The 115343-nt window shown below is 42.2% G+C and carries 101 protein-coding genes, 1 tRNA gene and 1 riboswitch (1 of these 103 cut by a window edge); of the genes, 40 read left to right on the forward strand and 62 right to left on the reverse strand.

Features of this window, described 5'->3' with window-relative positions; all coding sequences use genetic code 11:
- Positions 1–179: 179 nt before the first annotated feature.
- The 11 genes from rpoC to deoC form a co-directional block, all read right to left on the reverse strand.
- On the reverse strand, positions 180–4352 hold the full coding sequence (rpoC, locus tag OIZ54_RS16095; protein WP_004588210.1) for a DNA-directed RNA polymerase subunit beta': 4173 nt from the start codon (positions 4350–4352) through the stop codon (positions 180–182).
- A gap of 104 nt (positions 4353–4456) precedes the next feature.
- Positions 4457–8482, reverse strand: coding sequence for a DNA-directed RNA polymerase subunit beta (gene rpoB, locus OIZ54_RS16100; protein WP_004588209.1), 4026 nt, complete (start codon positions 8480–8482; stop codon positions 4457–4459).
- Between the two features lie 272 nt (positions 8483–8754).
- Entirely contained in the window at positions 8755–9117 is a 363-nt protein-coding gene (gene rplL, locus OIZ54_RS16105) for a 50S ribosomal protein L7/L12 (RefSeq protein WP_004588208.1), read from the reverse strand.
- A gap of 75 nt (positions 9118–9192) precedes the next feature.
- A complete protein-coding gene (gene rplJ, locus OIZ54_RS16110; RefSeq protein WP_024032046.1) occupies positions 9193–9687 on the reverse strand; it encodes a 50S ribosomal protein L10 in 495 nt (164 codons plus the stop codon).
- A 323-nt stretch (positions 9688–10010) separates the two neighbouring features.
- The gene (gene rplA / locus OIZ54_RS16115) at positions 10011–10715 is read right to left on the reverse strand and encodes a 50S ribosomal protein L1 (protein ID WP_004588206.1); all 705 of its coding nucleotides are present in this window, start codon (positions 10713–10715) and stop codon (positions 10011–10013) included.
- A gap of 3 nt (positions 10716–10718) precedes the next feature.
- Positions 10719–11147, reverse strand: coding sequence for a 50S ribosomal protein L11 (gene rplK, locus OIZ54_RS16120; RefSeq protein WP_004588205.1), 429 nt, complete (start codon positions 11145–11147; stop codon positions 10719–10721).
- A gap of 213 nt (positions 11148–11360) precedes the next feature.
- The gene (gene nusG / locus OIZ54_RS16125) at positions 11361–11918 is read right to left on the reverse strand and encodes a transcription termination/antitermination protein NusG (protein WP_024032045.1); all 558 of its coding nucleotides are present in this window, start codon (positions 11916–11918) and stop codon (positions 11361–11363) included.
- A gap of 4 nt (positions 11919–11922) precedes the next feature.
- Positions 11923–12300 (reverse strand): preprotein translocase subunit SecE, encoded by a 378-nt coding sequence (secE, locus tag OIZ54_RS16130; RefSeq protein WP_004588203.1) that lies wholly within the window; start codon positions 12298–12300, stop codon positions 11923–11925.
- A 132-nt stretch (positions 12301–12432) separates the two neighbouring features.
- Positions 12433–12509 (reverse strand) — tRNA-Trp (locus OIZ54_RS16135).
- A gap of 106 nt (positions 12510–12615) precedes the next feature.
- On the reverse strand, positions 12616–13464 hold the full coding sequence (locus tag OIZ54_RS16140; protein ID WP_029774147.1) for an SPFH domain-containing protein: 849 nt from the start codon (positions 13462–13464) through the stop codon (positions 12616–12618).
- A 13-nt stretch (positions 13465–13477) separates the two neighbouring features.
- Complete coding sequence (gene deoC / locus OIZ54_RS16145; protein WP_248462948.1) at positions 13478–14221, reverse strand: deoxyribose-phosphate aldolase; 744 nt, start codon at positions 14219–14221, stop codon at positions 13478–13480.
- A gap of 281 nt (positions 14222–14502) precedes the next feature.
- Between deoC and cysG the strand changes: the two genes are divergently transcribed.
- From cysG to OIZ54_RS16180, 7 genes are all read left to right on the forward strand, one after another.
- Complete coding sequence (gene cysG / locus OIZ54_RS16150; protein ID WP_024032043.1) at positions 14503–15930, forward strand: siroheme synthase CysG; 1428 nt, start codon at positions 14503–14505, stop codon at positions 15928–15930.
- Positions 15931–15978: 48 nt separating this feature from the next.
- Positions 15979–16878 (forward strand): sulfate adenylyltransferase subunit CysD, encoded by a 900-nt coding sequence (gene cysD / locus OIZ54_RS16155; protein ID WP_004588199.1) that lies wholly within the window; start codon positions 15979–15981, stop codon positions 16876–16878.
- Positions 16878–18302 carry a sulfate adenylyltransferase subunit CysN gene (gene cysN, locus OIZ54_RS16160; protein WP_024032042.1) on the forward strand — a complete coding sequence of 475 codons (1425 nt, stop codon included), beginning with the start codon at positions 16878–16880 and terminating at the stop codon, positions 18300–18302. The genes cysD and cysN overlap by 1 nt, the downstream gene beginning before the upstream one ends.
- Positions 18303–18333: 31 nt before the next feature.
- Positions 18334–20058, forward strand: coding sequence for an SLC13 family permease (locus tag OIZ54_RS16165; RefSeq protein WP_264390827.1), 1725 nt, complete (start codon positions 18334–18336; stop codon positions 20056–20058).
- Between the two features lie 33 nt (positions 20059–20091).
- Positions 20092–20688, forward strand: coding sequence for an adenylyl-sulfate kinase (gene cysC, locus OIZ54_RS16170; RefSeq protein WP_055255187.1), 597 nt, complete (start codon positions 20092–20094; stop codon positions 20686–20688).
- Between the two features lie 5 nt (positions 20689–20693).
- A complete protein-coding gene (gene cysQ / locus OIZ54_RS16175; RefSeq protein ID WP_029774142.1) occupies positions 20694–21464 on the forward strand; it encodes a 3'(2'),5'-bisphosphate nucleotidase CysQ in 771 nt (256 codons plus the stop codon).
- 156 nt (positions 21465–21620) lie between these two features.
- Entirely contained in the window at positions 21621–21902 is a 282-nt protein-coding gene (locus tag OIZ54_RS16180; protein WP_029774141.1) for a hypothetical protein, read from the forward strand.
- A 199-nt stretch (positions 21903–22101) separates the two neighbouring features.
- Here OIZ54_RS16180 and OIZ54_RS16185 read toward each other — a convergent pair whose 3' ends face one another.
- Complete coding sequence (locus OIZ54_RS16185) at positions 22102–22587, reverse strand: hypothetical protein (RefSeq protein ID WP_264390828.1); 486 nt, start codon at positions 22585–22587, stop codon at positions 22102–22104.
- A 476-nt stretch (positions 22588–23063) separates the two neighbouring features.
- Between OIZ54_RS16185 and OIZ54_RS16190 the strand changes: the two genes are divergently transcribed.
- Positions 23064–24335, forward strand: coding sequence for an aromatic amino acid transport family protein (locus OIZ54_RS16190; protein ID WP_054983398.1), 1272 nt, complete (start codon positions 23064–23066; stop codon positions 24333–24335).
- Positions 24336–24417: 82 nt separating this feature from the next.
- Here OIZ54_RS16190 and speD read toward each other — a convergent pair whose 3' ends face one another.
- From speD to OIZ54_RS16240, 10 genes are all read right to left on the reverse strand, one after another.
- Entirely contained in the window at positions 24418–25230 is an 813-nt protein-coding gene (gene speD, locus OIZ54_RS16195) for an adenosylmethionine decarboxylase (protein WP_004588193.1), read from the reverse strand.
- Between the two features lie 88 nt (positions 25231–25318).
- Positions 25319–25732: an OsmC family protein gene (locus OIZ54_RS16200; RefSeq protein ID WP_004588192.1), complete on the reverse strand. Its 414-nt coding sequence runs from the start codon at positions 25730–25732 to the stop codon at positions 25319–25321.
- A 149-nt stretch (positions 25733–25881) separates the two neighbouring features.
- Positions 25882–26229, reverse strand: coding sequence for a DUF3802 family protein (locus OIZ54_RS16205; RefSeq protein ID WP_004588191.1), 348 nt, complete (start codon positions 26227–26229; stop codon positions 25882–25884).
- Positions 26230–26369: 140 nt separating this feature from the next.
- Positions 26370–27839: a succinylglutamate-semialdehyde dehydrogenase gene (gene astD, locus OIZ54_RS16210; protein ID WP_029774138.1), complete on the reverse strand. Its 1470-nt coding sequence runs from the start codon at positions 27837–27839 to the stop codon at positions 26370–26372.
- 16 nt (positions 27840–27855) lie between these two features.
- Positions 27856–28872 (reverse strand): arginine N-succinyltransferase, encoded by a 1017-nt coding sequence (astA, locus tag OIZ54_RS16215; RefSeq protein WP_004588189.1) that lies wholly within the window; start codon positions 28870–28872, stop codon positions 27856–27858.
- Between the two features lie 84 nt (positions 28873–28956).
- Complete coding sequence (locus OIZ54_RS16220; protein ID WP_264390829.1) at positions 28957–30162, reverse strand: aspartate aminotransferase family protein; 1206 nt, start codon at positions 30160–30162, stop codon at positions 28957–28959.
- Between the two features lie 444 nt (positions 30163–30606).
- The gene (locus tag OIZ54_RS16225; RefSeq protein ID WP_138685754.1) at positions 30607–31767 is read right to left on the reverse strand and encodes an HDOD domain-containing protein; all 1161 of its coding nucleotides are present in this window, start codon (positions 31765–31767) and stop codon (positions 30607–30609) included.
- Positions 31768–31813: 46 nt separating this feature from the next.
- Positions 31814–32395 carry an anthranilate synthase component II gene (locus tag OIZ54_RS16230; protein WP_004588186.1) on the reverse strand — a complete coding sequence of 194 codons (582 nt, stop codon included), beginning with the start codon at positions 32393–32395 and terminating at the stop codon, positions 31814–31816.
- 128 nt (positions 32396–32523) lie between these two features.
- Positions 32524–34797 (reverse strand): putative bifunctional diguanylate cyclase/phosphodiesterase, encoded by a 2274-nt coding sequence (locus OIZ54_RS16235; RefSeq protein WP_264390830.1) that lies wholly within the window; start codon positions 34795–34797, stop codon positions 32524–32526.
- A 332-nt stretch (positions 34798–35129) separates the two neighbouring features.
- Positions 35130–36119 carry a zinc-dependent alcohol dehydrogenase family protein gene (locus OIZ54_RS16240; RefSeq protein ID WP_264390861.1) on the reverse strand — a complete coding sequence of 330 codons (990 nt, stop codon included), beginning with the start codon at positions 36117–36119 and terminating at the stop codon, positions 35130–35132.
- Positions 36120–36419: 300 nt separating this feature from the next.
- Between OIZ54_RS16240 and OIZ54_RS16245 the strand changes: the two genes are divergently transcribed.
- Entirely contained in the window at positions 36420–36659 is a 240-nt protein-coding gene (locus OIZ54_RS16245; RefSeq protein WP_004588182.1) for a YdcH family protein, read from the forward strand.
- A 145-nt stretch (positions 36660–36804) separates the two neighbouring features.
- Here the strand turns inward: OIZ54_RS16245 and OIZ54_RS16250 are convergent, their stop codons facing one another.
- Complete coding sequence (locus OIZ54_RS16250) at positions 36805–37632, reverse strand: SDR family NAD(P)-dependent oxidoreductase (protein WP_264390831.1); 828 nt, start codon at positions 37630–37632, stop codon at positions 36805–36807.
- Positions 37633–37938: 306 nt separating this feature from the next.
- On the opposite strand from OIZ54_RS16250, the gene galE reads away from it, so the two are divergent.
- The 7 genes from galE (at position 37939) to glpD (ending at position 46952) form a co-directional block, all read left to right on the forward strand.
- Complete coding sequence (gene galE / locus OIZ54_RS16255) at positions 37939–38952, forward strand: UDP-glucose 4-epimerase GalE (protein ID WP_054983392.1); 1014 nt, start codon at positions 37939–37941, stop codon at positions 38950–38952.
- Position 38953: 1 nt separating this feature from the next.
- Positions 38954–40018 carry a UDP-glucose--hexose-1-phosphate uridylyltransferase gene (locus OIZ54_RS16260; protein WP_264390832.1) on the forward strand — a complete coding sequence of 355 codons (1065 nt, stop codon included), beginning with the start codon at positions 38954–38956 and terminating at the stop codon, positions 40016–40018.
- Positions 40008–41156: a galactokinase gene (gene galK, locus OIZ54_RS16265; protein WP_024032028.1), complete on the forward strand. Its 1149-nt coding sequence runs from the start codon at positions 40008–40010 to the stop codon at positions 41154–41156. Before OIZ54_RS16260 ends, galK begins: the two co-directional genes overlap by 11 nt.
- A 19-nt stretch (positions 41157–41175) precedes the next feature.
- Complete coding sequence (locus tag OIZ54_RS16270; protein WP_248531432.1) at positions 41176–42177, forward strand: Gfo/Idh/MocA family protein; 1002 nt, start codon at positions 41176–41178, stop codon at positions 42175–42177.
- A 31-nt stretch (positions 42178–42208) separates the two neighbouring features.
- The gene (locus OIZ54_RS16275; protein ID WP_248531434.1) at positions 42209–43537 is read left to right on the forward strand and encodes an alpha/beta hydrolase family protein; all 1329 of its coding nucleotides are present in this window, start codon (positions 42209–42211) and stop codon (positions 43535–43537) included.
- A 205-nt stretch (positions 43538–43742) separates the two neighbouring features.
- Complete coding sequence (gene glpK, locus OIZ54_RS16280; RefSeq protein ID WP_039972273.1) at positions 43743–45245, forward strand: glycerol kinase GlpK; 1503 nt, start codon at positions 43743–43745, stop codon at positions 45243–45245.
- A gap of 201 nt (positions 45246–45446) precedes the next feature.
- Positions 45447–46952: a glycerol-3-phosphate dehydrogenase gene (gene glpD, locus OIZ54_RS16285; protein ID WP_004588174.1), complete on the forward strand. Its 1506-nt coding sequence runs from the start codon at positions 45447–45449 to the stop codon at positions 46950–46952.
- A 71-nt stretch (positions 46953–47023) separates the two neighbouring features.
- Here glpD and OIZ54_RS16290 read toward each other — a convergent pair whose 3' ends face one another.
- Positions 47024–47980, reverse strand: a complete 957-nt coding sequence (locus OIZ54_RS16290) for a 2-dehydro-3-deoxygalactonokinase (protein WP_121636845.1) — start codon at positions 47978–47980, stop codon at positions 47024–47026.
- A gap of 1 nt (position 47981) precedes the next feature.
- Positions 47982–48740, reverse strand: coding sequence for an SDR family NAD(P)-dependent oxidoreductase (locus OIZ54_RS16295; RefSeq protein WP_264390833.1), 759 nt, complete (start codon positions 48738–48740; stop codon positions 47982–47984).
- 178 nt (positions 48741–48918) lie between these two features.
- Between OIZ54_RS16295 and OIZ54_RS16300 the strand changes: the two genes are divergently transcribed.
- Positions 48919–49620 (forward strand): FadR/GntR family transcriptional regulator, encoded by a 702-nt coding sequence (locus OIZ54_RS16300; protein ID WP_004588172.1) that lies wholly within the window; start codon positions 48919–48921, stop codon positions 49618–49620.
- A gap of 63 nt (positions 49621–49683) precedes the next feature.
- On the opposite strand, the gene OIZ54_RS16305 is transcribed toward OIZ54_RS16300, so the two are convergent.
- The 7 genes from OIZ54_RS16305 to OIZ54_RS16335 all read right to left on the reverse strand — a co-directional run bounded on the left by OIZ54_RS16305 (position 49684) and on the right by OIZ54_RS16335 (position 60781).
- The gene (locus OIZ54_RS16305; protein WP_264390834.1) at positions 49684–51816 is read right to left on the reverse strand and encodes an alpha-galactosidase; all 2133 of its coding nucleotides are present in this window, start codon (positions 51814–51816) and stop codon (positions 49684–49686) included.
- A 445-nt stretch (positions 51817–52261) separates the two neighbouring features.
- A complete protein-coding gene (locus OIZ54_RS16310) occupies positions 52262–53740 on the reverse strand; it encodes an SLC5 family protein (protein WP_264390835.1) in 1479 nt (492 codons plus the stop codon).
- Positions 53741–53821: 81 nt separating this feature from the next.
- A complete protein-coding gene (locus tag OIZ54_RS16315) occupies positions 53822–54583 on the reverse strand; it encodes a SapC family protein (protein WP_096041016.1) in 762 nt (253 codons plus the stop codon).
- A gap of 12 nt (positions 54584–54595) precedes the next feature.
- Positions 54596–56122, reverse strand: coding sequence for a tryptophan halogenase family protein (locus OIZ54_RS16320; RefSeq protein WP_264390836.1), 1527 nt, complete (start codon positions 56120–56122; stop codon positions 54596–54598).
- A 173-nt stretch (positions 56123–56295) separates the two neighbouring features.
- Positions 56296–59043 (reverse strand): TonB-dependent receptor, encoded by a 2748-nt coding sequence (locus OIZ54_RS16325; protein WP_024032017.1) that lies wholly within the window; start codon positions 59041–59043, stop codon positions 56296–56298.
- Positions 59044–59229: 186 nt separating this feature from the next.
- Positions 59230–60204 (reverse strand): aldose epimerase family protein, encoded by a 975-nt coding sequence (locus OIZ54_RS16330; RefSeq protein ID WP_264390837.1) that lies wholly within the window; start codon positions 60202–60204, stop codon positions 59230–59232.
- Between the two features lie 187 nt (positions 60205–60391).
- A complete protein-coding gene (locus OIZ54_RS16335; RefSeq protein ID WP_264390838.1) occupies positions 60392–60781 on the reverse strand; it encodes an acyl-CoA thioesterase in 390 nt (129 codons plus the stop codon).
- Between the two features lie 36 nt (positions 60782–60817).
- On the opposite strand from OIZ54_RS16335, the gene OIZ54_RS16340 reads away from it, so the two are divergent.
- Positions 60818–61522 carry a 2OG-Fe(II) oxygenase gene (locus tag OIZ54_RS16340; RefSeq protein WP_004588165.1) on the forward strand — a complete coding sequence of 235 codons (705 nt, stop codon included), beginning with the start codon at positions 60818–60820 and terminating at the stop codon, positions 61520–61522.
- Between the two features lie 143 nt (positions 61523–61665).
- Here OIZ54_RS16340 and OIZ54_RS16345 read toward each other — a convergent pair whose 3' ends face one another.
- The 6 genes from OIZ54_RS16345 to OIZ54_RS16370 form a co-directional block, all read right to left on the reverse strand.
- Positions 61666–62898, reverse strand: coding sequence for a cysteine desulfurase-like protein (locus OIZ54_RS16345; RefSeq protein ID WP_264390839.1), 1233 nt, complete (start codon positions 62896–62898; stop codon positions 61666–61668).
- A gap of 9 nt (positions 62899–62907) precedes the next feature.
- The gene (locus OIZ54_RS16350; RefSeq protein ID WP_004588163.1) at positions 62908–63540 is read right to left on the reverse strand and encodes a 2OG-Fe dioxygenase family protein; all 633 of its coding nucleotides are present in this window, start codon (positions 63538–63540) and stop codon (positions 62908–62910) included.
- Positions 63541–63738: 198 nt separating this feature from the next.
- Positions 63739–66336 (reverse strand): bifunctional aconitate hydratase 2/2-methylisocitrate dehydratase, encoded by a 2598-nt coding sequence (gene acnB / locus OIZ54_RS16355; RefSeq protein ID WP_264390840.1) that lies wholly within the window; start codon positions 66334–66336, stop codon positions 63739–63741.
- Between the two features lie 308 nt (positions 66337–66644).
- The gene (locus OIZ54_RS16360) at positions 66645–67703 is read right to left on the reverse strand and encodes an OmpA family protein (RefSeq protein ID WP_138578050.1); all 1059 of its coding nucleotides are present in this window, start codon (positions 67701–67703) and stop codon (positions 66645–66647) included.
- Positions 67704–68038: 335 nt separating this feature from the next.
- A complete protein-coding gene (locus OIZ54_RS16365) occupies positions 68039–69445 on the reverse strand; it encodes a protein adenylyltransferase SelO (RefSeq protein ID WP_264390841.1) in 1407 nt (468 codons plus the stop codon).
- Between the two features lie 2 nt (positions 69446–69447).
- Positions 69448–70152: a DNA-3-methyladenine glycosylase I gene (locus OIZ54_RS16370; protein ID WP_264390842.1), complete on the reverse strand. Its 705-nt coding sequence runs from the start codon at positions 70150–70152 to the stop codon at positions 69448–69450.
- 194 nt (positions 70153–70346) lie between these two features.
- Positions 70347–70543, forward strand: a riboswitch (Lysine riboswitch).
- 128 nt (positions 70544–70671) lie between these two features.
- Here OIZ54_RS16370 and dapA point away from each other — a divergent pair.
- The 5 genes from dapA to OIZ54_RS16395 all read left to right on the forward strand — a co-directional run bounded on the left by dapA (position 70672) and on the right by OIZ54_RS16395 (position 75888).
- On the forward strand, positions 70672–71556 hold the full coding sequence (gene dapA, locus OIZ54_RS16375; RefSeq protein WP_029773500.1) for a 4-hydroxy-tetrahydrodipicolinate synthase: 885 nt from the start codon (positions 70672–70674) through the stop codon (positions 71554–71556).
- 15 nt (positions 71557–71571) lie between these two features.
- On the forward strand, positions 71572–72312 hold the full coding sequence (locus OIZ54_RS16380) for a 2,3,4,5-tetrahydropyridine-2,6-dicarboxylate N-succinyltransferase (protein WP_264390843.1): 741 nt from the start codon (positions 71572–71574) through the stop codon (positions 72310–72312).
- Positions 72312–73517 carry a PLP-dependent decarboxylase gene (locus OIZ54_RS16385; protein ID WP_264390844.1) on the forward strand — a complete coding sequence of 402 codons (1206 nt, stop codon included), beginning with the start codon at positions 72312–72314 and terminating at the stop codon, positions 73515–73517. The genes OIZ54_RS16380 and OIZ54_RS16385 overlap by 1 nt, the downstream gene beginning before the upstream one ends.
- A gap of 5 nt (positions 73518–73522) precedes the next feature.
- Complete coding sequence (locus OIZ54_RS16390; protein ID WP_264390845.1) at positions 73523–74644, forward strand: succinylglutamate desuccinylase/aspartoacylase family protein; 1122 nt, start codon at positions 73523–73525, stop codon at positions 74642–74644.
- A gap of 209 nt (positions 74645–74853) precedes the next feature.
- Positions 74854–75888, forward strand: coding sequence for a phospholipase A (locus OIZ54_RS16395; RefSeq protein ID WP_004588421.1), 1035 nt, complete (start codon positions 74854–74856; stop codon positions 75886–75888).
- A 72-nt stretch (positions 75889–75960) separates the two neighbouring features.
- Here the strand turns inward: OIZ54_RS16395 and OIZ54_RS16400 are convergent, their stop codons facing one another.
- Entirely contained in the window at positions 75961–76854 is an 894-nt protein-coding gene (locus OIZ54_RS16400; RefSeq protein WP_024032005.1) for a bifunctional GNAT family N-acetyltransferase/hotdog fold thioesterase, read from the reverse strand.
- Between the two features lie 432 nt (positions 76855–77286).
- Here OIZ54_RS16400 and OIZ54_RS16405 point away from each other — a divergent pair, with 432 nt between their 5' ends.
- The gene (locus OIZ54_RS16405) at positions 77287–77988 is read left to right on the forward strand and encodes a spermidine synthase (RefSeq protein WP_248443301.1); all 702 of its coding nucleotides are present in this window, start codon (positions 77287–77289) and stop codon (positions 77986–77988) included.
- On the opposite strand, the gene dtd is transcribed toward OIZ54_RS16405, so the two are convergent.
- Positions 77985–78422 carry a D-aminoacyl-tRNA deacylase gene (gene dtd, locus OIZ54_RS16410; RefSeq protein WP_054983371.1) on the reverse strand — a complete coding sequence of 146 codons (438 nt, stop codon included), beginning with the start codon at positions 78420–78422 and terminating at the stop codon, positions 77985–77987. The genes OIZ54_RS16405 and dtd overlap by 4 nt on opposite strands.
- Positions 78423–79325 carry a virulence factor BrkB family protein gene (locus OIZ54_RS16415; RefSeq protein ID WP_264390846.1) on the reverse strand — a complete coding sequence of 301 codons (903 nt, stop codon included), beginning with the start codon at positions 79323–79325 and terminating at the stop codon, positions 78423–78425.
- 85 nt (positions 79326–79410) lie between these two features.
- On the opposite strand from OIZ54_RS16415, the gene OIZ54_RS16420 reads away from it, so the two are divergent.
- The 3 genes from OIZ54_RS16420 to OIZ54_RS16430 all read left to right on the forward strand — a co-directional run bounded on the left by OIZ54_RS16420 (position 79411) and on the right by OIZ54_RS16430 (position 82087).
- Positions 79411–80067, forward strand: coding sequence for a DUF2959 domain-containing protein (locus OIZ54_RS16420; RefSeq protein ID WP_004588426.1), 657 nt, complete (start codon positions 79411–79413; stop codon positions 80065–80067).
- Between the two features lie 130 nt (positions 80068–80197).
- The gene (locus OIZ54_RS16425) at positions 80198–81289 is read left to right on the forward strand and encodes an MBL fold metallo-hydrolase (protein ID WP_264390847.1); all 1092 of its coding nucleotides are present in this window, start codon (positions 80198–80200) and stop codon (positions 81287–81289) included.
- Positions 81290–81352: 63 nt separating this feature from the next.
- Positions 81353–82087, forward strand: a complete 735-nt coding sequence (locus tag OIZ54_RS16430; protein WP_264390848.1) for a CBM9 family sugar-binding protein — start codon at positions 81353–81355, stop codon at positions 82085–82087.
- A gap of 801 nt (positions 82088–82888) precedes the next feature.
- Here OIZ54_RS16430 and typA read toward each other — a convergent pair.
- Entirely contained in the window at positions 82889–84712 is a 1824-nt protein-coding gene (gene typA / locus OIZ54_RS16435; RefSeq protein ID WP_004589455.1) for a translational GTPase TypA, read from the reverse strand.
- A 507-nt stretch (positions 84713–85219) separates the two neighbouring features.
- Here typA and glnA point away from each other — a divergent pair.
- The 5 genes from glnA (at position 85220) to OIZ54_RS16460 (ending at position 90319) form a co-directional block, all read left to right on the forward strand.
- Positions 85220–86626, forward strand: coding sequence for a glutamate--ammonia ligase (glnA, locus tag OIZ54_RS16440; protein ID WP_024031998.1), 1407 nt, complete (start codon positions 85220–85222; stop codon positions 86624–86626).
- A 132-nt stretch (positions 86627–86758) separates the two neighbouring features.
- Positions 86759–87271 (forward strand): DUF4124 domain-containing protein, encoded by a 513-nt coding sequence (locus tag OIZ54_RS16445; protein ID WP_264390849.1) that lies wholly within the window; start codon positions 86759–86761, stop codon positions 87269–87271.
- 89 nt (positions 87272–87360) lie between these two features.
- Positions 87361–88431 (forward strand): nitrogen regulation protein NR(II), encoded by a 1071-nt coding sequence (gene glnL, locus OIZ54_RS16450; protein ID WP_004589452.1) that lies wholly within the window; start codon positions 87361–87363, stop codon positions 88429–88431.
- A 15-nt stretch (positions 88432–88446) separates the two neighbouring features.
- Entirely contained in the window at positions 88447–89832 is a 1386-nt protein-coding gene (gene glnG, locus OIZ54_RS16455) for a nitrogen regulation protein NR(I) (RefSeq protein ID WP_004589451.1), read from the forward strand.
- Between the two features lie 28 nt (positions 89833–89860).
- A complete protein-coding gene (locus tag OIZ54_RS16460; protein WP_054983366.1) occupies positions 89861–90319 on the forward strand; it encodes a Crp/Fnr family transcriptional regulator in 459 nt (152 codons plus the stop codon).
- Between the two features lie 9 nt (positions 90320–90328).
- On the opposite strand, the gene OIZ54_RS16465 is transcribed toward OIZ54_RS16460, so the two are convergent.
- Both OIZ54_RS16465 and OIZ54_RS16470 read right to left on the reverse strand, forming a co-directional pair.
- Positions 90329–90994, reverse strand: a complete 666-nt coding sequence (locus OIZ54_RS16465) for a hypothetical protein (protein ID WP_264390850.1) — start codon at positions 90992–90994, stop codon at positions 90329–90331.
- A gap of 81 nt (positions 90995–91075) precedes the next feature.
- Positions 91076–91378, reverse strand: coding sequence for a hypothetical protein (locus OIZ54_RS16470; protein WP_004589447.1), 303 nt, complete (start codon positions 91376–91378; stop codon positions 91076–91078).
- Between the two features lie 269 nt (positions 91379–91647).
- Between OIZ54_RS16470 and OIZ54_RS16475 the strand changes: the two genes are divergently transcribed.
- From OIZ54_RS16475 to acnA, 3 genes are all read left to right on the forward strand, one after another.
- Positions 91648–92031: an RNA-binding S4 domain-containing protein gene (locus OIZ54_RS16475; RefSeq protein WP_024031994.1), complete on the forward strand. Its 384-nt coding sequence runs from the start codon at positions 91648–91650 to the stop codon at positions 92029–92031.
- A gap of 107 nt (positions 92032–92138) precedes the next feature.
- Complete coding sequence (locus tag OIZ54_RS16480; RefSeq protein ID WP_024031993.1) at positions 92139–92567, forward strand: hypothetical protein; 429 nt, start codon at positions 92139–92141, stop codon at positions 92565–92567.
- Between the two features lie 218 nt (positions 92568–92785).
- Complete coding sequence (gene acnA, locus OIZ54_RS16485) at positions 92786–95527, forward strand: aconitate hydratase AcnA (RefSeq protein ID WP_024031992.1); 2742 nt, start codon at positions 92786–92788, stop codon at positions 95525–95527.
- Between the two features lie 209 nt (positions 95528–95736).
- On the opposite strand, the gene OIZ54_RS16490 is transcribed toward acnA, so the two are convergent.
- The 4 genes from OIZ54_RS16490 to OIZ54_RS16505 form a co-directional block, all read right to left on the reverse strand.
- Entirely contained in the window at positions 95737–96279 is a 543-nt protein-coding gene (locus tag OIZ54_RS16490) for a DUF4124 domain-containing protein (RefSeq protein WP_096738927.1), read from the reverse strand.
- A gap of 127 nt (positions 96280–96406) precedes the next feature.
- Positions 96407–97147 carry a phosphoadenylyl-sulfate reductase gene (locus OIZ54_RS16495; RefSeq protein ID WP_248462985.1) on the reverse strand — a complete coding sequence of 247 codons (741 nt, stop codon included), beginning with the start codon at positions 97145–97147 and terminating at the stop codon, positions 96407–96409.
- 42 nt (positions 97148–97189) lie between these two features.
- On the reverse strand, positions 97190–98887 hold the full coding sequence (cysI, locus tag OIZ54_RS16500; RefSeq protein WP_024031990.1) for an assimilatory sulfite reductase (NADPH) hemoprotein subunit: 1698 nt from the start codon (positions 98885–98887) through the stop codon (positions 97190–97192).
- Positions 98888–98947: 60 nt separating this feature from the next.
- Entirely contained in the window at positions 98948–100759 is a 1812-nt protein-coding gene (locus OIZ54_RS16505) for an assimilatory sulfite reductase (NADPH) flavoprotein subunit (protein ID WP_121636828.1), read from the reverse strand.
- Between the two features lie 306 nt (positions 100760–101065).
- On the opposite strand from OIZ54_RS16505, the gene OIZ54_RS16510 reads away from it, so the two are divergent.
- Positions 101066–102697, forward strand: coding sequence for an endonuclease (locus OIZ54_RS16510; RefSeq protein WP_264390851.1), 1632 nt, complete (start codon positions 101066–101068; stop codon positions 102695–102697).
- Between the two features lie 30 nt (positions 102698–102727).
- Here OIZ54_RS16510 and OIZ54_RS16515 read toward each other — a convergent pair whose 3' ends face one another.
- Complete coding sequence (locus OIZ54_RS16515; RefSeq protein WP_264390852.1) at positions 102728–103324, reverse strand: hypothetical protein; 597 nt, start codon at positions 103322–103324, stop codon at positions 102728–102730.
- Between the two features lie 113 nt (positions 103325–103437).
- Positions 103438–103911, reverse strand: a complete 474-nt coding sequence (locus OIZ54_RS16520; RefSeq protein ID WP_264390853.1) for a hypothetical protein — start codon at positions 103909–103911, stop codon at positions 103438–103440.
- Positions 103912–104092: 181 nt separating this feature from the next.
- On the opposite strand from OIZ54_RS16520, the gene OIZ54_RS16525 reads away from it, so the two are divergent.
- A complete protein-coding gene (locus OIZ54_RS16525; RefSeq protein WP_264390854.1) occupies positions 104093–104629 on the forward strand; it encodes a helix-turn-helix domain-containing protein in 537 nt (178 codons plus the stop codon).
- Between the two features lie 328 nt (positions 104630–104957).
- Here the strand turns inward: OIZ54_RS16525 and rpsQ are convergent, their stop codons facing one another.
- Genes rpsQ through rpsJ form a run of 11 tightly spaced genes read right to left on the reverse strand, consistent with a single transcriptional unit; the run spans position 104958 to position 109924 of the window.
- The gene (gene rpsQ / locus OIZ54_RS16530; protein WP_004588693.1) at positions 104958–105215 is read right to left on the reverse strand and encodes a 30S ribosomal protein S17; all 258 of its coding nucleotides are present in this window, start codon (positions 105213–105215) and stop codon (positions 104958–104960) included.
- Entirely contained in the window at positions 105215–105406 is a 192-nt protein-coding gene (gene rpmC, locus OIZ54_RS16535) for a 50S ribosomal protein L29 (RefSeq protein WP_004588692.1), read from the reverse strand. Before rpmC ends, rpsQ begins: the two co-directional genes overlap by 1 nt.
- The gene (rplP, locus tag OIZ54_RS16540) at positions 105406–105819 is read right to left on the reverse strand and encodes a 50S ribosomal protein L16 (RefSeq protein WP_002957890.1); all 414 of its coding nucleotides are present in this window, start codon (positions 105817–105819) and stop codon (positions 105406–105408) included. Before rplP ends, rpmC begins: the two co-directional genes overlap by 1 nt.
- A 12-nt stretch (positions 105820–105831) precedes the next feature.
- Positions 105832–106533 carry a 30S ribosomal protein S3 gene (rpsC, locus tag OIZ54_RS16545; protein WP_004588691.1) on the reverse strand — a complete coding sequence of 234 codons (702 nt, stop codon included), beginning with the start codon at positions 106531–106533 and terminating at the stop codon, positions 105832–105834.
- An 11-nt stretch (positions 106534–106544) separates the two neighbouring features.
- Positions 106545–106877 (reverse strand): 50S ribosomal protein L22, encoded by a 333-nt coding sequence (gene rplV / locus OIZ54_RS16550; protein ID WP_004588690.1) that lies wholly within the window; start codon positions 106875–106877, stop codon positions 106545–106547.
- Between the two features lie 14 nt (positions 106878–106891).
- On the reverse strand, positions 106892–107170 hold the full coding sequence (rpsS, locus tag OIZ54_RS16555; RefSeq protein ID WP_004588689.1) for a 30S ribosomal protein S19: 279 nt from the start codon (positions 107168–107170) through the stop codon (positions 106892–106894).
- Between the two features lie 15 nt (positions 107171–107185).
- Positions 107186–108010: a 50S ribosomal protein L2 gene (gene rplB / locus OIZ54_RS16560; protein ID WP_004588688.1), complete on the reverse strand. Its 825-nt coding sequence runs from the start codon at positions 108008–108010 to the stop codon at positions 107186–107188.
- Between the two features lie 17 nt (positions 108011–108027).
- The gene (rplW, locus tag OIZ54_RS16565; protein ID WP_004588687.1) at positions 108028–108330 is read right to left on the reverse strand and encodes a 50S ribosomal protein L23; all 303 of its coding nucleotides are present in this window, start codon (positions 108328–108330) and stop codon (positions 108028–108030) included.
- Positions 108327–108932, reverse strand: a complete 606-nt coding sequence (gene rplD / locus OIZ54_RS16570; protein ID WP_004588686.1) for a 50S ribosomal protein L4 — start codon at positions 108930–108932, stop codon at positions 108327–108329. Before rplD ends, rplW begins: the two co-directional genes overlap by 4 nt.
- Positions 108933–108949: 17 nt before the next feature.
- The gene (gene rplC / locus OIZ54_RS16575; RefSeq protein ID WP_004588685.1) at positions 108950–109585 is read right to left on the reverse strand and encodes a 50S ribosomal protein L3; all 636 of its coding nucleotides are present in this window, start codon (positions 109583–109585) and stop codon (positions 108950–108952) included.
- A 27-nt stretch (positions 109586–109612) separates the two neighbouring features.
- Positions 109613–109924, reverse strand: a complete 312-nt coding sequence (gene rpsJ, locus OIZ54_RS16580; protein ID WP_002957900.1) for a 30S ribosomal protein S10 — start codon at positions 109922–109924, stop codon at positions 109613–109615.
- 413 nt (positions 109925–110337) lie between these two features.
- Here rpsJ and plsB point away from each other — a divergent pair, with 413 nt between their 5' ends.
- Positions 110338–112776 carry a glycerol-3-phosphate 1-O-acyltransferase PlsB gene (plsB, locus tag OIZ54_RS16585; protein WP_029773518.1) on the forward strand — a complete coding sequence of 813 codons (2439 nt, stop codon included), beginning with the start codon at positions 110338–110340 and terminating at the stop codon, positions 112774–112776.
- A 195-nt stretch (positions 112777–112971) separates the two neighbouring features.
- Here plsB and tesB read toward each other — a convergent pair whose 3' ends face one another.
- Positions 112972–113829 carry an acyl-CoA thioesterase II gene (tesB, locus tag OIZ54_RS16590; protein ID WP_004588683.1) on the reverse strand — a complete coding sequence of 286 codons (858 nt, stop codon included), beginning with the start codon at positions 113827–113829 and terminating at the stop codon, positions 112972–112974.
- Between the two features lie 79 nt (positions 113830–113908).
- On the opposite strand from tesB, the gene OIZ54_RS16595 reads away from it, so the two are divergent.
- Together OIZ54_RS16595 and OIZ54_RS16600 are read left to right on the forward strand one after the other, a co-directional pair.
- Positions 113909–114367: an EVE domain-containing protein gene (locus tag OIZ54_RS16595; protein WP_264390855.1), complete on the forward strand. Its 459-nt coding sequence runs from the start codon at positions 113909–113911 to the stop codon at positions 114365–114367.
- A 122-nt stretch (positions 114368–114489) separates the two neighbouring features.
- On the forward strand, positions 114490–115343 hold the 5' portion of the coding sequence (locus OIZ54_RS16600) for a hypothetical protein (protein ID WP_004588681.1). It continues 178 nt past the right edge of the window; 854 of the gene's 1032 nt are visible here — the first part of the coding sequence; the start codon lies at positions 114490–114492; its stop codon lies off the right edge, out of view.

The raw sequence follows: 115343 nt of genomic DNA on the forward strand, positions 1-115343 counted from the left end.
AAATTAAAATTACTACTGAAAAAAATAAAAAAATCCGCCCTTTTTACAAGCTTGTAACATACATGCAAGTAAATGGGTGGCGGAATTTTAATGAGCAAAGTTTAACCTGTCAACCTAAACTCATCGTAAGACAGTAGATAACTGTCTTACGATTTATTAATCTGTTGATTAATAAGAGTTTATTGATTTCCAGATAAATCTGCGTTCAGAGCATCTGTTAGTGCTTGAGTTGCCTCTTCTGCACTTACTGTTTGCTCTTCAACAACTTCACCCTGCTTGCGGCGAGCCATACGGTCTTGGTGATACGCAAAGCCAGTACCGGCTGGGATCAGACGACCCACAATTACGTTTTCTTTCAGACCACGAAGCTCATCGCTCTTACCATTCACTGCGGCATCTGTAAGAACACGTGTTGTTTCTTGGAAAGACGCTGCCGAGATGAAAGATTCGGTTGCTAGTGATGCTTTCGTGATACCCATAAGTTGTATTTCAAACTTCGCTGGGATTTTACCTTGTTTTTCAAGGTCACGATTAGCGATATTAACGCGAGCTACTTCAATTTGCTCACCCGCTAAGAACTCAGTATCACCGCCGTCAAGGATGGTACATTTACGTAGCATCTGACGAATAATTGTTTCAATGTGCTTATCATTGATCTTAACGCCCTGCAAACGGTAAACCTCTTGCACTTCGTTAACAATGTAGTTAGCAACATGAGTCACACCACGTAGGCGTAAGATGTCATGTGGTGATTCAGGACCATCGGCGATAACTTCACCTTTAGACACTTGCTCACCTTCAAACACGTTAAGTTGACGCCACTTAGGAATCATCTCTTCGTAATGATCGCCTTCAGCTGGTGTAATAACTAAACGTTTCTTACCTTTAGTCTCTTTACCGAAGCTAATAGTACCTGTGATTTCAGCTAAGATAGCTGGATCTTTTGGCTTACGTGCTTCAAATAAGTCGGCTACGCGTGGTAGACCACCCGTGATATCACGAGTTTTCGAACCTTCTTGCGGAATACGTGCAAGTACGTCACCTGGGTTTGCTGTAACGCCATCTGTCACTTCAATCGTAGTGAATGAAGGTAGACGTGTTTCTTGCAAGCCGCGCTCTTCACTTTCGATGATAAGCTTAGGCTCTTTCGCATTTACTTTAGCAAGGTCTTTAACAACTACACGGGTTAAGCCGGTTAGTTCATCAGTTTGTGCTTCAGTATTTGAGTCATCAATATCGCTGAACGAGATTTTTGACTTATGCTCAAGAACGATTGGGTGACTATGCGGGTCCCAAGTAGCAACGATGTCGTTACCTTGAACTTCTGCATTGTCTTGTACTGTTAGTACCGCACCGTAAGGTACTTTATAACGCTCTTTTTCACGACCGAAGCTATCAATGATAGTGATTTCAGTTGAACGTGAAGTAATTACAATCTTACCGTCGGTATTAAGTACATACTTAGCGTTATGTAGTTTTAACGTACCGTCAGTTTTAACTTGTACATTGTTTTCAGCTGATGCTCTTGATGCCGCACCACCGATGTGGAATGTACGCATCGTAAGCTGTGTACCCGGCTCACCGATTGATTGTGCCGCGATAACACCTACTGATTCACCCGCGTTGATGATATGACCACGTGCAAGGTCACGACCATAACACTTAGCACATACACCAAAGTCGTTATCACACGTGATAACAGAACGTACGCGAACTTCATCTACTGAGTGCTCTTCTAAAAGGTCACACAGTTTTTCATCAAGCATGATATTACGTTCTACTAATACAGTATCTGTATTAGGGATAACCACAGGCTCAGCTACAACACGACCTAGTACACGTTCGCGAAGTGCTTCTACAACGTCACCACCTTCAATAAGCGGTTTCATTGTTAAGCCATCTTCTGTGCCACAGTCGTCTTCATTGATTACCAAATCTTGTGCAACGTCTACTAGACGACGCGTTAGGTAACCTGAGTTAGCTGTTTTAAGTGCTGTATCGGCAAGACCTTTACGCGCACCGTGCGTTGAGATGAAGTACTGTAGTACGTTTAGACCTTCACGGAAGTTAGCCGTGATTGGCGTCTCGATGATTGAACCATCTGGACGTGCCATTAGACCACGCATACCTGCTAGCTGACGGATCTGAGCGGCACTACCACGAGCACCTGAGTCGGCCATCATAAACACTGAGTTAAATGACGGTTGCTCTTCTTCTTCACCTTTCGCATTGATAACCGTGTCTTTAGACAAGTTGGCCATCATTTCACGTGATAAGTTTTCATTTACACGTGACCAGATATCGATAACTTTATTGTACTTTTCACCAGCCGTTACAAGACCTGATTGGAATTGTTGGTTGATTTCAGTTACTTCAGCTTCAGCTGATTCAATGATTGATGCTTTAACTGGTGGGATAACTAAGTCATCGATACCAATTGAAACACCTGACTTCATTGCGTAGTGGAAACCGGTGTACATAACTTGGTCAGCAAACACAACAGTGTCTTTAAGACCTAGACGACGGTAACACTCGTTTAATAAGCCAGAAATCTGCTTTTTACCTAATGCTTGGTTGATTGACTCAAACGGCATGCCTTTAGGTAAAATTAGAGACAGAATTGCACGACCAACAGTAGTGTCGATAAGCGTTACAGTGTCTTCAACAACACCTGCTTCGTTAGTGATTGACTGACTAATACGCACTTTAACGCGCGCGTGAAGTTCTGCGTTACCACTACGGTATGCTTTTTCTGCTTCTTTAGGATCTTTAAATACAATGCCTTCGCCTTTCGCATTAATGCGATCGCGCGTCATGTAGTAAAGACCTAATACAACATCCTGTGAAGGAACGATGATTGGCTCACCATTCGCTGGAGATAGAATGTTGTTAGTAGACATCATTAGTGCACGAGCTTCTAACTGAGCTTCAAGCGTTAACGGTACGTGTACCGCCATTTGGTCACCATCGAAGTCGGCGTTGTAAGCCGCACATACTAATGGGTGTAAATGGATTGCTTTACCTTCAATTAGTACAGGTTCGAACGCTTGGATACCTAAACGGTGAAGTGTAGGTGCACGGTTAAGTAATACTGGATGTTCACGAATTACTTCGTCTAGTACATCCCATACTTCCGCTACTTCGCGCTCTACCATTTTCTTAGCAGCTTTGATTGTCGTAGCCATGCCGCGACGCTCTAATTTGCCATAGATGAATGGTTTGAATAGCTCAAGTGCCATCTTCTTAGGAAGACCACATTGGTGAAGCTTAAGTGTAGGACCAACCGTGATTACAGAACGGCCAGAGTAATCTACACGCTTACCAAGTAAGTTCTGACGGAAACGACCTTGCTTACCCTTGATCATATCAGCAAGAGATTTAAGCGGACGCTTGTTAGAACCTGTAATTGCACGACCACGACGACCGTTATCAAGTAGCGCATCTACCGCTTCTTGTAACATACGTTTTTCGTTGCGTACGATAATATCTGGTGCAGCTAAATCTAATAGACGCTTAAGACGGTTATTACGGTTAATAACACGACGGTAAAGGTCGTTTAGATCAGATGTCGCAAAACGACCACCGTCTAGCGGTACTAATGGACGTAAGTCAGGTGGCAATACTGGAAGTACTGTCATGATCATCCACTCAGGGTTATTGCCTGATTGGTGGAACGATTCCATTAACTTAAGACGCTTAGTGATCTTTTTACGCTTCGTTTCAGAGTTAATTGTTGGTAACTCTTCACGCATTTCTGCAATTAATTGGCCAAGATCAAGTTCACGAAGCAAGTCTAATACTGCTTCTGCACCCATCTTAGCTTCAAACTCATCACCGTGCTCTTCAAGTGCATCTAGGTATTCTTCTTCACCTAATAGTTGACCACGCTCAAGCGTTGTCATACCAGGCTCAGTTACTACGAATGATTCGAAGTAAAGAACACGTTCAATATCACGAAGTGTCATATCAAGCATTAAGCCAATACGAGACGGTAATGATTTTAAAAACCATATATGTGCTACTGGGCTCGCAAGGTCGATATGACCCATACGATCACGACGCACTTTTGTAAGTGTAACTTCAACGCCACACTTCTCACAGATCACACCACGGTGTTTAAGGCGTTTATATTTACCACATAAACACTCATAATCTTTCACTGGGCCGAAAATACGGGCACAGAATAAGCCATCGCGCTCAGGCTTGAAAGTACGGTAGTTAATAGTCTCAGGTTTCTTTACTTCACCGTATGACCATGAACGAACCATGTCTGGTGAAGCAAGACCAATGCGAATTGCATCGAATTCTTCGGTCTTATTTTGTTGCTTCAGAAACTTAAGTAAGTCTTTCACCTTAGCTCTCCTGTCGGAGTTAATCTTGAGGGCGGATAATCTCGCCCCTACATTCTATTCAGCCGTAACAGATGCTGCAGGGTTAACTGCAGCATCTAATTGGCTTAATTTTCTTCCAACTCGATGTTGATACCCAGTGAGCGGATTTCTTTCAACAATACGTTGAACGATTCTGGCATACCTGGTTCCATTTTATGGTTACCATCAACGATGTTTTTATACATCTTAGTACGACCGTTCACGTCATCCGATTTCACTGTTAGCATTTCTTGTAGAGTGTAAGCAGCACCGTAAGCTTCAAGTGCCCATACTTCCATCTCACCAAAACGCTGGCCACCGAACTGTGCTTTACCACCCAGCGGCTGCTGAGTAACAAGGCTGTAAGAACCAGTAGAACGTGCGTGCATCTTATCGTCAACCAAGTGGTTAAGTTTAAGCATGTACATGTAACCAACAGTTACTTGACGTTCAAACTGATCGCCAGTACGGCCATCATAGAGTGTAACCTGACCACTTCTTGGGTATCCACCAAGCTCTAGCATGTCTTTGATTTCGTCTTCTTTAGCGCCATCAAATGCAGGAGTAGCGATTGGTAAACCACCTTTTAAGTTATCAGCTAAACGACGAATTTCATCATCAGAGAAGCTAGCAATATCTACTTCTTGACGAGATTCACCGATTTCGTAAGCTTGCTTGATGAATTCACGTAGCTCATGTAGCTCACGTTGTTCCTTCATCATTTCCTCTAAGCGCTCACCAATACCACGTGCAGCTAGACCCATATGTGTTTCAAGGATCTGACCGATGTTCATTCGAGATGGTACACCTAGTGGATTTAGTACGATATCTACCGTACGACCTTTATCATCGTATGGCATATCTTCTACTGGTACGATAGTCGAGATAACACCTTTGTTACCGTGACGACCCGCCATTTTATCACCCGGTTGGATACGACGTTTAACAGCTAGGTATACTTTAACAATCTTAAGTACGCCTGGTGCTAAGTCATCACCTTGAGTAATTTTACGACGTTTGTTTTCAAACTTCTTATCGTATTCAGCTTTAAGCTCATCGTACTGTGCAGCTAGTTGCTCAAGTTCAGCTTGCTTGTCTTCTTGTGCAAGGCTTTGAGTAAGTAGCTTTTCAGCATTTAGTGACGCTAAGTTGTCTTCATCGAAGCCTGCTGCAGCAAGTAGCTTGCGAGCACGGTCTAATACACCGGCTTCTAGAATACGGAACTCTTCGTTGAAGTCTTTCTTCGCTTCGCGAAGCTGCATGTCTTCAACTTCTAACGCACGCTTATCTTTTTCAACACCATCACGGGTGAAAACTTGTACGTCAATTACAGTACCAGTTACAGAGTTTGGTACACGTAAAGAGCTGTCTTTAACGTCAGACGCTTTTTCGCCGAAGATAGCACGCAGTAGCTTCTCTTCAGGTGTTAATTGCGTCTCGCCTTTCGGAGTCACTTTACCTACTAGGATATCGCCGCCTTTAACTTCAGCACCAATATAAACAACGCCTGATTCATCAAGCTTGCCTAGCGCAGACTCACCCACATTCGGGATATCTGCAGTGATCTCTTCAGGACCTAATTTAGTATCACGGGCAACACACTGTAGTTCTTGAATGTGGATAGTCGTTAGACGATCTTCTTCAACTACGCGCTCTGATAGTAAGATTGAATCCTCGAAGTTATAACCGTTCCATGGCATGAATGCCACGCGAAGGTTTTGACCAAGGGCTAAATCACCTAAGTCAGTCGAAGGACCATCTGCTAACACGTCACCACGAGTAACCGGTTCACCAACCATGCACGTTGGTTTTTGGTTAATACATGTATTTTGGTTAGAACGTGTGTATTTAGTAAGGTTGTAAATGTCGATGCCCGCTTCACCAGGAATACGCTCATCGTCATGTACGTTTACAACGATGCGGCTAGCATCGGCGTACATTACTTCACCACCACGTTTAGCAACAATCGTTACACCAGAATCTTTCGCTAGTGTTAACTCAATACCTGTACCTACTAACGGCTTATCCGCTTTCAATGTTGGTACTGCTTGACGTTGCATGTTTGAACCCATCAATGCACGGTTAGCATCATCGTGTTCTAGGAACGGGATAAGTGCTGCCGCTACAGAGATCACCTGTTGTGGTGATACATCCATATATTGCTGGTCCATGCGACCCATAAAGGTAGATTCACCTTTGTGACGACACGGAATAAGTTCATCAACAAACTCATTGGTTTCGGTTAAGTTTGAGTTCGCCTGTGCGATAACAAACTGACCTTCTTCAATGGCTGATAAATAATCAACTTCATCAGTTACTACACCATCTACCACTTTACGGTAAGGTGTTTCTAAGAAACCGTAATCATTTGTACGTGCGTACGTAGATAACGAGTTAATTAGACCGATGTTTGGACCCTCAGGAGTCTCGATTGGACATACGCGACCATAGTGAGTTACGTGAACGTCACGTACTTCAAAGCCAGCGCGCTCACGCGTTAGACCGCCCGGACCTAATGCAGAAATACGACGCTTATGCGTTACTTCTGATAGCGGGTTATTTTGGTCCATAAACTGTGATAACTGAGACGAGCCGAAGAACTCTTTAACCGCTGCCGAAATAGGCTTAGCGTTAATAAGATCTTGTGGCATTATCGCGTCAAGGTCACCTAAGCTTAAACGCTCACGTACAGCACGTTCTACACGTACTAGACCAACACGGAATTGGTTCTCAGCCATTTCGCCAACACTACGTATACGACGGTTGCCTAAGTGGTCAATATCATCAACATCGCCTTGACCGTTACGAATAGCAATTAATACTTTCATAACAGACACGATGTCTTCTTTGCTTAATGTGCCAGGGCCTGTGTCTGTATCGTAACCAACACGGCTATTGAACTTCATACGACCTACAGTAGATAAGTCATAACGTTCTTCAGAGAAGAATAAGTTCTCGAATAAGGCTTCAGCCGCGTCTTTCGTCGGTGGCTCGCCTGGGCGCATCATGCGGTAAATTTCTACTAATGCTTCTAAACGGTTGCTAGACGAGTCAATATTTAATGTATTTGACATGTAAGCGCCGCTGTCCACTTCATTGATGTATAACGTCTCAATTTTAGTGTGACCTGCTTTAACCAATTCAGCCATCAACTCTAGTGATAGCTCGTCATTAGCGTTTGCAATAACTTCACCTGTTGACTCATCAACATAGTTTTTAGCTACAATACGGCCAATGATGTACTCATGTGGTACTTCTAATTGATTAATGCCTTTTTTCTCGATGCTCTTGATGTGGCGAGCCGTAATACGACGACCGCTTTCAACAAGTACTTCACCGTCTTCGCCTTTGATATCAAAAGCGGCAGTTTCACCACGTAAACGTGAAGGCACAAGTTCCATAAGAACTTTACCGTCAGTTACTTCAAACGCGGTAGTATCGAAGAACATATCTAAGATTTCTTCGCTAGAGTACTCAAGTGCACGTAAAATAATAGACGCCGGTAATTTACGACGACGGTCTATACGTACATATAAGTTATCTTTTGCATCAAATTCGAAGTCTAACCATGAACCACGGTAAGGTATAACGCGTGCGTTATATAATACTTTACCCGATGAATGGGTTTTACCGCGGTCGTTATCAAAGAATACACCAGGGCTACGGTGTAGCTGAGAAACGATAACACGCTCTGTACCATTGATTACAAAAGTACCGGTATCAGTCATGAGCGGAATTTCGCCCATGTAAACTTCTTGCTCTTTAATGTCTTTAACTGTGCCTGGAGCTTCTTTGTCCATAACTACAAGACGCAGTTTCACGCGAAGTGGAGCAGAATAAGTCACACCGCGAATTTGACATTCTTTTACATCGAATACTGGCTCACCAATACGATAACTTACGTATTGAAGCTCAGAATTTCCCGAGTAGCTTTTAATAGGGAACACAGAACGGAAGGCTGCTTCCAAACCATGATCGCCATCAGCGTCTGGGACTAAGAATTTTTTAAACGATTCTAACTGTGTCGACAGTAAGAAAGGTATATCCAAAACTTGTGGACGTTTACCAAAATCCTTACGGATACGTTTCTTTTCAGAATAAGAGTAAGCCATGGGGTTCCTCAGCTTGCTGATCTTTGACCCGACCTGTTCTTGTAAGAACAGACTTAACTGGCATCTATGCCAAGATTTACAACATTTAATTGTTGTTCTAATTAACTCCGCCTTAGCAACACTAGCAAACTATAAAGCGTTGAAAGTAAAGAGAAAATCAGATTTTATTTGAGCTATAGGAATACATAACTCTATAGCGCAAAAAGGCCGGTGATTAAATAATCACCAGCCCTTGCCTGATTACTCAGGCAGCGAACCTAGCGTGAGCTAGATTACTTAACCTCAACTTCAGCACCAGCTTCAGTAAGGTCTTTTTGAAGTGCTTCAGCTTCTTCTTTAGATACACCTTCTTTGATAGGTGCAGGAGCAGCTTCAACAAGAGCTTTCGCTTCTTTAAGGCCTAGGCCTGTTGCGCTACGTACAGCTTTGATTGCCGCAACCTTGTTAGCGCCAGCGCCAGTAAGGATTACGTCAAATTCAGTTTTCTCTTCAGCAGCTTCAGCAGCAGGACCTGCTACCATAGCAGCTGCAGCAGTTACGCCGAATTTTTCTTCCATTGCTTCAACAAGAGCAACAACGTCCATTACTGACATTTCAGCAATTGCGTCAAGGATTTGGTCTTTAGTTACAGACATTACAAATTTCCTAATAATTAACGGACTCTAGGTCCAAATAAATTTACACCGAAAGAGAGGTTAAACAGCTTAAAATTAAGCAGCTTGCTCTTCTTTCTGTACACGTACTGCTTCAATTGTTTTACACAATTTGCCAGCAGACGCTTCTTTCATAGCGCTCATTAAGCGTGCAACAGCTTCATCGTATGTAGGTAATGTAGCAAGCATTGCTGCATCTACAACATTTCCTTCAAAAGCGGCCGTTTTAACTTCGAATTTCTCATTCTTTTTCGCGAAATCTGCGAAGATACGCGCAGCAGCACCAGGGTGCTCTGATGAGAAAGCGATTAAGCTTGGACCAACTAACGAATCAGATAGACATTCAAATTCAGTACCTTCAACAGCACGTTTTGCTAGAGTGTTACGAACAACTTTCATCCATACACCAGCTTCACGAGCTTCTTTACGAAGGGCTGTAATTGCGCCTACTGCTACACCACGAGAATCTGCAACAACTGCAGAAAGAGCACCATTGGCTGCTTCGTTGACTTCAGCAACAATTGCTTTTTTGCCTTGAAGATTTAAAGCCATGGGTGTTACTCCTGGTCTAATGGGTCACCGACACTCGGCTTCCCTGTTTTACTCTTCCCTATCAACAAACTTGATAGAGATGCTTTTTACGGCGAGAGCCAGAAGAGATTAGGAAAAATCTATCTGGGGATTCACACCGTCTACGTAGGTAATATTAAGGCCGAAGCCGCCTACGGTCTTGGACGGAAGCCCAATTTATCGCATCACTCAAGAGCTTAGCGAAATTATGGACTTCAACCCGAATTCTTTACTTGTTAAATAATAAATTATTCAACAAAATGGCGCAAAATTATAGTACAAATTTCACGCCATGTAAACACCTATTAAGCTACAGAAGTGCTTAAAGTGTTTTGGTCAACAGCAACACCTGCGCCCATTGTTGTAGAGATGGTTACTTTCTTAACGTAAACACCTTTAGCTTGAGAAGGTTTAGCCTTCTTAAGCGCAACGATTAGAGCTTCAAGGTTTTGTTGAAGTTGCTCAGCAGTGAAATCAACCTTACCGATTGTAGTATGGATGATACCATTTTTGTCATTACGGTAACGTACTTGACCTGCTTTCGCATTTTTAACTGCTTCTGCAACGTTAGGCGTTACAGTACCAGTTTTAGGGTTAGGCATAAGACCACGTGGACCTAAGATTTGACCTAGTTGACCAACAACACGCATAGCGTCTGGTGATGCAACAACAACGTCAAAATCCATCTCGCCTTTCTTAACTAGTTCAGCAAGATCTTCCATGCCTACTAATTCAGCACCGGCTTCTTTTGCAGCTTCTGCATTAGCGCCTTGAGTGAATACAGCAACACGAACATCACGGCCAGTACCGTTAGGTAGTACAGTTGCACCACGAACGTTCTGGTCAGATTTACGAGCGTCAATACCAAGGTTAACAGCAACGTCAACACTTTCTACGAATTTAGCTGTCGCTAACTCTTTTAAAAGAGCAACTGCTTCATTGATTTCGTAATCTTTAGTTACTTCCACTTTTTCGCGGATAGTACGCATACGTTTAGTTAATTTAGCCATTTCTTAGTCCTCTACGTTCAAGCCCATCGCACGCGCAGAACCTGCGATAGTGCGAACCGCAGCGTCCATATCAGCCGCTGTAAGGTCAGCTCGTTTTGTCTCAACGATCTCTTCAAGTTGAGCACGAGTTACTGTGCCTACTTTTTCAGTGTTAGGACGGCCTGAGCCTGATTTGATACCAGCAGCTTTCTTAAGTAAGTAAGCAGCAGGTGGCGTTTTCATATCGAACGTAAATGAACGGTCACCGTAAACAGAGATCACTACAGGAACTGGAGCGCCTTTTTCGATAGACTCTGTACGCGCGTTAAACGCTTTACAGAATTCCATGATGTTTACACCGTGTTGACCTAGTGCAGGACCTACTGGAGGACTAGGATTAGCCATACCAGCGGCAACTTGTAGCTTGATTAAAGCTTCAACTTTTTTAGCCATTATAAATACCTCATTTGGTGGGTCTTAGCCTTGTGCGCGCGAGGACGCGTACTCTAACGGCTTCCCAGTTTAAAAATTGGTTTCGTACTTTTTGCGAGCAAAAATAAATTTTTGCCTTAATACAAAAAGGCCGCTGATTATAAGTTAATCAGCGGCCTTTTTCAAGCTTCGTGCCAAAATTTAAGTAAATAATGACGAAGCTTTTTTAATCAATTACTTATCTTGTTCAACTTGACCAAATTCAAGTTCAACCGGTGTAGAACGACCAAAAATAAGTACCGACACTTTCACGCGGCTCTTTTCGTAGTCAACTTCTTCAACAACACCGCTAAAGTCAGCAAATGGACCATCAGTAACACGAACAACTTCACCTGGCTCAAATAATGTAGCTGGTTTAGGTGCTTCAGCGTTCTCTTGAAGACGGTTAAGAATGCGTTCTGCTTCTTTAGAACTAATAGGCGCTGGGCGGTCAGAAGTACCACCAATAAAGCCCATTACACGTTCAGTGCTGTTCACTAAGTGCCAGCTTGCATCGTTCATGTCCATTTGTACTAGTACGTAACCTGGGAAGAATTTACGCTCAGATTTACGCTTTTGACCGGCGCGCATCTCAACAACTTCTTCTGTTGGTACTAATATTTCACCAAAGCTCTCTTCAAGACCTTCAATTTTGATGTGCTCTGATAACGTTTGCGCTACACGCTTTTCGTAACCAGAGAATGCTTGTACAACGTACCAGCGTAATTTAATTTCTTTGTTCTCATCCGACATGGGATCAGATCTCCAATCCAGTTAAAAAGCCTACAGCGCGGAATAAAATGCCATCTAATCCCCAAAGGATAAGCGCCATAATCACTGTTGCAACCATTACGATTAATGTCGTGTGGGTAGTTTCTTGACGCGTTGGCCAAACAACTTTACGTACTTCGATGCGTGCTTCTTTAGCAAATGCTAAAAAGTCACGGCCTTTAGCGGTTTGCGAGGCAATACCTAAACCTGCTGCTATAGCAACCACAACGCCAATTGCACGTAGTAATACAGACTGATCTGCAAACATGTGATTACCAACAACTGCGCCTGCAAGTAGCGCGATTGCTACTAACCACTTTACCGACTCCATCGCACTTGATGGTGTTTCTACATTCGTGCTCATAATATTATTACCTTAACTACAGACACAACAACCCTACACAACGGCAGGGTTAATCCATTAAAATCTAAACTTAAAAACAGACTTATTTAAACCGATTTTTAACCCCAGACTTACTCAACTTATGAGTAAAAATGGCAGGGGCGGAGAGATTCGAACTCCCAACCGTCGGTTTTGGAGACCGCTGTTCTACCAATTGGAACTACGCCCCTGCAAAGTGGATGCCTATTATACTTACGCAAATCATTAACACAAGCCTAAAAGATACCCACATTGCAAAATCTCGATAAACTATTAAGTCCTTAATAATAAAAAGGCTTAATTAGCCCCTTTTACTAGCGGCACGCCATTATTACCAACTGGAATATAAACCGTTGTATGGTTTGGCGACTCAGCCATTTTTGCCTGCGCGTTTATAGCTTCATGTTGTAAATAATTTGCAGTAAGCGTTGCGTTAATTATTTTTTGAGCTTGGGCAATACCTTTTGCTTCTTCCACTCTTATTTCAGCATCTTTGCGTGCTATTTCTTTTTGTGTTTCTTTCTCTGCTAATAACTGCTGCGCGGCAAGCTTTTTCTCTACGGCATTTGCGACAATGGCTGGGTAATTAATATCTCCCACTACTACATTTGCTAATTTAAAGGGCGTTGATGATAAATAAGTTTGTAAACGCAAACTAACTTCTTGCGCTATTTGTTCGCGATTTGTTTTCAGCTCACCACTGTCGTACTTTTGCACAATGTCACGCACATAGGTTCTAAACGTTTCACGCACAAAGCGTTTATACCAGTTCTCAGCGCCATACTCTTCTACAACTGTTTTTACCGAGCCACTTTGAATCCCTATTACTGCATGAAAATCAAATTTTATATTTAAATCATCATTAGCAAGAATTCTGAATGTTTCAGTATACGTATTAGGTCGCATATCAATATTTACCACTTCATTACGAAGTAAAGAAACACCATAGTTAGCAGGTCCTTTCATGGTGCCTTGATAGCCACCTTCGCCAAATATTCTTGGTTTTTCGTACACATACCCTTCTTCACCTGCAGGCGTGCTTGGGTTAGTACATGCAGTTAAGCCAAACCCTACAACACCGGCCAAAATGGCACCTTTAACAAGGTTATTGACCAGGTTTTGCATCCCTGAATTTCTTGGTTTCATTATATGTCCTTGGTTATTTTTCTAATACTTTATATACATCACTTAGTAAGCTTGATGCGCCAAACCTAAATGTAGCGGCTTGTAAGTAGTCATCGCCCATAATTGAGCGTGTCAGTGCTAAATACTCCTTTGCATCAATAACAGTTTTAACTCCGCCTGCGGCTTTAAAACCAACAACCTTACCCGATTGTTTAATAGCGCTGAGCATCACGTTTGTTGCGTCAAGCGTTGCATTTATTGCCACTTTACCTGTGCTGGTTTTTACAAAATCAGCCCCGCCTTGAATAGCCAAGTTTGTAGCTTTAGTGATTAGCTCTGCAGTTTTAAGTTCGCCACTTTCTATAATTACTTTTAATTGCGCTCTTGTACCACAGGCTTTTTTACTTTGAGTTACATACTCCAGCACTTTGCTGTGCTCGCCAGCAATAAGTGCTTTATACGGGATCACTAAATCTATTTCATCCGCGCCGCGCTCAATTGCTATCAGTGTTTCGTTTATCACATCGCTCAGTGGCGCATCACCACTAGGAAAATTTGTAACCGTTGCTACTTTTACATGGTTAAGTTCACGCGCAGCCAGTGCTATTTTTGCATCATCTACAAAATCACTGTAAACGCATACTGCAGCAGGCGTGCCCAATTTAGGGTTAATACTATTTACAAGCTGCTGAATATCACTGGCCGTGTCTGAGGTGTTTAGGCTTGTTAAATCCATAAGCGACACAGCTAAGTGTGCATCGTTGTGTTGTTCAGTCATACGTAATCCCTTTAAGTAGGCGATAAATTAGGTTTAGCGCCATAGTAACAAATTAACGTAATCTCGCTATAGCTCATAACCAAACACTATAAGCACATTATTTTGCGTGTAATGCGCGTTAATCCCCTATAGATTAAGGCTTAAACCTAAAACAACCACCCATTATAACTTTTGGTTATATAAACTTGGTTTTAATTATTTTTTACTTACTAGTGCGCGCTATATTCTGCCCCCTGCTCAATAGCGTTTTATTTTAGATTTTACTTAGAGGTGTTAACCACGTGCAGTATTTACCTATCTTTACCAAACTCGACAACAAACCTGTGCTGGTTGTTGGCGGTGGAGAGGTCGCATTACGCAAATGTCGCGCGTTTTTAAAAGCCCGCGCAAATGTAACCTTAGTGGCACCTTGGTTTTGTGATGAACTAAAAGAACATGCACAAAACAATGAAGTAACGCTTATTGATGCCTATTTTGATGAGTCGCACCTTGATGGCAAAATGCTGGTTATAGCAGCCACAGACTTAGACGAAGTAAACAACAACGTATTTGAGCTAGCTAACGCACGCAATGTATTTGTAAATGTGGTTGATGACCAACCTAAATGTACGTTTATATTCCCATCAATTGTAGACCGTGACCCAATAACCATAGCTATTTCAAGTGCAGGCACCGCGCCAGTACTTGCTCGGCGACTACGTGAAAAGCTCGAAACGTTAATCCCACAACACATTGGCCCACTGGCTACTTTAGTTGGCAGTTTTAGAGACAAAGTAAAACAGCGCTTTAAGCACTTTGCCGATCGTCGCCAATTTTGGGAAGGCGTGTTTGATTCATCAGTCGTAAGCAAAGTGCAAACAGGTAATACCGATGCAGCACAAGCACAACTAGAGCAAATGCTTGATGCCAAAGCCGAGCCAGAAGGCGAAGTATATGTAGTAGGTGCAGGCCCAGGCGACCCTGAGCTTTTAACACTTAAAGCATTGCAGTTAATGCAGCAAGCCGATGTCGTTGTATACGACTATTTAGTGTCTGATGAAATTATGGAATTAGTACGCCGTGATGCCGATTTAGTTTGCGTAGGCAAGCGTATGGGCGATCACAGTGTAGCGCAAGAAGATACCAACCAAATGCTGGTTGATTTTGCCAAGCAAGGCAAAAAAGTATGCCGCATTAAAGGCGGCGACCCATTTATTTACGGCCGTGGTGGTGAAGAAGTACAAGTACTAGCTGCCAATAACGTTAATTATCAAATAGTACCGGGTATAACTGCCGCCGCTGGTTGTAGCGCGTATGCGGGTATTCCGCTTACTCACCGCGACCACGCACAAGCCATCCAGTTTGTAACAGGGCATTGTAAAAAAGATGGCCAAGAACTCGATTGGCAATCGCTTGCTAAAGCGCATCAAACTTTAGCTATTTATATGGGCGTTATTAAATCGCCACATATACAGGCTCAGCTTTTAAAGCATGGCCGCAGCGCTAATACGCCAGTTGCCATAATCGAAAACGGCACGCGTAAAAACCAGCGTGTTGTTACGGGGCAATTAGGTGAGCTTGCAGATTTAATAGAGCGCAACAGTGTGGTATCGCCAGCATTACTTATTATTGGCGAAGTAGCCGCCCTGCACTCGCAGCTTGCATGGTTTGGCCAAAACGAGCAAACCAGTAGCTTTGCTCAGCCGCTAACCGGCGTATCAAATACATAATTATATTTTACTTAATCACTTTTAATCATTTTAGTAGGACGACTAACAATGGCTTTAACTCACCTTCAGCAACTTGAAGCTGAAAGTATCAAAATCATGCGCGAAGTCGCCGCTGAGTTTGAGAACCCAGTAATGCTTTACTCTATTGGTAAAGATTCATCGGTACTTTTGCACTTAGCGCGTAAAGCATTTTACCCTGCAAAAATTCCGTTTCCGTTATTACACGTAGACACCAACTGGAAGTTTCGTGAAATGATTGAGTTTCGCGATCGCCTTGCAAAAGAATACGGTTTTGACCTGCTGGTACACAAAAACCCAGAAGGCATGGCAATGGGTATTAGCCCGTTTGAGCATGGCTCGGGTAAACATACCGACATAATGAAAACCCAAGGCTTAAAGCAAGCGCTAGATAAATACGGCTTTGATGCTGCATTTGGTGGCGCACGCCGCGATGAAGAAAAGTCTCGCGCTAAAGAGCGTGTTTACTCGTTCCGCGATAAACACCACCGCTGGGACCCTAAAAACCAACGTCCAGAGCTTTGGAATACTTACAACAGCCAAGTTAACCCAGGTGAGAGCATTCGTGTATTCCCACTGTCTAACTGGACTGAACTTGATATTTGGCAATACATTTACCAAGAAAACATTGAAATGGTTCCGCTTTATTTAGCTAAAGAACGCCCTGTAGTAGAGCGCGACGGCACCTTAATTATGGTCGACGATGAGCGCATGCCACTTGCTGAGGGCGAAGTACCACAAATGAAATCGGTACGTTTTCGTACTTTAGGCTGTTACCCACTTACCGGTGCAGTTGAATCTACAGCCAGTAACCTAACAGAAATTATTGAAGAAATGCTGCTATCTACGTCATCTGAACGTGAAGGCCGTGTAATAGATCACGACTCAGCAGGCTCAATGGAGAAGAAAAAACGTGAGGGGTATTTCTAATGTCTACCAATACTAACGACACCATTAACGAAGTAAAAGAGATTGGCATAGACGCCTACCTAGCACGCCAACAAGATAAAAGCTTATTGCGTATGCTTACCTGTGGCAGCGTAGATGACGGTAAATCAACACTGATTGGCCGCCTACTGCACGACAGCCACCAAATTTATGAAGATCAGCTAGCAGCACTTCATAAAGATAACGAAAAAGTAGGTAACGCAGGCGAAGAGCTAGACTTAGCGCTACTAGTAGATGGCCTGCAAGCTGAGCGCGAGCAAGGTATTACTATTGACGTAGCGTACCGTTATTTTTCAACGGCTAAGCGTAAATTTATTATTGCCGACACCCCAGGGCACGAGCAATACACACGCAACATGGTAACAGGCGCATCAACAAGCGATGTAGCCATTATTTTGGTTGATGCCCGCTACGGTGTGCAAGTACAAACTAAGCGTCATAGCTTTATTTGTGACTCACTAGGTATTAAACAGTTTGTGGTAGCGATTAATAAAATGGATATCGTTGATTTTGACGAAACCGTTTATGAAAAAATTAAAGCCGACTACCTTAAATTTGCTGAGCAACTTAACGTATCAAACATTAAGTTTGTGCCTATGTCGGCGCTTAAAGGCGACAACGTAGTAACCCGCTCTGCTCATACGCCTTATTACACCGACAAGCCATTGCTTGAGCTTTTAGAAGACTCACCAGCGGCCGAAACCGATACCGGCTTTGAAGCACGCTTGCCTGTGCAATATGTAGTGCGCCCTAACTTAAACTTCCGTGGTTTTCAGGGCACATTGGCATCAGGTAAATTACAAGTTGGCGATGCAATAAAAGTATTACCGTCGGGTAAAACATCAAGTATTAAAGAAATTGTGACCTTTAATGGCAACCTAGATCACGCAGAGGCCGGCCAAGCAATTACCGTTACCCTCAATAGCGAAATTGATATTAGCCGCGGCGATGTCATTGTGCCGCAAAGCTCAAGTGCAACGGTTACTAACCTTATACAAGCTAAACTTGTGTGGATGCACGAAGAGCCGCTGGTACTAGGTAAAAGCTACAACATTAAACTAGGTAGCAAAAATACATCAGCCGTGGTTAAAAAGATTGACCACACTATTGATGTAAACACTTTAGAGCACGGCACAGCCGATTCACTTCAGCTAAACGAAATTGCCATTGTCACGCTTGAACTAAGCGAAACAATATTAGCTGACGAGTATCACAACAACCACGAAACTGGCTCATTTATCCTTATCGACCGTTTATCTAACTTAACGGTTGCCGCAGGTATGATTGAGCAAGTACTAAAAAGCGAAAAACAAAACAGCGATTTCAGCGACTTTGAAATTGAGTTTAATAGCTTAGTACGCAAGCACTTCCCACATTGGCAAGCGCTTGATATTTCAAAACTGTAAGTATAAAAATGTCTGTTAGGAATATAAAAGCATGGTAGAGCAGCTCGTTTTAACAGGCATTATGCTTACCTTAGTTGGGTGCCTTTTTGGCACCCGCATTAATCCAGCATGGTTATTTGTAAGTGCTATTGGTACGGGTTATTTAACAGGCCTGATTGACCTTGAAAGCATGTTAGTAAACTACGCAAACCCGTCGCTCATTACCCTAGTATTATTAGTGCTGGTTTCAATCGCTATTGAAAAAACCACACTCATACAACAGCTTTCCCAATCGTTATCTAAAGGAAGCTTAGTAAAGTCGGTAACAAAGCTTGGTTTATCAACCGCGTTTTTATCGTCATTTACTAACAATACCGCGGTTGTGGCATCGCTTATCACCGCCATAAAAGACAACCCAAATCATTCACCCTCAAAGCTACTATTACCGCTGTCGTACACCGCTATATTAGGCGGCACCATTACACTTATTGGTACATCAACCAATTTAATAGTGAACGGCTTTGCCGTAGATGCAGGTATGGCGCCACTGGGCTTTTTTGATTTTACCTTAGTGGGCATTGGCGCATTAAGTGTGGGCCTCATTACTATTTTAGTGATGCTCAAATACCTGCCCGACAACGGCAAAAACACACAAGAGGTTATTCCCTTTTACTTAGAGGGAAAAGTGCAGGCAGACTCTAAACTTATTGGCCGCACCGTAGAAGAAAACGGCCTACGCGATTTAAAAGATTTATTCCTCGCCGAAATTATTCGTGGCAATGAGCGTATATACGCAGTAACACCTCAGCAAATTATTAGACAAAACGACGTACTACTGTTTGTTGGCGATATTAAATCGGTACCCTTATTAAGACGCTTTGACGGATTAAAAGTGGTGCACGACAACCACGAAAAAGACATAGAACACTTAGTTGAAGTGGTTGTAAGCCAATCATCAAAGTTTATTGGCAAAACCGTAAAAGAGGCGCGTTTTAGAGAGCAGTTTCATGCCGCTGTTATTGCCATTCGCCGAGGGCACGACCGCTTACAAGGCGGCCTTGGGCAAGTGCAATTGCAAGCCGGCGACTCCTTAATACTCGCCCCAGGTAAAAACTTTTACTCTTTACCTAATTTAAACCGCGAATTTGTGTATATATCGGGGTTTGACTTACAAACACACCTAAAACCTAAACAATCTAATATTGTATTGGCAGGCTTTGCCGCCGTGTTAGGGTTAAGCATTGTAGGTATAGTCCCTTTAGTAAAAGGCCTGCTGGTGTTACTCATTGGCTTATTGCTTAGCGGTACAGTTAAACTAAGCGAAGTAAAACGTCGCTTTCCCATTGAGCTACTCGCCGTTGTAGGCAGTGCCATAGGGCTTGCTAAATTAATGATAGAAACCGGGCTTGCCGGGCAAATATCAGATGCCCTATTTATGGTACTAGGTGATTTTGGCCCTTATGGCGCGTTTATCGCCATATTTTTAATGACCGTATTATTCACCGAGCTTATTACTAATAATGCCGCAGCAGCGCTTTCATTCCCTGTGGCTTACTCGCTAGCAGTGGGTTTTAATGTAGACCCACTACCCTTTATTATGGCGGTAGCGTTTGGTGCATCTGCCAGTTTTATATCGCCGTTTGGGTATCAAACAAACCTCATGGTTTACAGCGCGGGTAACTACCGCTTAAAAGATTACATAACAATGGGCTTGCCCCTTTCTATTATTTATTCAATCACGGTATTAACCTTGATCCCGCTCGTATTTCCTTTTTAATACGAGCGCTTACAGTACAAGAGACACACCACTATGGATGAAAATATTGTTTGGCATAACTACGCAACCACAAAAGCACAGCGTAGTGAGCAAAAAAAGCATAAACCGGCCATTTTATGGTTTACCGGTTTTTCTGGCTCTGGCAAAAGCACCGTAGCCAACGCACTAGAAGCTGCGCTTAATCAGCAAGGTGCGCACACTTACCTGCTTGATGGCGACAACGTACGTCACGGCTTATGTAAAGACCTCGGCTTTAGCGACGAAGACCGCATCGAAAACATACGCCGCGTTGGCGAAACCGCCAAACTAATGACCGATGCAGGCCTATTAGTGCTTACCGCGTTTATCTCGCCATTTAGAGCAGAGCGCGACATGGTGCGCAACCTAGTAGATGACGGCGAGTTTATTGAAGTATTTATAGATACCCCGCTTGATGTATGCGAAAGCCGCGACCCTAAAGGCTTATACAAAAAAGCCCGCGCAGGTGAGATTAAACACTTTACCGGTATCGACTCAAGCTACGAAGTACCCAACAACCCAGAAATAATTTTAGATACCAGTAAAAACACCCTAGACCAATCGGTTACACAACTGATAACGTATCTAAAACAAAAGCATATTATAGGTTAACCCCAATGAACCAAACCGAGCTACTAGAAGAAACCCTCATCCTTGCCCGCAAAGCAGGCCAAGCCATAATGGGGATTTACGAAAAGGACTTTAACGTTGAATACAAAGCCGATGAAAGCCCAGTAACCGACGCCGACTTAGCAGCTCATAAAGTCATTGTGACAGGGCTAAAACAGCTCACGCCCGACACACCTATACTTAGCGAAGAAAGCGCTGATATAAGCTGGGACATTCGTCAAACATGGAAAAGCTACTGGTTAGTAGACCCAATCGACGGCACTAAAGAGTTTATTAAAAAGAACGGCGAATTTACCGTAAATATAGCCCTAATCGAAAACGGCAAACCCGTGCTTGCTGTCGTTGACGCGCCCGCGCTTGGCGTATCCTACTTAGCCAGTAACGATATTGGCGCGTTTAAAGACAAAGGCGATGAGCGTATTGAGCTTAAAGTAACCACCAAACCTAATAAAGGGTTAATCCGCGTTGTTGGCAGTCGCTCGCACCCATCACCCGATTTAGCCGAGTTTGTAAAACGCTTTGACGACGTTGAAATGGTCTCAAAAGGCAGCTCACTAAAATTATGTTTAGTTGCCGAAGGCAGTGCTGATATTTACCCGCGCTTAGGCCCAACCTGTGAGTGGGATACGGGAGCTGGCCATGCTATTGCTGAAATAGCCGGCGCTAAAGTAACCAAGCTCGATGGCAGCCCGCTTATTTATAACACCAAAGATGAGTATTTGAATCCGTATTTTATTGTTTCGGCTTTAGAGGGATAAGAGCAGTTTTGAGTGGTTAGCTATCAGTTGTCAGCAAGATAAGTGATAGCTTTAGCTCTGTATATTATCAATAGATGACCACTCCTAATCTGTTAACTAAAACGCCTTTTAAGGTTTATAAATAAAGAACTTAAAGAAAAAATAAAGGCAGTCAGTATGGATAAAAAGAAGGTTATTGTTTTATTGTTTGGCATTTTATGGTTTGTGTTAGGAGCTACTTTTTTCATAGGTTTTGAGTCAGTAGAAAAGCTGTTGTTCTGCGTGTTAGTATTTTTCTTCTGTTATAGATATATCTATGCATTTATATTAAAAATAAGTATTTATACACCGTATACCGGTGAGGAAATTCCTCCTACTGAAGGTAATTTAATAAAGCGGCTCTTTATGCTGATTATAGGCATCGGTGCGTGCACCTATTTTACTTTCTTTATTTCTTAAAAAGCATATTAGCCCAAAAGCCTGAACAACCCCTAAAAGAAAAGGTTATATTATCACTTGGTATGTTTATAACGTTGCTGTGTTTCAGTACGCTTTATCAATTGGTAGACAAGTTTTTTAGTGCGAAATAGCGAGGATGGTTAACGGGTACTACACATCGAGGAGACCATTGCCTAGTATAAAGCGCTTGTTGTATGCTTTAGTTAGCAGGCTTATTTCTGTATCTACGCAACTTTCTTAATAAGTGTTCAGGATCTTCGTCTGAGCCTTTAGCTCTCAAATATTCTTCGGCTACTTCATATTGCGAACGTTTTTTCTTTTCATTACTAATAGCTTCCATAGATAACGTCATCTCTAAAAATTTAACGTCTTGCTTTTTTGCTTCTCGCCCAGAAAAGTTTCCAATGCCTTTAATAGGCTTTCCATAAAATGATTCTTCAAGATCAACTTTACCAGCTTGTAGCATATACACTTCATAAATCTCTGATATTTTGAGAAGTAATTCAGGTGGTGGGTAAATCCCAAGCTCCATGAAATATGCAAGTTTACCAAGTGGATCTTCCGACTCTAAAGGGCGGTCTCTTTCTAAATTTAACTCACTATAAAAGTGCTTATTAAGGTACTCCCACGCCTCCTCTAATTCATTAATGGTTTGCTCATTAATATCTAGGTATTTACTCTTCATAACAGCCCCTTAAAATATTACGGTAAAAATAAGCGCAGCAATTATGCTACCTAAAATATTTAAAGCTAATATACCACTTGGTTTCTTGTGCCACTTTATAGAATTATTGCTCATACTATTACCCCTTAATTAGTTAGGAAATAATTATTAACGAAGTCATTACAATAAGTAAGGACACTCAAGCTTTTAGATATCCGTTGCCACATCTACTCACTAAAATCTAAAACACTATAACTAAAATAAAGTAAGAATTTAGAGGATCAATGGCGTGTTGGGTTTCGCTTCGCTCTACCCAACCTACAACTGTGCTGGTTGAGGTATTTGTTTATTTTTACAGCGCTGTTTCGTATTCATGACACTTTTGGTGCAACGGCGTCTAATTAATTAGTCTACAAACCCCCTCAAAACATGAAACTTTTAGCTAAAAACTATATTCTTGCGCGCGATTATTATTTAAATAATGGATGAGCACACACATGACACCATCACAAGATGCAACGCTTTCAAATGCATCAACAACAGGTGAACACACACCTACTTCTAAATGGAACCTGCACGATACGCAGTGGACGTTAAGCCTTTTTGGTACCGCCGTTGGCGCGGGCATTTTATTTTTACCTATCAACATTGGTATAGGTGGTTTTTGGCCGCTTATTATTATGGCGTGTTTAGCCTTTCCAATGACCTTTTTAGCACACCGCGGCTTAGCCCGCTTTGTGTTGTCGTCTAAAAATAAAGATTCAGATTTTACTGATGTTGTTGAAGAGCACTTTGGTGTAACGGCGGGTAGGTTAATCTCTTTATTATACTTTTTATCTATATTCCCCATTTTGCTTATTTACGGCGTAGGCTTAACCAATACCGTTGATAGCTTTATGGTGAACCAAATGGGCCTTGAGTCACCTTCTCGCGTGTTACTTTCGGGTGTATTGGTTGCCGGTATGATTAGCCTAATGATGGGCGGCGAGCGTTTAATGCTGCGCGCGTTCGCTATTTTGGTGTACCCGCTTGTAGGTATTTTATTTTGCTTATCGCTCTATTTAATCCCTAGCTGGCAAATGCCAGATATGAGCTTTCCTGAGGCGGGCAGCTTTACTAAAACGCTGTGGTTATCTATTCCTATTATTGTGTTTTCGTTTAGCCATGCGGCGGCTATTTCAAGCTTTGTGAACGTGCAGCGTGGGCATTATGGCAATCAGGCCACTAATAAGGCTGAGGCTATTTTAAAACGCACTAGCTTACTGCTTATTGTATTTGTACTGCTGTTTGTATTTTCGTGCGTGCTTTCGCTTACTAGCGAGCAAATGGCGGCTGCTAAAGCGGCTAACGTATCGATTTTATCTTACCTTGCTAATATCACCAGTAACTCGTATATCGCGACCCTTGGGCCGCTGGTTGCCTTTATTGCGATTACGTCATCGTTTTTAGGGCACTTTTTAGGTGCACGTGAAAGCTTTACCGGTTTGGTGACTAAGCAAACCAGCTTAAGTGCAAAAGTAGCCGACAAAATTGGCGTACTCATTATGTTTTTTGCTATTTGGTTTTGTGCGGTTAAAAACCCAAGCATTTTAGACATGATGGATCAGCTCTCTGGCCCTATCATTGCGATGATTTTATTTATTATGCCAATGATTGCCGTATACAAAGTGCCTGCGCTGAGTAAATACCGCAACCGCTTAAGCACATTGTTTGTACTTGCTGTGGGCTCACTGGCCGTATGCGCGCTTATTTACAGCATGCTTAATTAAGCGAATTGCTATAAATACCCACATAAAAAATGGCGCTCACTGAGCGCCATTTTTAATACAACTTAATTGCTTTTAAACTAATTTATTCTGCGTCTGGTAGGTTACGGCCGTAGAATATTTCCTGCATTTCGCGGGTTAGTTTAGAGCGAATTTCTTCTTCTTCCTCATCCGACAGCTCATCAGTTGAAAGGCCGAACAGGTAAGTGTTTAAGTCGGTTTCTTTTAACATCATTTTGGTGTGGAACAGGTTTTCTTGATACACGTTCACGTCCATCATTTGGTACGCTTCTTTGGTATCTTCTGTCATGAAGTTTTGAATCGAGTTAATTGCATGGTCAATGTAGTGTTTAACGCCGTTTACGTCGCGGGTAAAACCACGTACGCGGTAGTCAATGGTTACTACGTCTGACTCAAGGCTATGAATTAAGAAGTTTAACGCTTTAAGTGGCGAAATAATGCCACAGGTAGATACTTCAATATCAGCACGGAATGTACAAATACCATCATCAGGGTGCGCTTCTGGGTAGGTATGTACACAAATGTGGCTTTTATCTAGGTGCGCAACAACGGAATCTGGTAATGGGCCTGGCGCTTCGTCAGCATCGTAATTTTGCTGCTCTTCTACCGGCTCTTCCGAAACCAAAATAGTCACACTTGCGCCTTGTGGTTCATAATCTTGGCGCGCCACATTTAAAATGTTAGCACCAATAATATCAACAACATCACCTAGTATGTCGGTTAGTCTATCTGCACTGTACTGCTCGTCGATATATTCAATATATTCTTTACGTTGTTGCTCGGTCTTTGCGTAGCAAATGTCGTAAATACTAAAGCTTAAACTTTTGGTTAAATTATTAAAGCCATGAAGTTTAAGTTTATCGAAGGGTTTGTTCATGATAAACCAACCTATAAATTAGTGAAATCTGCACCTGCAGAATGAAAAGTTCGCGGATTTTATACGAATTTTCCTCACGGAAAAAGCGTTATTTTACCTGTTCTTGCACAACTTCGTGGCTGTGGGTAATTTCTACTGTTTTATCAAGCATTAAAGCAACAGAACAATACTTTTCAGCAGAGAGCGAAACCGCACGCGCAAGGTGTTTTTCCGAGACATTATTGCCTGTAACAACAAAGTGTAAATTAATTTTAGTAAATACACGAGGTGCTGTTTCGGCGCGCTCTGAGCTTAGTTGTACTTGCACATCAGAAAAATCTTGCTTGGCTTTTTTTAAAATACTTACAACATCTACCGACGAGCAACAACCTACCGACATAAGTACCATTTCCATTGGACTTGGTGCAGCGCTGTCGCTACCGGCATCAAAAACTACATTGTGATTAGAATTAGAACGGCCAATAAAGGTGTCGCCTTCAACCCATTTTACATTTGCTTGCATGTGTTTATCTCTAAAAAAATTTTGTTGATTGTATAACAATCTGCAACGATACGTGAGCGCTGAGATTAAATTTAGTGGTGTTATTAATAAGGCGAGAAGTAATAGGAGCGCAGTTATTAGGTAATACTGCGCTGTGTTAACGGGTAACGTTAAGAGGTTTGTGTTACCGCGTTATCAAATAAGTTTTTAATAAGCCCAGCAAACTCATCTATAAATGCGTGTTGTTCAACCGTAACAGGTTGTGAGGTTATGCTGCTTAGTACTTCTTGTAAGTCGTAAACAATACCGTCTACCTCGCGCACTATTTGGCTGCGTTGTTCGGTATTAAGATTGGTATGTTGTTCACAAATTAGCATAACGTTATGCGCTATTACGTCTTCTATGAGTTCCATAACGGTAGGGGCACCGGGTTTGATTTCGCCTGGCTTCTCAAATAACGCTAAATTTTGAGTTAGATACATGATCAAGTCATCGTACCCTTGCCTGTCTAAAACCATTGTGATTTTCACCTTTGAATAACTAATTGCATAGATTTAAGCAGAAAGCGCCACTAATTACTAGCTTTGCGCGATACCAATACAAAAAAAGCAGCCTAAGCTGCTTTTCTCATTCTTTATAACTACAAATAGAACAGTAATTAATCTATTTTTAAGCCTGGGCTTAGTGTTGCTGGCATCGTCACTTTTTCAAGTTCTACCGAAGCAACAGGGTATGCACAGTAGTCGGCTGCATAATATGCGCTTGCTCTGTGATTTCCTGATGCGCCAATACCACCAAATGGGGCTGCACTTGATGCACCTGTAATTGGGCGGTTCCAGTTAACAATACCGGCACGAATACGGCGTAAAAAGTGATTGTAGTCGGCTTCGCTGTCGCTTAATAAACCTGCTGATAAACCAAAGCTGGTATCGTTTGCTTTATCAATTGCGTGGTCAAAGTCATCAAAGCGGAACACTTTTAATAATGGGCCAAAGTGCTCTTCATCTGGGAAATCGCTAATTGCTGAACACTCAATAATACCCGGTGTTACAAAACCAGTATTGGCTGTGTGCTCAAGCTCTACTAGTACTTCACCGCCAAGCTCAACAAGCTCGTTTTGTGCTTTTACCATGCCTGCTGCAGCCGCAGATGAGATCATAGAGCCCATAAATGGCTGATCTTCATCATCGTAGTTGCCTACTTTAATGGCTTTAGTTGCAGTGATAAGGCGCGCTAAAATATCATCGCCTTGTTGGCCTTTAGGTAAAAATACTTTACGTGCACACGTACAACGTTGGCCGCTTGAAATAAACGCCGATTGAATAATATCGTGTACCGCGGCTTTAGTATCTGCCACATCTTTAATAATCAGAGGGTTATTGCCACCCATTTCAAGCGCTAAAATTTTACCCGGCTGACCCGCAAACTGCTCATGTAAAATATGACCAGTACGCGAAGAACCTGTAAAGAATAAACCATCTATGCCTTTATGCGCAGCAAGGGCTTTACCTGTTTCTACTTCACCTTGAACAAGGTTAATTACACCGGCAGGTAAACCGGCTTTTTCCCATAGTTTAAGCGTAAGCTCAGCAACCATTGGCGTAAGCTCTGATGGCTTAAATACTACTGTGTTACCGGCTAAAAGCGCTGGCACAATGTGCCCATTAGGTAAGTGCCCAGGGAAGTTATATGGGCCAAATACGGCAACTACACCATGTGGTTTATGACGGATCATCGCACGCCCTACCGGCATAGCGTTTTCAACGTCGCCGGTGCGCTCTAAAAATGCTTTTTCAGAAATGGCAATTTTACCTACCATTGCGCCCGCTTCTGTACGCGTTTCCCACAGTGGTTTACCGGTTTCTTGGGCAATCGCAACAGCAAGTTCTTCGCTGTGCTCTTTAAGTGTTGCAGCAAAGGTTTTAACTATCTCTAGGCGCTCGTTAAAGCTTTTATCTGCCCAGCTATAAAATGCTTCGCGCGCCGAATTTACCGCGCTATCTACTTGCTCTGCAGTCGCTGAAGATGCCTGCCAAATAACGTCGTTATTTGCAGGGTTTACTGAGTTAAATGCGTTGCCTTGGCCTTGTGACCACTGACCATTAATAAATTGTGCAGGATGAGTCATTATACTTTCTCCTTAATTAAACTGGGGTTGCGCTTACGGTGTCGCCCGATTGTAGCTGTAGGGCATCGGCTATTTGTTGCGATAAAATAAGGCTGCTTGCACGCTCATCAAAGCTAAGCGCTGCAACCGTTGCACGGTAATCTTCTAACTTGCCGTTAGCAAGCAGTACCATGGTATCGCCCGATGCTTCGCCTATTTCTACTTTAAAGTCTTTTGCATTACGAATAGTGGCAATGTTATCTACTTTTGCTTCTACTGTGGGACCCGCATCAAAAATATCGACGTAACCGTTGAAGGTAAATCCTTCATTTTTTAATAGCTCAATAGCTGGGCGTGTGTTGTCGTGTACTTTACCAATCACCGCTTGAGCGTCTTTGCTCAGCAAGTTTACGTAAATTGGGTACTTTGGCATTAGTTCAGCAATAAACACTTTTTGTCCTATACCTGTTAGGTAATCGGCGGTAGGAAAGTCCATTGAGAAAAAGTGCTCTTCTAGCCACTGCCAAAACGGGCTGCTGCCGTTTTCGTCAGACACGCCGCGCATTTCTGCTATTACTGTTTGTGCAAAGCGCTGCTCATGTTGTTTTATAAACATAAAGCGCGCTTTTGAAAGAAGTTTACCGTTACAGTTTTTACGATAGCCATCTTTCAAAAATAAGGTACATAGTTCTGTCGCGCCGGTGTAGTCGTTACATAGGGTTAAAATATCAACCGCTTTGTATACATCTAACGTGCGTGATGAGTGAATTACTTTACTTAAGTGGTAATGATAAAACGCATCATCAAGCCCTACTGCAGCTTCAATAGCTGAAGTACCGACTACTTCACCGGTTTCGGTATCTTCAAGAACAAACAGGTAGCCTTCGTCACCAGGTTGTGACGTTTGTTTAGCAAATGAACTTACAGAATGGTCAATTTTCTTTTGCAGTAACTCTTCGTTTAACGGCAAAGATGTAAAACCATGGCCCGATTCGTGGGCAATTTTTAATAATGCTGCGTAATCATTTTGCTGGATTGGGCGAAGGATCATCATGAGTCCGCTTGCTCCCTTATCAATAACGGTAAATAGAATATGCAGGGCAAGCAGGCTTGCCCTTAATAAGGTGGTTTAACGCGCTTAAGCGTTTACTACGCTTGCTACTGCTTTTTCAAAACGCGCCATACCTTCGCGAATATCCGCTTCGGTGATTACTAACGATGGCGTAAAGCGTACTACATCAGCACCCGCTACAAGCGACATAAGCCCTTGCTCGGTAGCTGCTACTAAAAACTCTTTAGCACGGCCTTTGTATTGCTCGTTAACGGCTGCACCAATTAATAAACCTTGGCCACGAATTTCGCTAAACACGTTGTATTTTTCGTTTACCGCGTTAAGAAGCTCGTTAAATAATGCTGCTTTTTCTTTTACGCCCGCCAGTACTTCAGGGGTATTTACAGTATCAAATGCGGCTTCGGCTACTGCACACGCCAGTGGATTACCACCGTAAGTAGAACCATGAGTCCCTACTTTTAAGTGCTGTGCAATCTCAGTAGTCGTTAGCATAGCGCCAATAGGGAAACCGCCGCCAAGAGCTTTAGCTGACGTTAAAATATCAGGCACTACATTTAGACCTTGGTATGCGTATAACTCACCAGTACGGCCAACACCTGTTTGTACTTCATCAAAAATAAGCAGTGCATTGTGTTTAGTACATAGCTCACGAACGCCTTGTGCAAATTCGTCAGTTGGCGAAATAATACCGCCCTCACCTTGCAGTGGCTCCATCATTACGGCACATGTTTTGTCGCTAATTAGCGCTTCAAATGCAGCTAGGTCATTGTAATCACAATGTACGATGTCGCCTGGCTTAGGACCAAAACCATCTGAGTATGCAGCTTGCCCGCCTACGGTTACGGTAAAGAACGTACGACCGTGAAAGCCTTTGTTAAATGAGATAATTTGTGATTTTTCAGCACCAAATTTATCAAGTGCAAAACGACGTGCTAATTTAAGTGCAGCTTCGTTTGCTTCTGCGCCTGAGTTTGCAAAGTAAACTTTTTCAGCAAAGGTCGCATCGAGCATTTTTTTAGCTAAACGCAGCGCAGGTTCGTTAGTCATTACGTTTGATAGGTGCCAAATTTTTTCGCCTTGCTCTTTTAATGCACCTACTAATGCAGGATGGCAATGGCCAAGACAGTTAACAGCAATACCACCGGCAAAGTCGATAAATTCTTTACCTTGTTGATCCCATACGCGAGAGCCTTCGCCTCGAACAGGAATAACGCTTGAAGGCGCGTAGTTAGGAACCATTACGTGATCAAATAATTCGCGATTGACTGTCATTTTTTTTCCTCTTAATTGTGAGCAACACAAAACATCAAAATAGGTGTTTGGTTATAAATGTAACCAAGATATTTACGCACTAAATAGCAAAAGGTTGAGCGTAAAACTGCCTTGTGGTTCAATTTTCAGGCGCTCATTATTTCAGATATTTGTGGTGCTGTCTCGTTAAAAACTTTCATGCAGGCCTTTAAAATAAAGGCCTTGGGATATTATTTCATAGATAGTGAATAACTATCTGCATAGAAAATAAATGTCATTTTTTAATACTTATGCGCCTGCGCAGTGAGTCGCGCCTTACATTAAGTGCTTAAAGCGAGGTGTGCTTGGGGAGATGTTAATGAATGAATAGTCGCAAAAAAATTAACAAAAAATTCAATAGTTAATGAAAATTTGCCACCACCAGCGGCAAATTACCGATATAAGGACCAGCGAGTAAGCTGCTTTTTAGTCAATTTGAATAGCAAGGTTGGTAAAATTGCTTGTTTCGAGAGCTTTTAGCTCATTTTTAGTGAATTGGTGATACGAAAACCATGCCTGCATTTCATCTTGTTCAATAAGTTGGTGCTGTTTTAGGTTTAAATACTGCGAATAGCATCGCGCTTTAAGCATTACTTCACTCATAGGGAAAACATCACTACTTTGCTCAATACCATGAACAAGTTGCGCCATGACATGATTAAACGGCAAAAACTTAAAAGCCATTTTTCGAATAACTTTAGCACTTAACTCAAGCGACTTATTACTTAACAACGTGGTTAAAAATAAGGGATCTGGCTTTAGCTCCATCAATGCCGTGTGTAAATCTTTTTGCTGTGCTTCGCGCGCTATTTGCACTTTACGTTGCCATACCTGTTCAAAGGTTTTTAAGTACAAACGTACTAAGGCTATGCGCCCTACATCTATAAGCATGCCCAGTGTAAACGCATGTACGGGGTTTACATCGTTAAGCTCTGCAATTTTTTGCGCCGCAATTGCATTGGCCATGGCGGCATCGCGCAGGCGGCGTTTTAATAATGGAAATGGCTCTGTGCTGTGTGGCATCCAATGGCGCATAGCAAAAGTAGGAATTACCAATTGTAAGTTATCAAGGCCAATATAGCGCAGTGCAAGTGCGGGGCTGTCTACTTTAACTGAGGTACTTTTGCTGCGCTGCTTTCGGTAGTAAGGCAGGTTTACCAATGACACTAATTCGCGGCCAAGCCAACTAGAATCATTTACCAATGGCTCTAAACGCCCAACACTTGCCGACTTAACCGCCAGTATATCTAGCATGGTAGCAACGTTATCTTCTATGCCTATGGTGTTTTGAATAACAGCATCCATATCTTCTAATTGCTTAAATATGGCTGTTTCTATTACTTTATGAAGTTGTTTGCTCGCTTGTGCTCGGTACTTATGATGCGCGGTGCTACTTTGCTGGCGTTTATGCTGTGCGGCAACTTCTACTTCTAATAACGTGCGTTGCTTCATTGGTTCGCCATAATCAATTTCCAGCGTATGAATAAAGCCAATTTGTTGATGTGCAAAACTATGGCCAAGCAGCAAGTCGTGAGCACGCTGGTCAAGCATTGAGGCTATTCGCTTTTGCGACGCAAGTTCAGTCATAAAGTCCATTCAGTATAAGTCTTACCATTCGGTGGTTACTGTAAGGTTAGAAGCGAGATAAAAAGTTAGCAAGCAATTCGAGCCCTTGAGTTGTTAAAATAGCCTCGGGATGAAATTGCACGCCTTCAAGAGCAAGCTCTGTGTGAAGTAGCCCCATAATTTCGTCAAACTCACCTTGCTCGGTTTGGCTCCATGCTGTAATGGCTAATTCACTCGGTAAACTGTGTTTTTCTACCACCAGCGAGTGATAACGACACACAGTAAGCGGGTTTTCTAAACCGGTAAATACCCCCTTATTATTATGAACAATAGGTGAGGTTTTACCATGCATGACTTGCTTAGCACGTATAACCTTGCCCCCTAGCGCTTGCGCGATGGTTTGATGCCCTAAGCAAATACCCAAAATAGGGTAAATGCCTTTTAGCTGCTCAACGACATTGAGTGACACACCCGCTTCGTTTGGCGTACATGGCCCCGGAGAAATAACAATATGCTTGGGGTTAAGTTGCTTAATTTGCGCAACAGATATTTCGTCATTACGCTTTACCAGCACCTCTTGGTTTAAGCGCTGAAAATATTGTACTAGGTTATAAGTAAACGAATCGTAGTTGTCGATCATCAACAGCATTACACAACGACCTTATTTAATAATGTAGTGCTCTTTGCTCACATGTGTGGCTTGTAAAATGAGCGATAGAAGCTTTTATAAGGCCATTCTATCACTAATAATTACCCAACATACATTAGCAAAACGCCTTAAAAACTTACGCCTTTAGCTAAAAATGCTTCAAATTCGTTTGCTGGTATTGGCCGGCTTAACAAGTATCCTTGAATTAGGTCGCAGTTATACTCTTTTAGTTTTTTAAGTTGGGCATGCTCTTCTACGCCTTCGGCGATAATATCGAGCCCTAAGTTTTTAGCTAATTGGCAAATACTCAATACTAAAGCCTGATCCCGTGTGTCTGTGGCCATATTGCGCACAAACGACTGATCTATTTTTAATTTATTAACCGGAAAACGCTGTAAGTAACCCAGCGACGAATAGCCCGTACCAAAGTCATCAATTGATAAGCTAATACCCAGTGCACTCAGTGCCTGCAGTACTGAAATACCAAACTCTTCATCGTCCATAATGGCGGTTTCGGTAATTTCTAGCTCAATTAAATGCGCGGGCACGTTAAAATGTGCCAACCGCTGTTTTATGCTTTGCACAAAGTCTTGCTGTGTAAATTGCCTTGCCGATATATTAATAGCCAAGCGGATATTTAAGTTTTGCTGATGCCATTTTTTAGCTTGGGCAAAGGCACTATCGAGTATCCATTCGCCTAATGGCAATATAAACCCGCTGTGCTCGGCAATAGGAATAAACTGTGCCGGAGAGACAAACTCCCCATCATCAAACCACCTAATTAAACATTCGCAGCTGTTTATGGTTTGCGATTTAAGGTGCATTTTAGGCTGAAAATAAAGCTCAAACTGTTGCTTTTCAATGGCGGTATCAAGGCGCCGAGCAATATGCAGCTGCTGTGCGTGCTTAACTCCGCTTTCGGTATCAAAATAAGCGTAGGGAATATTACGTTTTACTGCCTCTTCTAAAGCAATATTGGCGTGCAGTAGCAGCGTTTTATAGTCATTACTAGTTGGGTAGCGTGTTACACCGCAGTTAAAGCTCATGCGCATTTCACCGTACGGTGTGCTGATAGCTTGGCTTAAACGGCTTTGTACGCCTTTGAGTAAGTCATCTAGGGTTGTTGAGCAATCTTGCTCGGTATAAATAACCACAAAGTTAGCATCGGCAATGTGGTAGAAGGTCAGTTTGTTTTTGCTTTTTAACTGCTGAGAAAATTTATTAGCGCTGCGCGATAAGTGCGTAGCAAAGGCATTTATACACTCGTTAGCCCCCGATAAACCATATTGCTCAAGCAATAGCTTAAAGTGGCTTACATCAATCAGCATTAAACTAAAAGGCTGCTCAAGCGAAATTAGCTCATTGGTGTATGTTTCTAAACTGGCTTGGTTAGGCAACTTTGAATACGGGTGATGAAAGGCTAAATACTCTAATGAACGCTCTGCCTCAAATTGCTCTGTTACATCGCGTATGTGTATATCAAAGGCATCTATTTCTTGCAGCCAATGTATTTGGTAAGTGAGGTAATGGTTATCTAGCTGTGTATAAAAACGCTCAACATGACTAGCCGACTGCTTAGTATCTATTAGTTGCTGCTTTATATTAGGGCTTAGTAATGCAATGGGCGTGCTGTGTTTATCGCTTACATACGCTTTATGCATAGCAATAGCGGCAGGGTTACAGTAGTTAAGCTCAAGGTTGGCGCTTAAACTCACAATTGGGTTAGGGTTGCGCGTTGGAAATAGCGCTAAACGTTCGTTACGGGCACTAAGCTTTATAAATTTAGATGCGTAACGCCCTGTATAAATGCTTACCAGCACTATGGCAAACGTAAACAAAAACACAATATTGACTGTGGTGTGCAGGTTGCTTTCGGTGTCTTTGTAGCCGCTATCAACCGCATTTGAAATAACCGTTTCTGCATTTGTTAAGTGCCCCATCACTTGGGCTTGCAGTTCGGTGAGTTGCTCTAGTTGCTCTCTGGCTAAATCCCAACTAGTGCTGCTGCTTGATAAGTTTTCGTGTAATTTAAGTGCTAAGTCTAAACCACTTTTAAACTCATCACTTAAGCTGCTTTCTAGCGCTAATGTGCTGTGGTTTTGATCTAGGTTTTTTATTAGCGCAAGTATACGTACATGGTTTTCTAAAAAGTCGATTAAATAAAGTTCACGCTTACTCGTTGCGTAATACTCATATAATAAGCGCTCTTGCTTTACTAGGTAGGTTTCGATTAATCGAATATCGCGTAGCGCCGGAATTTGTTGTTCCATTAAGGTCGATGAGGTGCGCTTAATGGTTTCTGCCTGATAATAAACCATCGCAGACAGTACACAGCCTACCAGCACAATACCGATATAAAACTGCTTAGCTTTACTGGCAAATTTATTAGTGAATATTTTCATATAAACGCTTGCTCTGACCCTAAAATATTAACAACTAATTTTAAAACGTAATTATATACGATTAATAAAAGCACTATTGTTTATATTTGGTTATAAAAAAGGGTGTACAAACGTTAATCAGGCGGGCGTAAAAAAGAAAGAGGCCGGCGAGGATGCCGACCGTAATGATACCAATCCGCAATAATACTTAATCATTTTTAGGGGCTAAACGTGTCGCTATCTACGTTAAAAAATTCTCATTTAGAGCAACTAAATAGCGAATTTTTTGCCTTGCTATCAACACGCTTTTCCATCCTCAAAATAGATCACTTAATTAAGCGGATTGGTATAATTTATTGTACAGAAATAACAACTTTACCCATAGCTTGGCCACTTGCTAAGCGGTCATGCGCTTTAGCTGCTTCTTCTAAGCTAAAGTCTTGCTCATCAAGTACTGGGCGCATACCGCCTGCTTCAACAATTTGTGCCAGTTTAGTCAGTTTGTCGCCGTGGTCTTGACGGTTAAAGTCGTGGATCATTGGAATAAGCATAAAGATTACGTTTAACGATAACCCTTTAAAGTGTACTGGGCTTAAATCTACTTCTAATAAAGAAAGCGTTGTAGATACCTGTGCATTTAGCTTTGCTGCAGCAAATGAGTTAGTCAGGTTACCACCACCTACGGTGTCAAATACCATGTCAAAACCAACGTTGCTTGTGTGTTTTTCAACGTACTGCTCTACGGTTTCGTCTTTAAAGTTTATGCCTGTAGCGCCAAAGCTTTCTATGAGTGCTAGTTGCTCTGCGTTACCGCCAGTTGAGTAAACATCAGCGCCAAAATGCTTAGCTAGTTGTACTGCTAAATGGCCTACACCACCTGCGCCGCCGTGTACTAATACTTTTTGGCCTTCACTTACACTTGCACGTGTTAAGCCTTCAAGTGCTGTAATACCTACAAGTGGAATAGCGGCTGCTTCTTTCATGCTTAGATTTTTAGGTTTGTGAGCGATTAAGCGCTTATCAGCAAGAATAAACTCAGCAAGTGCACCTGGTAAATCGCCTAGTCCACCAGCACAACCATATACTTCATCACCTACTGCAAATTCTGTTACACCTTCGCCAACAGCTTCAACGGTGCCTGCAAAGTCCATCCCTAAAATGCCCGGTAGTTTTGGAGCAAAGGGTAAGTCAGCACCCATTTGACGAATCATCATATCAATTGTATTTACGCTTGTTGCGGCAATACGAACTAACACATTACCTGCTGTTACTTGTGGTTTTGCAACCTCAGCTGCTACAAACTCTTCAGTGCCACCAAAATTATTAATTGTCATTGCTTTCATGGGTATTGCCTCTGTTACCTGTTGATAAGTAATTGTGTAATGAAGCTTCATTGTAGACACACCCTTTACAAATGATAATAAGGCTAAACATACAATCAGTTTCAAAATAATATTTATAATAGAGTTTAAAAATCACTCCATCACTGTTTAAAAGTAGGCGTTAAACAACATCCTACTAGTCGCTGCGCTATACCAATTTAAGCTAGCTATGGTTGATTTATTATTGTCTAAGCCCCAGAGTAATATATGAAAAGGTAGTAATTCACTTAAGTAACTCATTTATCCTACTAAGGAGCGAATATGTTAGGCGAAGACCACTCACTTACCAATGACTTTCCACAGTACCTAAATACCATTGCAGAGCTAAATAAAAGCGACACAGAATTTGCCAAAAAGGCAGATAAATACGACAAGCTAGATAAAGAGATTCGTGTTTTAGAGCTTAAAGATGCGCCCATTAGCGATGAGCAAATGAATCAACTAAAACATGAGCGTTCAGAATTAAAAGATTGGTTGTACGAGCGTTTACAACAAGAGTAATGTTGCACACAAAAAAAAGAGTTCACCGTTAGGTGAACTCTTTGACGATCAACAAAGGGTAAAACATTTAAAACACATATCGGCTTTATAAAAAACAACTAGGCCTTATAAGGCATGAGTAAAATCTTTTCGCGTTAATTTGCTACTAGCTATCAGCATTTAGCTGAGCAAGCAGGCTATCTAACGTATCAACTAACTGCTGATTTTTAGTAGGGTTGAGCGCATCTGGATGTGGCGGTGCAAAGCGCTCTGCATCGTTATCGAAATAAAGGCCAGTGGCATCTTTAAATTCGTCACTTAATGCGGCGCGGCAAAAAATATCAGCGCCTAGTTTTAAGTCGCCACCAGCAAGCCCGTAGGCATCTTTTACCATTTTACTACCTAGTAACGACTTAGGGTTTACCGCAACAACTAACGGCCCGTTACCTTTAAGTGCTAAACCTAAGTGACGCGACCACATAGTAATAGCCAATTTGCTTTGCGCGTAGGCTGCGCTATCTGATAGTGGCTTTTTGCCCACTAACGAGTCAAAGTTAACGCTAGTTTGTGCAGCCGATGACACGTTAACCACACGTGATTGCGTGTTCATTACAGGCAGTAACGCTTTAGTAAGTAAATAAGGCGCTAACGTATTAACTGCAAAACGTGCATCTAGCCCATTTACAGTAGTGATATTTGCCAATTTATAAACACCGGCGTTATTAATAACTACATCAAGTATTTTATTCGCGTTTTGTAAGTCGGCTAACACTGACTGAGCCAAGGTGTTTACTTGCGCCATATCGCTTAAATCGGCAATGTAGGTGGCTGTGCTTGCTTGCGGGTAATCAGCGTTTAAGCTTGCTTGTACAGTATTTAACTTGTCCTGGTTGCGCCCGTGTAATAATACAGTATGCCCTTGCGCTAACAACATTTTAGCGGTCTCTAGGCCAATACCGTCGGTGGCACCGGTTAATAAAATTGTTTTTTTCATGTTGAACGTTCCTTTTTGTATTAAGACTTTGGCCATTGCATTAACGACAAATTACACACGCATTAGCTCACTGCTATTTATTAATAGTACCACCACTTTTAGCGACTAATAATTAGTGGCTCAGTAGAATCAGTTTATAGAATTAATTGATAAACCTTTGTGCCCTTATTAAGTAGGTATAGCCATTGTGCCTTTGCTTGGGTAAATTTTAAGCGTTTATTTGAAATAACGGGCAATCATAACTATTGTTTTTAAATTACCTTAATAGTAGTATTTATCATATAAATACACTTTTCGAGAAAACACATGAAAGTTTTAGTTACAGGCGGTATGGGTTATATAGGTAGCCACACATGTATTGCCCTCCATGAGGCAGGCATTACCCCAGTTATTTACGACAACTTATCTAACGCAAGCCCCCGTGTGCTTGATCAACTCGAAAAAATTACCGGCACCCGTTTTGAGTTTATTTTAGGTGACATTCAAGACGAGCAGCAGTTTAAACTTGCCCTTAAACACAGCCAAGCTGAGGCTGTATTTCACTTTGCAGCACTTAAAGCGGTAGGTGAATCAACCGAGCAACCACTGCGTTATTACCAAAACAATGTGTCGGGTACATTAAGCATGCTACAAAACATGCAAGAGGTAGGCGTTAACCATATTATATTTAGCTCATCGGCCACTGTGTACGGCGAGCCAGACTACCTACCTATTGATGAAAAACACCCTATACGCGCTACTAACCCTTACGGTTGGAGCAAAGTTATGGTTGAACAAGCCATGCAAGACGTATGTAATGCCAACAGCCAATTTATGGGCATTGCTCTTCGCTACTTTAACCCTGTTGGTGCGCACCCAAGCGGCTTATTAGGCGAAAGCCCAAATGGTATCCCAAATAACTTAATGCCATTTATTGCTCAAACTGCAGTAGGTAAACGCGAAGTGGTTAATATTTTTGGTGACGACTACGACACCAAAGATGGCACCGGCGTGCGCGACTATATTCACGTTTTAGATTTAGCTAAGGGCCATGTAGCGGCCTTTATGCAACATAAAACAGATACCGCCTTTCATGCTTACAACCTAGGCACAGGCCAAGGTTATTCGGTGCTTGATATGATCAAAGCATTTAGCGCATCAGCCAATAAAGATATTCCTTATAAAAGTGCACCGCGCCGTGCAGGCGATATTGCCTGTAATTACGCCGATGCCACAAAAGCACAAACCACCCTTAACTGGCACGCAGAACTAACACTGAGCGACATGACCAACGACACATGGCGCTGGCAAACTAATTACCCAAGTGGGTTGGAGAGTTAACATGGCTTTATTAGAAAGTACTCATAGACGTAAAAACCCGCTAACGGGGCGCTGGGTATTAGTATCACCGCATCGTAATAACCGCCCGTGGTTAGGTGCTACAGAAGCAATAAACGAAAGCGTACTACCAAAACACGATGAAAGCTGCCCACTTTGCCCAGGCAACACCCGTGCAAATGGCGACAGCAACCCAGATTACAAATACACCCATGTATTTAGAAATGACTTTGGCGCACTGACCCCTAATGAGAGCGAGCAATCGCAAAGCTTAGACTCAGACAGCGATTTATTTATTGCTGATGAAGCAAGCGGCGAATGCCGTGTGATTTGTTTTTCACCAGAGCATAACAAAACACTGCCAGAGCTTGAGCACGATGCCCTACACGAAGTAGTAAAAACCTGGAAAGACAACTACACAGAACTTGCACAACACTATGAGTGTGTTCAGGTATTTGAAAATAAAGGCGAGATCATGGGTTGCTCGCAACCTCATCCACATGGCCAAGTATGGGCGCATTCGCACTTATCAACTGAAATAGAAGCCGAAGATACCCAGCAGCTTGCTTATTATAAAAAGCATGGCAGCGCGATGCTTGCCGATTATGTGCAAAAAGAGCAAACAGATAAAACCCGTGTCGTATTTGAAAACGAGCACTGGCTTGTTGTGGTGCCATTTTGGGCAGCATGGCCGTTTGAAACACTGCTTGTAACTAAAGATAACATTCAAAACTTTAGCCAGCTAAACGATGCGCAAACAGACGCCTTAGCACAAGCGCTTAAAGTATTAACCACTAAATACGACAACGTATTTAATTGTAGCTTCCCGTATTCTATGGGATGGCACAATGCACCGGCTAATCGTGGCTCAGATGAGCAACATTGGCGCTTACATGCCCATTTTTACCCGCCGCTACTTCGCTCTGCCACCGTTAAAAAACACATGGTTGGCTACGAAATGTTAGGCGAAAGCCAGCGCGATTTAAGCGCAGAAACAGCTGCCTCTATTTTACAAGCAGCCAGTACCACACACTACAAAAAAACAGCAGGACACACAGATGACGCTTAACGATTTTCAACAACAATTTTTATCACTGTACGGTGCGCCTGCTCAAGGTATTGCTGCAGCACCTGGGCGTGTAAACCTAATTGGCGAATTTACCGATTATAACGACGGCTTTGTATTTCCGTGCTCGTTAGAGTTTCGTACTCAAGTTATGTTTAAAGAGCGCGACGACAACATCATTACCGTGCATTCGTTAAATTACCCAGGCGAAAAAGACAGCTTTAGTGTTGATGAAGACATCAGCGAGGGGCAATCGCAATGGGGTAACTATATCCGTGCCGTGTCATTTGTTTTAAAGCGCGCGGGCCATACTTTACGCGGCGCCGATTTACTTATTGACAGTAACTTACCGCAAGGCAGTGGCTTATCTTCATCGGCGGCATTAGAAGTGGCCATTGGTGGTATGTTTAACCATATTGCACAGCTTGGTTTAAGCGAAGAAAAAATTGCCTTACTAGGCCAAGAAGCCGAAAACGACTTTATGCATTGCCAATCGGGCATTATGGATCAGCTTATTTCGGCAAAAGGCGAAAACGGCCATGCGCTTTTAATTGACTGTGAAAACCTAGCAACTGAATCAGTAAAAGTACCCGATGATTTAAACATTGTTATTGTTAACTCTAACTACCCACGTAAATTGGTAGATAGCGAGTACAACCAACGTCGTGTTGACTGTGAGCAAGCAGCTGCAAAAATGAATGTAGCCACGCTTCGTAAAGCCACCATGGACACGCTTGAAGCAACTAAAGATGCACTAAGCGAAAACGAATACAAACGTGCACACCATGTAATTAGCGAAAACGAGCGTGTAATTGCAGCAACTAAAGCGCTGCAAAATAACGACATTGATACGCTGCGAGAGCTAATGGCGGCATCGCACCAATCGCTTAAGCATTACTTTGAAGTAACCGTACCAGCAACCGACGGCCTAGTAGAAATTTGTAAAGAAGCGATGGGCGAACGCGGTGCAGTACGTATGACCGGTGGCGGTTTTGGCGGTGCGATTGTGTGTTTATGCCGTGATGCAGAAGTACCACTTATCAAAGCAGCGGTTGAGCAGCACTACTTTGAACGTTTTAATTTAAATGCCGACATTTACGTATGTTCAGCAGGTTCAGGATTACAAATTACGTCTTTTTAAACATCATTAAGGAATAAGCATGGCAAAGGTTAATTGGGGTATTATTGGGTGTGGCAATATTGCTCACACCTTTGCTAAAAGCATTGCGCATTGCGCTAATGCACAGCTTATTGGCGCTGCATCGACCAGCGAGCAACGCGCAAAAGAATTTGCCACACACTATTCAGTTAAAGGCTATGAGAGCTACCAAGCCCTTATGCAATGCCCACACATTGACGCCATATATATTGCTAATACCCACGAGCAACACTTTAAAACTATTGCGCAATGCTTAGTGCACGATAAGCATGTACTCAGCGAAAAGCCCATTACTGTTAATGCACAGCAACTCATAACCCTTAGCCAGTTAGCCGAGCAACAAAACTGCTTTTTAATGGAAGGTGTATGGATGCGCTTTTTACCTGCCATAGTAAAACTGCAGCAGTTATTAAGCGAGGGCGTAATAGGTAAAGTACACAGTGTTAATGCCAACTTTAGCCTTGCGGGCAACTTTGCTGACTCACACCGTTTAATGAACCCTGCGACTGCAGGTGGTGCATTGCTTGATTTAGGTATTTACCCTATATCAATTGCCGATGTGGTATTTAATAAAGCCCCTGAACAAATTAAATCATTAGTACATAAAAGCACGACCGGCGTAGATGAGCGCAGTGTAACCCTTATAAATTACGGCCAAGGGCAATTTGCGCAGCTTAGTAGCGCGTTACAACAAAATGGCCCTACCGAAGCCTGTATTTTAGGGGAGCACGGGTATATTCGCATTGCTGAATTTGTTGGTGCACAGTCGCTAGAGCTTCATTTAAACGCCCAGCAAATGAAGCAGTTTGATTTTAGCTTTAATGACGATGAAAACTTTAAATTTGAAATTGCTCACGTTAGCGAATGTATTTTACAACAACAAACACAAAGCAATGTATTACCGCTCAGCACAAGCCTGCGGGTAATGCACATAATGGATACGCTTCGTGCGCAGTGGCAGCTTAAATACAGCGATAGCGTTGAAGCCCATGAGCTAGATTAATAATAAAAAATACACACAACAAGGATACACAATGACAACCACACACACGTTAAAGGCGCTTTCAAAAGCCTTGCTGCTAGCAACGGGCTGCTTAACAGCAAGTGCTGTTTTTGCAGATCAAAAAACGCCTGAGCAACTCTACCCACCTTTAACCAGCGATGTACTTCCTGAGCTTGCTGCTAAAGGTAGTTACAGCGTTGGCGTACAAACGCTTGATTTAATAAATCCCGCGCAGTTTGACCCTGCAACCCAAGGGGAAAAAGATCGCCCTTTAAAAGTAGAAGTGTGGTACCCAGCAGCAAACAGTGCAAACGCACCCTTAACCAGCTACAGCGACATAACCCGTACAGGTAAAGCGTTTACCTTACAAGCCGATGCCATGCGCGATGTAGCCATTAATAACAAAGAGCACTACCCTGTTATTGTGCTCTCACACGGTTATACCGGCTATCGTACAATTATGTATTACTTAGGCGAACATTTAGCATCGCATGGGTACATTGTGGCAGCCATAGATCATACCGACTCAACCAATGCAGATGTTGATTTTAAAAATGCGCCGTTTTCGGGCTTTTTTAGTACCCTTATAAACCGCTCACGCGATCAACAATTTGTACTTAACTACTTTAACGAACAAAACAACTTTGCCAGCAAGCAAGTAGATAACAAAAAAGCAGGCGTAATTGGTTACTCTATGGGTGGTTTTGGCGCGGTTAATACAATTGGTGGCTGTTATGACTTTAACGAGCAAACCACTGCAATGTTTACCGGTATGAAAGACCCTGCACAAATTAAACAAGTTCAGCAATTACTCAATAGCTGTGCAGGTGGGCAATATAAAAACCCACAAGTAGATACACGCATAAAAGCTATGGTGGCCTTTGCGCCTTGGGGCGGGCAACATAACTTATTTAATGCCAGTGCTATGCAAAACATTAAAGTGCCTTCGCTTTATATCGCGGGTAGCTTAGATGATATATCCGGTTATGAAGGCATTAAAAACCTATATAACCAAACGGGCAGCACCGACAAGTACCTGCTTACTTACAAAAATGCGCGCCATAATATTGCGCCGCACCCTGCTCCTGCTATTGCCAAACGTAGCAGCGAATTAGATATAGGCCATTACTACGAGCCATCGTGGTCAATGCGCACCCTAAACGAGACCAACAAACACTTTGTACTTGCTATGATGGACTGCCACGTAAAAGGCATTACCAGCCAATGTGAATACCTAGACTTACCACAAAATGGCGACCAAGCTGTGGTTAATGGTAAGCCACTGCCAGCATGGCATGGGTTTGATAATCGTTTTTCTACTGGTATGGATTGGCAACAAGCTAAACCGCGCACCAAGTAACACAAACTTTGGCGGCTATTTTTATATTTAGCCGCATACGCACTTAAAATAATGCTGCTATAAAACACCTGTTATTTAAAAGAGTTAGCAAATAAAAACAGCGTGCTTATTTTTTAAACGGCTATTTTAAGAAAAAATCATTGCCATTAATGTAAGTTAAAGGCAATCTAGTCATATATAAGATAAGATAAATAACACAAATATCATGTCAAAATACATACTCTCAATTGATCAAGGAACCACAAGCTCTCGGGCCATCTTGTTTACAAAAGATGCAGACGTTTTTGGCTCAGCACAACAAGAATTTTCGCAGCATTTTCCGCAAAATGGTTGGGTAGAACACGACCCTAACGATATTTGGCAAACCGTGCTAAGTACCAGCCGCGAAGTATTAGCAGATAAAAACGTTAAGCCTGAAGAAATTATTGCCATTGGTATCACCAACCAACGTGAAACCACTTTAGTGTGGAACAAAAAAACCGGCAAACCTATTTATAACGCCATTGTGTGGCAAGACCGCCGCACCAGCGATTACTGCGAAAGCCTAAGCACTGACGAGCTTTGCCAAACCATAAGCGATAAAACCGGCTTACTGCTAGACCCGTATTTTTCGGCCACTAAAGTACGCTGGATTTTAGACAACGTTGAAGGCGCACGCGAACAAGCCCTTGCAGGTGAACTGGCGTTTGGTACCGTTGATACCTACTTACTATGGCAGTTAACCGGTGGTAAAGAGCACCGCACCGACGCCACCAATGCATCACGCACTATGTTATTTAATATTCATACTCAGCAATGGGATCAAGAACTCCTCGATTTATTCGAAATTCCTGAATCTATGCTGCCCCAAGTGATGGACTCAGCCGACGAATTTGGCTCAACCAGCGATGATATTTTTGGCGCACCAATACGCGTATGTGGTATTGCCGGCGATCAGCAAGCAGCTCTTGTTGGCCACGCATGTTTTGAGCAAGGTATGGCAAAAAGTACTTACGGTACGGGCTGTTTTTTAATGCTGAACACCGGCGAAAAAGCGCTTACCTCAGAAAACCGCTTACTAACCACAGTGGCTTACAGGCTAAACGGCAAACCAACATACGCCATTGAAGGCAGCATTTTTATGGCAGGCGCCACGATGCAGTGGATTGTTGAAGGCTTAAAACTATTAAGCCATGCCGGAGAGAGCGAATCGTTAGTAAAAGATGTACCGCTTGATCATGGAGTATTTTTAGTGCCTTCGTTTACAGGTTTAGGCGCGCCCTACTGGGACCCAAATGCGCGTGGCGCTATTTTAGGTTTAACCCGCGACTCGGGCATTAGCACCATTGTTGCTGCTGCGCTGCAATCGGTAGGGTATCAAACCAAAGACTTACAAAAAGCAATGGAACGTGATGGCTTACGCCCAAGCGTGTTACGGGTAGATGGCGGTATGGTTAAAAATAACTGGGTACTGACCTTTTTATCAAACATTTTAGGCGCAACGGTAGAGCGCCCAACAGTGACCGAAACCACCTCTTTAGGCGTAGCATACTTAGCAGGCTTACAAACCGGTGTGTATGAGTCAACTGAGCAATTAGCAAAAATGTGGACCTGCGACCGTCGTTTTGAGCCAACAATGAGCGCTGACGAACGTAACGATTTATACGCAAAGTGGCAGCACTGTGTAGCGCAAGTTTGTCTCTCTAGTGACGATAGCAAACAAGCGTAAAACGCCCAGCCGCTAATTAAAATTAGCGGCTTACAAAACACCGACAACAGCGCTTAAATGGCGCGTTGTACGCTGTATGTTTAAAAAAGATCAGGATTAAAAATTAACAAGCAAAAAGCGCGGTTATCTATTGTCAAATAAGAGCCGCAGCTTTATGATGCTATATGTCTTATTTATATTACAAATAAAAAGGTTAGCTCGGTGGAATTAGCAGATAACGAATACGACCTACTCGTCGTCGGTGGCGGTGTAAACGGCACTGGAATAGCAGCTGATGCAGCAGGCAGAGGATTAAAAGTGCTATTGTGTGAACAATCAGACCTTGCCAGTGCAACGTCTTCAAATAGTTCTAAGCTGATCCACGGCGGTTTACGCTACCTTGAACATTACGAATTTAGATTGGTAAAAGAAGCCTTGGCTGAGCGCGAGGTGCTGCTTAAAAATGCCCCGCATATTATGTGGCCGCTTACCTTTAGGCTACCGCATCAATCGCACCTACGCCCAGCATGGATGATCCGTATTGGCTTATTTATGTACGACAACCTAGCTAAGCGCGAAACACTTGCTGGCTCGCGTGGCATTAAATTTGGTGAAAACAGCGTATTAGAACCTTCAATTACCAAAGGGTTTGAATACTCAGATGGCTGGGTTGATGATTCACGTTTGGTAATTTTAAACGCCTTAGCTGCCCAAAACAAAGGCGCAACCATTGCTACGCAAACCAAGTGTGTAAGTGCAAAACGCATTGATAACCAATGGCAGGTAACGCTTGAGCAACAACAAACTAAGGCGCAACAAACTATTAAAGCCAAAGGTATTGTTAATGCAGCAGGCCCGTGGGTTGCAAAATTATTTGACGAAGCACTGATAGAAAAATCGCCACAAAATATTCGCCTTGTTAAAGGCAGCCATATTGTGGTGCCGCGTATTCACGATGAAAAACAAGCCTACATTTTACAAAATAAAGATCAGCGCATTGTGTTTGTTATACCGTTTGAGGATGACTACTCGCTAGTAGGCACCACCGATGTTGAACATAAAGGCGCAGCGCAAGATGTAAAAATTAGTGATGAAGAAATCGATTACTTAATCGATATTACTAACAGCTACTTTAAAAACCACATTAAACGCGAAGACATAGTACATACCTTTTCGGGTGTGCGCCCACTGCTTGATGACGAATCAGTGAATGCACAAAAAGTAACGCGTGATTACAAGTTAGAGCTTTCAAGTGAAGGCAAACACACTCCACTGTTAAGTGTGTTTGGTGGCAAAATTACCACTTACCGTAAACTTGCCGAAGCTGCAGTGAATAAGCTTGAAGAATTTTACCCGCAAATGAGTGAAGCGTGGACCAAACACAGCGCCTTACCTGGTGGCGACTTTAGCTCGGTAGAAGCGCTGACCAATGAGCTTAAAGCGACTTATAGTTGGTTACCAGAAATCACTCTTAAACGCTTTGTACGTACCTACGGGACTCGTGCAAAACTAATTTTAGGCAGTGCAACCCAGCTCAGTGATTTAGGCCAAGACTTTGGTCATGGCTTATTTGCAGCAGAAGTCGATTACTTACTAAATGAAGAATGGGCGGGTAACGCTTACAATATTTTATGGCGCAGAAGTAAACTAGGATTGCGCTTTAATGAAGCACAAGTGGCAACGCTTAATCATTATATTACGCAAAGCCAAGCGGCTAAAACAGCTTAACAGCAGCTTTAACCCTTACTTAATTTAAGAACTAGCCCCCAATAATTGCACAATCAATATTGGGGGCTTTTTTATATTTGCTTGGCTTTATTACTATTAAATAAGTAGTTAAAGCCACTTAACGTAGCCTCTTTTACGTCAAACTCTAAACATTGCACACCAATGCAATTTAACGCATGGGTAAAGCAGGTATTTAGTTGCTCTGTGCCAATAACCACTACTTTAGAATTATTCACCAATTGCCATTCACTGGCATGGCGTGCAGCGCGTACATCACTACCAATAAGCACGCCCGACAAGTATGCCTTGGCTTGCACTGGTGTTAACTCTTTTGAAAGCTGGCGCGTACGGACACTAAAAATACCGTGCGCCAAATTACCGCTGTCACTGCCTAACGTGAGTTCACAGCCTTGCTCAAATGCATGCCAATCAAACTCCCCCGCTTCACAGTCGTTAGGAATAAGTACACTTTGATGACATAGCAAGTCGTATAATTCGCCGGTCATTGCGGTTTTAAAACAGATAATTTGACCATCTTTTAACAGCACCCATTTAGTATGGGTACCGGGTAAACAAATGAGTACGTTGCCTTGCTGATAGGCCGGGTTTTGTTTTAAAAAACCTAAAATTTGCAGCTCTTCGCCTCGCATTACATCAAATAAATTGTTTTGTAATGTGCATTTTGTACCAGGCAAAGCACTGACTTTGTTACCTGCACAATCAAAATTAATTGCGCCACTAAGTAGGCTTTCGGGGTTTATAGGGCACGCTAAATAAGGGGTTTCTTTCCAGCCAATACTTGAGGTGATTTGCCCTGCCATATAAATAGGTAAAACGCCGTATTCGCTGGTCCATGGTGCAACGACACCAATTAAAGTATGTTCAAAGTTTTGTTTATCTCTAATCACACCTGGGCCGTCGCGCTGAGCAATTAAAGTTAACTGCCCTGTGGTATTTACGCTGCATAAATAGGCGCGTAAATGACTCGTGCCCCAATCTACGGCTATAAAAAGGTTTAAGTGCTGCAACTTAGAGCCTCCCACCGTCAATTTTAATACCTTGACCGGTGATCATACTGCTTTCGTCGGCAGCTAAAAAAAGTGCCAAATTAGCTACATCTTCAGGGGTTACTAACTTTTTAAGAGCCATGGCTTCCATCCACTTCACTTGCTCTTGCTCGGTAAACCAACTGGCTAATTGGCGGTCGGTGGCAACCCAACCCGGTAAAATAGCATTCACCCGAATACCAAATTCACCATAATCGCGTGCCAGTGCTTTAGTCATGCCGATTAAACCGGCCTTTGCCGTTACGTAACCCGCCATTTGTGGCTGCCCCATGATGGCATTGATAGAGCTAAAATTAATAATGCTCCCCGCGCCTTCGCTTTTCATAAAAGACATAGCGACTTGCGAGGCAAAAAACGCCGGATTTAAGTTAATTTGTAGGCATTGATCCCAATCTTGTACTGTAACGTCTTCACTGGCTTGGCGGCGGTCGTTGGCTACATTGTTTACCAGTACATTCATAGCGCCTAGTTCAGCACATGCATCTACCAAAGATTGCTGTAAAGCATTTGAGTCGGTTACATCAACCTGTCTAAACCACAATTTGGCGTTAGGCAGTGAGGCTATAAGAGATTGGGCAGCCTCGTTATTAATATCTATAAAGGCAATTTTGGCAGCTTGAGCGGCAAACGCTTTTACCATTGCACGGCCAATGCCTGAAGCGCCCCCGGTAATAAAAACAACTTTGCCAGAAATACTGGGATAGTGAGCGTGATTATTCAAATGCGTTTCTCCATAATACAGACTGCCCCTCTCAATATTTATAATTATTTGCTAAAGAGGATTACTGTTACAGCTGTGTTAAAATACTTGCCTTTAACAAAGTTTATAACATATCCTTTCGTACATTAATATGATATATGATATATAATAAAGCAATAACTCATTCGGATAACGCTCAATGAAAAGCCAACCTCGTCAAAATTTAACACAACAATTAACCCATGATTTAGGCTTTGCAATTGTGCGTGGCGTTTACCCAGTTAACGAAGGCCTGCCCTCAGAAGCTGACCTATGTGTAAAATACGATGTGAGCCGCAGTGCAACACGCGAAGCTGTAAAAATGCTCTCTGCTAAGGGCTTAATATCTTCTCGCCCTAAGCAAGGGATCCGCGTACTGCCAGAAAGCAGCTGGAATATGTTTGACACAGATGTACTGCGCTGGATTTTAAGCAGTAAACCGTCGCTTTCTTTATTAAAAGAGTTTACGCAAGTACGTGTCGCACTTGAGCCACAAGCCGCTGCCCTAGCAGCTGAAAATGCCAGCGCCGAACAACTTGCTGAAATAGACAACGCACTTGCCCGCATGGCCGATGCAGACCAAGGCTTAGACGATCCGCTTGAAGCCGATATTGCCTTTCATACCAGTATTTTAGTAGCCAGTAATAACCGCTTTTTTGTACAGCTCACTGAATTTATTAGCACCGCGCTGCGCGTAAGTATTCGTTACACCAACCACATTAAAGGTGTGCCAGGGGCCGACGTTGCAAAGCATGCTGATATTTTAGATACGATTAAATCGCGCAATCCAGAGCGCGCTAAAAAAGCAGTAGAAACCATTTTAGAAGAAGCGCTTGAGCTGATTGAGTCTAAACTCGACTAATAGCTTAAAAAACATTATTAAAAAAGGGAGCTAATTAGCTCCCTTTTTACTGCTTGCTATATTTTAAGCTTTGTTAAGCTCAAAAATAAGCGATGTTTGCGGGAATGAAATTGGCATTTGTAGGCCAAATTCCATCAACGCTTCACCCGTAAAAGTTTGCCCGTTAACAGCGGCAATAGACGAAGGTCGGTATTCTTCAAATTTAACAGGCCACACTAAATTAAGTGTGTACTGCGTATCTGCATCTAATCCAACAAAACGAAGCTTATTAGGCGCAGTGCGCGGTGTTTCGCGTACACTGTTATACGCAAATAACGCTTTTGATTTTTGCTCGTCGATTAAACCAAAGTTAATTGATAAATCGTCGCTATCGAGGCGGTACAAATCGGCAGCATGAATAAATTCACGGTGCTCTTTGTGCAGCGAAATAGCCGCTTTAAGCGCATTGTATTCGTGATCGGTCAGCTCGCGTGGGTCCATTTCAATACCCATGTGACCAAACATAGAAACCGCAGCACGCATTTCAATACTGACATTACGACCTGTGATATGACAATCACGAGGGCCTACGTGTGCGCCCATAACCGACGATGGGAAGAAGAACGAACAGCCGCGTTGAATTTCAAGACGGTCAAGTGCATCGTTAGAATCTGACGTCCATACACGGTCTGTGTGTGCAAGCACACCATAATCTACACGGGCACCACCTGACGAACAGCTTTCTATTTCAAGGCCAGGATGCACCGCTTTAATACGATCGATTAAGCGATACAGTGCCAGTGTTTGCTGATGCACCGCAGGCTTGCCTGAGAAGTTACCCGCGTGGTTTATATCGCGGTTCATATCCCATTTAATGTACTTAATTGTTGGGTATTCAACTAAAATGTCATCAATCGCTTTGTATAGGTATTCAACAACCTCAGTGCGCGTTAAATCAAGCACTAGCTGGTTTCTAAAGCTAAGTTGCTCGTTATTTTCTGAGCCTAATACCCAATCAGGATGAGCGCGGTATAAGTCACTATCTGGGTTTACCATTTCAGGTTCAAACCAAATACCAAACTCCATGCCTAAGCTATTTACATGGTCAATCACTGGCGATAGGCCGTCTGGGTAAATTTCGTAATCTACGGTCCAATCACCTAGGCCTGCATAATCACCACGGCGACCTTTAAACCAACCGTCGTCCAGTACAAAACGCTCAATACCTAATGGCGCTACTTTATCGGCTAACTGCTTTAGCGTGTCTACATCATGATCGAAGTAAATACCTTCCCACGTGTTGTAATGTACTGGGCGTGTTTTTTCGCGCTGCGCCTGGCTAAGTAAGTTAGCTTTAACAAAACGATGAAAATTACGCGACAGTGCACTAAAGCCATCGCTCGAAAACGAGCCATAAATACTTGGGCTTTGATACGTTTGGCCTTTAGCAAGAGTTAGCTCGCCCGGTAATAATAACTCACCCATTTGCACATAGCGGCGCCCTTCTGGTAGTAGCTCAGCGCGTAGCTTGTTGTTACCGCTCCAACCTAAATGAAAGCCATAACACTCGCCTTGTTGCTCGCCTGCGCCTTCGCTATGAACTAATAAACCAGGGAATACGTCGTGCGATGTTTTACCTTTGCGGTTTTCGCGTACAAAGCTGCCTAATACTAAATCTACCGATTGGCGTTGAAATTCGTTAGACCAACGTCCTTCAAAGCTCACTAGCTTGTTCATGCTATCGGGTAGTTGGAACGTAGGTGCGGCGCAAAAGTTAACGCTTAGCGGTGCATCACTTAAATTGGTTAATACGGTATGCGCACTTAGCACATCGGTGTTGCTATCAAGTGTGATGCTGTGCACTACTTCAATACCACGCAGCTCATCAACACTTACAAACTCTAAGCTAGAAGGGGTTGGCTGACGAACATCTTGAAGAGCAGGGCCAACTGACCAAGCTATGGTGTCGTTTGACAGCTCTAGCCCTGGCGCGCCGGTAAAGCCTTCACCTAATAGCGGAGAAAGAGAAATAGGTGCTTCTTCAACCACGGCACATTTTACTTCCTGACGAGTCGCAAGCTGAGTTAGCATTGTTTCAGTTGTTTGCTCAGATAGGCGCTTACCAAAATAAAGTAACGCTGGGGTTTTGCTCTGGCAGTCGAAAATAACGGTGCTGTTTGCGCTGTCTAATCGAAAGAATGGTTTAATATCAGCCATGATTCTCCTGTCCTCTTTAATGAAGATGAGTTTAATACGCGAGTACATTATATGTGTGCTTACTCGCCGCTTACTGCATCAAATTGCAGTCAGTGATTTTAAAATAATAGTATATATCATACAAATTGCTTTTAGATAGTGTTTACGGTGTAATTTAGCCAATATTATTACTGGCTATACCAGTAATTAACTTAAACAGCGGTTAAAAAATTTAATACCACCTTGAGCAATATTATATTTAGTGGGCTTTTAGTCTGGGGTAGTCTGTAAAATCCCAGCAGGTAGTCACACGTTTAGCCCCGCAAAATGATTAAGTATTATTGCCCATGGGTGTTATCTACAGTGTAGGTTAATTGAATAAATAAAAATCGGCCTAAGTTACCTTAGGCCGATTTAGTAATGTGTTAACTGGCTAATAAAAAGTGACTTAACTTTTTATTGCTGGTTATTTTGGTGCGTGCACTGGTGGCGTATCTTCAATAGCAGGTGTTTTGCCTGCCCACTGTGCATTTAAACCAAACACTACTTTATTAACGATTAACGCAAAGGCTACACATACAATAAGTGTAATTGGCATTAAGTGAATATAGTGTAGTTCAGTATGTAGCGGCGAATTTTCAAACGTCAGCATGCCATACATAACCACGCCTAAAATTACCGCGGCAATACCTGCACGCGCATCCACATTTTTAAACAATAAGCCCACTACAAAAATTGAGAATATAGGCATACTTAACAAGCCGTTTAACTGTTGTAGTAAGTTAATAATGCTGTCAGCTTGCTGATAAATTGGCACAAGCACAAGCGTTAAACTAGTAAGTAACAACGTAACGTAGCCACTTAGCTTTACTACACTTGGCTCTTTATTAAAGTAAGCTTCGTGAATATCACACACGTAAAGTGCCGTAGCCGAGTTTAATAAGCTGTTATAAGTAGAAAGCACTGCTGCCGCCATTGCTGCGGCAAATACACCCGTTAACCATGCAGGCATTACATCACCTACAATTCGACCATAAGCTGCATCGCCAATGTCGCCATACAATTTGTACGAAATAATACCCGGTAGCACCACAATCGCCGGTACAATTAAAAAGCGAATACCTGCTGCTGCAAATATCCCTTTTTGTGCTTCTTTAACGTTTGGCGCAGCCATTGCACGCTGGGTAATGGTTTGGTTAGTACCCCAGTAATACATTTGAATAAAGATCATACCGGTTAAAAGCGTAGGCCAAGGGATTGGCGAGTCAGCATCACCAATTAATGTTAAGCGCTCTTGTGGAATACCGCTAAAGTCGTAATCAATCGCGTTAAGCGCTAAAAATACGACCAGTATTGCCATACCTAACACTAATAAACCATTGTAGGTATCGGATACCGCAACCGCACGTAAGCCCCCAAAAAATGCATAAATAGCGCCTACTAAAGCAAATGCGGTCGCTATGTACATTAGCGGAATATCAACTTTAAACATGGTTTGCATAAATAGCGCACCAGAATAAATAACCGCAGGCATGTAAATTAGCGCGTTACCTAAAAAGAATAAGCCACCAATAACAGCGCGAATGTGCTTGTTGTTGTAGCGTTTTTCTAACAGCTCCGTGGTGGTTGTACAGCTGTACTTGTAATAAACAGGAATAAATACTTTGGCTAAAATAATAAGCCCTAAAATAGCCGCCAATTCCCACCACACGAGCAAGGCCATTTGATTGCCATTCATACCCACCAGCTGGTCGGTACTTAAATTTGTGAGCGTAATTGAGCCTGCTACAAACATCCAAGTAAGGCCACCGCCCGCTAAAAAATACTCTTTTGTTTGATTATCACCACTATTACGGTTTTGGCCTCGGCACTTCCAATATGTAAGTCCACCAATTAAAGCGGTTACAAAGAAAAAAACCACCAACTGCAAAATGTTGTCTGACATGTGTGTGTCTCCAGCGCGTTAAACGCAATGTCTGTCTATGTGAACGTATTAACCTATAAAGGCTAATTAATAAATTGCACCTTACAGTGCGTGTGCATCTCGACTTAGTTCTAACTTAATTTGCTTTAATGGCATAAGTTCAGGATGCTGGTTGTGACGCTTTACTAACGCATTTAACTGAAACAACGAAATAAGCATGCTGTTAAGTACGCTCAGGTAACCTTGTTTGTGTAAATTGGCAATGGTATCGCTGTCTAAAGTTTGCAGTTTATCTTCATCAACAGTGCTCAAACCTTGAATAGTTTGCGCCTCGCCTTGTTCAAACTGCAAAACAATATCTATGTTTTTAATAAGCCCTAAGCGGGCAATTTCTTGGGTAAATTGATACGTTTGGTAATCATTTTTTAAATCGCTTTCTAGTAGCTTTTGCTGCGCACTTAAATACAGGCTTGGGTTGCCTTTGGCGTCAAATAACGGCTCACCTTGCTGGGTATTAACGGCTGAGCTTTGCTCATCAATAGCAATAAAGTAATCACTGCTATTTGCCTCACGAGTGAGTAAATAAAGCGGCTGGGTTTGCATGCACACAGGCATGTACAGCGCTTGCCATTGATTGTTACTCACAAATAAACTTTGCTGAGCACTAAAGCTGGTTAAGCCCGAAATGGTGTAGCTGCCGTTGTGTGCGTTACGCGCTAAAAAAATAGGTAAATCGCAGGCTGCTTTTGCTACTTCGTTTGCACGTAGATTAACTAAATGCTGTGTTTTTGCGTATTCAACACCCGCATTAGGGTTAATTTTTATTGCTTGGTGTTGAGTATTTGATAGTTCACTAATTGCCATAGTTACACATCCTTAAACTGGGTTAGCCGCAAGCCACTGCTCAATATAAGCACGGTGAGGCGGCAACGTTTGCAACATCTGCTGTGTAAGCTGGCTGTTACGTTCAATTATTTGATTTGCTTGCGCATCGTTTGAGTACAAATACGCTTGCTTAGTAAAGTCGGGCTTAAAGCCCATACCGTATAAAACATACTGGTAACTGGCGGCAGGAAATAGCTCTAATGCGCCATGAAAATCTTGAATAAGAGGGCCACGCGTCCCCCAAAGCAGTAAATCTTCTTGTAAACTTTGCGGAATGCTTTGTGGTTGTACGTGCGCTTGCCAATAAGGCTCTGGGCGCTTAGTTAACATGTAATGTAGTTTTAAAAAGTCGATAATACGCTGCCAGCGATAATCCATTTGCTCATTAAAGCGCTTTGCAACAATGGACATTACTTGGGTATCGGCTGGCATGTGCTCTGCAACAAAGCGAGACGAAATTTCAACCAACATAATGGCGGTTGCTTCAAGGGGCTCTACAAAACCTGCCGACATTCCCACTGCAACACAGTTTTTGTGCCAAAATTTTTCGCGATAGCCTGACTCAAAACTTATTTTTCGGGCAGTTAAGCCTTTAGCGGCATCACCTAAATAGTTTCGTAAGTTTTGCTCGGCTTCTTCATCTGATAAAAACTTGCTTGAATATACATGCCCTACACCACGGCGATGCGTTAGGCCTATATCCCAAATCCACCCAGCATTTTGTGCGGTGGCAATGGTATGACTGGCCAGTGACTCATCACCTTCTTCGTAGGGGACTTGCATAGCTAGGGCGCTGTCGTTAAATAATACGTGATCCATTTTTTTAAATGGCACGTTAAGGGCTTGGCCTAATAACAGCGATGAAAAACCCGTGCAGTCTATGTATAAATCGGCGTTTATGGTGCGGGTTTGATCGGTTAAGGTAAGGGTGTCTATAGCCCCGCTTTCATCAAGCTTTACCTGATCAACGGTGCCAATAATGTGCTCAATGCCGAGTTTGCTCTTACAATGCTGTTTTAATAGCTCGGCAAAGGCACCGGCATCTAAATGGTATGCATAATTACAATTTGCTTGATACTCGCCTTGCGCAATGCCTCTCGGGGCTAGGTTTGCTTCGCAAATATCGTGCTGAAAATTAGTTTGCTGAGCAAAGTTTTCAACATTATCTAAATAGGGGGCTAAATCTATACGGCCGTAACCTAGCGGTACCGTAAAGGGATGGTAGTAAAAATCGTTGTTGCCATGCGTCCAGTTTACAAATTTACCGCCTTGTTTAAAGGTGGCATTACAGGCTTTAAATACATCCACTTCTCGCAAACCAATTTGCTGAAGCGTGTTTTTCATAGTGGGCCAGGTACCTTCACCTACACCAATTGTTGGAATATCAGATGATTCTACCAACATCACTTTTAAGCCATCACCCTTATTACCTTGGTGATACGAAGCGATAATTGCAGCGCTCAGCCATCCTGCTGTGCCGCCACCAATTACGGCGATTGTTTTTATTGCTTTATTCATAACGGACTACTCTTTGAGTACTTTATTGATAACCGGTTAGACAACAAATGCCCTTTCGGGCATTTGTTTAAATTAGTCTCATTTTGTGCAAATTAGCTACTAACTTTATTAGTAACAGTACTTATAATGCACTGCAATGAAAACTAAGAGGCAATCGCTGCCTCTGCTATCAATTAAAACGTACCGCGAATACCAAACGCGTAACGTGAGCCATTATCTTCTACAGAGTAGATTTGATTAGCAAAACGGCCCGTTTGCACTAGCTCTTCTTCAGTAATGTTGATGCCTTCGGCAAAAATAGTGAAGTTTTCGTTGATATCGTAGCTTGCACTAATATCCCATTGACCGTACGTTTCTACGTTCACTGGTTCGCCGTTAAAGCCGTTATCAACTAAGCGTAAAAAGCCCTCACGGTTGTTAAATGCAACACGTGCCTGCCAGTTATCTTGCTCGTAAAACAGCACTAAGTTTTGTGAATCACCTAACCCTTCAAGCGCAAATGTTTGGCTTGTATCGCCATCAACACTAATATCGCTATCTACTACCGTGGCATTAGCAATAAAACCAAAGCCGTTTTCAAACATATGAGTTACACCGATTTCGTAACCCGTTACCGTTGCAGACTCGCCATTTTGCGGGCGACTTACAGTGTAAACTTCTGAGCTACCGTTAAGTTCGGCATCGGTTTGGTCAGTACAGGTTGTACACGCAAAATCAGGGCCTGTACGGTCAGTCATGTCGTATGTTTCGTCGCCGGTTAGGGTAACAATAAAGTCATCCACTTCTTTGCTAAATACGGCAAAGCTAAATAAGTTAGCGTCGTTGTAGTACCACTCGTAAGAAATATCCCAGTTTTCAGATTGGAACGGCTTAAGTGCTGGGTTACCACCACTTGCTGTTAAGTTTTGACGACGAGGCTCGTTAAACGTAGTCGCAGGCGATAACTGTGACATAGTAGGACGAGTAATACTGTCGTACGCTGCAAAGCGTAAAATCATGTTGTCTTGCAGTTCAAGCTTAACGTTAAAAGAAGGAAGTAAGTTTGAGTAGCTCGTCCCTTCTTGAATGTCTGTTGCCGGGCCAAATACGTTTTGGAATAAAGTGGCATCAGAGGTAGGAATAACATCGCTGATAAAGCTTTGTACAGCCGCTACTTCAATATCAGTTTCTGAGTAACGTGCACCCATGTTAACCGTAACTGGCATATCAGCTAGGTCAAAACCAATGGTAAAGTCCATGTAAAGGCTAGTGATATCTTCGTTAATTGTGTAACGGTTATTTTGTAGTGTTGGCTCTACAGGGAAACCTTGGTCAGCAAGGTAATCAAGCATTTTGTCGCCGTCGTAGCTATAAAATGTATCGATTAAACCTGGGAAGTAGTTACTTGCTGAGTAAGCTTCAAAATCAATTTCATCAAGTGGCGCTTCAGTGCCGTAACCACAAAATTGACATTGGCTACCAAAAATTTGGAAGCTTGATTTTTCACGTTCTTGACGATAAGCACCAAAGTTAATGCGATCAACTGGGCCTTTATCTGGTACGTATTCAAAGTCGGCTTTGATTTCGGTAATTTCATCTTCATCAGTAAACTGGTTACCAATTTCGTTGTAGTGAAGACGCGCAAGGCTTGCATCTGGCAGCGAGCCATTTTCAAAACCATCATGCTGTACGGTAGGAACGCTACCGGTGCCGTCAAAGCTGTAGCTGTTAATAATACCCACTACGTTAAAGCGGTCATTACCAGCACGGTCGTTTTCAGCTGTTGAGCGAGATACGTCAAATTTTGCTTTTAATGACTCGTTTACTTGCCAGTCAACGTTAATACCAAATGCTTTGTTAGTTACATCACGCGAGTTACGTGTGTGTGATACAAAGTCGGTTGCAGGGTTGCCACTGGCGTTACCTAAACCTACTTCTTGCGTAAAGGTAAGCAAGGTGCCCGTTTCTGGATCGATTGTTGCGCTACCTACGCGGTCTGGTTCAAACCAAGAAGCTAAATCGCGTACTGATGAGTCCACTTCAAATTTAGAAATTAAACCATCTACGGTAATAGTAATATCGTCAGACGGTGCATATTGTAATACTAAGCTTGCATTAGTACGTTCACGGTCTTGCTCATCTACAACTTGGTCCCAGTTACGTGGGATGTATGCATTGTCGTACAATACGCCGTCTTGTGGATTTGAAATAGTTTGTCCACCGCGCCAACCAGCCGTTAAAATTTGGTTGTTTTGCAGCTTACGTTGTTGGTTAGTGATGGCAAAAAGCACACCGAGCTTGTCGTCGTTAAACGTATTACTTACTAAAAATGAAGCCGATGGCGATACTTCTTCAGAAAGGCTTTCGTACATACCTTTCACTGAACCAATCACATGTAAGCCACCAAAATCGAATGGACGAGCTGTGGTTACGTTAACCGTACCACCAATGCCGCCTTCTTGAAGCGTTGCACTGTTACTTTTATAAATATCAGCACCGGTGATTTGGTCTGCCGCTAATACATCAAAATTAAATTCACGCCCTGCACTGTCAGTCGCAATTTGACGACCATTTACAAGTACCGTGTTAAATTGTGGACCAAAACCACGAATTGTTACTGCTTGCCCTTCACCGCCACTACGGTCAATGGCTACACCTGTAATACGTTGCAGAGACTCTGCTACGTTTAAATCAGGAAATTTACCAAGATCTTCTGCTTTAATCCCATCGGTTACAACATTAGATGCTTTTTTATCTAACATTGATGAACGTAAGCTGCTGCGAATACCCGTTACCGCGATAACCTCAACATCTTTATCTACTACTGTCGGTGTGTCGCCTTCAGCGCCTTGAGCTGCAACGTGGCCGCTTGCCAATATGCCTGTAATAGCAATACTGAGTGCGGTTTTCTTGTTGAACGATAACTTATTGTTAATTATCATTTTTTAAAAACTCCTGATTGTGTGTAGTCATTTTGTCGTTGTGTGGTGTGTATAGCTTCAAATACTATTTATAATATAAATACTTTAAATTGAGCAAAAGTGCAACCTTTTCCTTAATTATGGCTATCTTTTTGTTACGTGTATTTTTCTTTTTGTTTTCTTTAATTTAACAGTGGAATTAGTACGTTATTGCGAAAACGCAAAAATTATTTGCTGATTATATTCTTCATCCGGCAATAAATTCGCTTTTGGATAATCGCTTCTATTTGCTGCATTGGGCCAGTTTTGAGCTTCTAAACACACCGCTTGGCGTGCTTTAAAAGGAGAACCTACAAAATTTGCCGTATAAAGCTGCATACCAGGCTGGGTACTTTTAAGGGTTAAATTAACGCCCGTGTGTGGCGAGGTTAATGTAGCCATTGTTTTTAAACGATTGTCATCACTAAAAATATAGCAATGATCAAAGCCACTACCGGCATCAAGTTGCGCATGCTGTGCGCAAAGTGCATCGCCAATGGGCTTAGGGTGAGTAAAATCAAAGCAGCTGCCCGAGCCATCTTCATGATGGACAAGCGGTATACTGTTACTATCGATAGGTAAATACGTTGCGGTATTTATTTGCAGCAGGTGATTATTAATGCTCTCACTGCCTTCAAGATTAAAATAGCAGTGGTTGGTAAAGTTAACGAGGGTTTCTTTATCGGTAATGGCTTTGTAACTGAGGATTAGCTCGCCATTGCGTGCAGTAATTGTTTGCCAAACTTGTAATTGGCCAGGAAAGCCTTCTTCTCCATCTGCCGAGCAGTAATAGAGCTCCACTTCATTATTGCTTTGTTTAGTGACTTGCCACAGTACTTTATTAAAGCCTTTTTCGCCGCCGTGTAAGCTATTTGGGCCATTATTTGCTTTAAGTTGGTACTCTGTGCCTGATAATACAAAACGTCCGTTTTCAATACGATTTGCGTAGCGCCCGACTGTTGCCCCTAAATAAAATGGGTTTTCTAAATAATAAGCAGGTTCGTTAACGCACAGTGTCATCTCTTGGTTATTAAACTTTATGCTTTTGATAATAGCGCCAAATGGCAATATTTCTGCAGTTAAGCTTTTACCATCGCTAAGCGTTATTACCTCTAACGGTTTATTGCCAGTTGTAGATGCCACATTCATTCTCCATAAACTACCAGCTCAACAGTACCTGTCATAGCGGTGCAACAATATATAATATAAATAGTATATAAGTGAGAAGCGTAACTCAATCAAAATGCATTAAAATAACGCTATAAAAATTCACAGCTGTCGCTTGTGGTTTACATCAACGCTCCTCGTTGCGTGGAGTAAATGCACCTAGTTAAACTAGGTGTTCGCTGAGTGCTGCGACTTCTGCTTCGCTTAAATTTTGTTTAGCTTTGTTTTTAAAGTTATAACGCACTAATACAGTTTTACCCACAACACAGCATTTACCTTGCTGCCACGCCTCTTGCTTAATGGTAAAAGAGCTATTTCCTACATGCTCAACGGCTGTTTTAATCGTCACTTCGTGAGCATAAAATAATTCCCCTACAAACGATGCTTCTATTTTAGCGATGATCAGTTTCCAGTCGTGTGGGTTAAGATCAGGGGTAAAAAATTTAAAAATAGGGACGCGTGCGGCTTCAAACCACACAGGTAGTACGGTATTGTTGATGTGTCCGAGTGCATCTGTTTCGCTAAAGCGCGGTATCACTTTTTCAATAAACATAAAAATCCAAATAATAACTAAATAAAAAGGTAAATCATGACGGACTTTATCCACGTTATTGATAACGCGTTAAGCGATGATTTTTGCGATAACTTTATTACCACATTCTCTAACAGCCCGCATGTAAAACAAGGTGTAACCTCTGGTGGTGTGGACTTAAAAAAGAAAGACAGCCACGACCTGCAATTAAACAGTTACCCAGAATACGCCCAACAATTAAAGCATATTCAGCAAACCACTGCACAGCATGTTTTTAACTATGTAGAAGCACACTTTTTTATGCTAATTGGCGCATTTGGCTTAAAAGTTTATCACCCAAAAACGGGGGATGTGGTGGATTTAACTCAGGATAACTTTGACGAAGTGGGCAAACCACAGCTCTCTGTGTTGGTGCAGCAAATATTTAGACTTGGGAACATTCAGGCGCAAAAGTACGAGGTAAATAAAGGCGGCTACCCTTACTGGCATAGTGAAGTGTATCCACAGCTACAACACAATGAAGCCCTACACCGTGTATTATTATTTATGTTTTATTTAAACGATGTAGAGGAAGGTGGCGAAACAGAGTTTTATTATCAAAAACGTAAAATTGCGCCTAAAAAAGGCACTATGGTCATTGCCCCTGGCTACTTTACGCATACCCATCGAGGTAATAAGCCGGTATCGAACGATAAATATATTTTAACTTCATGGGTGCTATTTAATCGCGCAGAGCACATATACGGCACACCTAAAAGCTAAAACAGTCAGCGGTCAAACACTAACTAACCGCTGACTACTTTAATGCATTTGAGCTTTAATAAGAGTTATTCACAAGCGCAGATTTGTATTCATACCAATCCGCGATAATACTTAATTATGCGGATTGGTATAAACTGTCAGTTTCAAAGAAGTTGATCAAACAAATCAAATAACTTATCTAGCTCTTCGGTGGTGTTGTAATGCATACAACCAATGCGCACTACACCGCCTTTATCAAGTACGCCTAACTGCTCACATAAGCCTTGTGCATAAAAATTACCATCCCATACACAAATATGCTGTTTGCCTAAAAACTCAGACACTTCACGCGGCTCTAGCCCTTCAAAGGTTAAAGCAAATGTAGGCGTACGCTCGTTTAAGCGCTCTAGGTCATCAATGCCAAATAGCTTAATGCGCGGGTAATTAACTAAACGCGTTAAAAAGTACTCACTAAGCGCCATTTCGTGCTGCTTTGTTTTAGCAAAAGCCGCAGTTAACTTTTCACGGCGCGTGTGGCTTTCATCAAGCCCGCTAATTGCAGCAATGTAATCAACAGCGGCAATAAAACCTGCTAAGGCTTCGAAGCTTTGCGTGCCTGTTTCCCATCGACCTGGTGCTACATCTTTAGCTGGTTCTACTTTGTAAGGCGTAAAACCTTCAAGATGCTGTGTTTTACCGTACACCATGCCTAAGTGAGGACCAAAAAACTTATAGGCAGAACAGGCCAAAAAGTCGCAATCAAGAGCCTGAACATCAACAAGCTCGTGCGGTGTATAATGCACGGCATCAACGTACACTAATGCGCCTACAGCATGGGCAAGCTCTATAATACGTTTTATATCGTTAATAGAACCCGTAGTATTTGAAGCGTAAGTTACCGCAACCAGTTTAGTATTGCTGTTTAATAAGCTTTCAAACTGCGCCATATCTAAGCTGCAATCAGCCTCGTTAATTAAAGCTGTTTGAACTTTAGCGCCTTTATCTTGCGCTGCTTGCTGCCACGACGATACATTTGAGAAGTGATCAGCGTTAGTTACAATAATCTCATCACCGGCTTGCCAATTGCGTGAAATAGCACGGCTAAAGCTAAAGGTAAGGCTGGTCATGTTAGGGCCAAACACTATATTTTGTGCACTTGGCGCATTAAGTAAATCGGCTGCTGCTTGGCGCGCATTTGCCATTAACTCAACGGTTTTATCACTTGAAAAAAACGCACCGCCTAAGTTTGAGTTGTAGTGCCCTAAATAAGCAGTCATTGCACTTAGTACAGACTGCGGCACTTGAGAGCCACCTGGGCCATCTAAAAATATTGGCGATTTACCATCAACGGTTTGTATTAATGCAGGAAACTGCTCACGTAATTGCGCTATGTTCATGAGCATTCCTTAAGAGGTAAGTACAAAACAATCCAGGTAACCTGGCTTGTTTGTATCTACTTTGTTCATTGGCGTTGCATTGTGCCAAACTTGACGGTCGTTTATTAGTGCAAACATTCCGTCTTTAATTTCCATTTTAAAACACGGTTCTGCTTGCTTGTTTTCGTATACAAGCAGCTCGCCGCCTTCTAAGTTTTCGTGAGAAACACCACATACACAAACATGGTCAAACCCATCTTGATGCACACCTTCAGGTGCTGCCGGCGTATCGCTATCAATGGCAAGCATTCTAAATTGGTGAATTTCAATATCACGGCCTTCATCAATGCCGGTAAGCTCACAAAACTCACTTACAATGCTTTTCATACCTTCTGACTCAAGTAAGCTTTGCTCTAAGTTTTCATAAGTACGCTCAACATTACCCTGAAAGGTGTTAATAGAATCGTCTTGAACAAACGCTTTGGCAGCTTGTAGTTTTAGCTCACCATTTTGAAATTTAATTACCGAGTAACGACGCTTACGAAATTCACCATCTGCATACGGATTAGCAGGTAGGTTATCAAAAGAAGGCTTAACCAAGTCAATATTTGCTTGGTTAATAAAACGAAGTTGCAGTAAATTCTGGTTGTTTAATGCAGTCATAAAATCTCGCTTAAAATAATGAGAATATTGAAAGAGATTTTAATGCATGTAGAAAGGAATATTTGCTTTATTATTTATATAAAAAGTGGGTAATGGTTATATTTAATTCATTTAAAACTTATTACAGCATGAAATATTCAATTTTATTTTAGCCAATAAAAAACCCGCCTAAGCGGGTTTTTTTAAAACAGCTTTAAATTATACAGCTTGCTGAATAATTACGTTGTCTGCTTTTTTAGTGTACTGAGGCATACGGTGGAAGTTCAAGTAACGGTATGTATCTGCAGCCGTTGCATTGATTTTCTCTGCGTATTCTTGGTACTCAGCTGGTGTAGGTAATTTACCTAAAATTGCCGCTACTGCAGCAAGCTCAGCTGATGCTAAGAATACATTTGCGCCTGTACCTAAACGGTTAGGGAAGTTACGTGTTGAGGTAGAAACAACCGTTGCTTTATCTGCAACACGTGCTTGGTTACCCATACACAGTGAACACCCTGGCGTTTCGATACGTGCACCAACACGACCAAAGATACCGTAGTAACCTTCGTCAGTTAGTTGGTCTTTATCCATCTTCGTTGGTGGAGCTACCCAAAGTTGAGTTGGGATACGACCAGTAAAGCCATCTAGTAATTTACCCGCAGCACGGAAGTGACCTATGTTAGTCATACAAGAACCGATGAATACTTCGTCGATTTTCTCGCCAGTAACATCAGAAAGTAAACGCGCGTCATCTGGGTCATTTGGAGCACAAAGGATTGGCTCTTTAATTTCTGCTAGGTCGATTTCTACAACGTGCTTGTACTCTGCATCAGCATCAGCTTCCATAAGTTCTGGGTTAGCTAACCACTCTTGCATTGCATTAATACGACGTTCGATTGTACGTACATCGCCGTAACCTTCAGAGATCATCCACTTAAGCATAACAATGTTAGACTCAAGGTATTCGCTGATAGACTCTTTAGAAAGCTTAACAGTACAACCTGCTGCTGAACGCTCTGCTGATGCATCTGATAATTCAAACGCTTGCTCAACAGTTAAGTGCTCAACACCTTCAATTTCTAGTACGCGACCAGAGAATTCGTTGATTTTACCTTTTTTCTCTACTGTTAATAAGCCTTGCTTAATACCGTAGTAAGGGATTGCGTGTACTAGGTCACGTAAAGTGATACCTGGTTGCATTTCACCTTTAAAGCGAACCAAAATAGACTCAGGCATATCAAGTGGCATAACACCTGTTGCTGCTGCGAACGCTACTGCACCTGAACCCGCTGGGAACGAAATACCTAATGGGAAACGTGTATGTGAATCACCACCAGTACCTACAGTATCTGGTAATAACATACGGTTTAACCAAGAGTGAATTACACCATCACCAGGGCGAAGTGAAACACCGCCACGGTTCATGATGAAATCAGGAAGCGTATGGTGAGTGTTTACGTCAATTGGTTTAGGGTAAGCAGAGGTATGACAGAATGACTGCATTGTTAAATCTGCAGAGAAACCTAAACATGCTAAGTCTTTAAGCTCATCACGTGTCATAGGACCTGTAGTATCTTGCGAACCTACAGTGGTCATTTTTGGCTCACAGTATTGGCCTGGGCGAATACCTGCTACGTTACATGCTTTACCAACCATTTTTTGCGCTAGTGTAAAGCCTTTATCAGACACTTCTGTTACTGCTGGTACTTTAAATACGTCAGTAGCACCTAAACCTAAAGAGGTACGTGCTTTGTCTGTTAAACCACGACCAATGATTAGAGGAATACGGCCGCCGGCACGTACTTCATCTAAAATTACGTCTGATTTAAGTTCAAAAGTAGAGATAACGTCATCAGTACCGTGGCGCTTAACTACACCTTCGTATGGGTAAATATCAATTTGATCACCCATGTTGAACTCATCAACATTTAACTCGATTGGTAACGCACCTGAATCTTCCATTGTGTTGAAGAAGATAGGCGCAATTTTGTTACCTAAACATACACCACCAACGCGCTTATTAGGTACGTATGGGATATCATCACCCATAAACCAAAGTACAGAATTAGTTGCAGATTTACGAGAAGAACCAGTACCTACAACGTCACCTACGTATGCAAGTGGTAAACCTTGTGTTTTTAATTCTTCAAGTTTAGTGATTGGACCTACTTCACCCGCTTTGTCAGGAGTGATACCGTCGCGCTCATTTTTTAGCATTGCTAAAGCATGAAGCGGGATATCTGGACGTGACCATGCATCTGGTGCTGGTGATAAATCATCAGTGTTTGTCTCGCCGGTTACTTTAAATACAGTAACAGAGATTTTTTCAGCAACAGCTGGCTTGTTAGTAAACCATTCAGCGTCTGCCCAAGATTGAATAATCTTTTTAGCGTGCTCGTTACCTGCTTTTGCTTTTTCTTCTACGTCGTAAAATGCATCAAACATTAATAATGTGTTTGATAGACCTTTTACAGCGATAGGCGCAAGTGTTTCGTCATCAAGTAGCTCAATCATTGGGGCGATGTTGTAACCACCTAACATTGTACCTAATAATTCTGCTGCTTTTTCATTAGATACTAATGGAGATTGTGCTTCACCTTTAGCAACTGCCGCTAAAAAGCCTGCTTTGATGTATGCTGCATCATCAACGCCTGGTGGTACGCGGTTGATTAGTAAATCTAAGATGAACTCTTCTTCACCCGTTGGTGGGTTTTTAATTAGTTCAATAAGATCAGCCGTTTGCTGAGCATCTAATGGCGCTGGTACGATACCTAACGCGGCACGTTCTTCTACGTGTTTACGATATTCTTGTAGCACAATATTGCCCTCTTGGTGACGTGAAAGTATTCGGTAGCGCCTCATGCGCAAAAAAAGTAACCCAATACTTATAGTATTCTAACGCGGGATTATAAAGCTTTTATGTATAGATGAAAATCCATCCAGCTAAGCAACTGATTATACCGACTATAAATGTTATGAATAGTGGTAAGCGTAAATTCTATTTTCGTGAATGTTTGTTAAGTAATAATCATTCTTGTTTAATCAGGTTAATACTGCATATGCTGTTTTAAAGGCATAAAAAAACCCAGCACTAAGCTGGGTTTTTAAAATAAAGTAAGTAACTATTAACGCTTAACTTTTACACGTTCAATAGATTTTACATGTGCTTCTACACGACGGTTTTCAGCGTGAGCTTCTTTCGTGTTAGCTGTGTTTTTAAGACGTTCTTCACCTAGACCAACAGTTGTAATGCGATCTTCAGCAATGCCATCTTTAATTAGCTCTTGTGCTACATCATCAGCACGCTTTTTAGAAAGCATCTTGTTGTAGTTTGCGTTACCTACCGCTGACGCGTGGCCTTCAAGTAGTACAGTTGTATCTTCGTGCTCTTTTAAGAACTCAGATACTGATGCAATGTCGTCAAAGTAACGTTGACCAACTTGTGCAGAATCATGTGGGAAAGTAACTAATAAGCTTGTTGTTACTTCACGGTCTTCGTATAAAGTACAGCCATCGCCATCAACAGCGTCTGTCATTGGCGTGTTAGGACATTTATCATCTTTATCTAGGATGTTGTCGTTGTCGCTGTCTTTAGGTTCTACAGGTACTTCTACTACTGCTGTAGGCGCTGGTTCTACAGGCTGTGCAGGCATAGAGTTTTGGCCAAATAAGTAGTTAATACCAATTTTAGCACCTACATCTGTGTAACCTTTATCAAGACCTTGGTATACCGCAGTTTCAGCGTTTACGAAAAAGCCATCAGTAATAAAGTGTTGGTAACCAACACCTGCGTTTAAGAATGTGTTGTCATCTACTACGTCCATTTCTTTAATACCGAATAGACCGTAGAAAGGGCCGCCGTCAAGGTGGTAAAGCGCATCAATACCGTAACGCTCGCCGTCGATATTATTACGATTACCCGCTACTTTATCGAACGCGTTAAAGTCCATATCTGCATACTCAAGGCGTGCGCTCCAGTAATCGCTGAAACGGTAACCTGCTTCTACACCCCAACCAGTTGACTCGTTTACATCAAGGCCAGTTTGTGCGCGCATGTTTTTCCATGACGCATCATAGTAGTCACCGAAAACACCAAGGTAAAGGCCTTCTTCTTTATCGGCAGCGAATGTAGACGCGCTAGTTGCAGCTAACGCAATTGCAATTGTAAGTGATTTTAATTTCATTGTTTTCTTCCCATTTTAACAACTTAGAAAATTGTAGCTAATCAATGCTAGCTCAACCAGTTTTGTACACACTACCTGAGCTTTTGTTAATCGATACTTAACGAAAAAATAAAGATTATAAATTTTTTCAACGATCTACAGACATTCCAACCACCAATTGTAGGTTAAGTGAAAATTTTTACCTAATCGGCAATTAATAAATTATGGTAATTTACAAATAGTTACTTTTTATGAATGCGAACAATACCACCGAGTATATAACTGCTCAATCATTGGACACTGAATCATTTAAAAATGACTATTTATAATCAGTAACTTACAATTAATTACAATACTTAAGTACCGCAAAAAGTTTGATAGCCCTTGTCATCTTTACCTGTCTCTTGAAAGCGGGCTAAGTTAGCTGTTTTATCATATGGGTTACTCATCACCGCTAAGAAGTCGCTTAGCAGCTCACTCTCGCCGTGTTGATTATATTGCGCGAGGATTTCTTCGACGATGTGATTACGCGGTATAACCCTTGGGTTAGCCGCTCTCATTAGGTTATAGCTGTTTTCATCACATCTTTTTTGCCATAACTGGGCCCATTGCGTTAATTCATCTGGCACTTTGCCACCCTTTAGTGACTCGGTTAAGGCATCAAAGGTGTTGGTGTAATCGAGCTTATGCTCTTGAAATAACAATAATAACTTACTTACAAGCTCTACATCGTCTTCTTTATAACCTGCTAAGCCTAATTTTTGTGCCCACATTTGATTATATTGCGCGTTAAATAACGTAGAAAACTGATTAATTAGCGGCGTCATTAAACTTACAGCTTGTTCGTCATCTTCATCTATAAGTGGTATTAAGCTCTCGGCTAAACGCGCGCAGTTCCAACTTACAATATTTGGCTGATTACCATAGGCATAGCGACCTTGCTTATCAATTGAGCTAAACACTGTATCAAAATCAAAGGTATTCATCATTGCACACGGGCCGTAGTCGATAGTTTCGCCGCTTATCAAGGTATTATCAGTATTCATAACGCCATGAATAAAGCCTACTCGCATCCAGCTAATAACCAGCGCTAGCTGACTATTTATAACGGCTGCTAAAAAGTCTAAATAGCGCTGAGCCCCAGTTAATTTAATACTTGGGTAATGGCGTTCAATGGCTACATCAGCTAATTTTTTTAATCCCTCTACATCACCTTGAGTTGCTAAATACTGAAACGAGCCAACGCGAATATGGCTACTTGCTAAGCGGGTAACAATTGCGCCTGGTTGCGGCGGATTACGATAAACAGCTTCGCCTGTGCCTACAACAGCCAAACACCGCGTGGTTTTAATCCCTAAGCCGTGCATAGCTTCGCTCATAATATACTCGCGAATAGCGGGGCCTAATGCGCATCGCCCATCGCCTCCTCTTGAAAAAGGCGTGGCGCCTGAGCCTTTTAACTGAATATCCCACAGCTGATTTTTATCATCGCTGATAGCACCCAGTAAGTGCGCTCGCCCATCACCCAAGCGCGGCGAAAAGTGCCCAAACTGATGCCCAGAATAGCAAAGCGCTACAGCATTTACCGGTTGCGGCTCGTTACCAGCAAAAGTACTGGCCCGCAGCGCAGGCTCAACATCAATATTAAACTGCTGTGCTAACGCTTCGTTCCACAGCAGCAATTGCGGGGCAGCAACGCTTGAAGGTTGATCCTCTATTGCAAAGTTATCTGCTATGTCTGTGTATCTTGGCACTAGTTTCATGGTTAATCCTCTGTCTGTTGGCTTATGCCTACGCGATTGTCGCCCACGCTGTAAGCCACAATTAAGCTAAGTTCTTGCAGGCTCAAACCACTTTGCTTTTGCATTTCGTTAAAAAACGCCTGTGCGGCAGTGAGTGATTTTTTAGTTTGCAGGCCGCCATCTATAATTTTGTGCGCTCTTAGGTAACTTTCTACATCTCGCGAAAGTAAAAAAGTATCTTTACCAAGCGCTCTTAAGGCATACGGGCCAGTATTTCCACCCAAACGGGCGCCGTGTTTTTTTAAATATGCCCATAAGCCAATAATGTCATCGCTTGGCCAGTTAGCTACAAACTTGCTAAAACTGCCATGTTGCTGAGCTATTTCGTGGATCATGTAGGCATTTTCAGGAATTGTTTTTACCTTTTTATAATTACGAATAATACGCTCATCAGTTGCTTTTTGCTCGAGCATATCGGGCGGCATCATAAGTAATTTATCAACACTAAACTGCCAAAAAACCTCTCTAAAACCTGGCCATTTACTGTTTATTACCGACCAGTAAAACCCGCTTTGAAATACTTTACGGGTAAACTCTTCAAGCCAGTCGTCGTCACTTAATGCGCTTAATGCTTTTTTAGATAAGGGTTTTGCGAGTAATAACTTAAGCATTTTTTCAGAACCTTTTCGCTCTACTGCTCGCTTATAAATATCGCTAAATTTTTCCATACTTATTAAATACCTCATCACTGCTCATAGGGTTAGTTTACGAGAAAAGCAGCTAATACGTAACCACCCGCATTTTCGATGAACTAATCTGTATCCTGCAACTTGACACCTAGACGGCTAAAATGTTTTAATCGCCGCAATTACCCTATTTAAATTGTATTTTGTTAAACCTTTTGCGGTTAAACAAAATACAAAGGGCTAGAAGAGGTGCGTTATTCAGGTAGCGTATGTTAGGAGCGCAAACTCCAGTGAGCATATGTGAGGGGAATACCGCCGAGAGGTAAACGCTTTTGCGAAGCAATTACTTCGGGCGACTAGGTTGAATCCTAGCGACTGTCACCAATAGCTGTTTTAGAGCAGCTTATTAGTTTGGTGGAGAGCTTCTGGTCTTAAATAATAAGGCCGTGCGCCCTATTATTTTAAGCCCATTCGCTCTTCGAATACTGTTCGAACGACGTTAATGCGGCTCACATCATACAGCCTCCTTAATATCTCGAACACCTTATAGGTTCGTAAGAGATGATTCACAACTTCAATTTAGACGACTACGCACTGTGGACAGCGCTTGTTACGCCGTTTGATCAACAAGGTAATGTTGACTACGACACGCTCACAACACTTGTTAGCGAACAAGAAGCGGCACACAACGGTATTTTACTGCTCGGTAGCACAGGTGAAGGCTTAGCCCTTACGCTTAAAGAGCAGCAAGGCATTGTTGAGCACGTGTGCCAATTAAAACCCAGTGTACCGCTTATGGTTGCTGTTGGTGGTAGTAACTTGGCCCAACAAAAAGAATGGGTTAGCTACTGTAACCAATTACCTATTCACAGCTACTTATTAGGCTCACCTCTTTATGCAAAACCAGGGGCTGTAGGTCAAACACATTGGTACGAAAGCTTATTAAACGAAAGCGCGCATCCGTGTATGTTATACAACGTACCTGGGCGCAGCGGTGTAAGCATTCCTATCGAAACCATTGAAAACTTAAAAGCGCACCCAAAACTGTGGGCTTTAAAAGAAGCCAGTGGCAACATCACCCAATTTGAAGCATACCGACAAGCCGCGCCTAATTTAGCGCTATACAGTGGCGACGATGCACTTATGCCCTACTTTGCCCAAGCAGGTGCAAAAGGCTTAGTTTCGGTTGCGGCCAATGCATGGCCTTTGCAAACACACGAATTTGTAAAGCGCAGCCTAAGCGGTCAACACCCCAATTTATTTGCTCAGTGGACTCGCGCTATTAATAGCCTATTTGCTGTAGCAAACCCTATTCCCGTTAAAGTGCTAATGCACCAGCAAGGGCGTTTAAATAGCCCACTGTTGCGTCCACCTTTAACGCATCTTGAGTTAACGCAAACCGATTGCATTACCACTGCAAACGACACCATTTTATCTTGGCATTAAACACAGGTTTTTATAATGAGCTGGTTAGAACTACTAAATAATTTAGAATCGGGCGCAGTACGCGCAGCATCACAAAACGAAAGCGGCCAATGGGAAGCTAACGTAGAAGTAAAACAAGGCATTTTAGAAGCCTTTAAAAATGGCACTAACACCGAGTTTGCAGGCGGGTTTGTTGATAAGCACAACCTTGCACCACAAGAATTTAGCACTGACGATGGCGTGCGTATGGTACCAGGTGGCACCAGTGTTCGCCGCGGTGCCTACGTAGCTAAAGGCACTATTATTATGCCACCAGCGTACGTAAATATTGGCGCATACATCGACGAAGGCACTATGGTTGATAGCCACGCATTAGTGGGTTCGTGTGCACAAGTTGGTAAAAATGTGCATTTAAGCGCAGCTGTGCAACTTGGTGGTGTACTTGAGCCAATTGGGGCAAGCCCAGTCGTGGTTGAAGACGATGCGTTTATTGGCGCAGGTTGTGTCATTGTTGAAGGCGTAGTGGTTAAAAAAGGCGCGGTACTTGCCCCAGGTGTGCGTTTATCTGCAACTATTCCGGTTTACGACTGTGTTAACGAGCGCCAGCTAGATAAAGGCGAGCCAATTCCACAGTACGCTATTGTAATACCAGGTTCTCGCCCTGCGTCTAACGAATGGGCTCGTGAGCAAGGCCTAAGCATGTCGTGTGCACTCATTGTTAAATACCGCGACGAGCAAAGCGATGCATCGTTATTGCTAGAAGAGGTTTTACGATAATGAGCTTTTTGAGCACGCCTATCAAGGCCGCCGTAAATACACTTACTCAGCAACTTGATACACCTTTTTTTGTTTACGACTTAGACAAACTAAACGCACACCTTACCCGTTTAGTTGCGCAAACCGATGTAAAGCTTTGGTATGCGGTAAAAGCCAATCCGCTTTCTAAGGTTATTCAATGCCTAGACAGCGCCGGATTTAACTTTGACGTAGCAAGTAAAGGTGAGCTTGAACAAGTCCTTGCACAAGGTATTAGTTCACAGCGCGTGCTCAACACAGGGCCTGCAAAGAGCCCTAAACAAATTAAACACTTTATTGAGCGCGGCGTGCGTATTTTTGTTGCCGAAAGCCTCAATCAAGTACGTTGGTTAAACCAGCAAGCGCAGCTGCAAAATACGCAGCTGCAAGTATTACTGCGTGTGCAATTACGCTGGCCAGAAGGTGAAAAAAACCCATTAGGGGGTGACAGCCTTACACCGTTTGGGCTTGGTTGCGATGAATGGCAAGCGCTCAATACTGGCGATTACCCAGCACTTAATTTTGATGGTCTGCATATTTTTCAGTGGGGCAACATGCTTAGCACGCAAAAGCTAAGCGAGCTGTGGTCGCAAATGATTGCACCGCTTACCACCTTGGCTAATAACTTAAATATAAACCTGAAAATTTTAGACTTAGGCGGCGGTTTAGGTATTCCTTACACACCAAACGATGCAACACTTGAGTGGGATGGATTAATCACCGCGCTGGCAAAAATTAAAAAAGATGCGGGTGTAGACGAGCTTTGGATGGAGCTTGGCCGTTACGCTGTAGGCGAATGCGGACATTACGCTAACCCCGTCGTTGAGTGCAAACAAAACTACGGACAACAGCAAGTTATTTTAACCGGTGGTATTAACCACTTATTACGCCCTGCTGTTACAAGCCAAGATTTTCCTGCGGCGTTACTGCGCGAATCAACAGCGCCAGAACAAGCAATGAGCTTATATGGCCCATTATGTACTGCCCTTGATTGCTTAGGCGAGCATAGCCTACCAAGCGATTTAAACGAGCAAGACTGGCTAGTGTTTAGCCAATGTGGCGCCTATGGTTTTACCGAAAGCATGCCCTATTTTTTATGCCATGAACTAGCTGCAGAATACGTGTTACAAAATGGCGAGCTCACCTGTGTGCGCCAAGCAGAAGATGCCAGTCACTACTTAAGGTAATAAACATGAGCATAACAACACCCATTAGCCAAGAAAACATTGTAGTAGGGGAAGTAGCAAACGGCTTACCTCTAACTATTCCGGTGTATCGCTTAAAAGGCGATGGCAGCGGGCCAAGCGTGTATATTCAAGCCAATATGCATGGCGCCGAGGTACAAGGTAACGCGGTTATTTTTCAGCTGCTAGAGCAGTTAAAACAGCTCAATTTAAAAGGCGACATTACCTTAGTACCTTATGCTAACCCTATAGGTTGTAATCAAAAATCAGGGGAATTTACCCTTGGCCGATTCGACCCTATTACTGGCACTAACTGGAACCGTATGTATCACTACAATAGTGATTTAGTCACCCAGTTTGCACACGAGCATAGCCAGTACGACGATGCAGCTTTAAAAAGTAATTTTAAAAAAGCCCTGCTTGATGAAATAGATGCCAAACTTAACGGCCCAGCTTACTTGCTCAATACCGGTAAACGCATTGCGCTTAACCTGCAAAAGCTTGCGCATCAAGCCGATATCGTGCTCGACTTACATACGGGGCCTATTTCAAGTAAGCATCTGTACTGTCCAACGTATGTCAGCGACAGCGCACGTTATTTTAATATTGAACACGTACTGCTTATTCCAAGCGACTTTGATGGCGCAATGGATGAAGCTAGCTTTTGCCCATGGTGGCATCTAAGTGATGCACTTAGTGCGCAAGGCAGGGACTTCAATGTACAGGTTGAAGCCTTTACAGTAGAGCTAGGCAGCCAAGAAAAAATAGACTTAGCAGCCGCCTTTGATGATGCAAACAGCATTTTAAGCTATTTGAACCATAAAAATGTATTGGTAGATGCAGTGTATCAACCTAAGCAGATGACTCGTTATGCGTGCCATTTAGATGACTACTTTGCTTATTATGCGCCGATTGGCGGCATGGTTGAATATGTTGCCCCATTAGGCGCACACATAAAGGCAGGTGAGCCAATAGCCCATATATTGCGCATGGAGCGCTATTTAACTGAGCAGCCCCTACAAACATTAAGCCTTGATTGCGATGCAATTGCTATTTTGCATTTTGCCTCAGCAAGCGTAAACCAAGGCACTGAACTTTATAAGTTTTTTACTAACGTATTTGAGTTATAGCGCACCGCGCTATAACTCCCCCTTCTCATTGCGTGAGAGTAAGTTAACTAACTTACAATATAAGCGGCTATATGCCGCTTTTTTTGATCTGTGATAACGGTGTAAACGTAAGGTAATCAAATAAGTGTAAATTCAGTGAAAGTTCACCGTTACAAATGTAAAAACACGTTATAATTTATAAATCTACCTTACTCTCAAAGGAATAAACAATGAGCTGGCGTTATTGGATTGCAGTTACGGCTTTACTAAGCACACCCTCTTTTGCCCAACAAGAGGTTAAAAAAAATGAACAAGACAACGACATAGAGCTAGTTAAGCAATGTATTTTAAATGAAGTAATTGGTGGCGATGGTAAGCAAACCTTAGACGAGCTGCGTACAAAATGCTCCGCCCTTGAAGAAAACAAACAACTTACCGCACTTGATAAACGCAAGGCTCGCGAAGAGGTAAGCAAAAAAAATCGTAACGTAATTACGCCGCATAAACGTAACTACATTTTACCTTTATCGTATGTCTCGCACCCTAACGATCGCCCGTTTGACGGCTTTGACGAGCTAACAGATGAAGAAAATGGCGAACCCCTTGATAACCTAGAGGCTAAATACCAGCTTTCTATTAAAGTGCCACTGTACGATGATTTTGCAGATGACGACCAAGCCATCTTTTTTGGCTTTACCTTGCAGTCGTATTGGCAAATTTATAACTCAGAGATTTCTTCTCCGTTTCGTGAAACCAACTACGAACCAGAAATATTTTGGGTAAACTACCTAGACCAAGAAAACGTACTTTGGGGCGACGAAATGGCCATAGCGCTGGGTATTTCGCACCAATCTAATGGCCGCAGCCAGCCAAACTCTCGTTCATGGAACCGAATTTACGCCGATTTTATATGGGAAAAGAGCGGTTTTGTATTTAGCTTTAAACCTTGGTATCGCATTGCCGAGGATGAAAAAGACAATATATTAGAAGCCGATGGCGACGACAATCCAGATATTTACAAATACATGGGTTACTTTGAATTTGGCGGGGCGTATCGTTATCACGATCACGAGTTTAGCTTTATGACTCGTAACAATTTAAATTCAGATAACCGTGGTGCACTTCAACTAGATTGGTCATTCCCGCTTTGGGGTCGTTTACGTGGCTACGCGCAGTACTTTAACGGTTACGGTGAAAGCCTAATTGATTATAACGCTGATGTAGAGCGTATTGGTGTAGGTATATTACTTACTGATTTACTCTAATTTATTAATACGCCATAAAAAAAGCCAAGCCCTTTTATAAAGTGCTTGGCTTTTTTATTAAAGCGTTAATCGTTATTTTTTAACCGCAAACACCCCTTCAAACTCTGCAACAACATCGCTGCCATCAAATATAGTAACAGGTACTACGTAACTTGCTTTGCCTGTTGTTTCCAGCTCACTGAGTTTACCTTTACAGGTTTGCACATCAACACAACCGCGTGGGTCGGTATTAAGTGGTTTTAAGTATTTTATAGTGGCATCGGCTAATACAATATTGCCCTCAAGCCCTGCCTCTTTAAGCGCTAAGTACGTTGCGCCCCAACCGGTTAAGGTTGCTAAGCTGTATATAGAGCCTGCAAACATAGTGTTGTGTAGGTTTAAGTTAGCGTCTAAATCAGCACGCGTTGTAAACTGCCAGTCTGTGTAGCTTTCTACTTTTATACCCATTGCATCACTAATTGGGATTGATTCACGCCAAATATTTTGCAGTACTTGCGTCCAATCAGGGTGGCGAAACCATCCCGGCTCACTAGGCTTTTGCTTAATCATTTTGAAATGTTGAACATCGCCATACGCTAAGTGGGCTTTTTCTTTTAGCTCATAGCCGTGGCGCTTATAAAACTCAAGCGCACGCTCGCGAGCAAATAACACTAATTCGCCTGCATTTTGCGTCCATGCTATTTTTTCAAGCTCGTGTAATAAACGGCTACCAATATGCTGGTTACGGTTGCCTTCGGCTACGGCCATGTAACGTACTTGCGCTTGTTCATGGTTGTTAAAGTGTAAACGGGCCACACCAAGCACATCACCGTTGTTATTTTTTATAAAGCGATGCTCTGAGTCTTGTTCCATATCATCTTGTTCAGAGCCACGAGGCTCATTCCAAGGCGCACGTAGTACTTCCCAACGTAATTGATAGTACGCTTGCCAGTCTTCGCTGCTCTGCGGTGTAGTTACTTGAAACATATATACTCCTGTTGTTTTGCCGTAAATAAAAAATAAAGGCTACGGCATGTAATCCAACTGAATAACTCTTTAACCTGCACATTGGTTTTTACATTAGAAAATTAAAGATTAAGTTGGTTGGAATTATTATGGCAAATACCATACTCCATCTTTTAAACACTGCCAATACGACTTTGGTAAGCAAGCGAAAAAATAACTGTTTTACCCATCGCATCAGCTAGTTTATGCTGGGCCTTTAGAGATTGAACATGCACTGAGCGAAGGGTTCTGCCTAGGGGAAATTTACTCTTTGTTGCCTACATGGGTGTAAGCCAGTAGAGTAACGCAGGAGCAGTTACCGAGCCCACTAGGTTACAAATCTCGCGCCGCGATTAAATCGCCCCCTAGATTGAACAAACTTTAATCCTGAAAGGTCAACAGGCCCTTAATGTTATGAGCGATTTTATAAACCCTTTAACGGGTGTAGTGAGTAGCCACTTTATTAGTCACAGCCAAGATATTGGGCAACTAGTTTACTGGCATAAATATGCAGGCGATCACATACAGGTTCGCCAATTCGGGCAGCTTCGCTGGCTGCTAATTAACGATACATTGCAATCGGTGATAGAGCTTAACAATCCACAGCGCTTACTATTTCCACATTTAACCTATTTAGCTAAGCAGTGGCAAACCTTAGCACCACCAAATCATGTGTTAGAACTTGGCCTTGGCGGTGGCGCTATACGTAATTACTTACAATACACTTACCCGCAGGCACACGTAACATCAGTTGAAAAAAATGCAGATATAATTGCCTGCTATACAGATTTTTTCGCTCTTAAAAACCAAAGTGACGTGCAGTGTGATGACGCGCAAAATGTACTTAGCAAGGCACATAACCATGACTGGATTATTCTTGATTTATTTAGCCAAATAGATGCACCACGATTTTTGTTTGAACGCGCTTTTTATCAAAAAATATACGATGCGCTAAACGCAGGTGGCACGTTATTTATTAACTTTTTGTCGCAACATGAGTCGCAGTTAATTCAGTTACAGCAATTACTATTTAATGTGTTTGGCGTAAAAGTAAGCCCGCATAAAATTGCGGGCTTTGTGAATCATATTATTATTGTTACTAAAGCTGGTAATTAAACCGATAAGTTAAACGTAACAGGTCCATCGTTACACAAGCTCACTTGCATATCGGCGCCAAACTCTCCCGTGGCAACACTAATACCCTGCGCTTTAGCTTGAGTTACAAAGTACTCGTAAAGCGCGTTAGCTTGGCTAGGTGTGGCTGCCGATGAAAAGCTTGGGCGCATGCCTTTTTTAGTATCAGCCGCTAATGTAAATTGCGACACCACGAGTAATTCACCGCCTATATCTTTTAGGCTTAAGTTCATTTTGTCGTTTTCATCGGTAAATATTCGGTAATTACTTACCTTATGCAACAGCTTGTCGGCGGCTTGCTCATCATCTGGTTTTTCAACACCGAGTAACAATAAAATACCTTGGCCAATTTCACCTATAACTTGGTTATCAACTTCTACTTTGGCACTTTTTACACGTTGTATTAAGCCTTGCATTTAACTGCGTTCCTCTGTTTTTAGTTCTTCATCAATGTCTATTTCTGGTGTTTGTGGTACATGATTAGGGCTTATACAGGCGGTAAATTCGGCCCCTAATAACACCACCACCCACGACAAATACACCCACACAAATAAAATAGGAATGGTCGCAACAGCGCCATAAATTACTTCGTACGAAGGGAAATGGCTAATATAAAGCGCAAAGCCTTTTTTAGTCAGCTCAAATAATACTGCCGCAAAAAGAGCCCCCGGTAGCGCAGCCCTAATAGATACAGGCGTGTTAGGCACTAAAGTGTATAACATTAAAAAGCCAATCATCGAAAAGCCATAAGGCACCAGCTTTAACAAAAAGCCACTAAACCCAGGAATGCCCTGATCGGCAAACGACACTAACGAAACAATATACGATGTAACACCAATACTTGCGCCCAGAAGTACGGGGCCTAAGCTCAATACCATCCAATAAACCGCAAAAGAGATCATCATGGGGCGTTTTTTCTTAATACGCCAAATACGATTAAGCGTGGCATCAACATTACGTATAAGCAGCAGTGCAATCGCCGCTAAAAAGCCAATACCCACCGCGGTCATTTGGTTCGCATTGCCAGTAAAGGAGCTTATATGCTCTTTAATAACATCAGATGAGGTAGGTACAAAGTTAGTAAACAAAAAGCTTTCTATGGCTATGCGGGTCGACTCAAACCCCGGGAAGGCCGAAAATATTGCCACGCCTACCGCTATCAAAGGCACTAAAGAAAGCAAAGTAACATAGGCAAGGTAGCCTGCATTCACTGTTATTTGATCGTCTATACAGCGGTTAACGTACTGCATCCACCAGCTTGGCTGTTGCCTTAAAAAGGAGATAGCTTGCTGTTTATAAAGGGAGAGCTTATCATTCATACAATTGACTTGTGCTAATCGAATTTTGATTATGATAGCAATCAGCACCATAATTTACAGCACTTACTGGTAAATAGGGATCCAAATGAAAAAACAAACATTACTTAGCGCCTCGGTACTGGCCATTACGCTTACTTTATCGGGCTGTCAGTCGGCCTATTATTCTGCAATGGAAAAAGTAGGTGTACATAAGCGCGACATTCTTATTGACCGCGTAGAAGAAACCAAAGATTCACAAGAAGAGTCGCAAGAAGAATTTCAATCAGCACTTGAGCGCCTAACAACTTTAATTAATTTTGATGGCGGCGAGTTACAAGATGCCTACAATCAACTTAACGATGATTATGAGTCGAGCTTAGCAGCCGCTAATGAAGTATCGAGCAATATTAATAAAGTTGAAGATGTAGCAGAAGCTTTATTTGATGAATGGAGCGATGAACTTGAGCAATACAAAAGCGCGTCGCTTAAGCGCGAAAGCAGTAAAAAGCTAGCGGCTACACAACGCCAATTTAGCCAGTTACTACGCTCTATGCGCAGTGCAGAGAGCAAAATGGAGCCAGTGCTATCGTCTTTACAAGATAACGTACTGTACTTAAAGCATAACTTAAACGCACAAGCGGTTGCCGCTATTAAAGGCGAATTCACTAATTTAAAGCGTGATATTCAAGTGCTGATGAACGACATGAATAAATCAATTGCCGATTCAAACAAGTTTATAGAGCAAATGAATAGCGCTGGCTAATCAATTAAAATCTGCCTAACAAAGCCTGCATATTGCAGGCTTTTTTGTTGTTACGTTTTGTTACCTTTGAACTATTTGTTAATCTTTTGATGTTGTTATACTTTTATAAAAATAATAATAGATAGCAACAATGAAACTAAAAACCACCAGCCTTGTATTTATTTGTGGATTGCTTAGCGCTTGCGAAACCGCTAATCGCATTGAGGTGATTGCAGGGGAAAGCACGCTTACCCCGCAGCATCAAACAGGCGAGCGAAAAGGACGCTTTTATAACCTCTACCCTGGCAAAAAAACCTACCCCACCACCTGCGAAACCGGCTGCTACCCGCCAAGCCCTAAATTACAATGCAAACAAGACGCTGAAGATTGCCAATTTATTGCTGAGCAAAAGCCAATTAATTTAAATACGGGCTTTACCGTGCGCTGGTTAGGGCACGCTGGGTTTATGATCCGCACACCTAACGGACAACACGTGCTATTTGATCCTGTAAAAGAGCAGTTCGACTCACCTGTTGATTTAGCCTTTAGGTTAGCCTCAGGGTTTTACAGGCAACCCGGCGATTGGCTTACACAAAACGAGCTTAAAAACCTAAGTGCAGTGATGTACTCGCATATTCATTACGATCACTTTAATAAAGCCGATATAGGGGAGCTTGGTAATAAACCTCGCTACTTAACGCCATTAGGTATGGCCGACAACTTCCCTACTGGTGGCTATAACATTAGCGAAATGGCCTGGTATGCAAAAACACAGCTTGATGATTTAACGATTCATGCCCTACCAGCGCACCACTTTAGTAGCCGTGTATTGGTGCCCTTTATTTACGAAGATAACGATAAAGACCTATGGAATGGCTGGTTGCTTGAGCAAAACGGCAGTACCGTGTTTTTTGCCGGCGATACCGGCTACTCAAAACACTTTAAAGACATTCAGCAAAAGTATGGCGATATAGACATATGCCTACTGCCCATAGCCTCGTATTACAGTGAAGACAGCCCTACTTGGTATCGTTATGTACACACCACACCAGAGGATGCTGTAAATGCAGCTAGCGATCTTAACTGTAAAGTAATGATACCGTGGGGCTATGGTAACTCAAGCTGGAAAATGGGCGACCGGACAAGTCATTCAGCACTGCTAAGGTTACTACATATGCACAATAAAATGGCTTCAACCACACCTTTATATATTTTAAACGAAGGCGAAAGTATTTCACTGTAACTCATTGCTGAACTGTTTTAGGATGATTGTAATATCTAAATACATATTAACATTGAGAAATTAATGAAAAAACACGCATTAGCTTTAAGCTGTTTATTAAGCGCCCCAGTAATGGCCATTGATGTAGCGCATACATCGACCCCTATTACTATTGATGGCGTATCTGAAAGCGCATGGGATAAAGCAACATGGCATGATATGCCGCATTTAATGGATGGCACCTTGCCCTCATCAGATGCCGACTTTAAAGGCCGCTACCGCCTGCTGTGGGATAAAAACTACCTGTATTTACAAGCTGATATAACTGACGATGTACTTATTGATACGCACCCAGACCCGACCGTAAAATATTGGGATGACGATGCGCTGGAAATTTTTATCGATAGCGACGCCTCAGGTGGTATTCACCAATTTAACCATACCGCGTTGGCATATCACATCGGCCTTGATAACCAAGCCGCCGATTACGGCCCCGATAAAAAAGCCCATTTATACACCGACCACTTAACAAGTAACTGGAAGCGTAATACCCAAGCCCCTTATAACATCACCTGGGAAGTTGCTATAAAGCTCTACCCAAATGATTATCAAGAAGGCGGACAAAATACACCGCTTAAATTAACGACAAAACAAGTCATCGGCTTTATGCTCGCTTATTGCGATAACGACGGCAGTAAAGTGCGAGAACACTTTATGGGCTCACATGAAGTCCAACCAGTCAATGGCGACAGAAACCGCGGTTTTATAGACGCAGATGTATTTGGCAAAATTACCCTGCTGCCAAAAAGTAACCACTAATAAATAGTTGAGAAGTAGGTTGGGTTGAGCGCAGCGAAACCCAACGAAAAAATACCCTACCAACAATGACAGATGCTTTGCGTTATCGATTGATTAAGCTTTGACTCTTTTACTTCTCTTTGTGCAAATATTTTTTAAGTGAATTATTCACAAAGAGGATAAGAGGCGCTGCGCTTTTAGAGATAAATACATTGTGGCAGTTTCACTATAGAACGAACTATAAACACTGACGTATTTGGTAAAGCCACTCTACTGCCAAAAAGCAACTACTAATAAATAGTTGAGACGTAGGTTGGGTTGAGCGCAGCGAAACCCAACGAAAAAATACCCTACCAACAATGACAGATGCTTTGCATTATCGATTGATTAAGCTTTGACTCTTTTACTTCTCTTTGTGCAAATATTTTTTAAGTGAATTATTCACAAAGAGGATAAGAGGCGCTGCGCTTTTAGAGATAAATACATTGCTGCAGTTTCACTATAGAACGAACTATAAACACAGACGTATTTGGAAAAGCCGCTCTACTTTCAAAAAGTAACCACTAATAAATAGTTGAGACGTAGGTTGGATTGAGCGTAGCGAAACCCAACGAAAAAACACCCAACCAACACGCACTACCACTATGCATTGTTGCAGGTTTATATAGCCTACTGACTTTCAGCTTAAACCTGCCTATTTAGCTGCTCCGTTCTAAACTGACCGCTGATAACTTATAGCTGACAACTCTTGTTTTAACCCACAAAAAAGCCGCTGTATTTTGCAATACAGCGGCTTTTAAACCATTACTCTAAATTAATAGATTATGATTTTGGAGCACGACCCGCACGCTTACGCTCACTTTCAGTTAAGTGACGTTTACGGATACGAATGTTCTCAGGTGTTACTTCTACTAACTCGTCATCATCGATGAACTCAAGCGCTTGCTCTAGTGTGTAGTTCAATGGTGGCGTCAATGTTTGTGCTTCATCTGTACCAGATGCACGAACGTTAGTAAGTTGCTTACCTTTAAGGGCGTTAACTGTAAGGTCGTTATCGCGGCTATGAATACCGATAACCATACCTTCGTAAACTTCAACACCGTGACCGATGAATAATTTACCACGCTCTTGTAAGTTAAATAATGCGTTAGTAAGTGCTTTACCTGTAGCATTTGCAATCATTACGCCGTTCTTACGAACACCTAGCTCGCCACCTTTGTGCGGACCGTAGTGATCGAATGTATGGTAAAGTAAACCAGAACCTGAAGTTAACGTCATGAACTCAGTTTGGAAACCGATTAAGCCACGGCTTGGGATCATAAAGTCTAAACGCATACGGCCCTTACCATCTGGTGCCATATCAGTAAGTTCACCTTTACGAAGACCAATTTGCTCCATGATAGAACCTTGATGCTCTTCTTCACAGTCAATTGTTAGTGTTTCATACGGTTCTTCTAATACGCCATCGACAGTGCGTAAGATTACTTCTGGACGAGATACAGCTAGCTCATAACCTTCACGACGCATGTTTTCGATTAAGATACCAAGGTGTAATTCACCACGGCCCGATACGCGGAAGCTATCTGGGTTGTCAGTATCAGCAACACGAAGTGCAACGTTATGTACTAATTCTTTGTCTAAACGCTCACGAATATTACGTGATGTTACAAACTTACCTTCTTTACCACAGAAAGGAGAGTTATTTACAGAGAACGTCATTGTTACTGTTGGCTCATCAACACTTAGTGGTGGTAATGCTTCAACGTTGTTAGGACAACAAACAGTATCTGAAATCTTAAGCTCGCCAAGACCTGTTACCGTTACAATGTTACCAGCGTAAGCTTTATCTGTTTCGATACGCTCAAGACCTAAGTAGCTTTGTACTGAACCAATTTTGCCGTTACGCGTAGAGCCATCAGCACTAACAATCGTTACTTGCTGGTTAGGCACAACAGAACCACGTTTGATACGGCCGATACCGATTACACCTTTATAAGAGTTGTAATCAAGCTGAGAAATCTGCATTTGGAAGTCACCTTCAGGATCTGCATCCGGTGGTGATACTTCGTCAACGATCATTTGGAACATAGGTTCCATGTTGTCAGACGGCTCGTCTAAATCTAGTGTAGCCCAACCGTTGATTGCTGAAGCGTAGATTACTTTAAAGTCTAGCTGTTCGTCAGTTGCACCAAGGTTGTCGAATAAATCAAAGATTTGATCCATAACCCAATCAGGACGTGCACCTGGCTTGTCGATTTTGTTGATAACAACAATTGGCTTTAAGCCTTGCGCGAATGCTTTTTGCGTTACGAAACGCGTTTGCGGCATTGGACCTTCTTGAGCATCAACAAGTAATAATACTGAGTCAGCCATCGAAAGTACGCGTTCAACTTCACCACCAAAATCGGCGTGTCCCGGGGTATCTACGATATTGATATGGTAGTCTTTCCAAGAAATGGCTGTGTTTTTAGCCAAAATGGTAATACCACGTTCTTTCTCAATGTCGTTTGAGTCCATCACACGCTCTTCGTTACCGCCGCGTGTTTCTAATGTACCTGATTGCTCAAGTAGTTTGTCAACCAATGTCGTTTTACCGTGGTCAACGTGCGCGATAATCGCTATATTTCTTAACTGTTCGATGCTCATATTTTTACTCAGAGAAGTTTATTCTCATTGATCCTGCAAGATCTACGCACTCATCTGCGTTTTCACCAGATGTCCCAGCATAGGATTTAAAAGGGCGCATATTATCCCTCATTAATGACATGGATGAAAGTTTATCCAATACAATTTTAAAAACTTTCTTAATACTTTTACTAAGTATCTGTTTTTTATATGACAATTATATGAAATAAATTTCGACAAATTACATAAATTGTCGTTTTTTAGCTAATTTGTTAATTGCTTTGGCACTATTTACTATTTAAGTTAAGCTGATTTAGGTGATTAAAATACGTGCAGAATCGAGCGTGAAATTTTTGCACCAATGTGGATATTTTACGCACCAAAAAAGTGCAAAGCCCGTGACCACTTTTGTGCAACCATAATTTTTAACTTAATAAACAGCAAGTTAAAATAATGGCATAAAATCGGCTTACTAAAAAACCAAAGCATTTAATGCAGCAATAATAAAACCCAACAGTTGGAGGACACATGTCACAATCGGTTTTAGATTTTATTAAAGAAAATGACGTTAAGTTCATTGATTTACGCTTTACTGATACTAGAGGTAAAGAACAACATGTTTCTATTCCTCATCACCAAGTAGATGAAGATTTTTTTGAAGACGGCAAAATGTTCGACGGCTCTTCAATTGCAGGTTGGAAAGGCATTAACGAATCAGACATGGTACTTATGCCAGTAGCTGATTCAGTAAAATTAGACCCATTCACAGAAGAAGCTACGCTAATCGTACGTTGTGATGTTGTAGAGCCATCTACACTACAAGGTTACGAGCGTGACCCTCGTTCAGTTGCTAAACGCGCTGAAGAGTACATGAAATCTACCGGTATCGCAGATACAGTTTTATTTGGCCCTGAGCCAGAATTCTTCCTATTTGATGATGTTAAATACAAGTCAGATATGTCAGGTTCTATGTACAAAATTGATGCTGTTGAAGCAGCATGGAACTCAGATAAAGACTACGAAGGTGGTAACACAGGTCATCGCCCAGGTGTTAAAGGTGGTTACTTCCCATGTTCACCAGTTGACTCTTCACAAGATTGGCGTTCAGCTACTTGTTTAGTACTTGAAGAACTAGGCCAAGTAGTAGAAGCGCATCACCACGAAGTTGCAACAGCGGGTCAAAACGAAATCGCAACTCGCTTTAATACAATGGTATTAAAAGCGGATGAAATCCAAGAGATGAAATATGTTATTCATAACATGGCTCACCTTTACGGAAAAACGGCCACATTTATGCCTAAGCCTGTTGTAGGCGATAACGGTTCTGGTATGCACTGTCACCAATCTTTAGCAAAAGACGGTGTTAACCTTTTTGCTGGTGATAAGTACGGTGGTCTTTCTGAAGATGCACTTTACTACATTGGCGGTATTATTAAGCACGCTAAAGCAATCAATGCGTTTGCAAATGCCTCAACTAACTCGTACAAACGTTTAGTACCAGGTTTTGAAGCACCGGTAATGCTTGCATACTCTGCACGTAACCGTTCTGCATCAATTCGTATCCCAGTTGTACCATCTGAAAAAGGTCGTCGTATCGAAGTACGCTTCCCAGATCCAACTGCTAACCCATACCTTGCTTTCTCTGCAATGCTTATGGCTGGCCTTGACGGTATCAAAAACAAGATCCACCCTGGCGATGCTATGGACAAGGATTTATACGACCTACCAGCAGAAGAAGCAGCAGAAATTCCACAAGTTGCATCTTCACTAGATGAAGCGCTAGAAGCACTTAGTGCTGACCGTGAATTCTTAACGCAAGGTGGCGTATTTACTGATGATTTAATCGATGCATACATTGCACTTAAATCTCAAGAAGTTGAAAAACTTAACATGACAACTCACCCAGTTGAGTTTGAAATGTACTACAGCGTTTAATACGCCGTAGACAAAATTATCGATAAGATAATAAATGTGTGTTCTCAAGCCCGCTTAGCGGGCTTTTTTTTATGGTAAATTAGGGTTATCTCCACTAAAGTTATGTAATTACAAAATATGCAGGGTAGCAATGTGAATTACAGGATATTATTACTATTTTTTGCTTTAGGATTAAGCATTTATAGTTATGCAGGCAATAAGAAAATTTATGCTTGGAAAGATAAAAATGGTGTTTTAGTGTTCTCAGATACACCACGTAGTGGCGCGCACGAAATAAAACTAAGCAGCCAAGATCTTACCCTGTCTGAGACCGGTAAACACCCCCCTGGTTCACCACAACCAACACACCCTAACCGTTTTCAAATTATGATATCGTCGCCTACACATAACCAAACCGTACGCGAAAACACCGGCTCGGTGTACGTAACAAGCCGCATAACACCGCGTTTTGAAGCTGGCTTTACCATACAGCTATTTTTAAACGGTAACGCTTATGGGCCCGCAAGCGATTTATCAACGTTTGCCATACGGGATGTAGAAAACGGAGCTCATACTTTGTATCTCAAACTTTATAATAAACAAAATCAAGCCATTGCTATCAGTCAGCCCAGTACCTTTGTGATGCAAAGAAAGGCTGTAAACTAAGTACAATGTCTCATGAAGCAAAATTAGCGCAGCAGTATTTACTGATTAAAACTTGCTTGCAAATATTAACGCACTAAAGTGGTGCAAAGATGTCAAACGAACAAAATTTTAGCCCTGAACTTCTCAATGCCATTTGGCAAAATCAAACTACATCGGTCATGTTACTTGATAAAAGTTTTACCCTTGTTTATGCCAACACCAGCACCAGCGAACTACTCGGCTTGGGTAAAAAGCGCATTATTGGGCAAACCTTTAACAGCTTATTTAATTACCATTCTGTGGATTTAGAGCGCATAGCCCAGTACTCACTTGTTGATGGTGTAGATTGCAGCCAGCACAGAGCTGACGTGGTCTTTATAGATTCTCGCCATGCAAAAATAGCCATTACATCGCGCCAAGTTAAGTTTAAAAACGAACGCTATATTTTACTTGAGTGTCGTAAAACCGATGAAGAAATAAAACACGACAAAGCCTCTAACCAAATGCATCAATATCAAGCGGCACGAAATTTAATTAGAGGGCTTGCTCACGAAATTAAAAATCCTTTAGGGGGAATACGCGGAGCGGCGCAGTTATTGCAGTATGAGGTAGATCAACAAGAAAGGGACGAATGCGCTGAGCTTATAATTGAGCAAGCCGACCGATTACGCGAATTAGTTGATAGGCTACTTGGGCCAAATCAGCTTCCGCAAAAGTCGTATGGCAATATTCACCAAACACTTGAGTCGGTTGTTAAATTAAGCACATTAGATAATTGTAAAAATATTAGTCTAGTTAAAGATTACGACCCAAGTATCCCTGATGTGTTTATTGACCAAGGCAAGGTTCAGCAAGTTGTACTTAATATTGTACGTAATGCTCAACAGGCGTTAGTTGATGGCGGTGAAATAAAAATAAAAACCCGCATTAATCATCAGTATCGCCGCCCCGGAAAAGCCCCTAAAAAAGCCTTGTTGATCCAGGTTTCTGATAATGGACCAGGCATAGACCCTAGCGTTCGCGAAACATTGTTTTACCCGATGATCACCAACAAAGAAGGTGGCTCAGGGCTAGGGCTTTCAATCGCACAAACGCTCATAGATCAGCACGACGGTTATATAGACTGTGATAGCTGGCCTGGCCATACTGAATTTAATATCTATCTGCCTTTTGCAGATTAATGTTTTGGAGTTGGCATGAAAACAGTTTGGCTTGTAGATGATGACGCATCAATTCGCTTTGTATTAGAAAAAGCGCTGACACGCGCAGGGTTTGAAGCAGAAAGCTTTGCAAATGCGCAAGACGTGTTAAGCGCGCTAAAATTTAGCCAGCCAACCGTGTTGGTATCTGACGTACGGATGCCAGGCATGGACGGCATGGCATTGCTTGAACTCATAGCAGAGCAAAACCCTGGGCTGCCGGTTATTATAATGACCGCCCACTCAGATTTAGACTCAGCGGTTAATGCATTTCAAAAAGGCGCGTTTGAGTACTTAGCCAAGCCATTTGATTTAAACGAAGCCGTGGCATTAATCGAAAGTGCCTGTAGAGCAAATTCAACTAAAAAAACTAAGCGTAAACAAGTTCCACCTAAAAGCGCGCACATTATTGGCGAAGCCCCTGCGATGCAGGAAGTGTTTAGAGCGATAGGTAAACTGTCGGCTTCAAGTATGAGCGTACTAATTAATGGTGAGTCAGGCACAGGTAAAGAGCTTGTAGCCAGCGCTTTACATAACCATAGCCCACGTAAAGAAAACCAGTTTATTGCATTAAACATGGCCGCTATTCCAAAAGAGCTTGTGGAGTCTGAGCTATTTGGCCACGAAAAAGGCGCATTTACTGGTGCCGATAGCGTTCGTAAAGGCCGCTTTGAACAAGCCAATGGCGGCACACTGTTTTTAGATGAAATTGGCGATATGCCACTGGATGTGCAAACACGTTTATTACGTGTACTCGCCGATGGTGAGTTTTACCGTGTGGGCGGGCACCAAAGTATTAAAGTAGATGTACGCATTATCGCTGCAACGCATCAAAATTTAGAAGATTTAGTAAAACAGGGTAAATTTAGGGACGATTTATTTCATCGTTTAAACGTTGTGCGCCTTCGTTTACCGGCTCTTAGAGAAAGAACTGAAGACATTGAACGCCTAGCGCAGCACTTTTTACACAAAAGCGCAAAAGATCTGCAAGTAGAAAGTAAAGTGCTAAGCCCAAAAGCCACAGAGCAGCTTAGGCTATTTAGCTGGCCTGGTAATGTTCGACAACTCGAAAACACCTGTCGCTGGTTGACCGTTATGGCCCCTGGTGAATTAGTAAGTGAGCAAGACCTACCACCAGAGATCATTGATGCAGCGCCTGTTCAACAAGAGGGTGATTGGCTCGATGCATTTCAGCAATGGCTCAATCAAGAGCTTAAGCAAGGTAAAGAAAACATTTGGCCTGATATTCAAGCTCAGCTTGAAACTCGCCTTATAAAAACAGCACTGGCTAATTGCTCTGGCCATAAACAAGATGCAGCCATAAAAATTGGCTGGGGGCGCAACACGTTGACCCGCAAATTAAAAGAGCGCAATATTAGCTAGTTTCTAACTGTTACTCGTTGGCCCTAGGATGAAATTAATAGAACACATTCCATTATTTAAACAAATGGAAATAGTGAATAGATTGCACTTTTTTAAAGACTTCAGCCTTGCTGAACGCCAAGTGTTATTAGAGTCGTTTGGGTTATTGTATTTAGTTAACCAGCATCAGTTTTTATTTAAACAATACGATAACGACAAACGCTTATACATTGTATTAAGTGGTGCGTTACTTGTTTTTAAACATAACCACTTGCTGGAGCTTGGCACTATAGAGCCCGGTGAGTTTATCGGTGAAGGCGCATTTATTAATAACCGCGAGCGCAGTACGAGCGCTCGCGCTAAAACCGACACCATAGTACTTGCCATTACCCCAGAGGCACTTACTCGCTTGCCTAATGTAATACGCGAAAAAATTAAAGATAGAATCATAGAAGGTATGAGTCTGCGCATTGCAAAGCTGAGTGAGCACATAGAAACCCACGGTTAACTCTATCACTCAGTTCATATAAACAATTTGTAGTGAGCAATCAAGCCAGCTGGGGTGATTAACATGCGCCGTAAATGTATACGTATCGGATGGCTTGGCGCCAAAGGGCGTATTTATAAGTGGTTGTGAGTGGTTGTATGTTTGCGAATAATTTTTGTAATAAATAACAACGTAACCGTATAAAAACTCCCAACCTAACCTTACAACAGCGCCATTGGGTAAGGTAAAGTCAGCGTGTTCATTTGAAAATCTAACCGCTAAATCATTGTATTTATCGTCGCTGCAATGGGTTGTTCTTAGCCGAGACGGCATAGTAAAAGCGTCTTCTCCATCAGTGCTCTTTAAATAAAAGCCTATATTGCCATCACCATAAAAGTGATTTGATCGACTTGTATAATTTACTTGTGGCTCATACCCGAGCGCTTGGATTATGGACGCAAGTCGTTCTGTCTCTTTGGAATAAATTTTATCGCTTGATAAAAGCAACGTGGCTTTACCAAACTCTGATGGGATTTCTAGCTCAACATATTCATAAGGGAGCGATTGTGCTTTTAGCGCAGCATCGAGCTGCTTGCGCTGCTCCTCTTGCAAGTTTTCACTAAAAACATAAACGGTAGGTTGTTGGCACGCAGTTAATAATAGTGCCCACATACAGATTAAAATGCCATTTTTCATAGTTACCTCCAATGATTACAATTGTAGTCTATTGGAGGAAACTATCTATAGCAACTTAATACTCATGTGCTTAATTAAGTATTATTGTACGTTGGTATAATTTGTTTGGCTGTCTAACCAGGCATCTACACTTTGGCGCGTATATAAAACTTCGTTAAATAAGCGGTGACGTTCAAATTCCAGTTTTGATTTTTTAAGTGGATCACCACTAATTAGCCGACTGTGCGTATCGTTAAACTTAGAAATAACCGAAAAGCCGCGTTCATCTTGCTCTTTTTGTGTTTTTACCGAGTTAGCTAAGTGAGCTCTTACATCATCTGCTGTCAGCATATCTGAATTATCTAAGCCCATTAGCTCTTTTTTCATTGCTAATCTTATGCCCATTTACTGCTCCAATTATATGCAGACCTAAACAATTAAAACGGTGAAATAATTACCATGTTTTAGGTACGATTTTTTATTTGCCAAAGCAATAGCAAATAGCACACCAAATTTTTGCTAGAGCATACGCATCAAATGCTGCAGTTTTTTTAAAGTTGAAAAAAGTTTTATATTTATCACTCTTTTTTATCCCACTCGGGCGAGCTTGCTAGGTGCAAAAAACAGTGCAAGCCTTTATACTTGCTGCTTATGCGCCACCAACAGAGATAACCATGTCAGAAGAATACATTGAAATTGAACTTGAAGAAGAACCTATAGAGCTTTGTAAATTACTAAAAGTACTCGATTTAGTAGAAGGTGGCGGCCAAGCTAAAAACCTAATAGCGCAAGGCTATGTTGGGGTTAACCATGAAATATGTACAATAAAACGGAAAAAATTATACAGTGGCGATGTACTTGAATTTGATGGCGAGCTTTTTCAACTCACTTTAAGTGAAGATGCGACTCCTGTAGAGCGCCCAGTGGCAACAACCCAGCCGCAGCCAGAAAAAACACCTAATGAAACAGCTCAAAAGCCGGCAAAAAATAAAAGAAAGCGCACTAAAAAGCCAAAGGTTGATGAAAATACAGGGCGCCGCCCTATCTCATTTGGCTAGCCCTTAGCGCTTTGTGCCGTTTTTATTATATGTATAGGCTAGCTTGAACAGTTAGCCTTTTTGCTCTTTAATTACCTCGTAAAATACAATAAAAACAAGGTAATAATATGACAACCTCAGCCACACCTAATTGGTTTAAACCCGCCCTGTGGGCAGCACTTATCTGGAATTTATTAGGTGTGTTTGCATTTATAATGCACCTTATGATGACCCCCGAGATGATAAGTAAACTTCCGCTAGATCAACAAGCTGCATATTCAAACGTGCCTTTGTGGTCTACCATTGCATTTGCTGTAGCGGTATTTGGTGGCACCCTTGGCTGCATACTACTATTGGCCAAAAATGCATTTGCAACGCCTACCTTTGCGTTATCGTTGGTAGCGATATTTATTCAGCAATTTTATAATTTCATTGTGATAAATAGCATTAAAATGCTGGGGATAAGCGCGGTGTTTATGCCTATTTTAGTGATTGTTATTGCGTTTTTGCTTTTATATTTAAGTATAAAAAGCAAACAACAAGGTTGGTTGAACTAACTTCCCCCCCTTTTGTAAACTCATTATTTTGCTACTTGAAAAAACAATTTTAGGTAGCACTTCTATACTTAGTACTGTCTAAAAAACATGCATTGCGCTACCTGCTTTTTAGCCTGATTTGTCATATTTATTATCTCTGGTATGCACTTTGCAAACTATTGGCAAATAAACACGTTATTTTATCAAGGACATAATCCTAACTATCAAAGGGGCAAAAAATGAATAGTTTCGACACCCAACAACAATTAACGATTAATGGCGAGCAATACCATATTCACTCACTTAAAGGATTAGGCGACAAAGCAAAGCGATTGCCCTTTTCTCTCAAAGTATTACTAGAAAACCTATTACGCAATGAAGATGGCGTAAACATTAAAGAACAAGACATTCAAGCCCTTCTTGACTGGGACCCTAAAGCAAAGCCCTCAGCTGAGGTGGCCTTTACGCCGGCACGTGTGGTAATGCAAGACTTTACAGGTGTTCCCGCCATTGTTGATTTAGCTGCCATGCGTGATGCAATGGAAAAGCTAGGTGGCGATCCTGCAAAAATAAACCCGCTTTCTCCTGCTGAACTTGTAATTGACCACTCAGTACAAGTAGATGGCTACGGTGACGACGGTGCGTTTGATTTAAATGCCAAGCTAGAATACGAACGAAATAAAGAACGCTACGAATTTTTACGCTGGGGGCAAACTGCTTTTGATAATTTAAAAGTAGTGCCACCAGCTACAGGTATTGTGCACCAAGTAAACTTAGAGTTTTTAGCGCGTGTTGTTTTTAACGACAGTGAAAACGGAAAATCAATAGCCTACCCAGACACTCTTGTAGGGACTGATTCGCACACCACCATGATTAATGGTTTAGGTGTGTTAGGCTGGGGCGTAGGTGGTATTGAAGCCGAAGCAGCCATGCTTGGGCAACCAATTAGCTTGCTTATTCCTCAGGTAGTGGGCTTTAAATTAAATGGCCGCTTACCCGAGGGCACCACAGCTACCGATTTAGTGCTCACCGTTACCGAAATGCTACGTAATCACGGAGTAGTGGGTAAATTTGTTGAGTTTTATGGTGACGGCCTAGCTGATTTACCGCTAGCCGATAGAGCAACCATTGCCAACATGGCGCCAGAGTACGGTGCAACATGTGGTATTTTCCCAATTGATGATGAAACAATTAACTACCTGCGTTTAACGAACCGCGATGAAGATCACCTCAAACTGATTGAAGACTACGCTAAACACCAAGGCTTATGGCGCCATGAAGGCGACGAAGCGCATTACACAGACACCCTTGAGCTTAAATTAGACGACGTAGTGCCTAGCCTTGCAGGTCCTAAACGCCCACAAGACAGAATTACACTTGATAAAGCCGGTGATGTGATAGGCCAGCACCTAAAAGGTTTCCAAGATGAGCGTATGGCTCGTCGTGATAAAAGCGATATTGAAGAAGCGCGCATTGAAAGTGAAGGCCCAACAACCAACCCTGATGAACCGGTAGACGAAGCGCAGTTTATGGGTGCAGCCAAAGTGAAGTTTAAAGGCCAAGAATTTGAACTAAACGATGGCGCCTGTGTTATTGCCGCTATTACAAGCTGTACAAATACCTCTAACCCCAGTGTTATTTTAGCCGCAGGCTTAGTGGCTCAAAAAGCTAAACAGCTGGGTATTAATGTAAAACCGTGGGTTAAAACATCGCTTGCACCCGGTTCGCAAGTGGTAACCGACTACCTTGAAAAAGCAGGCCTAATGGATGACCTAGAAAGCTTAGGCTTTAACTTGGTCGGTTATGGTTGTACCACGTGTATAGGTAACTCAGGCCCGCTAGCAGATGAAATTAGCGAAGCTATTCAAAAGCATAAGCTAGTTGTAAGCTCTATTTTATCGGGTAACCGTAATTTTGAAGGGCGTATACACCAAGACGTTAAAATGAACTTTTTAGCCTCGCCTCCACTTGTGGTAGCGTATGCCATTGCAGGGCGTACAGACATAGATGTATACAACGAGCCATTAGCGCAAGATGAAAACGGTAACGATATTTACCTGAAAAACATTTGGCCAAGCGTGAGCGAAGTCAGCGAACTAGTACAAAAAACGGTAACCAGAGAAATGTTCGAAAAAAGCTATGCCAACGTATACGAAGGCGACAGCCGTTGGCAAAAAATTCAAATTCCTGATGGTAAGCTCTATGATTGGGATGATGGGTCAACTTACATTAAAAAAGCACCATTCTTTGAGGGCATGAGCGTTGAACCACCAGGCGTGCCAACAATTGAAGGGGCGCGTTGTTTAGCTAAACTTGGCGACTCAGTAACCACTGACCATATTTCTCCTGCGGGGGCCATTAAAGCTGAAGCGCCAGCCGGTATTTACTTACAGGAAAAAGGCGTAGAAAAAGCGCAGTTTAACTCGTACGGTTCACGCCGTGGTAACCACGAAGTGATGATGCGAGGCACATTTGCGAACGTTAGGCTTAAAAACTTACTCGCACCAGGTACAGAAGGTGGCGTTACTCGCACCCAACCTGATGACAAGCTTGCCAGCATTTACGATGCCGCAATGGAATATGAAAAGAGTAACACACCATTAATTGTGTTAGCTGGTAAAGAATACGGTACCGGTTCATCACGCGACTGGGCAGCAAAAGGCTCGCTTTTATTAGGTGTAAAAGCGGTGGTTGCACAAAGTTATGAGCGTATTCACCGCTCTAACCTCATTGGTATGGGTGTACTACCTTTACAGTTTAAAGAGGGTGAGAGCCACGAATCATTAAATTTAACTGGCCAAGAGCAGTTTGATATTGAAGGTTTGTACGACAAAACGAATGAAGTAAGCATTATTGCCACGAATGCTGAGGGCAAAAAAGTCAGCTTTAGCGCCGATGTACGTATAGATACCCCTAAAGAGTGGGATTACTACAAGCACGGCGGTATTCTACAATACGTTTTACGTAACATGCTTGACTAATCATATACTTAAAACTAAAAAGCCTAGCAGTCGCTAGGCTTTTTTATGCGCTAAATGATTAACGAGTATTGCAACTTGGTATTGCTTTTAACTGGTTATAAGCCCTTAGCATAACGAAGGCGCAGTAACTCAGCTCACTAATTACAAACCCCGCACGATTAAAACCCCTCATATTGAGTAAGCTTTAATGCTAAGCGCACAATAAAAATTTAGTACCCACCTATACTTTGCATCTCTCTACTGCGCTGCTCTAATTTTTGCTTTGCCTTTTCGGCATCTTCAAACAGTTTTTGAATAGATTCAGCGTTGTAAACGGTTGGTGTAGGTGGTTGAATACTCTTTTTTGAGGTACTTGCACTGCTACTCAAAATTGAGGTGTCTTCTGCGGCTACAACAGTGACATCACGGGCATCAAGTTTTACCTCAATACTTTTGCCATCTGCATTAGGCGTATCTGAAAAATGCCATTGGCCGTTTTTATCTTGCCACTTATAAATTTTGCTACCGGGTTTAATTGTCGCCGCATCATTGTTTACACTCTGCGCAATTTTATCGCCCGCTTGTTTTGCGCCTTGCACTGCCTGATTAAGCGTATTGGTAGATAACGCGACCATTTTTTCTTTAATTTTGTGAGATTCAGCACTAATAGATGAACTAGAAAGCCATGTTTGGCCATCTGGCTTTTTTAGGTAAAACAAAGAGATAACAGCAATGATCATGACTGATATTGCCAAGTAGGTGAAGTATTTCATAGCGTTCCTGCTTAAAAATGAATCCTTGAAAGGCAAGTCTAATAAAAAATACTTAATCAGGCAATTTTTTTGCAATAAAAAACGCAACCTAAGTTGCGTTTAAATAGTTGTTTAGCATTCGCTTTTTTTAAATACCATCGCCATCAATATGCAGTCCGCATTCGCGGTTTAAACCAAAAAAGCGCGTTTCTTCTTCGCTCATACCTGGCTCAAGTTTACGCGTAGTATGCACATCACCCATCGACACATAACCTTGCTCCCATAATGGGTGGTAAGGTAAATCATGCTTAGTAAGGTATTGATATACATCGCGGTTTGTCCATTCAATAATCGGATACACTTTTACCGTACCTCGGCTTATCTCAACAAACTGTTTATCTGCACGGGTCGACGATTGGTCACGGCGCAGGCCACTAAACCAGGTACCGGCACCAATTTCTTTTAATGCGCGGGTCATGGGCTCTACTTTATTAAGCTGATTATATTGCTTAATACCGTCCTCGCCTTGTTCCCATAGTTTACCGTATTTAGCTTCTTGCCATGCAGGGCTTAGCTCAGCTTTATACACCTGTAAATTAAGTGATAGGCGCGCTGTCATTTGCTCAATAAACTGATACGTTTCTGGAAATAAATAACCCGTATCGGTTAATACCACAGGAATATCAGGACGCTGAGATGTTACTAAATGCAGCATGACCGCCGCTTGAATACCAAAGCTTGATGATAAAAAAGCTGTATCGGGTAAGTTCTCTAGTGCCCATGCAACACGCTGCTCCGCACTCATTGGTGCAAGTATGCCGTTTGCATCTGCAAGCAATGCCGCTTGGCTTTGCTTATCAAGCTGTAATATGTTTTTAAATTCACTCATGGTCAATTTTAAACCTCACCCACGCTCCGCGTGGGTATTTAATTAAGCGTGAAAATCGGTTACTGATACTTTTACTTCAGCAACAATGCCTTTGCGAATTACAAAGTCACCAAAACATTCACCGTCGTTTCGCTCACTTGCCCACTGGCCAATTAGCTTATCAAACGCGTCTAGGTAAACATCTTCACCTACGTTTTCTAGGTACAGTTTAGGAATGCGTGTACCTTCTAAATTACCACCTAGGTAAACGTTGTATTTACCAGGGCCTTTACCTACTAAACCAGCTTCTGCAAGCATTGCGCGGCCACAACCGTTAGGACAACCTACAACACGCATAATAATGCTGTCATCAGGTATGCCATGCTTAGCAAGTAGTGCTTCGGTTTTTTCAATTAAGCTTGGTAAGTAACGCTCAGCTTCGGCCATAGCAAGCGGACACGTTGGCAATGCTACACACGCCATTGAATTTTTACGTTGCTCAGTGTCTTTGTCATCAATTAGGCCGTGGTTACGGGCAATTTCTTCAATGACTGCTTTTTGATCGGCAGGCACACCGGCAATAATTAAGTTTTGGTTAGCCGTCATGCGCATATCGCCTTGGTGCACTTCTGCAATTTTACGACAACCTGTTTTTAATGGCTTACCTGGGTAGTCTAAAATACGGCCGCTTTGTATAAATAGCGTAAGGTGGTGCTTGCCATCAATGCCTTCTACCCAACCGATACGATCGCCACGGTGAGTAAACTCATAAGGGCGGCTTGGTGCAAAGCTTACACCGGCACGTTTTTCTACTTCCGCTTTAAATACGTCAGACCCAACACGGTCTAGGGTGTATTTAGTTTTTGCATTTTTACGGTTAGAACGGTTACCCCAATCGCGCTGCACTGATACAACGTGCTCAGCAATTTTTAAAGTGTCTTCTAGGGCAATAAAACCAAAGTCGTCAGCTTTACGCGGATACGTAGCCGTATCACCGTGGGTCATAGCAAGGCCACCACCTACAAGTACGTTAAAGCCAACAAGCTTGCCATCTTCAGCAATAGCAACAAAGTTTAAGTCATTCGCATGCACATCGACTTCGTTGTTAGGCGGAATAGTAACCGTGGTTTTAAACTTACGCGGTAAGTAGTTAGAACCTAAAATTGGCTCTTCTGTGGTTTCTGCTTTTTCGCCATTTAACCAAATTTCAGCGTATGCTTTCGTTTTTGGAAGTAAATGCTCAGAAATTTTTGCAGCCCACTCATACGCTTCTTGGTGTAGCTCTGACTCAACAGGGTTAGTCGTACATAGTACGTTACGATTTACATCGCCTGCGGTGGCAATAGAGTCAATGCCAACGCTATTAAGCATTTGGTGCATGCCTTTAATATTTGGCTTTAATACACCATGAAATTGAAACGTTTGACGTGTTGTTAAACGAATACTGCCGTAGCTTGTTTTTTCATCGGCAAATTTATCAATTGCTAGCCATTGCTCAGGCTTGATAATACCGCCAGGCATACGTGCACGTAGCATTACGTTGTGCAGCGGCTCTAGCTTTTGCTTTGCGCGCTCAGGGCGTATATCGCGGTCATCTTGCTGGTACATACCGTGAAAACGTATAAGTTGGAAGTTATCGGCTGTAAAACCACCGGTAATTTCATCTTTTAAATCTTGCTCTATGGTGCCACGTAAAAAGTTACTTTCTCTTTTCAAACGTTCGTTATCAGAAAGTTTTACGTTTTTATCTTGTTCGCTCATTTTAAATCCTAAATTTGTTACAGTGACGGCTGCTAGCTGTTAATAAAATAAGAAACGTGATTAATACACGTCTTTCTGATAGCGGTTAGCGCTACGTAAGTCTTTTAAATATTGCTCTGCGTCTTCGTAGCTTTTACCGGTGTTTTCGCTGATGATATCAACTAAGGCGTTGTGTACATCTTTTGCCATGCGGTTTGCATCACCACACACATAAAAATGCGCACCTGCTTCTAGCCACTCAAAAATTTCTTTTGAGTTTTTGCGTAGTTTGTCTTGTACGTATACTTTTTCGGCTTGGTCACGGCTAAATGCAACGTCAACTTTGCTTAATAGGCCTGATTTTAAATAACCCTGAATTTCTACTTGATACAAGAAGTCTTGTGTAAAGTGTGGGTTACCGAAAAACAGCCAATTTTTGCCTTGTGCTTCTCGCGAGTCACGCTCTTGTAAAAATGCACGGAATGGCGCAATACCGGTACCTGGGCCAACCATAATAATGGGGGTATTATCATCGCTAGGTAAACGGAAGTTGTCGTTGTGCTCACTAAATACTTTAACTTTACACCCTTCTTCAGCACGGCGTGCTAAATAACCAGAGCAGCCACCTAAATGTTCGCTGCCAAAGGCGTCAAACTCAACTAAACCTACCGTTAAGTGCACTTCCTCTTCAACCTCGCTTTGGCTTGAAGCGATTGAGTATAAGCGCGCTTGTAGTTTACGTAGGCAATCAACTAAGGTTTGTGCGTCTATTTTTGCAGGATTTTGTGCCACTACATCAAAAATTTGACGAGGCTCAATGTACTCACGCATCGCGGCTTTATCTTCTACAAGCTTTAGTAGCTCTGGCGTGCCCGTTGCAACTGCGTATTTTTCTACAAAGCCTGGGTATGACTGAGTAAGCTCTAACTTTTCGATTAATGCATCGCGAATAGGCAGTGACTCTTCGCCCACTTTTACAAGTGTGCTTGGATCGATTTGCGTGTGTGTTAGTAGCTCATCTACGCGGGCTTCATCATTTAAAAAGTACACGCCTAATGAATCACCAGGTAAGTAGGTGATGTCTGAGCCTTCAAGCGAAATCTCAACATGGCGTACATCTTTAGTAGAATCGCGCCCTGTAATTTTTTGTACTGTAACAAGCTCTGCCGCAAATGGGTTTTGCTTAGTGTATTGGCTTGCTGCCGCTGTTGGCGCGCCAAATGGCATTGATACAACTTGACCGCCAGCAGCATCTTGCTGCGCTTTTAGATCAGGTTCGAATGCATCAAGTGCACCGGTGATCCAAGTGGCTGCTTCATCATCGTAATCAACATCTAGGTCGGCACGTTGGAAAATAGTTTCTGCGCCAAGTTTGTTTAAACGCTCTTCAAAGTCTTTTGCTGTTTGGCAGAAAAATTCATAGCTAGAGTCACCTAAACCCAGTACCGCGACTTTAACGCCATCTAACTTAGGTGCTTTTTTGGTAGTTAAAAATTCATACAGTGTTTCAGCATCTTCAGGTGGTTCACCCTCACCGTAGGTAGATACAACAACGGTTAAAAACTTTTCTTTTTTCAGGGCTGTAGGTTTGTAGTCAGACATGCTCACAAGTTTTACAGCTAGACCGCGCGACTCTGCTTGCTCTTTAAGCTTAGTCGCCACACCTTTTGCATTACCTGTTTGCGAACCATACAAAATAGTAAGTGGCGCAGCATCGCTTGCAGCCGCTGTAGGCGCTTGCCCACCAAGAGCCGCAGAATTAGCATTTGCAGCTAAGTAACCACTTACCCACGCTTGCTGAATCGGATTAAGTTCTGCTACTAAGCCTTGCAGCTTTTGTACTTGCTCTTGCGATAGCGGGCTTGCCGCTGCGTTAAGTTGACCTAACAACATGAATTTGTTCCCCATAACCCTGAAAATTACATACAGCCCACATGGTGCGCTGTTCAAAATGAGTTTTACCTCACCCAGAGTAACTCTGCTGAGGTTTTATTAGTGTGCAGGATAGCGGGCTATGCGGTGAGAAAAAAAGAATAGAATCTGCTTTGTTATTCCATTTAGTTATTAATTTATATAAAGACCTTCAAAAACAGCTTAAAGGCTGATTATTGCTATTTTATTAATTTTGTATTTAACAAATTTGTAACCTTGTGCAGATAGTGTATGTTATTTACTCAACTATAAAAAATAGGAACAATCATGTCACACGGGACATACAAAAATAAGTTACTTAGCACGGCATTACTAATTGCCGCCACCCCAGCAATGGCCAATGTCGCAAATGGCGGATTTGAGCAGTGGACAGGCAATACGCCTGACGCGTGGACCACAATTGATAGCGGTATTAATGTATCGCGCTCAACCAGTATCGTAAATAACGCAAACAGCGCGGCGGCTATTAATGTGACCACCGGCTCGCAAAGCAATACCGACTTATTACAACAAGTTAGTGTGGAGGCGGGCAAAACATATGATTTCTCAGTGGATGTATATCACACTGAAGGAAGCATAAGAGCCCGCCTGTATGTAGATGGCTACCAAGGGTACTCTAACCAAGCGCAAATTAATCAGTGGCAAACAATTAGCCACAGTTATACGCCTAGCAGTAATAAAACCATTAATGTTGGTTTACGTTTTTACGATATGAGCGGCTTTGATGGCAATGAAACCGTTTATGTAGATAATTTTTTGCCTAATACAGACGGCGGCGCTTCAGGCAGCTGTAACGACCATAGCCTTACTTTAACCCTTAATACCGATAACTACGGCAGCGAAACCAGCTGGGTGGTTAACAACAGCCAAGGTAGCAGCGTAGCCAGTGGCAGTGGTTATGCCTCTAACACACAATATAATGAGCAACTATGTTTAACTGATGGCGCATACACCCTAGTTATAAGTGACAGCTATGGCGACGGTATGTGCTGTAACGTAGGTAGTGGTAATTACGCGCTCACTCAGGGCAGCACCACACTTGCCAGTGGCGCAAGTTTTAATAACACAGATAGTACAACTTTTGAATTAGGCGATAGCTCTGGTGGTGATACTGGCGGTGGCACTAACCCAACACCAACAGGTTATTACGTAACAACTCAGGGTCTATCTGGCTATGCATTAAAAACTGAGCTTTATAACATTATCAAAAATCACAGCTCGCAAGGTTACTCGGCTATTTGGAACTTTTACGATTCTTCAGCACGCGATAAATACTTTGAAAACGATAACAGTATTTTAGATATGTATAGTGAAAAGCCAAATGGTAGCGACAGCTATACTTACACCGCGGTGAGCGATCAGTGTGGTACTTATAACAGTGAAGCAGATTGCTATAACCGCGAGCATTCGTTCCCTAAAAGCTGGTTTGGCGGCACAAATGAGCCAATGAATTCAGACGTGCATCACATTTATGCAACCGACGGTTATGTAAACTCAAAACGTAGTAGCTACCCTTTTGGTGAAGTGGCTAGTGCATCATTTACATCAACAAACGGTAGTAAAGTCGGTTCAGCAGCAAGCTCTATTAATTACTCAGGTACGGTGTTTGAGCCAATTGATGAGTTTAAAGGTGACTTTGCCCGCGCTTATTTTTACATGGCAACCCGCTACGAGAATGTAATAGGCTCGTGGCAAAATAACACAACTGCCAGTAATGCAGTCCTTAATGGCACAAGCAATCAAGTATTCGAAAATTGGGTGGTAGCTATGCTACTTAACTGGCATAACGCCGACCCTGTTAGCCAAATGGAGCTTGACCGTAACCAAGCAGCTTATGAGTTTCAAGGTAATCGTAACCCGTATATCGATCACCCTGAATTTGTTGAGATGATTTGGTAATAGCTTGGTTATAACTTTTTAGCCCCAGCATTAACTGGGGCTTATTAATAACTGTACTTTTTGTTTGGCAATAAGTGACGCTACATACTGCTTTTCTAAATCCCACGGATGACGCTTCCAGCCCTTAAAACCAAAACCGATAATATACACCTGTGCTTGCTGCTTTAAAAAGTGCTCAATGGCTAACATTCCCGAACTGGGTGTTTTAGCTTTAAAAGCAGGTTTGCCAAACGTATTTAAGTGTTTTAATAATACTGTTTTATCGTGCTGGGCGATTCGACTCACGTTTGCATGCGGGCTATATTTACGTATTATTTCATCGCCATGGTCAATACAGCCCCTGCGGTTAATTAGCTTATAAAAAGGTTGAGTATATAAGTTAGGTTTTGGGTCAGTGATCATGACATTTTTCAGCTGCGTTATATCTATATCTGGAAACGCTGCGCAGAGCATTGCGCCTTGCTTACCTCGCCCTACTAGCCATAAATCAGTACATTTACGGCCTAAGTATGCAGGCATGTTTGCACACATATTAAAGCGCACCACTCTATCAAAGCTGTTTAGGGCTTTACTTACATCCTTTTCGACGGGGCCATTACCTATAATTAACACTGTTTGCTTAGCCATACTACGCTCCTTGTACCTTTATTAGCGCATACTAACGTGCCCGCCACACTTTACCAGCAAACTTATATTAAACTTTTTTTGCAGCCACACACTGTACGGTAAATTAACAGGCGTTACTTTTGATTTAAGGCCTGCTCTGCAAGTTCTATTGATTCGTAGCGTTTACCTGTAATTTTTATCAGCCATACTTTATCTGTAAAGGTGCGGCTTAAATACACTGTTTGCCCATTTGGGATTTGCGGCATAAAGGAAGAAATAGATTCCCACTTGCCATCAACCTGCTCTTTTAGCTTCAAGCTAGCGTTAAAGTGCGACCCCTCTGCGTTAGGCTTTACTTCAAGCGCCGTCATTTGCGTATCATCACCAATTTCTATCATTGCACTTTTATTTAATAGCATGAGTAGCTGAGGTTGATGCGTAGGGCTTAGATTTTTTAAAGCCTGCTCTATTTTACTATCTACGGTAATCTCATTCTGTAATTTATAAATACTGGCCTTAATTGCAAAAACAGGCTCTGCGTAACTGGGGTTTATAAAAAACAGTGAACTGATAAGCACTAACATAGCGCTAGTAAATTTATTCGGCATATTATATCTCCTTATTAAAATCGAATTGAGCATACCTTATATTTTGTTAAATTGAATATAAGCTATTAATATTCATAATATTCTTTATATTAATAAGCATGAATATACGCTTTTAGACTATTTATAAATACTAATTTTAGCGATAATAAAACGCTTAACTAATCAAATAAGAGCAGAGGGTATGCAAGCGTTAGGAATGGAGTTAAAACGCCTTAGAGCAAATAAAAAGTGGACTCAGGCTTATGCTGCGCGTGAAATTGGAATTCAACAGTCGTACCTTTCAAAGCTTGAAAATGGACAGTTTATCCCCTCAACTGAGGTAATTGAAAAGCTTAAACTTTGCTATGGCGAAGGCTGTATTGATAAATGCCTACCTATAAGTTCAGCGATAGATAAGCCCTCAAACATCACTTTAATTATGAGCTTGGCTTTATTTATGTGTGGGCTGATAGCGTGGTTGTGTGCAACATATGAAATTTTTTATCCACAAACCTACTTTACCTATCAAGCAAAGCTAGGTGACTTTTTAGCATTTAACGTCACTCAGCAATACCAAGGCGAACGCTTTATTGAGGGGGATGTGACCTATCAAATTGTAGGAGAAAGGCAAGTCAGTCGAATCGAGAACCGCTTCCTAGTGGTAGGCTCTGCCGTGTGCATATTAATATCTATTGTTGCAGCTTTACTCTCGCAAAGGCATAGGTTTGGTAAATTATAGAGCTGTTATTTAGTTGTTCTTGGCAATTACTCCAGTATTACTCTACCTTAAACATCTATACAGTCGTGTATCAGAAATTTGTATCTGTCGCTATAAATGCCTAATAACTTAACACGATTGGTATTATTTTCGATTAGAATTAGGACTATAACGTATTCGTGGCGTGCTTTTTTCTCAAGTGTTCTAGACTCAACCTAAGCTACGGCGCTTCACTTCACTGCGAACAGCTAACGACTGAAAACTTCAAACTTACAGCTTTTTTTAAACGCAAACAAAAAGCCCCGGCTAATGCCAGGGCTTTTTTTACAAAACTTACTTAATTTAAAAATTAAGCTTGTTTTGGACTAGAAACAACGTCTACTAAAGTCCAAGATTTATTCTTAGAAATTGGTGCGCATTCACGGATAGTAACTACGTCACCCGCTTTTGCTGTGTTGTTTTCGTCATGTACGTGTAGCTTAGTAGTACGTTTGATGAATTTCCCATAGATTGGGTGCTTCACGTAACGTGCGATAGCAACAGTGAAAGATTTTTCCATCTTGTCGCTTACTACACGGCCTTGAAGAGTACGAATTTTATCGCTCATTATTGACCTGCCTTCTGGTTAATAATTGTTTTTACACGCGCGATATCGCGACGTACTGTTCTTAGCGTGTGTGTCTGAGCTAACTGACCAGTGCTTGCTTGCATGCGCAGGTTAAACTGCTCACGAAGAAGTCCTAGAAGTTCAGCATTTAGCTCTTCTACGCTTTTGTCTTTTAGTTCGCTTGCTTTCATCACATTACCGTCCGAGTTACGAAAGTTGTTTTGAATGGCAGTTTACGAGCTGCAAGGTCAAACGCTTCACGAGCAAGCTCTTCAGAAACACCTTCCATTTCGTAAAGTACTTTACCAGGCTGAATTTCAGCAACCCAATATTCAACAGAACCTTTACCTTTACCCATACGAACTTCAAGAGGCTTTTCTGTGATCGGCTTGTCAGGGAAGACACGGATCCAGATTTTACCTTGACGTTTCACGTGACGCGTCATAGCACGACGAGCTGCTTCGATTTGACGAGCAGTCATGCGGCCACGACCAGTAGCTTTCAAACCGAAAGTACCGAAGCTTACTTTGTTACCGTTTTGCGCTAAACCGCGGTTGCGGCCTTTGTGCATTTTACGGAATTTTGTACGTTTTGGCTGTAACATTACTCGCTACCTCTACTTAGCACTTTTCTTGGCTTTCTTTGGTGCGCGTTTAGCTGGCTTCTCTTGCTCTTGTACTAGTGGTAAACCACCAATAACTTCGCCTTTGAAGATCCAAACTTTAACACCAATGATACCATAAGTGGTTAAGGCTTCAGAAGTTGCGTAGTCGATATCAGCACGAAGAGTATGTAGAGGTACACGACCTTCACGATACCATTCTGAACGTGCGATTTCTGCGCCGCCAAGACGACCGCTAACTTCAACTTTGATCCCTTTAGAACCGATGCGCATTGCATTTTGTACCGAACGCTTCATAGCGCGACGGAACATAACACGACGCTCTAGCTGAGAGGCAATGCCGTCTGCTACTAGTTGTGCATCTAACTCTGGTTTACGTACTTCAGAAATATTAATCTGAGCAGGTACACCTGCGATCTTAGTTACCGCTTGACGTAGCTTTTCAACGTCTTCGCCTTTTTTACCGATAACAACACCCGGACGAGCCGTGTGAATTGTTACGCGGATCGATTTTGCTGGACGCTCAATAACGATTTTAGACACAGAAGCCGCTTTTAATTCCTTTGTAAGGAAAGTACGTACTTTGTGATCGCCAAAAAGCTGATCAGAGAAATCTTTAGAACTCGCGTACCAGGTAGAAACCCAAGGTTTAGATATACCTAGGCGAATACCAGTAGGATGAACTTTTTGTCCCATTACTTATACTCCTAGCTATCTGAAACCACAACAGTGATGTGGCTTGTACGCTTAAGGATGCGGTCTGCGCGTCCTTTAGCACGTGGCATAATACGTTTCATTGTAGGACCATCGTCCACAAAAATCGTAGTTACACGAAGCTCATCAATGTCAGCACCTTCGTTATGCTCTGCGTTAGCAATAGCAGACTCAAGTACTTTTTTAACTAATACAGCCGCTTTTTTCGGGCTGTACGCCAGGATTTCTAGAGCGCGATCGACAGGTAGTCCGCGGATCTGATCTGCAACTAGACGAGCTTTTTGCGCCGAACCAGAGGCGAATTTATGTTTAGCTAATGCTTGCATTTATCATTCCCCTCTTAGCGTTTCTTCGCTTTCTTATCCGCGGCATGGCCACGGTAAGTGCGAGTTGGTGCAAATTCACCTAGTTTGTGACCGATCATTTCGTCAGAAACGAAAACTGGTACATGCTGGCGACCATTATGGACAGCAATGGTCAATCCGATCATGTTAGGTATGATCATTGAACGACGGCTCCAAGTTTTAATTGGCTTCTTTTCACCGCTTTCCAAAGCTTTCTCTACCTTCTTCAGCAAGTGTAGGTCTATAAAAGGACCCTTCTTGAGAGAGCGTGGCATGGCTATTCCTCAATATTACTTAGTACGACGACGTACTATAAATTTATCCGTACGCTTGTTCTTACGCGTCTTAGCACCTTTAGTAGGCTTACCCCATGGAGACACAGGATGACGACCACCAGATGTACGACCTTCACCACCACCGTGTGGGTGATCAACCGGGTTCATGGCAACACCACGAACTGTCGGACGAATACCACGCCAGCGATTTGCACCTGCTTTACCAAGTGAACGAAGCATATGCTCAGCATTGCCTACTTCACCTAGCGTTGCACGACAATCAGATTGTACTTTACGTACTTCGCCTGAACGAAGACGTAATGTTACGTATTGACCATCACGCGCAAGGATTTGAACGTATGCACCAGCAGAACGTGCGATTTGAGCACCTTTACCTGGTTTTAATTCTACGTTGTGAACAGTCGAACCTACAGGCATGTTACGCATAGGTAATGCATTACCAGGCTTGATTGGTGCATCAACACCAGACTGGATTGCATCGCCAGCTTTTAAGCCTTTAGGTGCGATAATGTAACGACGCTCACCGTCTGCATATAATACAAGAGCGATGTTTGCGCTACGGTTTGGATCATATTCCAAACGCTCAACAGTGGCTGGAATGCCATCTTTAGTACGTTTAAAATCGATTAAACGGTAATGATGCTTATGACCACCACCGATATGACGAACCGTAATACGACCATTGTTATTACGACCACCTGATTTAGAGTTTTTCTCTAATAGTGGTGCGTAAGGTTTACCCTTATGTAAATCTGGGTTAACCACTTTAACTAGGTGACGACGACCCGCAGAAGTTGGTTTACACTTTTGAAGTGCCATAATTCTAACTCCCCTTATTACTCGGCGCCGCCGACAAAGTCTAGCTCGCTACCTTCTTTAAGAGTAACGTAAGCTTTCTTCCAGTCGCTACGACGACCGAAACGCATGCCAGTACGTTTTGTTTTACCCTTAACGTTAAGTGTGCGAACACCCGTTACTTCTACTTCAAAAAGCTTCTCAACTGCTGCTTTAATTTCAGCTTTAGTTGCGTCATTTGTTACTTTAAAAACAATAGTATTGTTTTCTTCAGCAGCAATTGTGCTTTTTTCAGAGATATGTGGAGCAAGGATCACTTTTAAAAGACGTTCTTCACGGATCATGCTAGCGCCTCCTCAAGTTGCTTAACAGCAGCAGCTGTAATAAGTACCTTGTCGAAAGCAATTAAGCTTACAGGATCGATACCAGCTACATCACGCGTGTCAACCTTGTACAGGTTACGTGCCGATAAGAAAAGATTTTCATCTACTTCTTCAGTCACGATAAGAACATCTTTAAGCTCAAGTTCTTTAAGCTTAGAAACTAGTTCTTTAGTCTTTGGTGCTTCAAGACCAAAGCTTTCAACAACGATTAAACGCTCTTGACGAACTAATTCAGATAAGATGCTTTTGATCGCACCGCGGTACATTTTACGGTTTACTTTTTGGCTGTGGTCTTGTGGTTTAGCTGCGAAGCTAACGCCACCTGAACGCCAAATTGGACTACGGATTGTACCAGCACGTGCACGGCCAGTACCTTTTTGAGCCCATGGTTTTTTACCACCACCGCTTACTTCAGAACGTGTCTTCTGAGCACGAGTACCTTGACGAGCACCTGCTGCGTATGCAACAACTACTTGGTGTACTAATGCTTCGTTAAACTCACGTCCAAAAGTAGCTTCAGAAACTTCAAGAGCGCCAGAAGCGTCTTTAATTGCTAATTCCATCACTAAATCTCCAGGACTTATGCTTTAACAGCTGGTTTAACGATAACGTCACCGCCGATAGCGCCAGGTACTGCACCTTTAACTAAAAGCAAGTTACGCTCAGCGTCAACGCGAACTAGTTCTAAGTTTTGAGTCGTTACACGCTCAGCACCCATATGACCGGCCATTTTCTTACCTTTAAACACCTTACCAGGTGATTGGTTTTGACCGATTGAACCAGGAGCACGGTGAGATAGAGAGTTACCGTGAGTAGCGTCTTGCATGCTGAAATTCCAGCGCTTAACACCACCTTGGAAACCTTTACCTTTAGAAGTACCGGTTACGTCAACTTTGTTGATTTCGTTGAATAATTCAACAGTAAGCTCAGCGCCTACTTCAAAATCGCCTTCACCACCATTTAGGCGGAATTCCCACAGACCGCGACCCGCTTCAACACCAGCTTTAGCGAAATGACCCGCTGCTGCTTTGTTTACACGGCTTGCTTTTTTAGTGCCTGCGGTTACTTGAAGCGCGTTATAACCGTCTGTTGCGTCAGATTTGATCTGAGCAATGCGGTTAGGAGTCGCTTCGATAACTGTCACAGGGATAGATACACCATCTTCAGTGAAGATACGTGTCATACCCACTTTACGACCGACTAGACCTAATGCCATTTTCCTATAACCTCTCTAATCTTTCGATTAACCCAGGCTGATTTGAACATCAACACCAGCAGCAAGATCTAAACGCATTAATGCGTCAACAGTCTTGTCAGTTGGTTCTACGATGTCGATCAGACGTTTATGGGTGCGGATCTCGTACTGATCACGCGCATCTTTGTTTACGTGCGGTGAAGTTAGTACAGTAAAACGTTCAAAGCGTGTAGGTAGTGGGATTGGACCACGTACTTGTGCGCCTGTGCGTTTCGCAGTTTCCACGATTTCCGCCGTTGATTGGTCAATCAAACGGTGGTCAAAAGCTTTTAGGCGAATACGAATGCGTTGATTTGACATTCTTAAACCTCAATATAAAGAGCATTTAAAGAGCATAAAAAAACGACCGAAACAATCTTAATAATTAAGATGCCGGTTGTTGATTTATATCTACGATGAGTTCCAAATCGGAACTCCTGTTTATTAGCTTGAAATCCAAGCTTAATTTATCCCTTCAAGTTCCAGAGGAATCTTGAAAGCCTGCGTATTATAGTGATATTGGTGATAAATGCAACAACTAATTGCAAATTAATTACGGGTGTAAGGCTGCCCAAATAACCGCCACTGGTTATTTATAGCTATAATTGAACTGCTCAGCGCCAAATTAGTCTTATGTTTATAATTTAACCGATTACGCAAATTACAGGATTCTATAGATATTATGGTATCCTATGCGCTAATTTTGCTTTTAATACTCTCAATATGGTGAGTCGATGCGTTTATTAAATTATTGTTTGAATTTTCTTACTAGCTGCGTAAGCCGTGTTTTGGTAAAAAGTAAGGTCCTTCCCCAAAGCCCTATAGAGCAATATGACCTTAATCCTGAACACCCTACTTTTTATATAGTACGTTTAAATTCGCGTTTCGATTTAGCTGCGCTTACTAATGTATGTAAAAAGCATGGTTTGCCTAACCCATGCGAATATCAAACGTTAGGAAACCAAGAGCTAGCCCGCTTTATTGGTATTAAAAATCCGCCACCTTTATTTGGCGATACCGCTAAACCGACCGCCGCTTTATCACAGGGTAAGCAAATAGTTGAGCATTTATTAAATAGCGGGCAAAAGAATGTACAAGTGGTGCCGGTAACTATTTTATGGGGGCGCGACCCAGGTAAAGAAAAGCCAGGTATTCGTACCTTAATTACCCACTCTCTTACGCCTAGTTGGTTTAGAAAATTCTTTGTTGTGCTGTTTTCTGGGCGCGATAACTTTATTCGCTTTAGCCAGCCACTCGATTTATCACTTATCGTGAACGAAAAAGCCGACGTAAATGAGCTACCACAAAAACTATTGCGTGTTGCTCGGGTGCACTTTAAACGCCAAAAACTGGCCGCTACGGGCCCTAAAATGCCCTCTCGCGAGCAATTATTTAACTCGCTTTTGGCTTCGCCGACAATAAAAAAAGCGATTCAAGATGAAGCCAAGTCAAAAGGAATAAGCCAAACAGAAGCCCGTCAAAACGCGTTAAAACTACTAGATGAAATTGCTGCTAATTACTCTGAGGCAATGATACGTGTAGGCGACAGAATTTTAACATGGCTGTGGACTAAGCTTTATAACGGTATAGATATAAAATACACCGAGCAAATTCATGAGCTAACAAATAAGGGTCACGAGATAATCTATATGCCGTGTCATCGCAGCCACATGGATTACTTGTTACTTACCTATGCTATATACCATCAAGGTTTGGTGCCGCCGCATATTGCCGCGGGCATTAATCTAAACTTTTTCCCTGCAGGTGGTATTTTTCGCCGCTCAGGGGCGTTTTTTATACGCCGCTCGTTTGCCGGTAATAAACTTTACTCAGCCGTATTTAAAGAGTATTTAAGCCAGCTATTTATTAAAGGTTACTCAGTTAAGTTTTACACTGAAGGCGGGCGCAGCCGCACTGGCCGATTACTACCGCCAAAAACCGGTATGCTCGCCATGACATTGCAAGCAATGCTACGTGGCATAGACCGCCCGGTTTCTATTGTGCCGGTATACATTGGCTATGAGCATGTAATGGAAATCAATACCTACTTAAAAGAGCTTGCCGGTAAAGATAAAAAAGGCGAGTCCATTTTTGGTATTTTTAAAGCCATTAAAAACCTTAAAAATTACGGCCGTGGTTACTTAAACTTTGGCGACCCTATTTCTATAAACCAATACTTAAACGACAACCAACCTGATTGGCGCGATGCAATACACCCTACCGATGTGCAAAAGCCGCAATGGCTAGGCCCTCAAGTAGCCGCATTGGCCGACCAAGTAATGGTAAAAATTAATAATGCCGCAGCACTTAACGCTGTGAATTTACTGGCTATGATTTTGCTAGTTAACGACAAACACGCGTTAAGTAAGCCTAAGCTATTAGCGCAACTAGATTTTTACTTACGCCTACAACGCGATGCAAGCTATAGCGATAAAGTCACCGCCCCCGATGAAACACCAGAGCAGCTATTAACGCACGCCATTAAGCTTAATAAGTTTGATGTTATTAGCGATGAATTTGGCGAAATTATTGCAATTAACGATAAAGAAAAAACCCTGTTTAACTATTATCGTAATAATATTTTGCACTTATTTGCTGTGCCAAGCCTTATTGCTTTGCACTTATTTAAGCAACACAGTAGTACGGTTGAGCAATGCCAAAAGCTTGTTTCGGCTTTTTACCCTCTGTTTGCAAAAGAATGGTATTTACAGCCGCTAGATGAAAACTACATAAGCCGTATTTTGGCTAACTTTAGCGATCAAAACTTAATTGAGCTTGATGGCGATACCATTCATGTTACTAACACGAATGATTCATTAGCAAAGCTTGAAATGCTAGGTAGGTCGCTTAGCTTTACGTTGCAACGTTATGCCATTGTTGTGGGCTTTATTCAAACCAGTAACGGAATTGAAAAAGCCGAACTAGAGCGTGAAAGCCAAGTACTGGCAAACCGTTTAGGCACCTTACACGGCATTAAAACCCCGGAGTTTTTTGATAAAAAAGTACTGGTAAGCTTTATTGATAATTTACGCGGTGAGCTGCTAATTACTGAAGGTGAAAATGGTATTCACGGTAGTACACAACTGTGTGAAATATACATGTACTTAAAAACCTTATTACCTGCGCGTATATGGCAATCGGTTAGCGACATAGTGCAAGATCAATGTAATTAGCGAGTTGCTGTAATTTAAGCTCTAATTAAACACCATTAAAAAAGCCTCAACATTTAACATGTTGAGGCTTTTTTGTACGTTTAGTTATTGAACAACAATGCTACATAAAGACGCTTACCTCTTGGCAAAACCTTTAGCGAAAGCACTGCTAATTTGCGCTTAACGGCCAGTCTATTGCCAGTAAGTCTAATAAAATTAACGCTGGCGCATCACCCCTTCTTGAATCGTTGATGCGACTAAATTACCTTGGCGGTCAAAAAACTGGCCTCTTACCAAGCCTCGCCCAGAACTAGCACTTGGGCTGTCTATGGTATATAAAATCCAATCGTCCATTCTAAATGGGCGGTGGAACCACATAGCATGGTCAATCGTTGCCACTTGCATATTTGGCTGCATAAACGATACGCCATGAGGCTGTAATGCCGTAGGTAAAAACTCAAAGTCAGAGGCATACGCTAATAAGTAATTATGAATGCGTTGATCGTCGGGCATATCGCCATTGGCTTTAATCCAAATGTGCTTTACGGGCTCAATAACCTCTGGCTTAAATGGGTTATGAAAAGTAACCGGACGCATTTCAATGGGCATTTCGCGTATAAACTTATTACGGATCACCTCGGGTATGTGGTGGGCGTTTTCTTGATAAAACTCAAGCGACGAGCGAAGCTCCTCTGGTGGCGGTACATTAGGCATGGTTGCTTGATGCGATAAGCCTTCTTCTTCACCCTGAAACGACGCAGTCATATAAAAAATAGGTTTACCGTATTGAATAGCGCTTACTCGGCGGGTACTAAAGCTTTTACCATCGCGGATGGTTTCTACGTCGTAAACAATCGGTTTTGCGGCGTCGCCGGGGCGTAAAAAGTAAGAGTGTAATGAATGAACAACACGTCCTTTTGGTAGCGTTTCTTTTGCAGCAGACAATGCCTGTCCCATTACTTGGCCACCAAATACCGCTCTAAACCCTAAATCTTGGCTTTGCCCACGATATAAACCTTGTTCAATTTCTTCAAGTGACAATAACGATAATAAATCATCTAATACTTGGCTCATTTGCTGTTCTCTCAATCCCCAGATAAGCTAATGATACTATACAATGCAGCTATGTAAATCTAACTAAATGAGTAACGCTATGAATTATTGGTTATTTAAAACTGAGCCCGATGCTTTTTCGATTGATGATTTAAAAACAGCGCCGCAACAAACCACCCTGTGGGAAGGCGTGCGTAATTATCAGGCACGTAACTTTATGCGTGACGATATAAAATTAAGTGACTTAGTATTTATTTACCACTCTAGCTGCAAACAAGTAGGCGTTGTGGGTATAGCCACTGTTACTAAAGAAGCCTACCCCGACCCAACCCAGTTTGATTTAAATAGTGACTATTACGATGCGAAAGCCACTAGTGATAAACCGCGCTGGTTTGTAGTTGATGTAACCTATAAAAGCCATTTAAACAAACGCGTAAGCTTAAAAGAGATTAAAGCTAACGAGGCAATTACCGAATTAGCCCTTAAAAAAGCAGGCCGTCTTTCGGTAATGCCAGTCACACAAAACGACTGGGAGCAAATAATAGCCATGAGCAATTAAGCTCAGTAAGCAAATATCAAGCTGTAATAGTAGCTAATCATTAACGGGCTAAAGCTTGGCTATGTTTGACCTCATTTGGCCGTGTTTGATACGATCCCCCGCGAGTTATAATTGGGGGATTAATGAAACTACTGTATTGGTTAGATGAATGGTTAACGCTTTGCCGTGATGAACAACAAACTAAGCTGCCTATGTGTGGCGGCGACCTACTCGGCGATGTGTATGTAAAATACGACTTTGTTGATTTAAATAAGCCCCTGCTTTTTACTTTTTCCCCCGCGGGCACCAACGTCCAAGAACACGACCTAACCGATGACTTTGCCCCTTGGGGCTATCACTTAGCGCAAAAACAAAATGTAAATGTTATTTCGTTCCAACATTTAGGCAAAAGCAATTGGTTTAGAAGCCGTAATTTAATCTTCTTTTTGGAGCAGCTATCAAGCTTACTTACACCGTTTAAGTGCCGCTTAGGCTATGGCCTTAGTCGCGGTGGTTTTGCTGTTGGCGCGTTTGCAAAATTACTTAAATTAGATCAGGTTTTATTTTTTCATCCTGTTAGCACCAAAAACACCGAAACAGTTCCGTGGGATACCCGCTCCAGCACAGAGCTTGCGCAGCAATTTGATTGGCAAAGTGAGTATAACGACCTCGATTTAGGCCATGCTAAGGGGTATATAATTTATGACCCCACCAATAAAATAGACCGCCTACATGCTAAGCGGTACCCACAACTGACTCATTTAAGAGTGTTTGGCATGGGCCACGGTACCCACGCAAGTTACCTCACCAAATTTGGCTTTTACAAACAAGTGGCTGTTGACTTTATACGCCACCAGCAAATTGATATAGCGCAGTTTCGTTTGCAAACCAAAACCTTGCGCTTAAAAGAAGAGTATTATCAAAGCCTAAATAAGGCAAATGCGAGTTCGCCTCACCGCTTGGCATTATTAAGTACAGCACATCAAATTTTAGCAGA

This window comes from Pseudoalteromonas sp. A3, assembly GCF_025942345.1.
GTDB classification, from domain to species: Bacteria; Pseudomonadota; Gammaproteobacteria; order Enterobacterales; family Alteromonadaceae; genus Pseudoalteromonas; species Pseudoalteromonas atlantica.

Excerpts from the sequence above, each read along its gene's own strand:
- OIZ54_RS16325 (WP_024032017.1), bottom strand. The coding sequence starts at position 59,043 with ATGATAATTAACAATAAGTTATCGTTCAACAAGAAAACCGCACTCAGT.
- OIZ54_RS16495 (WP_248462985.1), bottom strand. The coding sequence starts at position 97,147 with ATGAGTGAATTTAAAAACATATTACAGCTTGATAAGCAAAGCCAAGCG.
- OIZ54_RS16405 (WP_248443301.1), top strand. The coding sequence starts at position 77,287 with ATGAGCGATTTTATAAACCCTTTAACGGGTGTAGTGAGTAGCCACTTT.
- OIZ54_RS16225 (WP_138685754.1), bottom strand. The coding sequence starts at position 31,767 with ATGACTGAACTTGCGTCGCAAAAGCGAATAGCCTCAATGCTTGACCAG.
- OIZ54_RS16360 (WP_138578050.1), bottom strand. The coding sequence starts at position 67,703 with ATGAAATTAAAATCACTTACAATTGCAATTGCGTTAGCTGCAACTAGC.
- OIZ54_RS16305 (WP_264390834.1), bottom strand. The coding sequence starts at position 51,816 with ATGGCTGATATTAAACCATTCTTTCGATTAGACAGCGCAAACAGCACC.
- OIZ54_RS16245 (WP_004588182.1), top strand. The coding sequence starts at position 36,420 with ATGTTAGGCGAAGACCACTCACTTACCAATGACTTTCCACAGTACCTA.
- OIZ54_RS16365 (WP_264390841.1), bottom strand. The coding sequence starts at position 69,445 with ATGAAACTAGTGCCAAGATACACAGACATAGCAGATAACTTTGCAATA.
- OIZ54_RS16465 (WP_264390850.1), bottom strand. The coding sequence starts at position 90,994 with ATGAAAAATGGCATTTTAATCTGTATGTGGGCACTATTATTAACTGCG.
- rplK (WP_004588205.1), bottom strand. The coding sequence starts at position 11,147 with ATGGCTAAAAAAGTTGAAGCTTTAATCAAGCTACAAGTTGCCGCTGGT.
- tesB (WP_004588683.1), bottom strand. The coding sequence starts at position 113,829 with ATGAGCCAAGTATTAGATGATTTATTATCGTTATTGTCACTTGAAGAA.
- OIZ54_RS16515 (WP_264390852.1), bottom strand. The coding sequence starts at position 103,324 with ATGGCTAAGCAAACAGTGTTAATTATAGGTAATGGCCCCGTCGAAAAG.
- OIZ54_RS16190 (WP_054983398.1), top strand. The coding sequence starts at position 23,064 with ATGACACCATCACAAGATGCAACGCTTTCAAATGCATCAACAACAGGT.
- OIZ54_RS16235 (WP_264390830.1), bottom strand. The coding sequence starts at position 34,797 with ATGAAAATATTCACTAATAAATTTGCCAGTAAAGCTAAGCAGTTTTAT.
- OIZ54_RS16395 (WP_004588421.1), top strand. The coding sequence starts at position 74,854 with ATGAGCTGGCGTTATTGGATTGCAGTTACGGCTTTACTAAGCACACCC.
- OIZ54_RS16185 (WP_264390828.1), bottom strand. The coding sequence starts at position 22,587 with ATGAAGAGTAAATACCTAGATATTAATGAGCAAACCATTAATGAATTA.
- dtd (WP_054983371.1), bottom strand. The coding sequence starts at position 78,422 with ATGCAAGGCTTAATACAACGTGTAAAAAGTGCCAAAGTAGAAGTTGAT.
- OIZ54_RS16525 (WP_264390854.1), top strand. The coding sequence starts at position 104,093 with ATGCAAGCGTTAGGAATGGAGTTAAAACGCCTTAGAGCAAATAAAAAG.
- OIZ54_RS16180 (WP_029774141.1), top strand. The coding sequence starts at position 21,621 with ATGGATAAAAAGAAGGTTATTGTTTTATTGTTTGGCATTTTATGGTTT.
- rplB (WP_004588688.1), bottom strand. The coding sequence starts at position 108,010 with ATGGCACTTCAAAAGTGTAAACCAACTTCTGCGGGTCGTCGTCACCTA.
- OIZ54_RS16470 (WP_004589447.1), bottom strand. The coding sequence starts at position 91,378 with ATGGGCATAAGATTAGCAATGAAAAAAGAGCTAATGGGCTTAGATAAT.
- OIZ54_RS16300 (WP_004588172.1), top strand. The coding sequence starts at position 48,919 with ATGAAAAGCCAACCTCGTCAAAATTTAACACAACAATTAACCCATGAT.
- OIZ54_RS16490 (WP_096738927.1), bottom strand. The coding sequence starts at position 96,279 with ATGAAATACTTCACCTACTTGGCAATATCAGTCATGATCATTGCTGTT.
- astA (WP_004588189.1), bottom strand. The coding sequence starts at position 28,872 with ATGATGATCCTTCGCCCAATCCAGCAAAATGATTACGCAGCATTATTA.
- rplC (WP_004588685.1), bottom strand. The coding sequence starts at position 109,585 with ATGGCATTAGGTCTAGTCGGTCGTAAAGTGGGTATGACACGTATCTTC.
- cysI (WP_024031990.1), bottom strand. The coding sequence starts at position 98,887 with ATGAGCGAACAAGATAAAAACGTAAAACTTTCTGATAACGAACGTTTG.
- rplD (WP_004588686.1), bottom strand. The coding sequence starts at position 108,932 with ATGGAATTAGCAATTAAAGACGCTTCTGGCGCTCTTGAAGTTTCTGAA.
- OIZ54_RS16230 (WP_004588186.1), bottom strand. The coding sequence starts at position 32,395 with ATGCTGTTGATGATCGACAACTACGATTCGTTTACTTATAACCTAGTA.
- OIZ54_RS16370 (WP_264390842.1), bottom strand. The coding sequence starts at position 70,152 with ATGGAAAAATTTAGCGATATTTATAAGCGAGCAGTAGAGCGAAAAGGT.
- OIZ54_RS16400 (WP_024032005.1), bottom strand. The coding sequence starts at position 76,854 with ATGTTTCAAGTAACTACACCGCAGAGCAGCGAAGACTGGCAAGCGTAC.
- OIZ54_RS16420 (WP_004588426.1), top strand. The coding sequence starts at position 79,411 with ATGAAAAAACAAACATTACTTAGCGCCTCGGTACTGGCCATTACGCTT.
- OIZ54_RS16415 (WP_264390846.1), bottom strand. The coding sequence starts at position 79,325 with ATGAATGATAAGCTCTCCCTTTATAAACAGCAAGCTATCTCCTTTTTA.
- OIZ54_RS16390 (WP_264390845.1), top strand. The coding sequence starts at position 73,523 with ATGAGCATAACAACACCCATTAGCCAAGAAAACATTGTAGTAGGGGAA.
- galE (WP_054983392.1), top strand. The coding sequence starts at position 37,939 with ATGAAAGTTTTAGTTACAGGCGGTATGGGTTATATAGGTAGCCACACA.
- OIZ54_RS16505 (WP_121636828.1), bottom strand. The coding sequence starts at position 100,759 with ATGTTGTTAGGTCAACTTAACGCAGCGGCAAGCCCGCTATCGCAAGAG.
- glnL (WP_004589452.1), top strand. The coding sequence starts at position 87,361 with ATGTCAAACGAACAAAATTTTAGCCCTGAACTTCTCAATGCCATTTGG.
- glnG (WP_004589451.1), top strand. The coding sequence starts at position 88,447 with ATGAAAACAGTTTGGCTTGTAGATGATGACGCATCAATTCGCTTTGTA.
- OIZ54_RS16260 (WP_264390832.1), top strand. The coding sequence starts at position 38,954 with ATGGCTTTATTAGAAAGTACTCATAGACGTAAAAACCCGCTAACGGGG.
- rplP (WP_002957890.1), bottom strand. The coding sequence starts at position 105,819 with ATGTTACAGCCAAAACGTACAAAATTCCGTAAAATGCACAAAGGCCGC.
- plsB (WP_029773518.1), top strand. The coding sequence starts at position 110,338 with ATGCGTTTATTAAATTATTGTTTGAATTTTCTTACTAGCTGCGTAAGC.
- OIZ54_RS16270 (WP_248531432.1), top strand. The coding sequence starts at position 41,176 with ATGGCAAAGGTTAATTGGGGTATTATTGGGTGTGGCAATATTGCTCAC.
- OIZ54_RS16275 (WP_248531434.1), top strand. The coding sequence starts at position 42,209 with ATGACAACCACACACACGTTAAAGGCGCTTTCAAAAGCCTTGCTGCTA.
- OIZ54_RS16345 (WP_264390839.1), bottom strand. The coding sequence starts at position 62,898 with ATGAACATAGCGCAATTACGTGAGCAGTTTCCTGCATTAATACAAACC.
- OIZ54_RS16510 (WP_264390851.1), top strand. The coding sequence starts at position 101,066 with ATGTCACACGGGACATACAAAAATAAGTTACTTAGCACGGCATTACTA.
- deoC (WP_248462948.1), bottom strand. The coding sequence starts at position 14,221 with ATGACTGAACAACACAACGATGCACACTTAGCTGTGTCGCTTATGGAT.
- OIZ54_RS16475 (WP_024031994.1), top strand. The coding sequence starts at position 91,648 with ATGTCAGAAGAATACATTGAAATTGAACTTGAAGAAGAACCTATAGAG.
- OIZ54_RS16205 (WP_004588191.1), bottom strand. The coding sequence starts at position 26,229 with ATGGTTTTAGACAGGCAAGGGTACGATGACTTGATCATGTATCTAACT.
- OIZ54_RS16460 (WP_054983366.1), top strand. The coding sequence starts at position 89,861 with ATGAAATTAATAGAACACATTCCATTATTTAAACAAATGGAAATAGTG.
- OIZ54_RS16340 (WP_004588165.1), top strand. The coding sequence starts at position 60,818 with ATGACGGACTTTATCCACGTTATTGATAACGCGTTAAGCGATGATTTT.
- OIZ54_RS16250 (WP_264390831.1), bottom strand. The coding sequence starts at position 37,632 with ATGAAAAAAACAATTTTATTAACCGGTGCCACCGACGGTATTGGCCTA.
- rplL (WP_004588208.1), bottom strand. The coding sequence starts at position 9,117 with ATGTCTGTAACTAAAGACCAAATCCTTGACGCAATTGCTGAAATGTCA.
- dapA (WP_029773500.1), top strand. The coding sequence starts at position 70,672 with ATGATTCACAACTTCAATTTAGACGACTACGCACTGTGGACAGCGCTT.
- rpsS (WP_004588689.1), bottom strand. The coding sequence starts at position 107,170 with ATGCCACGCTCTCTCAAGAAGGGTCCTTTTATAGACCTACACTTGCTG.
- rpmC (WP_004588692.1), bottom strand. The coding sequence starts at position 105,406 with ATGAAAGCAAGCGAACTAAAAGACAAAAGCGTAGAAGAGCTAAATGCT.
- cysN (WP_024032042.1), top strand. The coding sequence starts at position 16,878 with ATGTCTACCAATACTAACGACACCATTAACGAAGTAAAAGAGATTGGC.
- speD (WP_004588193.1), bottom strand. The coding sequence starts at position 25,230 with ATGAACAAACCCTTCGATAAACTTAAACTTCATGGCTTTAATAATTTA.
- OIZ54_RS16240 (WP_264390861.1), bottom strand. The coding sequence starts at position 36,119 with ATGAAAGCAATGACAATTAATAATTTTGGTGGCACTGAAGAGTTTGTA.
- astD (WP_029774138.1), bottom strand. The coding sequence starts at position 27,839 with ATGACTCATCCTGCACAATTTATTAATGGTCAGTGGTCACAAGGCCAA.
- OIZ54_RS16385 (WP_264390844.1), top strand. The coding sequence starts at position 72,312 with ATGAGCTTTTTGAGCACGCCTATCAAGGCCGCCGTAAATACACTTACT.
- galK (WP_024032028.1), top strand. The coding sequence starts at position 40,008 with ATGACGCTTAACGATTTTCAACAACAATTTTTATCACTGTACGGTGCG.
- rpoB (WP_004588209.1), bottom strand. The coding sequence starts at position 8,482 with ATGGCTTACTCTTATTCTGAAAAGAAACGTATCCGTAAGGATTTTGGT.
- OIZ54_RS16310 (WP_264390835.1), bottom strand. The coding sequence starts at position 53,740 with ATGTCAGACAACATTTTGCAGTTGGTGGTTTTTTTCTTTGTAACCGCT.
- OIZ54_RS16220 (WP_264390829.1), bottom strand. The coding sequence starts at position 30,162 with ATGACAGTCAATCGCGAATTATTTGATCACGTAATGGTTCCTAACTAC.
- glpK (WP_039972273.1), top strand. The coding sequence starts at position 43,743 with ATGTCAAAATACATACTCTCAATTGATCAAGGAACCACAAGCTCTCGG.
- OIZ54_RS16430 (WP_264390848.1), top strand. The coding sequence starts at position 81,353 with ATGAAAAAACACGCATTAGCTTTAAGCTGTTTATTAAGCGCCCCAGTA.
- OIZ54_RS16595 (WP_264390855.1), top strand. The coding sequence starts at position 113,909 with ATGAATTATTGGTTATTTAAAACTGAGCCCGATGCTTTTTCGATTGAT.
- nusG (WP_024032045.1), bottom strand. The coding sequence starts at position 11,918 with ATGTCGGATGAGAACAAAGAAATTAAATTACGCTGGTACGTTGTACAA.
- rplA (WP_004588206.1), bottom strand. The coding sequence starts at position 10,715 with ATGGCTAAATTAACTAAACGTATGCGTACTATCCGCGAAAAAGTGGAA.
- rplJ (WP_024032046.1), bottom strand. The coding sequence starts at position 9,687 with ATGGCTTTAAATCTTCAAGGCAAAAAAGCAATTGTTGCTGAAGTCAAC.
- acnA (WP_024031992.1), top strand. The coding sequence starts at position 92,786 with ATGAATAGTTTCGACACCCAACAACAATTAACGATTAATGGCGAGCAA.
- rpsQ (WP_004588693.1), bottom strand. The coding sequence starts at position 105,215 with ATGAGCGATAAAATTCGTACTCTTCAAGGCCGTGTAGTAAGCGACAAG.
- rplV (WP_004588690.1), bottom strand. The coding sequence starts at position 106,877 with ATGCAAGCATTAGCTAAACATAAATTCGCCTCTGGTTCGGCGCAAAAA.
- OIZ54_RS16140 (WP_029774147.1), bottom strand. The coding sequence starts at position 13,464 with ATGAAACCAAGAAATTCAGGGATGCAAAACCTGGTCAATAACCTTGTT.
- cysQ (WP_029774142.1), top strand. The coding sequence starts at position 20,694 with ATGAACCAAACCGAGCTACTAGAAGAAACCCTCATCCTTGCCCGCAAA.
- OIZ54_RS16165 (WP_264390827.1), top strand. The coding sequence starts at position 18,334 with ATGGTAGAGCAGCTCGTTTTAACAGGCATTATGCTTACCTTAGTTGGG.
- OIZ54_RS16335 (WP_264390838.1), bottom strand. The coding sequence starts at position 60,781 with ATGTTTATTGAAAAAGTGATACCGCGCTTTAGCGAAACAGATGCACTC.
- rpsC (WP_004588691.1), bottom strand. The coding sequence starts at position 106,533 with ATGGGACAAAAAGTTCATCCTACTGGTATTCGCCTAGGTATATCTAAA.
- OIZ54_RS16425 (WP_264390847.1), top strand. The coding sequence starts at position 80,198 with ATGAAACTAAAAACCACCAGCCTTGTATTTATTTGTGGATTGCTTAGC.
- OIZ54_RS16315 (WP_096041016.1), bottom strand. The coding sequence starts at position 54,583 with ATGGCAATTAGTGAACTATCAAATACTCAACACCAAGCAATAAAAATT.
- glnA (WP_024031998.1), top strand. The coding sequence starts at position 85,220 with ATGTCACAATCGGTTTTAGATTTTATTAAAGAAAATGACGTTAAGTTC.
- OIZ54_RS16320 (WP_264390836.1), bottom strand. The coding sequence starts at position 56,122 with ATGAATAAAGCAATAAAAACAATCGCCGTAATTGGTGGCGGCACAGCA.
- cysC (WP_055255187.1), top strand. The coding sequence starts at position 20,092 with ATGGATGAAAATATTGTTTGGCATAACTACGCAACCACAAAAGCACAG.
- secE (WP_004588203.1), bottom strand. The coding sequence starts at position 12,300 with ATGAGCACGAATGTAGAAACACCATCAAGTGCGATGGAGTCGGTAAAG.
- rpsJ (WP_002957900.1), bottom strand. The coding sequence starts at position 109,924 with ATGTCAAATCAACGCATTCGTATTCGCCTAAAAGCTTTTGACCACCGT.
- OIZ54_RS16380 (WP_264390843.1), top strand. The coding sequence starts at position 71,572 with ATGAGCTGGTTAGAACTACTAAATAATTTAGAATCGGGCGCAGTACGC.
- OIZ54_RS16480 (WP_024031993.1), top strand. The coding sequence starts at position 92,139 with ATGACAACCTCAGCCACACCTAATTGGTTTAAACCCGCCCTGTGGGCA.
- typA (WP_004589455.1), bottom strand. The coding sequence starts at position 84,712 with ATGAGCATCGAACAGTTAAGAAATATAGCGATTATCGCGCACGTTGAC.
- OIZ54_RS16350 (WP_004588163.1), bottom strand. The coding sequence starts at position 63,540 with ATGACTGCATTAAACAACCAGAATTTACTGCAACTTCGTTTTATTAAC.
- OIZ54_RS16200 (WP_004588192.1), bottom strand. The coding sequence starts at position 25,732 with ATGCAAGCAAATGTAAAATGGGTTGAAGGCGACACCTTTATTGGCCGT.
- cysD (WP_004588199.1), top strand. The coding sequence starts at position 15,979 with ATGGCTTTAACTCACCTTCAGCAACTTGAAGCTGAAAGTATCAAAATC.
- rplW (WP_004588687.1), bottom strand. The coding sequence starts at position 108,330 with ATGATCCGTGAAGAACGTCTTTTAAAAGTGATCCTTGCTCCACATATC.
- OIZ54_RS16520 (WP_264390853.1), bottom strand. The coding sequence starts at position 103,911 with ATGCCGAATAAATTTACTAGCGCTATGTTAGTGCTTATCAGTTCACTG.